This window comes from Thalassovita mediterranea, assembly GCA_019448215.1.
In the GTDB taxonomy this organism is placed as follows: domain Bacteria; phylum Pseudomonadota; class Alphaproteobacteria; order Caulobacterales; family Hyphomonadaceae; genus Henriciella.
This window is the reverse complement of record CP080408.1, coordinates 54,843-170,185: the sequence shown is the minus strand read 5'-3', so window position 1 is coordinate 170,185 and position 115,343 is coordinate 54,843. Positions and strand designations below refer to the sequence as shown.

Annotated in this window: 102 protein-coding genes and 1 tRNA gene (2 of these 103 cut by a window edge); 55 read left to right on the top strand and 48 right to left on the bottom strand. The window is 60.4% G+C overall.

The features are described 5' to 3' along the window. On the top strand, nt 1-632 hold the 3' portion of the coding sequence (locus KUV46_00835; GenBank protein ID QYJ00953.1) for a DUF805 domain-containing protein. It extends 172 nt beyond the left edge of the window; only the last 632 of its 804 coding nucleotides appear in the window; the start codon falls outside the window, past its left edge; it ends in the stop codon at nt 630-632. Here the strand turns inward: KUV46_00835 and lipB are convergent. Beyond that, entirely contained in the window at nt 620-1,321 is a 702-nt protein-coding gene (gene lipB / locus KUV46_00830) for a lipoyl(octanoyl) transferase LipB (protein ID QYJ02327.1), read from the bottom strand. The genes KUV46_00835 and lipB overlap by 13 nt on opposite strands. Before the next feature lie 83 nt (nt 1,322-1,404). Between lipB and KUV46_00825 the strand changes: the two genes are divergently transcribed. The 4 genes from KUV46_00825 (at nt 1,405) to KUV46_00810 (ending at nt 5,849) form a co-directional block, all read left to right on the top strand. Next, nucleotides 1,405-1,489, top strand: a tRNA-Leu gene (locus KUV46_00825). 59 nt (nt 1,490-1,548) lie between these two features. Further along, nucleotides 1,549-2,940: a magnesium transporter gene (gene mgtE / locus KUV46_00820; protein ID QYJ00952.1), complete on the top strand. Its 1,392-nt coding sequence runs from the start codon at nt 1,549-1,551 to the stop codon at nt 2,938-2,940. 74 nt (nt 2,941-3,014) lie between these two features. Then, nucleotides 3,015-4,616 (top strand): glycoside hydrolase family protein, encoded by a 1,602-nt coding sequence (locus KUV46_00815; GenBank protein ID QYJ00951.1) that lies wholly within the window; start codon nt 3,015-3,017, stop codon nt 4,614-4,616. 60 nt (nt 4,617-4,676) lie between these two features. Continuing rightward, entirely contained in the window at nt 4,677-5,849 is a 1,173-nt protein-coding gene (locus tag KUV46_00810; protein ID QYJ00950.1) for an isovaleryl-CoA dehydrogenase, read from the top strand. A gap of 16 nt (nt 5,850-5,865) precedes the next feature. On the opposite strand, the gene KUV46_00805 is transcribed toward KUV46_00810, so the two are convergent. After that, the gene (locus tag KUV46_00805; protein QYJ00949.1) at nt 5,866-7,824 is read right to left on the bottom strand and encodes a response regulator; all 1,959 of its coding nucleotides are present in this window, start codon (nt 7,822-7,824) and stop codon (nt 5,866-5,868) included. 234 nt (nt 7,825-8,058) lie between these two features. Here KUV46_00805 and egtB point away from each other — a divergent pair, with 234 nt between their 5' ends. The 4 genes from egtB to KUV46_00785 all read left to right on the top strand — a co-directional run bounded on the left by egtB (nt 8,059) and on the right by KUV46_00785 (nt 11,570). Next, nucleotides 8,059-9,327, top strand: coding sequence for an ergothioneine biosynthesis protein EgtB (egtB, locus tag KUV46_00800; protein QYJ00948.1), 1,269 nt, complete (start codon nt 8,059-8,061; stop codon nt 9,325-9,327). Further along, complete coding sequence (gene egtD, locus KUV46_00795) at nt 9,327-10,265, top strand: L-histidine N(alpha)-methyltransferase (GenBank protein QYJ00947.1); 939 nt, start codon at nt 9,327-9,329, stop codon at nt 10,263-10,265. The genes egtB and egtD overlap by 1 nt, the downstream gene beginning before the upstream one ends. A gap of 25 nt (nt 10,266-10,290) precedes the next feature. Then, complete coding sequence (locus tag KUV46_00790; GenBank protein QYJ02326.1) at nt 10,291-10,659, top strand: MmcQ/YjbR family DNA-binding protein; 369 nt, start codon at nt 10,291-10,293, stop codon at nt 10,657-10,659. Nucleotides 10,660-10,736: 77 nt separating this feature from the next. Then, nucleotides 10,737-11,570 (top strand): aldo/keto reductase, encoded by an 834-nt coding sequence (locus tag KUV46_00785; protein QYJ00946.1) that lies wholly within the window; start codon nt 10,737-10,739, stop codon nt 11,568-11,570. Nucleotides 11,571-11,584: 14 nt separating this feature from the next. Here KUV46_00785 and KUV46_00780 read toward each other — a convergent pair whose 3' ends face one another. After that, entirely contained in the window at nt 11,585-13,420 is a 1,836-nt protein-coding gene (locus KUV46_00780) for a patatin-like phospholipase family protein (GenBank protein QYJ00945.1), read from the bottom strand. Between the two features lie 143 nt (nt 13,421-13,563). Here KUV46_00780 and KUV46_00775 point away from each other — a divergent pair, with 143 nt between their 5' ends. From KUV46_00775 to KUV46_00745, 7 genes are all read left to right on the top strand, one after another. After that, complete coding sequence (locus KUV46_00775) at nt 13,564-15,171, top strand: methylcrotonoyl-CoA carboxylase (GenBank protein QYJ00944.1); 1,608 nt, start codon at nt 13,564-13,566, stop codon at nt 15,169-15,171. Between the two features lie 175 nt (nt 15,172-15,346). Beyond that, the gene (locus KUV46_00770) at nt 15,347-15,670 is read left to right on the top strand and encodes a hypothetical protein (protein QYJ00943.1); all 324 of its coding nucleotides are present in this window, start codon (nt 15,347-15,349) and stop codon (nt 15,668-15,670) included. Between the two features lie 88 nt (nt 15,671-15,758). Then, nucleotides 15,759-16,838, top strand: a complete 1,080-nt coding sequence (locus tag KUV46_00765) for an acyltransferase (protein ID QYJ00942.1) — start codon at nt 15,759-15,761, stop codon at nt 16,836-16,838. A 60-nt stretch (nt 16,839-16,898) separates the two neighbouring features. Further along, on the top strand, nt 16,899-17,690 hold the full coding sequence (locus tag KUV46_00760) for an enoyl-CoA hydratase/isomerase family protein (protein QYJ00941.1): 792 nt from the start codon (nt 16,899-16,901) through the stop codon (nt 17,688-17,690). A gap of 101 nt (nt 17,691-17,791) precedes the next feature. Then, nucleotides 17,792-18,673 (top strand): DUF817 domain-containing protein, encoded by an 882-nt coding sequence (locus KUV46_00755; protein QYJ00940.1) that lies wholly within the window; start codon nt 17,792-17,794, stop codon nt 18,671-18,673. Beyond that, nucleotides 18,639-20,579, top strand: a complete 1,941-nt coding sequence (locus KUV46_00750; protein QYJ00939.1) for an ATP-grasp domain-containing protein — start codon at nt 18,639-18,641, stop codon at nt 20,577-20,579. Before KUV46_00755 ends, KUV46_00750 begins: the two co-directional genes overlap by 35 nt. A 97-nt stretch (nt 20,580-20,676) precedes the next feature. Then, on the top strand, nt 20,677-21,081 hold the full coding sequence (locus KUV46_00745) for a DUF1489 domain-containing protein (GenBank protein ID QYJ00938.1): 405 nt from the start codon (nt 20,677-20,679) through the stop codon (nt 21,079-21,081). A 48-nt stretch (nt 21,082-21,129) separates the two neighbouring features. Here KUV46_00745 and KUV46_00740 read toward each other — a convergent pair whose 3' ends face one another. The 5 genes from KUV46_00740 to KUV46_00720 form a co-directional block, all read right to left on the bottom strand. Beyond that, nucleotides 21,130-24,018 carry an insulinase family protein gene (locus KUV46_00740; protein QYJ00937.1) on the bottom strand — a complete coding sequence of 963 codons (2,889 nt, stop codon included), beginning with the start codon at nt 24,016-24,018 and terminating at the stop codon, nt 21,130-21,132. Between the two features lie 158 nt (nt 24,019-24,176). Then, nucleotides 24,177-26,498, bottom strand: a complete 2,322-nt coding sequence (gene clpA / locus KUV46_00735; protein ID QYJ00936.1) for an ATP-dependent Clp protease ATP-binding subunit ClpA — start codon at nt 26,496-26,498, stop codon at nt 24,177-24,179. Nucleotides 26,499-26,504: 6 nt separating this feature from the next. After that, nucleotides 26,505-26,876: an ATP-dependent Clp protease adapter ClpS gene (clpS, locus tag KUV46_00730; GenBank protein ID QYJ02325.1), complete on the bottom strand. Its 372-nt coding sequence runs from the start codon at nt 26,874-26,876 to the stop codon at nt 26,505-26,507. 58 nt (nt 26,877-26,934) lie between these two features. Beyond that, nucleotides 26,935-27,351 carry a DUF1499 domain-containing protein gene (locus KUV46_00725; GenBank protein ID QYJ00935.1) on the bottom strand — a complete coding sequence of 139 codons (417 nt, stop codon included), beginning with the start codon at nt 27,349-27,351 and terminating at the stop codon, nt 26,935-26,937. Nucleotides 27,352-27,478: 127 nt separating this feature from the next. After that, on the bottom strand, nt 27,479-27,892 hold the full coding sequence (locus KUV46_00720; protein QYJ00934.1) for a phasin family protein: 414 nt from the start codon (nt 27,890-27,892) through the stop codon (nt 27,479-27,481). A 208-nt stretch (nt 27,893-28,100) separates the two neighbouring features. On the opposite strand from KUV46_00720, the gene KUV46_00715 reads away from it, so the two are divergent. Then, entirely contained in the window at nt 28,101-29,081 is a 981-nt protein-coding gene (locus tag KUV46_00715) for a D-alanyl-D-alanine carboxypeptidase (protein QYJ00933.1), read from the top strand. Nucleotides 29,082-29,169: 88 nt separating this feature from the next. Here KUV46_00715 and KUV46_00710 read toward each other — a convergent pair whose 3' ends face one another. Both KUV46_00710 and KUV46_00705 read right to left on the bottom strand, forming a co-directional pair. Then, nucleotides 29,170-30,012, bottom strand: a complete 843-nt coding sequence (locus KUV46_00710; protein QYJ02324.1) for a division plane positioning ATPase MipZ — start codon at nt 30,010-30,012, stop codon at nt 29,170-29,172. Nucleotides 30,013-30,119: 107 nt separating this feature from the next. After that, on the bottom strand, nt 30,120-30,443 hold the full coding sequence (locus KUV46_00705) for a hypothetical protein (GenBank protein ID QYJ00932.1): 324 nt from the start codon (nt 30,441-30,443) through the stop codon (nt 30,120-30,122). 179 nt (nt 30,444-30,622) lie between these two features. Here KUV46_00705 and panC point away from each other — a divergent pair, with 179 nt between their 5' ends. Beyond that, nucleotides 30,623-31,480, top strand: a complete 858-nt coding sequence (gene panC / locus KUV46_00700) for a pantoate--beta-alanine ligase (protein QYJ02323.1) — start codon at nt 30,623-30,625, stop codon at nt 31,478-31,480. A gap of 4 nt (nt 31,481-31,484) precedes the next feature. Here panC and KUV46_00695 read toward each other — a convergent pair whose 3' ends face one another. From KUV46_00695 to cysG, 8 genes are all read right to left on the bottom strand, one after another. Further along, complete coding sequence (locus tag KUV46_00695; GenBank protein ID QYJ00931.1) at nt 31,485-32,117, bottom strand: murein L,D-transpeptidase catalytic domain family protein; 633 nt, start codon at nt 32,115-32,117, stop codon at nt 31,485-31,487. A 129-nt stretch (nt 32,118-32,246) separates the two neighbouring features. Next, nucleotides 32,247-32,915, bottom strand: coding sequence for a GPP34 family phosphoprotein (locus KUV46_00690; GenBank protein ID QYJ00930.1), 669 nt, complete (start codon nt 32,913-32,915; stop codon nt 32,247-32,249). Nucleotides 32,916-32,999: 84 nt separating this feature from the next. Next, nucleotides 33,000-33,743 (bottom strand): phosphoadenylyl-sulfate reductase, encoded by a 744-nt coding sequence (locus KUV46_00685; GenBank protein ID QYJ00929.1) that lies wholly within the window; start codon nt 33,741-33,743, stop codon nt 33,000-33,002. 10 nt (nt 33,744-33,753) lie between these two features. Continuing rightward, the gene (locus KUV46_00680) at nt 33,754-34,245 is read right to left on the bottom strand and encodes a DUF934 domain-containing protein (protein QYJ00928.1); all 492 of its coding nucleotides are present in this window, start codon (nt 34,243-34,245) and stop codon (nt 33,754-33,756) included. A gap of 21 nt (nt 34,246-34,266) precedes the next feature. Next, nucleotides 34,267-35,925, bottom strand: a complete 1,659-nt coding sequence (locus KUV46_00675) for a nitrite/sulfite reductase (protein ID QYJ00927.1) — start codon at nt 35,923-35,925, stop codon at nt 34,267-34,269. Beyond that, on the bottom strand, nt 35,912-36,529 hold the full coding sequence (locus KUV46_00670) for a glutathione S-transferase family protein (protein ID QYJ00926.1): 618 nt from the start codon (nt 36,527-36,529) through the stop codon (nt 35,912-35,914). Before KUV46_00670 ends, KUV46_00675 begins: the two co-directional genes overlap by 14 nt. Beyond that, nucleotides 36,526-36,840 (bottom strand): DUF2849 domain-containing protein, encoded by a 315-nt coding sequence (locus KUV46_00665; protein ID QYJ00925.1) that lies wholly within the window; start codon nt 36,838-36,840, stop codon nt 36,526-36,528. Before KUV46_00665 ends, KUV46_00670 begins: the two co-directional genes overlap by 4 nt. Further along, entirely contained in the window at nt 36,837-38,237 is a 1,401-nt protein-coding gene (gene cysG / locus KUV46_00660; protein QYJ00924.1) for a siroheme synthase CysG, read from the bottom strand. Before cysG ends, KUV46_00665 begins: the two co-directional genes overlap by 4 nt. Nucleotides 38,238-38,353: 116 nt before the next feature. On the opposite strand from cysG, the gene gcvA reads away from it, so the two are divergent. Continuing rightward, complete coding sequence (gene gcvA / locus KUV46_00655) at nt 38,354-39,289, top strand: transcriptional regulator GcvA (GenBank protein QYJ00923.1); 936 nt, start codon at nt 38,354-38,356, stop codon at nt 39,287-39,289. 79 nt (nt 39,290-39,368) lie between these two features. Here gcvA and KUV46_00650 read toward each other — a convergent pair whose 3' ends face one another. Next, the gene (locus tag KUV46_00650) at nt 39,369-40,970 is read right to left on the bottom strand and encodes an AbgT family transporter (GenBank protein QYJ00922.1); all 1,602 of its coding nucleotides are present in this window, start codon (nt 40,968-40,970) and stop codon (nt 39,369-39,371) included. 98 nt (nt 40,971-41,068) lie between these two features. Then, nucleotides 41,069-41,464, bottom strand: coding sequence for a hypothetical protein (locus KUV46_00645; GenBank protein QYJ00921.1), 396 nt, complete (start codon nt 41,462-41,464; stop codon nt 41,069-41,071). Between the two features lie 84 nt (nt 41,465-41,548). Between KUV46_00645 and KUV46_00640 the strand changes: the two genes are divergently transcribed. After that, nucleotides 41,549-43,150: a peptide chain release factor 3 gene (locus KUV46_00640; GenBank protein QYJ00920.1), complete on the top strand. Its 1,602-nt coding sequence runs from the start codon at nt 41,549-41,551 to the stop codon at nt 43,148-43,150. Between the two features lie 14 nt (nt 43,151-43,164). Here KUV46_00640 and KUV46_00635 read toward each other — a convergent pair whose 3' ends face one another. From KUV46_00635 to KUV46_00600, 8 genes are all read right to left on the bottom strand, one after another. Continuing rightward, a complete protein-coding gene (locus tag KUV46_00635) occupies nt 43,165-45,705 on the bottom strand; it encodes a DUF3772 domain-containing protein (protein ID QYJ00919.1) in 2,541 nt (846 codons plus the stop codon). Nucleotides 45,706-45,763: 58 nt separating this feature from the next. Next, complete coding sequence (locus tag KUV46_00630) at nt 45,764-46,090, bottom strand: hypothetical protein (GenBank protein ID QYJ00918.1); 327 nt, start codon at nt 46,088-46,090, stop codon at nt 45,764-45,766. Nucleotides 46,091-46,095: 5 nt separating this feature from the next. Continuing rightward, nucleotides 46,096-47,997, bottom strand: a complete 1,902-nt coding sequence (locus KUV46_00625) for a hypothetical protein (GenBank protein ID QYJ00917.1) — start codon at nt 47,995-47,997, stop codon at nt 46,096-46,098. 154 nt (nt 47,998-48,151) lie between these two features. Then, the gene (locus KUV46_00620) at nt 48,152-48,832 is read right to left on the bottom strand and encodes a GNAT family N-acetyltransferase (GenBank protein ID QYJ00916.1); all 681 of its coding nucleotides are present in this window, start codon (nt 48,830-48,832) and stop codon (nt 48,152-48,154) included. Nucleotides 48,833-48,962: 130 nt separating this feature from the next. Continuing rightward, nucleotides 48,963-49,124, bottom strand: a complete 162-nt coding sequence (locus KUV46_00615) for a hypothetical protein (protein ID QYJ00915.1) — start codon at nt 49,122-49,124, stop codon at nt 48,963-48,965. Nucleotides 49,125-49,208: 84 nt separating this feature from the next. Next, nucleotides 49,209-49,511: a hypothetical protein gene (locus tag KUV46_00610; protein ID QYJ00914.1), complete on the bottom strand. Its 303-nt coding sequence runs from the start codon at nt 49,509-49,511 to the stop codon at nt 49,209-49,211. 241 nt (nt 49,512-49,752) lie between these two features. Further along, nucleotides 49,753-50,391 carry a hypothetical protein gene (locus tag KUV46_00605; protein QYJ00913.1) on the bottom strand — a complete coding sequence of 213 codons (639 nt, stop codon included), beginning with the start codon at nt 50,389-50,391 and terminating at the stop codon, nt 49,753-49,755. Between the two features lie 294 nt (nt 50,392-50,685). Next, nucleotides 50,686-51,036, bottom strand: coding sequence for a GIY-YIG nuclease family protein (locus KUV46_00600; GenBank protein ID QYJ00912.1), 351 nt, complete (start codon nt 51,034-51,036; stop codon nt 50,686-50,688). Nucleotides 51,037-51,307: 271 nt separating this feature from the next. Between KUV46_00600 and KUV46_00595 the strand changes: the two genes are divergently transcribed. From KUV46_00595 to KUV46_00585, 3 genes are all read left to right on the top strand, one after another. Beyond that, nucleotides 51,308-51,775, top strand: coding sequence for a thermonuclease family protein (locus KUV46_00595; GenBank protein ID QYJ00911.1), 468 nt, complete (start codon nt 51,308-51,310; stop codon nt 51,773-51,775). Between the two features lie 221 nt (nt 51,776-51,996). Then, nucleotides 51,997-52,323, top strand: a complete 327-nt coding sequence (locus tag KUV46_00590; GenBank protein ID QYJ00910.1) for a hypothetical protein — start codon at nt 51,997-51,999, stop codon at nt 52,321-52,323. Between the two features lie 12 nt (nt 52,324-52,335). Further along, nucleotides 52,336-52,644, top strand: coding sequence for a hypothetical protein (locus KUV46_00585; GenBank protein QYJ00909.1), 309 nt, complete (start codon nt 52,336-52,338; stop codon nt 52,642-52,644). A gap of 339 nt (nt 52,645-52,983) precedes the next feature. Here the strand turns inward: KUV46_00585 and KUV46_00580 are convergent, their stop codons facing one another. The 4 genes from KUV46_00580 to KUV46_00565 all read right to left on the bottom strand — a co-directional run bounded on the left by KUV46_00580 (nt 52,984) and on the right by KUV46_00565 (nt 58,305). Then, nucleotides 52,984-53,697, bottom strand: a complete 714-nt coding sequence (locus KUV46_00580; protein ID QYJ00908.1) for a hypothetical protein — start codon at nt 53,695-53,697, stop codon at nt 52,984-52,986. A gap of 360 nt (nt 53,698-54,057) precedes the next feature. Continuing rightward, complete coding sequence (uvrB, locus tag KUV46_00575) at nt 54,058-56,259, bottom strand: excinuclease ABC subunit UvrB (protein QYJ00907.1); 2,202 nt, start codon at nt 56,257-56,259, stop codon at nt 54,058-54,060. Between the two features lie 107 nt (nt 56,260-56,366). Next, complete coding sequence (gene ygiD / locus KUV46_00570; GenBank protein QYJ02322.1) at nt 56,367-57,194, bottom strand: 4,5-DOPA dioxygenase extradiol; 828 nt, start codon at nt 57,192-57,194, stop codon at nt 56,367-56,369. Between the two features lie 73 nt (nt 57,195-57,267). After that, nucleotides 57,268-58,305: an MBL fold metallo-hydrolase gene (locus KUV46_00565; GenBank protein QYJ00906.1), complete on the bottom strand. Its 1,038-nt coding sequence runs from the start codon at nt 58,303-58,305 to the stop codon at nt 57,268-57,270. Between the two features lie 139 nt (nt 58,306-58,444). Between KUV46_00565 and KUV46_00560 the strand changes: the two genes are divergently transcribed. From KUV46_00560 to KUV46_00550, 3 genes are all read left to right on the top strand, one after another. Beyond that, on the top strand, nt 58,445-59,341 hold the full coding sequence (locus KUV46_00560) for a LysR family transcriptional regulator (GenBank protein QYJ00905.1): 897 nt from the start codon (nt 58,445-58,447) through the stop codon (nt 59,339-59,341). Nucleotides 59,342-59,522: 181 nt separating this feature from the next. Then, on the top strand, nt 59,523-61,043 hold the full coding sequence (locus KUV46_00555; GenBank protein QYJ00904.1) for an MFS transporter: 1,521 nt from the start codon (nt 59,523-59,525) through the stop codon (nt 61,041-61,043). 151 nt (nt 61,044-61,194) lie between these two features. Further along, nucleotides 61,195-61,725, top strand: coding sequence for a hypothetical protein (locus KUV46_00550; GenBank protein ID QYJ00903.1), 531 nt, complete (start codon nt 61,195-61,197; stop codon nt 61,723-61,725). 40 nt (nt 61,726-61,765) lie between these two features. On the opposite strand, the gene KUV46_00545 is transcribed toward KUV46_00550, so the two are convergent. Together KUV46_00545 and KUV46_00540 are read right to left on the bottom strand one after the other, a co-directional pair. After that, nucleotides 61,766-63,229: an AMP-binding protein gene (locus tag KUV46_00545; GenBank protein ID QYJ00902.1), complete on the bottom strand. Its 1,464-nt coding sequence runs from the start codon at nt 63,227-63,229 to the stop codon at nt 61,766-61,768. Between the two features lie 255 nt (nt 63,230-63,484). Continuing rightward, nucleotides 63,485-65,872: a transketolase gene (locus KUV46_00540; protein QYJ00901.1), complete on the bottom strand. Its 2,388-nt coding sequence runs from the start codon at nt 65,870-65,872 to the stop codon at nt 63,485-63,487. Nucleotides 65,873-66,097: 225 nt separating this feature from the next. Between KUV46_00540 and KUV46_00535 the strand changes: the two genes are divergently transcribed. The 4 genes from KUV46_00535 to KUV46_00520 all read left to right on the top strand — a co-directional run bounded on the left by KUV46_00535 (nt 66,098) and on the right by KUV46_00520 (nt 72,018). After that, nucleotides 66,098-68,749, top strand: coding sequence for a hypothetical protein (locus tag KUV46_00535; GenBank protein QYJ00900.1), 2,652 nt, complete (start codon nt 66,098-66,100; stop codon nt 68,747-68,749). A gap of 63 nt (nt 68,750-68,812) precedes the next feature. Continuing rightward, nucleotides 68,813-69,145 carry a hypothetical protein gene (locus KUV46_00530; GenBank protein ID QYJ00899.1) on the top strand — a complete coding sequence of 111 codons (333 nt, stop codon included), beginning with the start codon at nt 68,813-68,815 and terminating at the stop codon, nt 69,143-69,145. A gap of 137 nt (nt 69,146-69,282) precedes the next feature. Then, a complete protein-coding gene (locus KUV46_00525; GenBank protein QYJ00898.1) occupies nt 69,283-71,091 on the top strand; it encodes a DUF885 domain-containing protein in 1,809 nt (602 codons plus the stop codon). A 147-nt stretch (nt 71,092-71,238) separates the two neighbouring features. Beyond that, nucleotides 71,239-72,018 (top strand): EAL domain-containing protein, encoded by a 780-nt coding sequence (locus KUV46_00520; protein QYJ00897.1) that lies wholly within the window; start codon nt 71,239-71,241, stop codon nt 72,016-72,018. 255 nt (nt 72,019-72,273) lie between these two features. On the opposite strand, the gene KUV46_00515 is transcribed toward KUV46_00520, so the two are convergent. Genes KUV46_00515 through KUV46_00505 form a run of 3 tightly spaced genes read right to left on the bottom strand, consistent with a single transcriptional unit; the run spans nt 72,274 to nt 75,185 of the window. Then, the gene (locus KUV46_00515) at nt 72,274-73,692 is read right to left on the bottom strand and encodes an NAD(P)(+) transhydrogenase (Re/Si-specific) subunit beta (protein ID QYJ00896.1); all 1,419 of its coding nucleotides are present in this window, start codon (nt 73,690-73,692) and stop codon (nt 72,274-72,276) included. Further along, on the bottom strand, nt 73,693-74,061 hold the full coding sequence (locus KUV46_00510) for a proton-translocating transhydrogenase family protein (GenBank protein QYJ00895.1): 369 nt from the start codon (nt 74,059-74,061) through the stop codon (nt 73,693-73,695). After that, complete coding sequence (locus KUV46_00505; GenBank protein ID QYJ00894.1) at nt 74,058-75,185, bottom strand: Re/Si-specific NAD(P)(+) transhydrogenase subunit alpha; 1,128 nt, start codon at nt 75,183-75,185, stop codon at nt 74,058-74,060. The genes KUV46_00510 and KUV46_00505 overlap by 4 nt, the downstream gene beginning before the upstream one ends. Before the next feature lie 57 nt (nt 75,186-75,242). Between KUV46_00505 and KUV46_00500 the strand changes: the two genes are divergently transcribed. Further along, complete coding sequence (locus KUV46_00500) at nt 75,243-76,010, top strand: glucose 1-dehydrogenase (GenBank protein QYJ00893.1); 768 nt, start codon at nt 75,243-75,245, stop codon at nt 76,008-76,010. Between the two features lie 137 nt (nt 76,011-76,147). On the opposite strand, the gene KUV46_00495 is transcribed toward KUV46_00500, so the two are convergent. Then, nucleotides 76,148-77,194 (bottom strand): mechanosensitive ion channel family protein, encoded by a 1,047-nt coding sequence (locus KUV46_00495; protein QYJ00892.1) that lies wholly within the window; start codon nt 77,192-77,194, stop codon nt 76,148-76,150. A 194-nt stretch (nt 77,195-77,388) separates the two neighbouring features. Here KUV46_00495 and KUV46_00490 point away from each other — a divergent pair, with 194 nt between their 5' ends. From KUV46_00490 to KUV46_00475, 4 genes are all read left to right on the top strand, one after another. After that, nucleotides 77,389-77,652 carry a hypothetical protein gene (locus KUV46_00490; protein QYJ00891.1) on the top strand — a complete coding sequence of 88 codons (264 nt, stop codon included), beginning with the start codon at nt 77,389-77,391 and terminating at the stop codon, nt 77,650-77,652. 32 nt (nt 77,653-77,684) lie between these two features. Next, complete coding sequence (gene galU, locus KUV46_00485) at nt 77,685-78,593, top strand: UTP--glucose-1-phosphate uridylyltransferase GalU (protein QYJ00890.1); 909 nt, start codon at nt 77,685-77,687, stop codon at nt 78,591-78,593. 80 nt (nt 78,594-78,673) lie between these two features. After that, entirely contained in the window at nt 78,674-79,678 is a 1,005-nt protein-coding gene (locus KUV46_00480) for a GDP-mannose 4,6-dehydratase (GenBank protein ID QYJ00889.1), read from the top strand. A gap of 3 nt (nt 79,679-79,681) precedes the next feature. Beyond that, nucleotides 79,682-80,668, top strand: coding sequence for a threonine/serine dehydratase (locus tag KUV46_00475; GenBank protein QYJ00888.1), 987 nt, complete (start codon nt 79,682-79,684; stop codon nt 80,666-80,668). An 81-nt stretch (nt 80,669-80,749) separates the two neighbouring features. On the opposite strand, the gene smpB is transcribed toward KUV46_00475, so the two are convergent. Then, nucleotides 80,750-81,229, bottom strand: coding sequence for an SsrA-binding protein SmpB (smpB, locus tag KUV46_00470; protein QYJ00887.1), 480 nt, complete (start codon nt 81,227-81,229; stop codon nt 80,750-80,752). 6 nt (nt 81,230-81,235) lie between these two features. Then, the gene (gene dapA, locus KUV46_00465; protein ID QYJ00886.1) at nt 81,236-82,111 is read right to left on the bottom strand and encodes a 4-hydroxy-tetrahydrodipicolinate synthase; all 876 of its coding nucleotides are present in this window, start codon (nt 82,109-82,111) and stop codon (nt 81,236-81,238) included. A 218-nt stretch (nt 82,112-82,329) separates the two neighbouring features. Here dapA and KUV46_00460 point away from each other — a divergent pair, with 218 nt between their 5' ends. Continuing rightward, nucleotides 82,330-84,240, top strand: a complete 1,911-nt coding sequence (locus tag KUV46_00460) for a transglycosylase SLT domain-containing protein (protein ID QYJ00885.1) — start codon at nt 82,330-82,332, stop codon at nt 84,238-84,240. 337 nt (nt 84,241-84,577) lie between these two features. Here the strand turns inward: KUV46_00460 and KUV46_00455 are convergent, their stop codons facing one another. Further along, complete coding sequence (locus KUV46_00455; protein ID QYJ00884.1) at nt 84,578-85,141, bottom strand: RcnB family protein; 564 nt, start codon at nt 85,139-85,141, stop codon at nt 84,578-84,580. A gap of 123 nt (nt 85,142-85,264) precedes the next feature. On the opposite strand from KUV46_00455, the gene arfB reads away from it, so the two are divergent. After that, the gene (arfB, locus tag KUV46_00450; GenBank protein ID QYJ00883.1) at nt 85,265-85,693 is read left to right on the top strand and encodes an aminoacyl-tRNA hydrolase; all 429 of its coding nucleotides are present in this window, start codon (nt 85,265-85,267) and stop codon (nt 85,691-85,693) included. Nucleotides 85,694-85,772: 79 nt separating this feature from the next. Here the strand turns inward: arfB and KUV46_00445 are convergent, their stop codons facing one another. Then, complete coding sequence (locus KUV46_00445) at nt 85,773-86,396, bottom strand: superoxide dismutase family protein (protein ID QYJ00882.1); 624 nt, start codon at nt 86,394-86,396, stop codon at nt 85,773-85,775. A gap of 91 nt (nt 86,397-86,487) precedes the next feature. On the opposite strand from KUV46_00445, the gene KUV46_00440 reads away from it, so the two are divergent. Then, complete coding sequence (locus KUV46_00440) at nt 86,488-87,222, top strand: TlyA family RNA methyltransferase (GenBank protein QYJ00881.1); 735 nt, start codon at nt 86,488-86,490, stop codon at nt 87,220-87,222. On the opposite strand, the gene KUV46_00435 is transcribed toward KUV46_00440, so the two are convergent. Next, on the bottom strand, nt 87,219-88,085 hold the full coding sequence (locus KUV46_00435) for a MoxR family ATPase (GenBank protein QYJ00880.1): 867 nt from the start codon (nt 88,083-88,085) through the stop codon (nt 87,219-87,221). The two genes, KUV46_00440 and KUV46_00435, sit on opposite strands and share 4 nt — an antisense overlap. Nucleotides 88,086-88,272: 187 nt before the next feature. On the opposite strand from KUV46_00435, the gene KUV46_00430 reads away from it, so the two are divergent. From KUV46_00430 to KUV46_00420, 3 genes are read left to right on the top strand one after another with little or no spacing between them, the layout of a single operon-like run. Then, nucleotides 88,273-88,665, top strand: coding sequence for a flagellar biosynthesis repressor FlbT (locus tag KUV46_00430; protein ID QYJ00879.1), 393 nt, complete (start codon nt 88,273-88,275; stop codon nt 88,663-88,665). Then, nucleotides 88,658-88,966, top strand: coding sequence for a hypothetical protein (locus tag KUV46_00425; protein ID QYJ00878.1), 309 nt, complete (start codon nt 88,658-88,660; stop codon nt 88,964-88,966). The genes KUV46_00430 and KUV46_00425 overlap by 8 nt, the downstream gene beginning before the upstream one ends. Before the next feature lie 19 nt (nt 88,967-88,985). After that, nucleotides 88,986-89,627, top strand: coding sequence for a MarC family protein (locus KUV46_00420; protein ID QYJ00877.1), 642 nt, complete (start codon nt 88,986-88,988; stop codon nt 89,625-89,627). 29 nt (nt 89,628-89,656) lie between these two features. On the opposite strand, the gene KUV46_00415 is transcribed toward KUV46_00420, so the two are convergent. After that, nucleotides 89,657-90,973, bottom strand: a complete 1,317-nt coding sequence (locus KUV46_00415) for a hypothetical protein (protein QYJ00876.1) — start codon at nt 90,971-90,973, stop codon at nt 89,657-89,659. Between the two features lie 237 nt (nt 90,974-91,210). Here KUV46_00415 and dksA point away from each other — a divergent pair, with 237 nt between their 5' ends. Together dksA and KUV46_00405 are read left to right on the top strand one after the other, a co-directional pair. Then, entirely contained in the window at nt 91,211-91,627 is a 417-nt protein-coding gene (dksA, locus tag KUV46_00410) for an RNA polymerase-binding protein DksA (GenBank protein ID QYJ00875.1), read from the top strand. 358 nt (nt 91,628-91,985) lie between these two features. Beyond that, entirely contained in the window at nt 91,986-92,969 is a 984-nt protein-coding gene (locus KUV46_00405; protein ID QYJ00874.1) for a FliM/FliN family flagellar motor C-terminal domain-containing protein, read from the top strand. A gap of 32 nt (nt 92,970-93,001) precedes the next feature. Here KUV46_00405 and KUV46_00400 read toward each other — a convergent pair whose 3' ends face one another. Next, nucleotides 93,002-93,883 carry a hypothetical protein gene (locus tag KUV46_00400; protein QYJ00873.1) on the bottom strand — a complete coding sequence of 294 codons (882 nt, stop codon included), beginning with the start codon at nt 93,881-93,883 and terminating at the stop codon, nt 93,002-93,004. A gap of 6 nt (nt 93,884-93,889) precedes the next feature. Next, nucleotides 93,890-95,725 carry a L,D-transpeptidase family protein gene (locus KUV46_00395; GenBank protein ID QYJ00872.1) on the bottom strand — a complete coding sequence of 612 codons (1,836 nt, stop codon included), beginning with the start codon at nt 95,723-95,725 and terminating at the stop codon, nt 93,890-93,892. A gap of 297 nt (nt 95,726-96,022) precedes the next feature. On the opposite strand from KUV46_00395, the gene KUV46_00390 reads away from it, so the two are divergent. Further along, on the top strand, nt 96,023-98,614 hold the full coding sequence (locus tag KUV46_00390; protein ID QYJ00871.1) for a response regulator: 2,592 nt from the start codon (nt 96,023-96,025) through the stop codon (nt 98,612-98,614). 3 nt (nt 98,615-98,617) lie between these two features. Here the strand turns inward: KUV46_00390 and KUV46_00385 are convergent, their stop codons facing one another. Both KUV46_00385 and KUV46_00380 read right to left on the bottom strand, forming a co-directional pair. After that, the gene (locus KUV46_00385; GenBank protein QYJ00870.1) at nt 98,618-99,505 is read right to left on the bottom strand and encodes a class I SAM-dependent methyltransferase; all 888 of its coding nucleotides are present in this window, start codon (nt 99,503-99,505) and stop codon (nt 98,618-98,620) included. Then, nucleotides 99,502-100,314, bottom strand: coding sequence for an RNA methyltransferase (locus KUV46_00380; protein ID QYJ00869.1), 813 nt, complete (start codon nt 100,312-100,314; stop codon nt 99,502-99,504). The genes KUV46_00385 and KUV46_00380 overlap by 4 nt, the downstream gene beginning before the upstream one ends. 180 nt (nt 100,315-100,494) lie before the next feature. Between KUV46_00380 and KUV46_00375 the strand changes: the two genes are divergently transcribed. The 11 genes from KUV46_00375 to fusA form a co-directional block, all read left to right on the top strand. Continuing rightward, complete coding sequence (locus KUV46_00375) at nt 100,495-101,775, top strand: hypothetical protein (protein QYJ00868.1); 1,281 nt, start codon at nt 100,495-100,497, stop codon at nt 101,773-101,775. Between the two features lie 81 nt (nt 101,776-101,856). Next, complete coding sequence (locus KUV46_00370) at nt 101,857-102,672, top strand: M48 family metallopeptidase (GenBank protein QYJ00867.1); 816 nt, start codon at nt 101,857-101,859, stop codon at nt 102,670-102,672. A 206-nt stretch (nt 102,673-102,878) separates the two neighbouring features. Then, the gene (gene rplK, locus KUV46_00365; protein QYJ00866.1) at nt 102,879-103,322 is read left to right on the top strand and encodes a 50S ribosomal protein L11; all 444 of its coding nucleotides are present in this window, start codon (nt 102,879-102,881) and stop codon (nt 103,320-103,322) included. Nucleotides 103,323-103,326: 4 nt separating this feature from the next. Further along, nucleotides 103,327-104,028 (top strand): 50S ribosomal protein L1, encoded by a 702-nt coding sequence (gene rplA, locus KUV46_00360; protein ID QYJ00865.1) that lies wholly within the window; start codon nt 103,327-103,329, stop codon nt 104,026-104,028. Between the two features lie 412 nt (nt 104,029-104,440). Next, nucleotides 104,441-104,956, top strand: a complete 516-nt coding sequence (rplJ, locus tag KUV46_00355; protein QYJ00864.1) for a 50S ribosomal protein L10 — start codon at nt 104,441-104,443, stop codon at nt 104,954-104,956. A gap of 64 nt (nt 104,957-105,020) precedes the next feature. After that, on the top strand, nt 105,021-105,398 hold the full coding sequence (gene rplL / locus KUV46_00350) for a 50S ribosomal protein L7/L12 (GenBank protein ID QYJ00863.1): 378 nt from the start codon (nt 105,021-105,023) through the stop codon (nt 105,396-105,398). 175 nt (nt 105,399-105,573) lie between these two features. Continuing rightward, a complete protein-coding gene (rpoB, locus tag KUV46_00345; GenBank protein ID QYJ00862.1) occupies nt 105,574-109,701 on the top strand; it encodes a DNA-directed RNA polymerase subunit beta in 4,128 nt (1,375 codons plus the stop codon). Between the two features lie 92 nt (nt 109,702-109,793). Next, nucleotides 109,794-114,023, top strand: coding sequence for a DNA-directed RNA polymerase subunit beta' (gene rpoC, locus KUV46_00340; protein ID QYJ00861.1), 4,230 nt, complete (start codon nt 109,794-109,796; stop codon nt 114,021-114,023). Nucleotides 114,024-114,275: 252 nt separating this feature from the next. After that, nucleotides 114,276-114,647: a 30S ribosomal protein S12 gene (gene rpsL / locus KUV46_00335; GenBank protein QYJ00860.1), complete on the top strand. Its 372-nt coding sequence runs from the start codon at nt 114,276-114,278 to the stop codon at nt 114,645-114,647. A 12-nt stretch (nt 114,648-114,659) separates the two neighbouring features. Beyond that, nucleotides 114,660-115,130: a 30S ribosomal protein S7 gene (gene rpsG / locus KUV46_00330; protein ID QYJ00859.1), complete on the top strand. Its 471-nt coding sequence runs from the start codon at nt 114,660-114,662 to the stop codon at nt 115,128-115,130. Nucleotides 115,131-115,175: 45 nt separating this feature from the next. Then, nucleotides 115,176-115,343, top strand: the beginning of a protein-coding gene (gene fusA / locus KUV46_00325; protein QYJ00858.1) for an elongation factor G. The gene runs 1,977 nt beyond the window's last position; 168 of the gene's 2,145 nt are visible here — the first part of the coding sequence; the start codon lies at nt 115,176-115,178; its stop codon lies beyond the right edge, outside the window.

The window sequence follows — 115,343 nt, the reverse complement described above, 5'->3', positions numbered from 1 at the left end:
TCATCGTGGTGCCGTTCACGATCGCACTGGTTCTGAACCTGGCCGGCGGCGATGGCAGCGGCGTTTCGACTTTCGGTACTTATGCGACGCCGGTGGTTTTCATCGTCACGACGCTGATGTCCTATGTGATCCATTCGCGGCGCCTGAACGATGCGGGCAAGACGCCGCTGCTGGCGATCCTGCCTCTGGTGCCGCTCATCATTGGATGCGCGGTTTTCGTCATGACGGCGCAGAGTTCCGCGAAGAGCTATGACAAGCAGTTCGAGATGCGTCAGGACTATCTTGCTGATCCGGACGCCTTCCGCGAGCGCCGGCGCGCAGAGCGAGAGGCAGCGCGCGCAAAGGCTGAAGCTGAAGGCGGCGGTGAAAGCGCCCAGCAACAGCAGCGCCGTGGCCGCGGCGGTCCTCCCGGTGGTCGCGGAGGCCCGAATCTCGATCAGCCTATGGATCCTAAGACCGAGGTCGTGCTGAAAGCTGCAGCACCGATGATCCAGAATGTGATGATCCCGCTAAGCGGTCTGCTCGCGATCTGGAGCCTGATGTGGGTTGCGCGGGTGCCTTACTTTGGCAACTATCCGCCAAATGGTGGCCAGTCATGGCCCGCAGCCGACCGGCGGCCTTACGCGTCCTGATCGCGAAGTGGGGCAGGGACGTCTTCCAGTTCAGACAGGAAGACGTTGCGAAAAGCCTTCTTCAGCGCAACATCGGCATCATCCATCGTGACCGGCAGGCCGAGGTCGACAAGGCTGGTGACGCCGAGGCCATCATCTGAGATCCCGCATGGCGTGATGCCTTCAAAATGGGTGAGATCAGGTTCGACGTTCAGGCTGATGCCGTGGAAACTGACCCACCTTTTCAGACGGAGGCCTATGGCGGCGATCTTGTCTTCGCGCACCGGGGCGCCGGGCGATGACCGGTCAACCCAGACGCCAACACGTCCGCAGCGGACCTCGCCTTTCACGTTGAACTCATCCAGCGCGCCGATGACCCAGGCTTCTAGCTTGGCGACGAAGTCACGCACATCGCGGCCACGCGCGGCGACATCAAGCATGACATACGCCACACGCTGGCCGGGGCCGTGATAGGTGTATTGGCCGCCGCGGCTCGTCTCATGGACGGGGAAGCGATTCGCATCCTTGAGGTCATGCGGCTTGGCACTGGTGCCCGCGGTGTAGAGCGGGGGATGCTCAAGCAGCCAGACCAGTTCGGGGGCACCTTCATCGCGGATCGCCCTGACACGGCGCTCCATGAAGGCGATAGCGGCTTCATAACTGACCGGCTTGTCGCTGACGGCCCATTCAACTGCAGGAAAATCTGTCATTTCGCGCATATAGAGGTGCATGCGGGGCTTCACAAAGCTACTTTGCGCACTTATACCGCGCGGACTTCCCGTAGGGATCCAGTGCGGTCGTGGCGGAACTGGTAGACGCGCAGCGTTGAGGTCGCTGTGGAGCAATCCGTGGAGGTTCGAGTCCTCTCGACCGCACCATCCCTGGGGAAGACAGGCAGCGAGGGCGCCAGAGCCGTCCGGAACGATGGAGAGGCCCCATGTCCGATCTGCCGCAAACCAGCCAGACAGATACATCAGATGAGCCCGGGCGCGAGGCACACCTCGACTATGTGCAGGATGTGCGCGATGCGGTCTGGGATCGCGACACGCGCTGGCTGGCCCGGCTTCTGGGGCGCCTCCACCCGGCTGATGCTGCTGACCTCCTCGAGCAATTGTCCGGCGACGATTTCGCCGCCTGCGTGGACCTTCTCGGCGGCCAGCTGCCGACCAGCATCATTATCGAGCTGCGCGACGAATACCGCGAAGAAGCTGTCGAAGTCCTGCCAGACGACGCGGTCGCGGCCGTGCTTGGTGAACTCGATTCAGATGACGTCACCACGATTCTCGAAGACCTTGAGGAAGAGCGGCGTGAACGCATCCTTGAGGAGCTGGCGCCTGAAGACCGCGCCTCGCTCGAGCAGGGCTTTGCCTATGAGGAAGAGACTGCTGGCCGTCTCATGCAGCGCGAGTATTTCGCCGCGCCTGAGTTCTGGACAGTGGGGCACACCATCGATCATGCGCGTGAGCATGCCGACGACCTGCCTGCTGAATTCTTTGAAGTTTACGTCATCGACCCGGCCCACAAACTGAAGGGCCAGGTGCCGCTGGCGACGCTGCTGCGCACGCCGCGGGACGTGAACCTGTCCGACATCATGGAAGAGGTGGAGTCTGATATCCGGGTCGAGATGGACCAGGAAGAAGCCGCCTACCAGTTCCAGAAATACTCGCTCGCCTCGGCGCCGGTCACCGACGACAATGGCCGTCTGATCGGCATGCTGACCGTCGATGACGTCGTCGACGTCATTCAGGAAGAAAACACCGAAGACCTTCTTGCGCTCTCAGGCGTGAACGCAGCCGACGGTTCTGACACGGTGCTCGACTCTGTAAAGTCGCGCGCGCCGTGGCTGGCGGTGAACCTTGTGACGGCGTTTATCGCCTCGGCGATCATCGCCATCTTTGAAGGCGTGCTCGATCAGGTTGTGCAGCTTGCCATCCTGATGCCCGTCGTCGCGGCGCTTGGCGGTAATGCCGGCAGCCAGGGTCTGGCCGTTGCTGTGCGCGCAATTGCCGAGCGCGAGATGGAAGGGGATGCCGGAAGACGGGCAATCCTGCGTGAAACGCTGACCGGGCTAGCAAATGGCGTGATCTTTGCGATCGGCGTGGGTATCATAGCCTTCGTCTGGTTCCGGAGCCCTGAGCTGAGCCTCACCATATCCATCGCCATGTTTGCCACGTTCATCTGGGCAGGCTTTTCCGGGATCGTTGTGCCGCTGACCCTGAAGCGCGCGGGCGCAGACCCTGCAGTTGCCTCATCGGTCTTCGTTCTGACACTTACAGATATTATGGCGTTCTTCAGCTTCCTCGGCCTTGCGACCCTTATCCTGGTCTAAGGTAGCTTCGTCTGGCCGCCCGGCCTGCGACTTGCAGTGTCAGAATGCATTGTATCGGTTTGGAGCAATTTACTGTGTCAGAACTTCGTACATCAGACGCGGGTCTCAAGCTCATCATGGCGTATGAGGGGTTCCGTTCGGAGTCCCGCAAGCTGCCGGACGGGCGCTGGGTGATTGGCTATGGCCACACCAAGGCAGCGCGCGAAGGTCTGAAAATTACCGAAACCGAAGCCAAGGCCATCCTGTCAGAGTTCGACCTGCCGCCGATCGAGGAAGCGCTCAACCAGCTGTTGCTCGTACCGGTGTCGCAGAATGAATTCGACGCCCTCGTTTCGTTCGCCTTCAATATTGGCATCACCCAATTCGAAAGCTCAGACGTTCTGGCCAGCATCAATGCTGGCAACAAGCTGAAAGCGGCATGGGCGATGGAAAGCTGGCGCAAGGCCCGCGTTGGCCAGCGCGACATGGTTGTTGATCCGCTCGTTCGTCGCCGCGCAGACGAGAAAGCGCTCTTCCTGAAAATAGATGGACCCGTCCCGCACGCGTCCAGCAGCCACTTCCGCCCACTCGTAGATATCGAGGAGACTGATCGCTATCGCCGGCAGGTACAGATGGCGTTCCAGGTCCCAGGCAATCCGGCCAACGACCAGATTGACGAAGAAATCTCCACCGAAGCCGCGGCGCGTCACGTGAAAGACCGCCTGACCCGCATCCTCGGTGAAGAAGAAGATCACGACGACGCCGAGACGGCAGAGCTCGAAACCGATCTCGACCGTGCCCGCGAGGATGACGAGAAGAGCGTCGACGATATCCGCGCTGCAGTGTCCGCGCTTGCTGGCACCTCTGCCGCCAATGAAGATGTGCGCGGCGATCTCGAAGTCGATGCGGACATGGCTGAAGAGCTCGAGACGGCAGCTGTTCCTGAAGAGGACCAGGCTGATACCGATGAGACCGTAGAGGACGAAGACAAGAAAATCTTCTCGATCAGTGCCGACAATGATGTTGAAGAGAAGCCGGCTGAGGAAGCTGAAAGGCCAAAATCATCCCCCTTCGACCTGATCGTGCCGCCTGCTGAGCAGGTTCAGACGGACGAAAGCGACGAGGAATCTGCCGACGATGCATCTGCCGAAGCAGAGGATAAAGCCGACGAAGATGACCAGCCTCAGGACGCCGAGATCGTCGAGGCAAAAGACGTCGCAGCCGGCTCTGCCTCCAGCGAGGATGTGGTTGACTCTGATCGCGCCGAGAAAGAAAACGAAGATCTTCGCGCAGACGCCTTCCAGACCGAAGACTTCGACATTGTGTCCGAACCGCTGAGCGTTGAAGACACCGATGACATGGAAGAGGGCGAGTACAAGGATGAGCGCGGCCGTATCCTGATCGACGATCTGCGCCCGTCTGATGTGTGGCTGTCTGAAGGCCGCAAGGACGATGACGAGACCAAGGAAGGCCCGCTCGAAACGCTGCTGTTTGGCGTGCTCGCGCTGGTTGGTGCAGGTCTGTTCACCTATGGCGGTGCTGGCGAGTTTGGCTGGTTTGGCATGGAGCGTCAGGCCGACACGGAACTGATGGCTTACCTGCCGCCATTCCTGATGCTTCTTGGCGGCCTCGTCTTCGTCGTGATGGCCTACTACTGCTTCAAGGCAATCTTCCCGGGCAAGAAGAAGGAAGACTAGGCCCTAGAAAGGGGCATTCGCCGCATTGGCAATCAGGGTAATCTTGGCTACATCACCGCCATGATCCCGAACACATATCCCACGCTGAACTTTGATCTTGGCGAAACCGCCGACATGATCCGCGATACGGTGAAAAGTTTTGCCGCCGATCACGTCGCTCCTCTGGCCGCAGAAATTGACCGCACCGACGTCTTTCCGCGCCATCTCCTTCCTAAAATGGGTGAGCTTGGCCTTCTCGGCATCACTGTCGAGGAAGAATGGGGCGGTAGCGGCCTTGGCTATCTCGAGCACGTTGTCGCTATGGAAGAAATTTCCCGTGCGTCTGCTTCGGTTGGCCTCTCCTATGGCGCGCACTCGAACCTTTGCGTGAACCAACTTCGCCGCTGGGGCAATGACGACCAGAAGAAGCGTTATCTCGAAAAGCTCGTCACCGGTGAGCATCTTGGCGGCCTTGCCATGTCCGAAAGCGGTGCAGGCTCTGACGTCGTGTCGATGAAGCTGAAGGCCGAGAAGAAGGGCGATCGCTACATCCTCAATGGCTCGAAGATGTGGATCACCAACTCACCCGACGCCGACACGCTGATCGTCTATGCGAAGACGGAACCTGAGAAGAAGTCACGCGGCATCACGGCTTTCATCATCGAGCGCGGCATGAAGGGCTTCTCGGTCGCCCAGAAGCTAGACAAGCTCGGTATGCGCGGGTCTGAGACCGGGGAGCTGGTCTTTGAAGATTGCGAAGTTCCCGAAGAGAACATCATGGGCCCGCTCAATGGCGGCGTCGAAGTGCTGATGAGCGGTCTCGACTATGAGCGCGCCGTTCTCGCAGCTGGTCCGACCGGTATCATGCAGGCCTGTATGGACGTCGTGATTCCTTATGTTCACGACCGCAAACAGTTCGGCCAGTCCATCGGCGAGTTCCAGCTGGTCCAGGGCAAGCTTGCCGATATGTATGTCCAGATGAATGCCGCCAAAGCCTATGTCTACACGGTCGCCAAGGCGTGTGACCGGGGTGAGACGGCGCGTAAAGATGCTGCCGGCGCAATCCTCTACGCGGCAGAACTTGCGACCAAGCTGGCGCTCGACGCGATCCAGCTGCTCGGCGGCAATGGCTATATCAATGAGTATCCGACCGGCCGTCTGCTGCGCGATGCCAAGCTCTATGAGATCGGGGCAGGGACGTCAGAAATCCGCCGCTGGCTGATCGGGCGCGAGCTGTTCGGCGAAACCGCTTGATGGTTATAGGCGGCGACTAGATCGCTGCCTGCAGCCGCTCGTCCGATGTCTGGATGCTGAGTACCTGGCCCATCGCCGTGACCAGCGACCGTTCATCGATCGGTTTCGAGACATAGCCATCAAAGCCCATGCCCAGATACCGCTCGCGGTCGCCCGCCATTGAATCGGCGGTGAGCGCGAGAACAGGGATGAGCCGGTTCGGGCTGGCTGACATGCGCAGCCGCCGGAAAGCTTCGGCGCCATCGAGGCCCGGCATGTGGATGTCCATCAGGACGATGTCGAAAGGCTGGTGGCTGAGCTTGTCGAGCGCTTCATTGCCATCACCCGCCAGCGTCACATCGACCTCGTAGTGTTCCAGAAAGCTCTTTGCGACGCGCAGATTGATCGCATTGTCGTCGACAACCAGCGCGCGGCAGCCAGACAGGCTGGTGCGTGGTCGCGGCTCGCGGATCTGGACCGTCTTGGTGGTCTGCGGGCTGTACGGCATAGAAACATCCTGGGCCGAGAAGGTGAGGGTGAAAACAGACCCTCGTCCCTGCTGGCTGACGACGGAAACATCGCCGCCCATCATGCGGGCTAGCTTGCGCGTGATCGAAAGACCAAGCCCGGTGCCGCCGAATTTGCGCGTGGTCGAGCCATCTTCCTGCGAGAAGCTGTCGAAGATGCGGTCCAGCTTGTTCTGCGCGATGCCGCAGCCTGTATCAGAAACGTGAATGGTAATCTTCTGGGTTTCCTCGTCCTCACCGGGTTCGCTCGACACGACAATCATCACCTTGCCCCGCTCGGTGAACTTGATCGCGTTCGAGATGAGGTTGCCGACGCACTGGCGCAGGCGCACCGGATCGAAAGTCAGGCTGGACGGCACATCTGGGTGGACGAAAAGCTCAAGCTTGATGCCTTTCTCCTCGGCGAGGGCCTCATGAAGCTTGAACAGGCTGCTGAGCTTGTGACGAAGGTCGCTCGCCACAGGCGTTATGTCGAGCTTGCCTGCCTCAATCTTTGAGAGGTCCAGAATGTCGTTCAGAAGCACCATGAGGGCGCGGCCGGAATCCAGAATGATGGAGACCTGTTCGCGCTGGACGCCTGTCAGATCGCTGTGCACGAGGGTCTGCGCCATGCCCAGCACGCCATTTAACGGGGTGCGGATTTCATGGCTCATATTGGCCAGGAATTCCGACTTCATGCGGGTTGCCTGTTCGGCGCGGTTCAGGGCGTCGCGGAGCTCGTGGGCCTTGCGGCGCTCTTCGCGCACATCCTGAATGTGCAGGATGTAAACGGGGTGGGAGTCGCCAGGGAGGAAGGCTGTGTTCAGCGCGATGGACAGGCGGATGCGCGTGCCTGATGGCGTCAGCATCTCTCCGTCAGAGACGTGCTGCATGACGCCGCCGCTTGCGAGTTTGTCCTGAAGTTCCTTGCTACGATAGGCCTGGCCTGTCCCCATCAGTTTATCGACATGCTGGCCTGCCACATCCTCGAAGCGCTGCTCCGAGAGATCTTCAAGAACCGGGTTCATGTAGAGGATGGCGCCGTCATGAGCAGCGATCGCGATGCCGTGCAGCGCGCGGTCGCAGGCGAGACGGAGTAGCTCTGCCTGTTCCTTGGCCTCGTCGCGCTGTTGGGCGATGTCAGTAATCTCGTGCGAGCAACATAGCACACCCCGTTCTGTCGGGATGAGGCTGGTCTTCAGGACCTTGTTCAGCATCTTCGCTGCGCGGCCCTGCGTGGTCACCAGGGATCCCGGCTTACCGGTTTTCAGGCATTCCAGAACGGCCTTCACCATTTCGGAGTCGCGATAGGCGGGATCGAACTCGAAAATGCGCATACCGACGACGCTGCCGCCCTCAGGCAGGATGGACGCATTCATCAGGTCATTTGCATCGATCCATTCAAGATCGATGATTTCACCACTTTCATTCCGGACGGCAGCAGTTTCGCAGACAAGTATCGGAAGTTTGTCGAAAACGCCTGAACGCATGGCCACCCCGGTATATATTGGTTTGAGATATTACCTGAGCGTAACCTTTGGGAGCCGAGTTTTAACAATGGGTTGATCGCGCTGCTACATTCATTGATGTCATTGCATTTTCTGCCGGTTGCGCAGGGATGAGGCAGGTTTGGACACAAGCCTTTCACAACTGACACATTGCCGTCGGGAACACGCGCTATAGTTGTTTGTTAGACCGGAGCTGCCAGTCAAAAGGAGCGCGCCATGCTTTCAGCAAGTCCGTTGGGCGTCTCGAAGGGCGACAAGACACTCCTGCGCGCTTTTGAGCAGGTGCGAGCCTATTCCCGAGAGCTTGCCGCGCCATTGTCTGATGCCGACGCGACCGTCCAGTCGATGGAGGATGCAAGCCCGGCGAAATGGCACCTTGCCCATGTAACGTGGTTCTTCGAATGCTTCGTGCTGAAGCCAAACCTTCAAGGCTACGCGGTGTTCGATGAGACGTTCGAATACCTTTTCAATTCGTATTACGACGCCATTGGTGACCGCCATCCGCGCCCACGAAGGGGCTTGCTGACGCGGCCGACGCTGGATGAAGTGATGTCCTTCCGCGCGCATGTTGATCGGGGCATGGCGGAACTTCTATCAGGCGACCCGGCGCCAGAGGTGATCGAGCTCGTTACGCTTGGCCTCCACCATGAGCAGCAACATCAGGAGCTGTTCCTGACCGACATCCTGCACCTGTTCAGCCAGAACCCGCTGCAGCCAGCTTATCGGCCGTCTGAGCCGCGCCTCATGGAAGGCAGCGCAAAGCCGCTCGACTGGCACCGCTTTGAGGGCGGCCTTGTCGAGATTGGCCATGAAGGCGAAGGCTTCCACTATGATTGCGAGGGGCCACGCCACAAACAGTATCTGGAGCCGTTCGAGATGGCGGGGCGCGCCGTTAGCAATGGTGAGTGGATCGCATTCATCGAGGCTGGCGGTTATGAGGCGCCGGGTCACTGGCTTTCTGATGGCTGGGCCTGCGTCCAGTCAAATGGATGGAAGGCGCCGCTCTACTGGCACCGCAAGGACGGCGCCTGGTGGACAATGACGCTCCGGGGCGCCCAGCCCGTCGACCCGGAAGCACCTGTCACACATGTTAGTTTCTATGAGGCGGATGCCTATGCGAGCTGGGCGGGCGCACGCCTGCCCACAGAAGCGGAATGGGAAGTGGCCGCCGAAGGCCATGATCTACAAGGCAATGATGCCGGGACGGGGCGCCTTAGTCCCGCCATGCAGACCGGAGAAGGCCTGAGCGGTCTTTTCGGCGATGTATGGGAATGGACGGCGAGTTCATTCCTTCCCTATCCAGGCTTCAAGGCACCCGAAGGCGCGGTTGGCGAATACAATGGCAAGTTCATGAGCGGCCAGATGGTGCTGCGCGGCGGCTCCTGCGTGACGCCGCCAGACCACATTCGCCCGACCTACCGAAACTTCTTTCACCCCGACAAGCGCTGGCAGTTCTGCGGCGTCAGACTCGCAAGGAACGCATAATGGACGGCTCTGGAATTGACCCTTTTCTGCAGGATGTTCTGACGGGCCTTGCGCGCGACCAGAAATCGATACCGAGCCGCTGGCTCTATGATGCACGTGGATCTCGCCTGTTCGATGACATCACTGAGCTTGCTGAGTATTATCCGACACGCACCGAGCTCACGATCCTGAATGAGCATGCAGGCGCCATGGCAGACGCCATCGGACCCGACGCTGTCATCGTGGAATATGGCGCTGGCAGCCTCGTAAAGGTGCGCATCCTGCTCGATGCGCTGGAGCGGCCGAAGGCTTTCGTCCCGGTCGATATCTCATCCGAGCACCTGAAGGGCGCGGCCGACGAGCTGAAAGCCGCCTATGGCGATCTCGATGTCTACCCCGTCGCGGCGGATTTCATGGACACCAACCTTGGCAGCAACCTTCCCGATGGCGGTGGCCGCCGTGCAGGCTTCTTCCCAGGCTCGACCATGGGCAATCTGCTCGACAAGGATATCGACAGTTTCCTGCGTACGGCGCGTGAGGACCTTGGCGATGGTTCCTGTTTCATCATCGGCCTCGATCAGCCGAAATCGCCTGACATCCTTGTGCCCGCCTACGATGATGCGAAGGGCGTGACCGCAGACTTCAATCTGAACCTGCTACGCCGGATCAACCGTGAGCTTGGCGGCAATTTCGATCTCACCAGCTTTGAGCACGAAGCGCGCTGGAACAGCGCTGACAGTCGCATCGAGATGCATCTACGCAGCATGAAGGCGCAAAGCGTTGAGGTCGCCGGACGGACCTTCCAGTTCGAGGAAGGCGAGACGATCCATACCGAAAATTCCCGCAAGATTGCCCTCGACCGGTTTGCGCGAATGGCGGAAAGTGCTGGCTGGGAGCTGACCCGCAAATGGACGGACGCCAAAGGACTCTTTGCCGTTATCCTGCTTGAGGCAAGCTGAGCAGGTCGCCCCTTCGAGGGAGGGCCTGTTGGATCTCGGAAGCTATAATCAGTTCTGTGGCGCGCTCGCCCACACCACGCATGTCGTGCAGTGGGGCGGCAGCCATGTGTGGAAGATCGGCGGCAAGGTCTTTGCCATCGCGGGCGAGGATAAGGACGGCAGTTTTCGCTGCAGCTTCAAGGTCTCAGAGCTCGCTTTTGATATTCTGAAAGAACAGCCCGGCTGCCAGGGCGCGCCGCATCTCGCCTCTCGCGGTATGAAGTGGATCCAGCGCTTTTCTGACGAGGCCGTCGATGATGAGGCCCTGAAAGACTATCTGCGCGAGAGCTATCGGTTGGTCTCGCTCGGCCTCACCAAGAAGCTGCAGCGAGAGCTGGGCCTGAACCAGTCATGACGCCGCACCTGCCGGAACCTCACCCCTGACGTCCCGTTGCTTTTCCAAGAGATTGAGAGAGCCAAGAAAGGACCATCATGACCCTGACAACCAAGCACTACGGCGTTGATATCCCTGCAATCGGGTTCGGGACCTGGAAGCTGAAAGGTGAGACGGCGCAGGAATGCGTCTCCAAGGCCATCGAAGCAGGCTACCGGATGATCGACACCGCGCAGGCCTATGAGAATGAGAAAGATGTCGGCCGGGGGATCGCTGATGCCCAGCTGCCGCGAGAAGACCTCTGGGTGACCACAAAGGTCTGGATGTCTGAATATAAGGATGGCGACCTTCAGAAGTCGGTCGAGAAAAGCGTCAGCAAGCTCGGCACCGACTATGTCGACCTGATCCTGCTCCACTGGCCAAATGACGACGTCCCGCTTGAGGAAAGCCTCGGCGCGCTGAACGAGGTTCGCGACAAGGGACTGGCGAAGAATATCGGTGTGTCGAACTTTACGGTGGATCAGCTGGGGCAGGCCGTGAAACTGTCAAAGGCGCCGATCCTGACCAATCAGGTCGAGTACCATCCGTTCATCGACCAGACCCCGGTGCTTGAAGCCGCGCACGCTATCGGCACGTCTGTGACAGCGTACTCACCGCTTGCACAGGGGCAGGTCTTCGACAGCGACATCCTGAAAGAGATTGGCGAGACGCACGGCAAGACGCCTGCACAAGTCGTGATCCGCTGGTTCACGCAGCAGCCGGGCGTTATCACCATTCCGCGCTCTTCATCGCCAGAACACCTGCGTCAGAATAACGATGTGCGGGACTTTGAGCTGACCGCCGAAGAGATGGGCCGGATTACGGCGCTCAAGACGAACAATCAGCGGCTGATCAATCCAAGCTGGGCACCTGAATGGGACAGGGCGGCCTAATCGCCACGGAAAGGTCAGACCTGTTTCAGGTCGACGCCCCGGTGGCTATGGTTTGCGCCGGACGCGGAGCCAAAACAGAATTCATGAAGTGAGCCGCTCGCAAGTGCCTTGCGGGCGGCTTCGTATCCGGCGTCGACAGCTTCGTCATAGGCTGTCCAGTCACGAAGCTCGATATCGCGAAGCTCTGGTACGATCAGCATGTCGGCCAGCTCACGGCCTGCATTTGGATTGATATTCAGCGTCGCCGACCGCATCAGCAGTCCCGCGATGGGCGGGGCTGACGAGAATCCATGCCGCCAGACCCACTGAAAGAAGTTTGGCGGGTTCACGAAGTCTTCTGCCTTGAGGCCCTCTGGGGCGCGTGACACATCCGCGCCGATGACCATGCCGCGATGAAGCTCTCGCATGACGTCGGTCGGGAAATTGTTGAGCACGGCCCCGTCGACCAGAACCTCGCCATTATGCACCACCGGCGGCAGGATCCCCGGCAGAGAAATCGTTGCGCGCAGGGCGGTGCGAAGCTGTCCCTTACGATGAACCCGGTAGGTGCCATCCGTGAGGTTCGTCGACACGGCAAAGAACGGGATCTGAAGCTCATTGATGTCGACATCGCCAAAATGCTCTTCGAGGCGGCGGTTAACCCGCTTGCCCCGCACCATGGAGATGACGGGCAGATTGTAGTCGCCAAGCGGATTGGTTTCGACGAAGGCTTTTCGGATGCGCCTGTCGATCTCTGCGTCATCCCAGCCCATCGCCACGCAGGCGGCAACCACCGCGCCCATCGACGCACCGCCGGCAAAGTCGATCGGTATTCCGGCTTCGCGGATGGCGCGGACAACGCCGATATGGGCATAGGCGCGCGCGCCGCCGCCCGAAAGCAGGATGCCGGTCGAGCGCCCCGCCATCACGCGGGCGAGGCGGTCGCAATTCCCGGTATCGAGCCCTTTCCAGTGGAACAGCCGTGCTGCCCCTGACGCTTCCAGCCAGTCTGACGGATGGGAGGCCTGGCGTTCCGAACTGTGATGCAGGAGGATGATATCGACCAGCTGAAGCGCCCGCGCTGGCGAGTCATGCGACGGCATGAGCGGCTTTGAAGGACGCGCATCGGCGCGCCCGAATACCCAGACGCGGTCAGCCTGCCTCGTTGAGAGCCGGAACCATGAAGAGTCGCCAACCGAAGTGACCAGCATGACGATGTCATTATTGGCCTCAAGCTCATCGAAGAAGCCGGTCGGCTTGTCGCGCCCTTCGGCCTCGTCGATGATCCGGCACTTCATGTTGAAGCGGGCAATTGCTGTCTGCAACGCCTCGGCGCGCAGCATAAGATCAATGGTCGGCGACGTGGCAACCAGCGCAAAGACTTTTGGTGCGTTGCGCTTGTTCGGTTTGCGCCCTTCGCGCAGCCGCGCCAGCATCACCTGGATCATCGAAGTCAGGATGTCCGGATCAGCCTTTGTGATCCGGTCAAATCCCTTGCGAGAGATCTCAAGAATTTCGGAATCGCGCAGTGCATAGACCGAGCTTGTATGCGGCGCATTGTCGGGCAGGCCGTCGCCATTGATATCAACCGCGCCCTCAAAAAGCGCCATCTCGCCAACTGGCTCACCGGCGCGGATATGACCCAGAAAATCAGAGCGCCCGTCCGGCATTGTCCTGAACGCGCCAAGCGATCCGGATAGAACGAAATAGATCGACTCGGAGATATCGCCGGCCTTGAACAGCTCCCAGCCGGCAGGAAGGGCGAACCATCTTGCTTCGCGCCCAGCCGCTTTCAGCGCGCGCTTCGGGACATCTCCCAGAAACGGGATCGACTTCAGCGTTGGCGCGATATCCAGACTCATCAGTGCCACAGTGTGTTCCCTCAGAGTGGCGTTGAAAAGGCCTCTCTACGGCCAGTTATAGGCGCAGATATATGTCAGTCTGGTTACCGCTGCGGGATGACATTGCCCGCAACCGGCGATAGGTCTGCAAGAAACAGTCTCCGGGAGGGCCAATGCCCGTACTGAAATCTACGCTCGACACATCTGGCGAAAAATTCTCGTCGAACCGGCAGGCCATGGAGGCGCTGCTCGAAGAGCTGAGGCAGAAGAGCGCAAGCGCCGCGCTTGGCGGTCCTGAGCGGGCACGCGAGCGTCATACAGAACGCGGCAAGCTGTTGCCCCGTGAGCGGGTCGAACGCCTCATTGATCCGGGCGCCCCCTTTCTTGAGATCGGCGCGCTTGCCGCGAACGGCATGTATGATGATGAGGCGCCCGGCGCTGGCATCATCACGGGCATTGGCCGTGTCGAAGGCCGCGAATGCATGATCGTCTGTAATGATGCGACGGTGAAGGGCGGGGCCTACTTCCCGATGACGGTGAAGAAGCATCTGCGCGCGCAGGAAATCGCGATGCAGAACCATCTTCCCTGCATCTATCTGGTTGATAGCGGCGGCGCGAACCTGCCGCACCAGGCAGAGGTCTTCCCGGACCGCGAGCACTTCGGCCGCATCTTCTACAATCAGGCGCAGATGAGCGCGAAGGGCATCCCGCAGATCGCTTCGGTCATGGGGTCATGTACCGCAGGCGGCGCCTATGTGCCTGCCATGTCGGATGAGACCATCATTGTCCGCAAGCAGGGCACCATCTTCCTTGGCGGCCCACCGCTGGTGAAAGCGGCGACCGGCGAAGAGATTTCAGCTGAAGATCTTGGCGGCGCAGACGTCCACGCCCGCAAGTCAGGTGTGGCGGACCATTACGCGGCCAGTGATGAGCATGCGCTGGCCATCGTCCGATCGATTGTGCGCACCTTGCATCAGCCAAAGCCAGACACAGTCGGCTTCACGGACGTTCGAGAGCCGCTCTACAATCCGCAAGAGCTTCATGGCCTTGTGCCGCGCGATGTGCGCGAACCCTATGATGCACGCGAAGTGATTGCGCGCACCGTCGACGGGTCTGAATTCCATGAGTTCAAACAGCTTTATGGCGACACGCTGGTCTGCGGCTTTGCGCATATCTACGGCATGCCGGTCGCGATCCTTGCCAATAATGGCATCCTCTTCTCTGAAAGCGCACAGAAGGCGGCGCACTTCATCGAGCTGGCCGACCAGCGCCGCACTCCGCTCATCTTTCTGCAGAACATTACCGGCTTCATGGTCGGCTCCAAGTATGAGGCAGGCGGCATCGCCAAGGACGGCGCCAAGATGGTGACGGCCGTTGCCACCGCATCGGTGCCGAAGTTCACCGTCGTGACAGGCGGCAGCTTCGGGGCTGGCAATTACGGCATGTGCGGCCGGGCCTATAGCCCGCGCTTTCTCTTCATGTGGCCAAACGCCCGTATTTCCGTCATGGGCGGCGAGCAGGCGGCCTCTGTTCTGGCGACGGTCCGACGCGATGGGATGGAGCGGCGCGGTGAGGAATGGAGCGCGGCGGATGAGGAAGCCTTCAAGGCACCGATCCGCGAAGCCTATGAGGCCGAGGGCAGCCCGTACTATTCCACCGCACGTCTCTGGGACGATGGCATAATCGATCCTGCCGATACGCGCCGGGTGCTTGGCCTGTCGCTGGCCGCAGCGCTCAATGCGCCGCTTGGTGAGCGCGGGTTTGGTGTCTTCCGCATGTAGGTTTCATCGACCTGTCGGAAGCTTAATAAGTCCGTTTGGTCGTTGATATTTTGAGGCTTTCTCCAAGCAGCTCGCGTTGCATAGACGCCTAACCGCGTTGTAACGCATCCCCCGTGCCAAGCTGTGCGTATTCTCCTCGCATCTCAGAAAGAGATCGCAAGAAATGGAGTAAGTTATGAAACGCTTTGCAATTGTTATCGCCGGTGCCGCAGCAGCAGGTGCCCTCGCAGCCTCCGCAGGTGAAATGTCCGCCTTCGGCGACGTAGATACCGATGCCAGCGGTACCATCTCCCAAGAGGAGTTTGTCGCCTGGAAAACCGCTGACGGCGATGTGACAGAGGCAGAAGCCACTGAGAAGTTCGCCATGATCGACGCCGACTATGACGGCGAAGTCAGCGAGGCAGAATACGAAGAGGCCAAGGAAGCTTGGGCCGAGAAGAAAGACGCCTCTGACGACATGACGGATGATTCCGACATGGATGTGGACGCCGACTACTAGGTCACGTCCTGACAATTAGACCAGCGAAGGGGCCTGCACATGCAGGCCCCTTTTGCTTGCGCACAGCCCCGGTCCATGCCACCCGGTCATGCCATCCCTTGAGGCGGAGTTTGGTGCCCTGACTGCGAACCGTTTTGACCTCCTGCGACTGGTTTTTGCCGCCGGTGTCACCGTGTTTCACGCTCTGGCGCTGACCGCGATTGCGCCAGATGACGCTCTCGAGACATCGCTAGGCGCGCTTGCTGAAATTTCCATTCAGGGCTTCTTCATTGTTTCGGGCGCGCTCGTTTTCGGGTCGCTCATGCGTTCGAGGTCGCTTAGCGATTATGCGGAGAAACGCGTTCGGCGGCTTTATCCTGCCTATGCCGTCATAATCCTGATACCCGCCCTTGTCAGCCTTGTCTTGGCCGGGCCCGACGCTTTTGGCGGAATTCTTCGCTACCTCGCCGCCAATCTTGTTTTCCTGAACTTCCTTGCGCCGGATCTCCCGGGCTTGTTTGAGGGCCAGCGTTTCGAAGCCGTCAATGGCGCGCTTTGGACGCTCAAAGTGGAAGTGATGTTCTACCTCGCGCTCCCGATTATTGCCTGGATGATGCGACGGGCGGCCAAAGCTCAGTGGGCCGTGCTGGCATTCCTCTATGTCGCGGGGGAGGCGTGGCGCCTGCTGCTGGAACCAGCGCTTGGCGTTTCGCAGGCCTCACCGACACTGATCGCTCTCGCGCCGGAGCTTGCGCGCCAGCTGCCGGGCCAGATGGCGTTCTTCGCTAGCGGTATGGGTCTATGGCTGGTCTGGGACCGGGCGAAGGAGAAGACAGGCCAACTCGGCCTTATCGGGCTGGCGCTTTTCGCCGGTTCATTTGTGCACCCAATTCTGGAGCCATTGCGCGCGGCAGGACTTGCGGGCCTGATCGCCTGGGCAGCGTTCGCGCCCGGCCCGGTTCTCAACGCTGCGCGCTATGGCGACATCAGCTATGGCCTGTACATTACCCACTTCCCGATCCTTCAGGGGCTGATCATGGCAGGTGTCTTCGCAACCGCGGGGCTGTCTGCGGGTTTTGCTATCGCAGCGCTACTCACGCTGGCCGCGAGCTTCCTGCTCTGGTGGTTTGTCGAGAAACCGGCCCTTCGCCGTGACAGTCATTACAGGCAGGCTGCAAAGGACGGCTAACGCCCATTCCAAAACGGCCGTGTCAGGCCTAACGTCATCTTCAGACCACAGGAGATTTTCATGGCCTACGAGACCATTTCCCTCGATGCGACGCCGGGTGGTATCGCTGTCATCACGCTGAACCGGCCGGAAAAGCACAATGCCTTCAATGCTATCGTCATTGAAGAACTGACCGACGCCATCGAGACCCTTACAGAGCAGACGACCATTCGCATGGTTATCCTGCGCGGTAATGGTCCGAGCTTCTCCGCCGGCGCCGACCTCGAATGGATGAAGGCCGCTGCCAGCTATTCGCGCCATGAGAATGAGGAAGACGCCTTCAAGTTGGCAGAAATGCTGCGCAAGCTTGCAGCCCTGCCGCAGATGACGGTCGCACTGGTTCACGGCGCGGTCATGGGCGGCGGCGCAGGTCTTGTGGCGGCTTGTGATGTGGCTGTCGCCATGAAGGACACCAAGTTCCGCTTTTCAGAGGTTCGCCTCGGCCTGACCCCGGCAACGATCAGCCCCTTCGTGATCTCGGCCATTGGCCCGCGCTGGGCAAAGGCGCTTTTCGTATCGGCTGAAAGCTTCGACGCTGCCTTCGCTGAGCGGATCGGCCTCGTCCAGTATGTGGTCGAGACCAATGAAGGCCTTCTGGAGATGGAAGAGTATCTGGCTGACCTTGCGAGCAAGGCTGCGCCCGGTGCGATCCATGACAGCAAGCGGCTGGTGCAGGATTTCGCCGGTGTCGCCATCGACCAGTCGCTCAGCCATGAAACGGCCAAGCGTATCGCCGCCCGCCGTGTCAGCGATGAGGGCAAGGAGGGCCTCAGCGCCTTCCTCGAAAAACGCAAACCCGGCTGGGCAGAGTAGGCTCGGGCGCCCGGGCAGGCCTTGAAATTGCCGCGCCCCTTGCGGCAGATCGCCTTTGACCTGCCTTCCGGTCGCCCGGTTCAACAGTGAAAGAGCCTGTCATGTGGACATGGACGCAATGGCAGGACTTGCTCTCGAGGCAGCGTGAAAACGTCAGACGGCGGCTCGTGCGCGGGCCTGTCGGGGCCGCCTTCTTCGAGTTTCTGAGCTTCGGCATCAAGCAGGGCTGGGCCTGTATCTTTGGCGGTCTGCTGCTCGCGCTGATCCTGCTGACGCACCTGTTCTACCCAGAAGGCGCTCCGATCAGCCGCTACGACTTCCTCGTTGTCGCGGCGGTGCTCATCCAGATCATCTTGATCGCCACGGGTCTCGAAAGCCTCGAGGAAGCCAAGGTGATCCTCGCCTTCCATATCGTCGGTACGGCGATGGAAGTCTTCAAGACAGGCGCTGGCAGCTGGATCTATCCCGAAGAAAGCTTCCTGCGCATTGGCGGTGTGCCGCTCTTTTCCGGCTTCATGTATGCGGCGGTCGGCAGCTATCTCGCCCGCGTCTGGCGTATCTTCGACTTCCGCTTTGACAGGTTCCCGCCGCTCTGGCTGCAGGGCCTGTTGGCGACCGCGATCTATGTGAATTTCTTTGCCCATCACTATACGATCGACATTCGCAACGCGCTGTTTGTTGCGACTCTCCTGATCTACGGTCCATGTGTGGTCTGGTTCAGGCCGGATCGGGACCACAGGCCCATGCCGCTCGTCATCGGCTTTGGCCTGGTTGCACTTTTTATCTGGTTTGCCGAGAATATTGGAACACTTGCGCGGGCCTGGACCTATCCGGGGCAGGAGTCAGTCTGGAAACTTGTTTCTCCGGCAAAATTCGGCTCTTGGTACCTGCTGATGATCATAAGTTTCGTGCTAGTGGCGCTCATCCACCGGCACCGGGAAGGACAAGATGCTGAAAAGCCTGCTGATCGCGAACCGGGGTGAGATTGCCTGCCGGATAATCGAGACCTGCAAACGCCTCGGCGTGCGCACTGTCGCGGTCTATTCTGACGCTGACGTCTATGCCCGCCATGTCGCCATGGCCGATGAGGCCGTCCATATCGGCGCGTCCCCGGCGACAGAGAGCTACCTTCAGGGCGAACGCATCATTGAAGCTGCAAAAGCTGCAGGCGCTGAGGCGATCCATCCGGGCTATGGCTTCCTGTCAGAGAATGCGGACTTTGCAGACGCGGTCGTAAAGGCCGGCTTGATCTGGGTTGGCCCGACGGCGGCAACCATCCGATCGATGGGCCTCAAGGACGAAGCCAAGCGCATCGCAGAAGAGGCGGGCGTTCCGGTCCTGCCGGGCTATCGCGGCGAGGCGCAGGATGCTGCCACGCTGGAGGGCGAGGCCGAACGCATCGGCTATCCGCTCCTGATTAAGGCTGTCGCAGGTGGCGGTGGGCGCGGCATCCGCCTGGTGGCGAAGAAAGAAGACCTCGCGGGCGAGCTGGAAAGCGCCGTGCGTGAGGCAAAATCTTCGTTCGGCGATGGCCGCGTGATGCTGGAGAAGCTGGTCGAACAGCCGCGCCACATTGAAGTTCAGGTCTTCGGCGACAGCCATGGAGACGCCGTTCACCTCTATGAGCGCGACTGCTCCCTGCAGCGCCGCCGCCAGAAGGTCGTCGAGGAAGCGCCTGCGCCCGGCATGCCAGAGGATGTGCGCGGCGCCATGACAGGCGCCGCTGTCGATCTCGCCAAGGCGGTTGGCTATCAGGGCGCAGGTACGGTGGAGTTCATCGTCGATGGCACCCGGCCGCTCGCCAAGGATACGTTCTTCTTCCTTGAGATGAATACGCGCCTGCAGGTCGAGCACCCTGTGACCGAGCTCATCACTGGCACCGACCTCGTCGAGTGGCAGCTGCGTGTTGCCTCCGGTGAGAAACTGCCTCTGAAACAGGGTGATATCCCGCTAAACGGACACGCCATAGAGGCGCGTATCTGCGCCGAAGACCCTGCCGACAATTTCCGGCCGGGGGCAGGGCGGCTCTATGCCTTCAATCTCGGCAATGTCGAGCGTCTGTCCGAGAGCAGCGCTGGTGCGCCAGCCGACGCTCTGGACGGCGACCTCACACTCTACAGGCTTGATAGCGGCTTTGGTGCGGGCGACACCGTGCCTGCGGTCTACGATTCCATGATTGCCAAGTCGATCGTGAAAAGTTGGGACCGTGAGAGCGCAATCGATGCCCTGTCTGAAAGCCTCGGCGAAAGCATCATTGCGGGCATTCCGAGCAATGTCGGCTTCCTGAAGCGCTGCCTCGATCACCCCGTCTTCCGCAGCGGCGAGCATCACGTGAACTGGATCGCAGAAGAAATAGACGCGTTGACGCAAGCGAAGACCGACATCCGTGAAGCAGCAGGTCGTCTGGTGGCGCATGCGCTGCTGACGGATACCGGCGACACGCCATTCGACCAGAAGGATGGCTGGCGCCTTAACGCACCGGCTCGCCGATCCATCCGGCTAAAGCTCGACGGCGAGATTGCAGACATTGCCGTCGATGAGCGAGACCCGGCCATGGATATCATGCCCGCAATCTCTATCACCGATCACAGCTTTGCTGTCGCTGTTGATGGCGACACGGTCCTCGTCGACATTCCGGACTATGAGGCCGAGGCCGAGGCGATTGCAGGCGGCGACAAGGTGTCTGCGCCAATGCCGGGCAAGGTCATCGATCTGCGCGTCCAGCCGGGCGACGAGGTCACCAAGGAGCAGACATTGGCCGTCATGGAAGCCATGAAGATGGAGCACAGCCTGAAAGCGCCGCGTGATGGCGTGGTAAAGGCGGTGGGCGCCAGCGTGGGTGAGCAGGTCGCGGAAGGCGTCATGCTGGTCGAGCTGGAAGAGCTCTAGGCGGCCGTTTTTCCAGAGGTCCACTTTCCACAGGAATGACAGAGAGGGACTGGCCTCTCTTGCGGGCGGCATTAAATTTGTTCGCGTGAGCCTGAACATGGTCAAACTCTGCGTAGGCGCCGAAGAGATCGGCGACCTGGAAGCGTGGCAGAAGCGCCTGATGCGCTCCTATCCCCAACCTGTCCATCACACACGCATGGTGCCGAAACAGGTGGATGAGCTGCTTGATGGCGGCTCCATCTATTGGGTGATCAAAGGCCTGATCCAGGTCCGCCAGAAAATCACCGACATCCGTGTCATGGCCGACAGGAATGGCCGCAAGGCCTGCGAGCTTGTGCTGGATCCGGAAATCGTCCTCGTCGAGCCAACGCCGAAACGGCCCTTTCAGGGCTGGCGGTATCTGAAGCCCGATGAGGCACCTGCCGATATCAAGCGCGACAGCAAGGCCGAAGAGATCCCGCCTTCGCTCCACGCAAAGCTCAAGGAAGCCATGGTCTGGTAGGCCCGGCATCAGGCGCCTCCGGTCTGAAGGCGCCTGTGCTGGAGTGTTCTAGTCGCTCAGATCGTCGACAGCGTCATTGATCGCCACCGGCTCGCCATAGCCAAGCTCTGACAGCCGCGGCATCTGCGTCTCAGCATCGCCAACGATGACGTAGTTCATCTCGTCCGGACGGATGAGACGTGCGGCGAGACCCTGCACATCACCGAGGCTTAGCGCTTCCACCGCCTCGATCTCCTGAGAAACGAAATCGTAGGGCAGGCCATAGTCTGCGATGTCCGACAGGGCGCCGAGCTTTGCGCCAAGCGTCTCGAAACGCCGCGCCTGGCTCTTGGTGAAGAAGCTCTTCGTCACGGCGAGGTCTTCCTCGGTATAGGTCTCGGCGTAGTCGGAAAGGATGTCGCGTACGAGCGTTGCCGCTTCCAGCGTGACGTTAGAGCGGATACCGCTGCCGATCGTGAAGGTGCCGACTTTGTCGGTGCCGTCAAAGTCCGAGAAGATGCCATAGGTATAGCCTTTGCCTTCACGCAGCTCCTGCGTCAGCCGCGAGGCAAAGCCGCCCCCGCCGAGCCGGTAATTCATGGCGCCTGCCGTCACGAAGTCGGGATCGGTGCGGTTCAGCGACGGATAGCCAAAGCGGAAGACGGACTGGGACGAGCCCGGCACGTCATAGAAATACACGGTCGAGCTATCTGGCGCATCTGGTGCAGGCGCGTAGGTGAGTTCAGGCGCGTCGCCGCTCCAGCGCTCGGAGAGGCCAGAGAGCGCTGTCATGACATCATCCTTGCTGACATCACCCACGACGCGAAGGCTGCTCAGCTGCGGCACGAGATTGTCTGAATGCCAGGCTTTCAGATCATCGAGTGTGATCCCGTCCAGCGAGGTTTCGCTGCCAAGCGTGCTGAGCGCGCGCATGCTGTTAGCCCCGAAAGTGACATAGCTATAGGCCCGCGATGCGATCGCATTCGGGTCGGCCTGGTTTGCCTGGATTGCGTCGCGTGTGCGGGCGACCGCGAGATCGAATTCAGCCTCATCCCAGCGTGGCTCCAGCAGCATTTCCTCCACGAGCGCCATGGTTGGCAGGAAGTTGCGGGCGAGCGTCTCGCCATTGATCTCGAAAGCGTCGCTGGTCACATTCACGGACACATCTGCGCCGAGCAGGGCAAAGGCCTTGTCGAGCTCTGCTGGTGTCTTGCTGGCCGTGCCTTTTGTCAGAACTTCGCCGAGCATGTTCGCTGTGCCGGCCGTTTCCGGCGTATCGAGCAGGTGCCCGCCTTCGCTGGACAGCGAGAAGCGGACAAGCGGCAGCTCATCGTCTGAGATACCGTAGACCTTGATGCCATTCGCTGTCTCATCCTCCCACACATCCGGGGCGGCGACTTCGGGTGGTGCGCCATAGGGCGGCTCGACGCTGCGATCGATCAGCGACGGTGTGCGCTCATAGCTGCCGTCCGTTGTCGGATCGACCTCGTCCTCGGCGCCCTGAACAATTGGTTCGATCACGACCTCGGCACGCTCAGAACCTTCAAGCGCTAGTTCTGGCGAGCCGTTCGGCACGAAGCTGGTGGCGACGTAGTTTCGGCCCTTGATATAGGTCTCATAGACCCGGCGCACGTCTTCCGCCGTCACGGCCTGAATGCGGGCAAGGTCTTCGTCGATATATCCCGGGTCGCCCGCAAAGATGTTGTACTGGGCAAGCTGCGCGCCCTTGCCGAGAACGCTGCCAAGCGCCTGATAGAAAGCAACTTCCTGCTCGGTCTTGATGCGGTTGAGGTCGTCTTCGGTGATCGGCTCGGCCTCAAAGCGGGCAAGGCCGTCCTCAATGGCAGCGGCAACCGTGTCGAGGTCAGTGCCCTCAAAGGCACTGACCCGCAGGATCATTTCACCGGCAAGTTCGCTCGTATAGGCAAAGGCCGCGACTGACGGCGCGAGCTTCTCCTCGTCCACCAGTACCTCGTTCAGCGGCGCGTCCTTGCCATCCGTCAGTAGCTGCGCCAGCACGGCGAGCGGATAGCTGTCCGGGTGATATTCCTCGACGGTCGGCCAGACCATGTTGAGCTGCGGCTGCTTTGCGAAATTGTCCTCATGGAAGAGCTTCACCGTTTCGGTGACAACGCCCGGCTCTTTCGGCTGTGGCTCGATATCCGGGCCGCGCGGTATTTCCGCGAAATACGTCTCAACCCATTCGCGTGCCTGAGCGGTGTCGAAGTCACCGGCGACGACCAGAGTGACATTATTTGGTGTGTACCAGGTGCGGTAAAACTCTTTGACGTCTTCGAGCGTGGCGGCCTGAAGGTCTTCGAGCGAGCCGATCACCTGCCAGTTATAGGGGTGGCCGTCCGGATAGAGCGCCTTGTGCATCACATAGAAGGTATGGCCATAGGGGCGATTATCGACGCCCTGGCGCTTCTCATTCTTGACGACCTGCTTTTCCTTGGCGAGCACAGGCTCGGTCACCGTATTGATGAACCAGCCAAGCTTGTCAGCCTCCGCCCAGAGCATCTTCTCGAGCGCATCATTCGGAACGGTCTGCAGGTAGTTGGTGCGGTCACGGCTGGTCGAGCCGTTTGCGCCCGATCCACCAATGCGCGCGCTCAACTTGTCGAGACCGCCGGGGCCGAGGTTCTCGGACTCGAGGAAGAGCAGGTGTTCAAACAGGTGGGCGAACCCGGTCCGGCCGGGCTTCTCCCTCGCAGAACCGACATGCGCGGTAAGCGACACAGCAACGACCGGATCCGAGCGATCCACATGGAAGATGACTTCCAGCCCGTTTTCCAGTGTGAACTTCTCATAAGGTAGAAGCGTCGTCTCGGCGTCTGCTGCCTCCGTCGCTGCCAAATTTGCTTCGCTGGAGGTGCTGGGTGCCGGAGCGGTGTCAGCCGTGCTGCACGCTCCCATCATCAGAATGGCGGAAGCGAGAACGAGCTGGGACACATGCATGATGGCACTCCATGGACAGGGTGGATTCCGAAATGGACCAGACCTGTCTACAGACTGCGCGGCACGCCGCAACAAAGATAAGTTATTGGGAGAGGATTGTAGGGAAAGGCCCGGCGGGCGACCACGAGGGGTGCACCCGCCGGGCGATTTCAGACAGCCTAGTCGACCTGTTCAGGCTTGCCCGGCTTTTTCTTTTTCGACTTCTTCGTCTTGTCCTCAATGTATTCGAAGGCAAGCTTCTCGTCGTCTTCCTTGTCGACCGTGATCTTCACCGCGCCGCCTTTGGCGAGCTTGCCGAAGAGGAGCTCCTCGGCCATCGGCTTCTTCACATGCTCCTGGATCGTGCGGGCCAGAGGACGCGCGCCGAACTCTTCATCGAAACCACGCGCGGCGAGCCAGTCGCGGGCATCTTCGGAAAGCTCGATCGTCACATTGCGGTCAGCTAGCTGCACTTCGAGCTGAAGCACGAACTTCTCGACCACCCGTTCGATAATCTCAGGCGTCAGGCCGCCAAATACGATGGTCGCGTCGAGGCGGTTGCGGAATTCCGGCGTGAAGAGACGTTTGAGAGCTTCTTCCTGCTCGTCTTCCTTCTTGCCCCGGCCAAAGCCGATGGAGTTCTTCGCCGCGTCAGACGCACCAGCATTGGTGGTCATGATCAGAATGACATTGCGGAAGTCGACCTTGCGGCCATTCGCATCCGTCAGCGAGCCATTGTCCATCACCTGAAGCAGGATGTTGAACAGGTCCTGGTGAGCCTTCTCGATCTCGTCGAGCAGCAGGACACAGTGCGGGTGCTGCATGACGCCATCGGTCAGCAGGCCGCCCTGATCGAAGCCGACATAGCCCGGAGGCGCGCCGATGAGGCGGGACACGGTGTGGCGTTCCATATACTCCGACATGTCGAAGCGCAGGAGCTCTACACCCATGATCGACGCCAGCTGGCGTGCGACTTCGGTCTTGCCGACACCGGTCGGGCCGGTGAACAGGTAGGAACCGATTGGCTTGTTCGGCTCACGAAGGCCAGCGCGCGACAGCTTGATCGCCGAGGACAGTGCTTCGATGGCATCGTCCTGACCATAGACCACGCGCTTGAGGTCCGGTTGCAGGTTCTTGAGCGCGACCGCATCGTCCTTGGTGACCTGTTTAGGCGGAATGCGGGCGATCTTCGCGATCACCGCTTCAATCTCCTTGGCACCGATCTGCTTGCGGCGGCGGTGTTCAGGGACTAGCCACTGGGTCGCGCCAGCCTCATCGATCACGTCGATCGCCTTGTCCGGCAGCTTGCGGTCCGTGATGTAGCGGGCTGACAGCTCAACGGCGGTCTTGATCGCGTCATTCGTATAGCGAATGCCGTGGAAGTCCTCGAAAGTCGGCTTGAGGCCGGTGAGGATCTTGATCGTATCCGGCACGGTCGGCTCGACCACGTCGATCTTGCGGAAGCGGCGGGCGAGGGCACGGTCCTTTTCGAAGTGCTGCTTGTACTCCTTGAAGGTCGTAGAGCCCATGCAGCGAACCTCGCCGCTTTGCAGCGCAGGCTTCAGCAGGTTGGACGCGTCCATTGCGCCGCCAGACGTGGCGCCAGCACCGATGACGGTGTGGATCTCGTCGATGAACAGGATGCCTTTTTCCTGTTCACCGATTTCCTTCATCACGGCTTTGAGGCGTTCCTCGAAGTCGCCGCGATAGCGCGTGCCAGCGAGCAGGGCGCCCATATCCAGCGCCCAGATGACCGCATCGTCGAGGATCTCAGGCACTTCGCCATCAACAATCTTCTTGGCGAGACCTTCAGCGATGGCAGTCTTGCCAACACCCGGGTCACCGACGAGGATCGGGTTGTTCTTCGACCGGCGGCAGAGCACCTCGATGCAGCGTTCGATCTCGGAGTCGCGCCCGATCAGCGGGTCGACCTTGCCTTGCTTGGCCTTCTCATTGAGGTTCACGCAATAGGCTTCCAGAGCCTCTTTTGCAGGGCCAGGCTTCTGTTGCTGTTCGGTTTCCTCAGAGCCGCGCGGCGTCGTCGAGCGCGACATCCCTGGCGATTTCGCAAGGCCATGCGAGACAAAGTTCACCGCATCATAGCGCGTCATGTCCTGCTCCTGCAGGAAGTAGGCAGCATGGCTTTCGCGTTCGGAGAAGATGGAGATGAGGACGTTCGCGCCAGACACTTCATCACGGCCCGAGCTTTCGACATGCAGGATGGCGCGCTGCACCACGCGCTGGAAAGCGGCGGTCGGCTGCACCGATGTCGTCGGGCTGTCGGTGATCAGGCTGGACAGCTCATCATCGATATATTGGGTGAGGGACTGGCGCAGGTGCGGAATGTCGACCTTGCAGGCCGTCATCACTTCAACAGCGTCCGTGTCTTCTGTCAGGGCCAGAAGCAGGTGTTCGAGGGTGGAATACTCATGCGAACGCTCGCCAGCGAGGTTCAGCGCTTTTTCCAGGGCAGTTTCGAGACTGTCGGTCAGTGAGGGCATCTAGCTTTAATCCTCTTTTTCCATCGTGCATTGCAGAGGATGTTCGTTGCGCCGCGCCAGATCCATGACCTGGGCAACCTTGGTTTCGGCGACCTCGAAAGTGTATACGCCGCAAACCCCCACACCCTTCTGGTGTACATGCAGCATAATCCGAGTCGCCTGTTCCGGGCTCTTGTTGAAGAATTGCTCCAGAATAAAGACGACAAACTCCATTGGCGTGTAGTCGTCATTCAGAAGCAGTACCCGGTACATGCTTGGTTTTTTTGTCTTTACCCGCGTCTCGGTGACGACGCCGGTTCCGTCCGTATCATCGGTCCGGCCGGGCCCTGTCGGGTCTTCCGGATCTGAGAGTGTTGGTCTGTAGTCGTTTGCGGCCATGATCATGACATAGGTTGGCTTGCTGGCAATTTCAGCCTGATACGTTCTGCTCTACTGATCAAGCTGTAGCTGCCGCATTTCCTTTCAACTCCGAAAGCAGCGAATGGACGCGCTTCTGATTGGCCTTGAAGTCGTATTTTCCGAGACGGGAGCGGGAATAGATGGCCAGTTCACTGGTTTGAGCGCCGTCCTTGGACGGTAAGACGCGCACCGACACATCGTCCTTGAATTTCAGAAGCTTGGTCGTCGCGACAATTTCGATCTGCATCTTCTCGTCGTCATGCGTCGCTATCGTCCAGTTGTCCTTGGTGCCCGCCAGCATCTTCAGGCGCTGGTAAAGCGCTTCAGCGGGCTCGCCGAATACAGGCGAGCGTTCATCGGCCTCAGCTGTCGAGCTTAAACCCGAAGGCAGGACCAGATAGGTGTTCGGCGTATCCGGCCGAACCAGCGTTTCGAAGGAAACTGTTTTGCTCATGATGAAAATATAGGTCCCGGTCTAGCGGCATGCACGGGGCAAGTTGCAGTGCCCAAAACGAAAAGGGCCAGCTGCGGGTGCAGCTGGCCCTTCGATCATTCGAATGCCTGATTTTCAGGCAGCCTCATCAGGAGGCTTTTGCCTTGGAAGCAGCTTCCTTGGTCTCGGTCGTGGCGGTCTGCATGTAACCAGCGAAAGGCTGGAAGCAGTCTTTCATCGCCGAGCTGTAGATGTCAGCGAGTTCGCTGAGGCCGTCGAGATGCGCCTTCATTGCGGTGCGCATGTAGTTCGACTGGATTTCCAGTGCTTCTTCCATCGACGTGACACCAGCCAGCGTCTTGCTGGTTTCGACCGTCATGCTCATGCGGTCCTGGGCCTGACGCATAACGGCGGCGCTAGCGTCCTGGAAGCTTTTCACGGAAGCTTTTGCGCTTTCCGTGCCTGCGGACATCGCGTCCTTGCTCATATCGCCAAAAGGGAATGCCTTGACGAAAGTCTGAGGATCAAACGTGCCAAAAGAGTAGGTGTCGGTCTTAGCCATGAAGAAATCTCCTTCTATGGCATTCTATATAGTCCACCCGTTTCGCAGTTGCAACATCTTTTTGTGCGGTGCACAAAAATTACGCCTGGCACGGGAATTGCGGGTTAACAGATCGCGCCATGCGGTTAACGGCTGGATAACTCATTTCTATCATCCTAAGGTCTTCCCTGCAGAGGACGGGGACTGCATCAATTCACGGAGGGATCATATGAAGCTCGGTTTCATTGGACGACTTGCGCGTGTCACGTTGGGGGTGCTCGCGATAAGTTTGATGCCCGCCCAGTTCGCGCAGGCTGAGAAGTACGCGTCCATCGTTGTCGATGCTGATACCCACGAAGTGCTGCATGCGCGCAATGCCGACGCGCTGCGCTATCCAGCCTCCCTCACCAAGGCGATGACACTTTACATGGTGTTCGATGCGCTCAAGGCAGGTGAGATTACGCTCTCTGAAGAACTGCCGGTGTCTCGCGCAGCTGCTTCACAGCCGCCATCCAATCTGCGTCTTCGCGCTGGCTCCACCATTACGGTGCGCGACGCGATCCGCGCGCTCGTCACGAAATCTGCCAATGATGTGGCTGTCGTAATCGCAGAGCGTCTTGGCTCTTCAGAATCCCGCTTCGCTACGCTGATGACTGCAAAGGCGCGCTCCTTTGGCATGACCCGCACGACCTTCCGCAATGCGTCGGGCCTACCTGACGCCGCGCAGATGTCGACGGCACGTGACATGGCCATTCTCGCAGAACGCCTGCTCGAGGATCACTCCGGCTACTATCACTATTTCTCCACTGACAGCTTCCAGTGGGGCTCCCAGAAGTTTCCGAACCACAATGCGCTGCTCCGCTCGGTCGATGGCGTTGACGGTATCAAGACCGGTTACACCCGCGCATCCGGCTTCAATCTCATGTCGTCTGCCCGCCGCGATGGTCGCCGCGTGATCGCCATCATGTTCGGCGGTTCTTCGTCGCTTTCGCGCAACCAGCACGTCTCCGACCTTATCGAGGCTGCGTTCAGCACATTTGAAACGCCGCGCCTGCCGGATACCGCGCTTGCGAGCTATGCGATGAACAACATCCAGCGCCCGGGTAATATCAACGCCGCAGCCATGCCGATGCTGAACGGTGAAGTCTTCACTCCAGCCACGATTGGCGAAGGCGACGAAAGCGCTCCGCTGCGTGTCGCGCCGCGCTAGGGCCACGCCAGACCAGTTTAGTAGAGTTCAGTAAGAAGCCCCGGCCGATCATCTCGGCCGGGGCTTTGTTTTACCAACTGACGCTGTCTCAGATGACGAGATCGGCGTCAGCAAGCTCAGGCAGCTTCAGCATCAGGACCAGTTCGCGCAGCTCCTGGCGGGCGGCGACATGGCTCATCGTGAAAGCGAAGTTCGATCCCTTCTCGGTGAGGTCGAGCAGGGTGAGGCCTGCAGGGAAGAGCTCGCGGTAGATGACGCGCTCGGACAGGCCCGGCGCAATGCGGAAGCCGACCCGCTTGGACAGATTGTCCATTGCTTCGCCGACCTTCTGCTTGTTGCGCGCTTCGAGCGGTGAGGTGCGGTTGCGCATGACGATCCAGTCGACAGGGCGCTTGCCCGCCATGGCGCGTGCCTTGCGGCAGGACCAGACCATCTCCGAATAGAAGCTCGGGCGCAGCACCTGCAGCGTTTGCGGGTTCACATCGCCCAGAAGGTCGAAATCAACAAAGCTGTCATTGAGCGGTGTGATCAGCGTGTCGGCCTTCTCATGCGCAAGGCGCGACAGGAACGTGTCGCTGCCGGGCGCATCGATAATGATCACGTCGCAAACCGTCGCAAGGCGCTGTAGCGCGTCTTCAAGACGGCTCGCTTCCTCGGCTTCGGCCTCATCCAGGCTTCGATGCGTACTCGCATCCACGCGGATCATATCCGGCATAGGGAGGCGGGAGCTTGTCGTCTCAATCCAGCGATAGCGGTTCTCGAGATAGCGGGTGAATGAGCGCTGGCGCACATCCAGGTCGATCGCGCCGACCCGTTTGCCCTGGCGCAGCAGGGCAATACAAAGATGCATCGCGACGGTAGACTTGCCCGCACCGCCTTTCTCATTGCCGATCGTGATGATGCGGCAGGGACGCGACGGCGCATCATTCATGTGCGCGCCGTCCGTATGCGCGGATCCAATGGACCCGAAGCCATCAGCAGCCATTACAGCCCCTTCCAGATTGCCCAATTGTATTCGATCGCCGGCGACGCAGCCTGTCAGGCAGGCGCGAGACCGGCAGATCGGTCAAACAGAATATTGTCCAGCCATGTCGGCTCGCTGCGTTCTGGACGGTAGGCTGTCGGGCGATCGAACAGCTCATCATCGAACATGACATCATCCTCAAGACCGCAATGGTCGGAGAATTCCACCCTGTAATGGGACGGGCGCACTTCGATGATCGGTGCTGCGTTTGCGATATCCACGAGACAGTTGCGGAGCCTGCAGAGCGACGCGGTCAGACGTGAAAACACGTCCGTCTTGCCGACAACAGGGCGCTCGTCTTCGAAAAGCCAGTCGTCATGACCATGGCTCGTGCTCATGGAGGGCCTGCGTTCACCAAGGTTGACCAGCGGTCTTTTTAGTTTGAACGGCAGGGCCGCGCGGGCCAGAAACGTTTGCAAGAGAGACATATCGGACTTTCTCATAAAGTGAACAAATCGGCCTAATTGGTTAATACCTCGTTGAGGAAACCAGAATTCGGAGACTTCTCCAAGTGAGCATGCAGCAGGCAAAGATTGTCAGGACTCGCGCGGATTTGCAGCGTGAGATTTCAGCGGTCCACAAGTCAGGACAGCGTGTGGGATTCGTCCCGACGATGGGCGCCCTGCATGACGGTCACATCTCACTGGTGACGAAAGCCAGGGAGAATGCCGATTTCGTCGTGGCCAGTATCTTCGTCAATCCGACCCAGTTCGCGCCGGGCGAAGACCTTGATCGCTATCCCCGTAATGAAGAGGGCGACGTGGCCCGGCTCAGCGCGGCGGGCTGTAATCTCGTCTATTGTCCAAGCGTTGATGAAATATACCCCGAAGGCTCCCTCACCAATGTCCGGGTTGAGGAGATGTCGGACCTTCTGGACGGGATCTATCGTCCGCACTTCTTCTATGGCGTTGCCACCGTGGTGGCCCGGCTCTTCATCCATGTTCGCCCGGACGTCGCTGTCTTCGGCGAGAAGGACTATCAGCAACTCCAGATCATCAAGCGTATGGTGCGTGATCTTGGCTTTGCGATCGAGATCATCGGAGGAACGACCTGGCGCGACGAAGATGGTCTCGCCCAGTCCTCCCGCAATGCCTATCTCAGCGAGGAAGAGCGCCGCCGCGCAAACGCTATCTTCTCAGCGCTGCACCGTGCGGCCTGCCGGCTCCGTATTGGATGTCCTGTCGAGGACGCCATGAAAGAAGCCCGCGGCACCATTCTGGCGGCGGGCTTCTCAAAGCTCGATTATGTCAGCGCGGTCGATCCGGTCACGTTGCAGGATCTTCCCGACGGCCCGATGGAGGCCGGACAGGACTGCCGCCTCCTCGCAGCAGCCTGGATGGGATCAACCCGCCTGATCGATAATATAGGTGTGTGAGCTCTTAGCGTGAGCCTCTGGACTTACCGGCGCTCGCGAACTGCTGGTTCGGAGTATCGCCGCGCACATAGATCAGGACACCATTTGCAATCTCGGGAATGAGCCTTTCAGCGACGGCACGTTCGAGGGCAGGGCACCCCCAGCTACGGCCCATCTTGGTGCGGGTCGGCGTCACATAGTCAGCGCCATGGATCACGATCGCACGCTCACGGGCCCGCGAGTTCTCCTCGTCGAGACCATCGAGGCGCAGCGACAGACCATGCTTGCCGTAATATGTTTCGGCCGTCACATAGGTGCCGAGCGACGTCATCTTCGAGCCGCTCACATTGGAGAACGCATCGGCGATGCCGTCATGATCCAGGTCCGAGTTGCGCCCGTGTGAAACGAGGAAGCTCTCGGCCTGCATGGTGTTCATGTCCACCAGGAAGAAACGCGGCTCGCTCGAATGGCGGCTATAGTCGATGACGATCATCATGTCGTCATTCTTGACCTGTTCGTGATGGAAGGATTTGGCCGCAAGGGCTTCGCCCCAGAGGTCTGCTCCCATCGCGTCAGTCGGCGTTTTGGCGAAAGCGGCGCTCCCTGCGAGGGTGGCGGCCGCAAGCGATAACGAGAAGAAACGGATAAGTGCTTTCATGGTTCCCAACTTGCCAAAAGAATTTGGCAGAAGTTTGAAGAGGGTCACAAAAGGTTCCCCGCAAACTGCAATAAATGCTGCAGGTTACGTAGTTTTCACATTTCCGCCTCTGAGTGGCGGGTCGAGAGCCTAGCTCGACGTTGCGACGGTCGCCGCCGCGACAGTCGTCACTATGAGGGCTGCCTGCACAGCGGCGATGGCATCGACCGTTGCTTTCGACGGCTCCATGCCGCCTTCGGCAATTTCCTTGGTGCGCTTCTTGTGGGTGTTCAGCTCAGCCTTGTCGAAATTCCGGCGCAGCAGCCCCGTCTTGTCGGCAAGGGCAATCGCCACGCAGTCTCTGGCTTCTGGCGGTTTGCCTTCGAACATGACAGCGTGAAGATGTTCGACCAGGCCAGCTTCGACTGACGGGTCTGCCTCAGGGTAGTGGGTCCAGTTGAAGAACAGGAAAGACTGAGGGTCAGTCGTCAGTACGCCTTTTTCTGCAAGGGCCGATGCCTGCTCGCGGAACAGTTTCGACTTGTTGGCGAGCTTGTTCACATAGGTCTTGATGGACTTTCCGCTGCCTACTTGTTCGAGAACGTCCAGACAGAAGTCCAGAAACGCGTCGCCTGTCGCTGAGGCATCAACAATGACGAGATTCTTTGCCTTCGCTTCGTCATGTGCGAGTCGGCCCGTCAGGATAAGCTCTGCAATGGCGCCGCCTGCGAGGCCATATTCGACGAATTCTCCTGCCTTCTGGCCTGTTTCATTCTTCAGCGAAAGCAGGATGAGGCCTTCAGGGATCGTCAGTGTCATAGTCGTCTGTCCAGTCAGCGACGTGCAGATCCACGCCAGTCTGGACAGACGATATATCGATTTTCAATAAAAATCCAGAGCAGTCTAGAAGACGCGCGGACGCTCAGCCTTTTCGACGTGCAGGCCGCATTCGGTCTTTGCCATACCGGCCCAGCGGCCAGAACGGACATCAGACGGGTCTTCTGCAGGGCGCGTGCAAGGCCAGCAGCCAATCGACGGATAGCCCTGTGACACCAGCGGGTGCTTCGGCAGGTTACGCTGCACGAAATAGCGGTCGACATCTTCCTGCGTCCAGCTTGCCAGCGGGTTCACCTTGTAGCGGCCATTGGCGTGCTCAAACACAGGCAGGCTCATACGGGCGCCGCCATGGAAGCGCTTGCGACCGGTAATCCAGGCATCGAAGCCTTCCAGCGCAGGCTCAAGCGGGCGCACCTTGCGGAGTGAGCAGCAGGCGTCCGGATCGGTCTGCCAGAGGCGGTCCTTCGGGTCGATAATCTTGCGCTCGGTCTCGTTCGGCTTGATTTTCTGCACATTCGTGAGGCCCAGCCGGTCGATCAGCTCATCCTTGTAGTCCAGCGTCTGCGGGAAATGCAGACCGGTCTCGAGGAAGACGATCGGGAAATCCGGATCGACATCCGCGATGAGCGACAGCATCACAGCGCTCTCTGCGCCGAAACTCGACACATAGGTCAGCTTGCCCGCCCACTCTCGCACCAGAGATGCGCGCAGGATCGTGGTTGCGGACGCGTGACGCAGCTCACCATTGAGGCGGGCAAGCCGCTCCTCAACGGGCTGTCTCAGACGTGTCTGATAATCGGCATATGGCATATAAGCGCCTTTAATCCTTTCCGAGCCGGCGGCGGAAAACGGGAACGCGTTCATCCGCTGCTGGCTGATACACCGCTGAAAACTCTTCCAGCGCGTCTAGTACGGAAGGTAGTTCGGCCCTCTCGGTCTCAAAAGCATCGAACCCTGAACGGTTCATATAGAGAATCTGATCTCGCAGGACGTGGCCGACGGCGCGGAGCTCTCCTTCATAGCCCATGCGGCGGCGCAGGAGCTGGGCCTGCGAATAGCCGCGCCCATCAGTATATTTGGGAAAATCGACCTCGATCAGCGCCAGGCGGTCCAGAAATTCTTCAAGCTCATGCGGGTCGTCGGCAGGCTCCAGGCGCACGCCGATTTCAGTATTTCTCGCAAGAAGAAGCTCCGTCTCGCTACGAAAGCGCGCGAGTGAAACCGTGATGCACCCACCGGGAGAGAGATCGGCTTCGTTGGGCACATAGGCCCAGATATCGTCGACTTCGCGGCGGTCCTTGATAAGTGGCATGTAAGTGTCGTCCTCGTCTCTCTACGCGCCCGCGTAGATGGCGTCCTTGAAAGGCTCCATGCCTTCGCGCTCAAACGTTTCGATGAAGGTTTCGTCCTTGCCGGTGCGAAGCTCGCGGTAGCGATCGACGAGGCGTTTCAGCGCGACCGGCACGTCCTCGGCCTTCAGGCCCGGCCCGGCGATCTGACCAATGGCGGCTTTCTCATCGGCGCGTCCACCCAGCGTGATCTGGTAGTATTCCTCACCTTTCCGGTCGACGCCCAGAATTCCGACATGGCCGACATGGTGGTGACCACAGGCATTGATGCAGCCAGAAATATTGATGTGGAACTTGCCGATATCGGCCTGGTCGTCCGGGTCGCTGAACGCTTCCTGGATTGCCATGCCAACCGGGATAGAGCGCGCATTGGCGAGGTTGCAGTAATCAAGACCCGGGCAGACGATCATGTCCGAAATGAGGCCTTCATTCGGTGTTGCGAGACCGGCTGCATCCAGCTTGCGGTAAAGCTCATAGACATCGTCCAGCGCGACATGCGGCAGGACGACGTTCTGCGCATGGCTGACGCGGATATCGTTGTGGCCATAACTCTCGGCGAGGTCTGCCATCACGTCAATCTGGTCGTCGGTCGCGTCACCGGCGGCAACGCCCATCGGCTTCAGGCTGACGGTCACCGTCGTATAGCCATCCACCTTGTGCGGGTGCAAATTCGCGCGCGTCCAGCGTGCGAAGCCTGCGTCAGCGGTCTTTGCCTTTTCGAAGCTGTCTGAACTTGCCGACTTCGCCGCCAGCTTAGGCGGCTCGAAATAGGCGTGGATCCGGTCGATCTCTTCTTGGGGCAGGGCGATCTTCTCAGCCGTCCGCTGGGCGGCGAATTCATCCTCGACCAGCTTGCGGAATTCCTCTTCGCCCGTTTCAGAGACGAGGATCTTGATGCGCGCCTTGTACTTGTTATCGCGGCGGCCAAAGCGGTTATAGACCCGCATGATGGCTTCCAGATAATCAAGCAGCTCGCTTTCCGGCACGAAGTCAGAGACCTTGGCGGCGATATGAGGCGTCCGCCCCTGGCCGCCGCCGACGTGGACTTCAAAGCCGACCTCGCCGTCCTTGCGGCGCATGTTGAGGCCGATATCGTGCACCTTGATCGCCGCGCGGTCGTGCTCGGCTGCCGTCACGGCGATCTTGAACTTGCGCGGCAGGAAAGCGAATTCCGGATGGAAGGTCGACCATTGGCGGATGATCTCGCACCATGGGCGCGGGTCCATCACCTCATCCTTCGTTGCCCCTGCATAATGGTCGCTCGTGACGTTCCGGATGCAGTTGCCTGAGGTCTGGATGGCATGCATCTCGACCTCAGCAAGGTCCGCCAGTACATCGGGAATATCCTTGAGTGCCACCCAGTTGAATTGGATGTTCTGGCGTGTCGTGAAGTGGCCATAGCCACGGTCATACTTGCGGGCGATCTCGGCCAGTGCGCGCATCTGGCGCGGATTGAGCTGGCCATAGGGAATAGCGATCCGCAGCATGTATGCGTGCAGCTGGAGATAGACGCCGTTCTGCAGCCGCAGCGGCTTAAACTCGTCTTCCTTCAGTTCGCCAGACAGGCGGCGGGCCACCTGTCCACGAAACTGCTCGACCCGTTCCTTTACGATCCGGGTGTCGAATTCATCATACCTGTACATCGGTAACCTCATGCAGATGGGGAAGGCCGAGCTCGCGCTCGCAGCGCGCAATCCAGCCGTGAACGGCGGGAAACTCGGACACGTCAAACCCGCCTTCATGGGCGAGGCGGGTATACGCAAGCAGCGAGATATCGGCGAGCGTCATCGCCTCACCGCCAGCGATCCAGTCATTGCCAAGCAGGGCAAGTTCCATCCGGCCAAGTGCGCGGCGGCCCTTTGCCATCAGGTGCGGGTCGATCTCTTCGTCGCTGCGCTTTTCGTAATGCTTCTGGAAGCGGCGCACAGCGATCGCCGTCTCGTGCGAATATTGCTCCCAGAACATCCACTCCAGAACCTTGGCGCGCTCGAAAGCGTCTTCCGGCACAAGCTCGCTGCCATCGGCGAGATAGGAGATGATGGCGTTGGACTGGGCGAGTACGCGGCCATTGTCGAACTCGATGACCGGCACCTGGCCGAACGGGTTGATCGCAAGGAAAGTATCCGTGCGGGTCTCGCCCTTCATGACGTCGATCTCGACCCATTCATGGTCGATGCCGAGGCGCTCTGCGACCCATTTCACTTTCAGGCAGTTGCCCGAAATGCTGTCACCATAGATGCGGATCATTTCGGTGCTTTCTGGAATTCAGGATGCACTGTCGGCCCGTTCGCACGAATATTTTCGCGCAGCGTCTCACGGCCATCGACGGCGCCGGTTTCAGTGACCTGCATGAAGTAGGGGTCAGTGACCGTGCCTTCCTGTGCTTCTGCATCTTTCAGGCGGGCCTCGGCCTCATCGCCGATGAAGACGCCGATGCGCTGCGGGTCGTCGGACCAGCTGCCATCGCCTGCCATCCAGACGACTTTGCCGGTCAGCGTGTCCCAGGCGGTCACCGCCTTGGGCTGGTCGGGTTTCAGTTTTGGGCGGACCGAAGTCATGCCAGCGCCTCCGCTATGAATTTGTTCTGGGCCTCAGCGGGAAGACCGGCAACCTCGCCGATGATCAGCAGTGCCGGCCCCTTGATGCCATGTGTTTCTATGATCCGGGGCAGGGCCTCAAGAGAGCCAAAGCCGCGTGTCTCGTTCGCGCGCGTGCCATTCTCAATGACGGCCACGGGGGTGTCACCTGAAAGGCCGGCTTCCTGCAGTTTTTCCGAAATGATGGTGGATGTGCCAACGCCCATGAAGACGACGACGGTCTGGTTAGGCTTGGCCAGCCCTTGCCAGTCGAGGTCCGGCACGCCGCCCTTGCGGGCATGGCCCGTCACGAAGGTCAGCGTCTGGGCATGGTCGCGGTGGGTCAGTGGCAGGTTCGCATTCGCCGCGCACCCAAGCGCCGAAGAAATGCCCGGCACGACCGTCGCTTCGATGCCCGCTTCACGCAGCGCTTCGACTTCCTCGCCGCCGCGCCCGAAGATGAAAGGGTCGCCGCCCTTGAGGCGCACGACGCGTTTGCCTTCGCGGGCCGCTGCAATCATCAGTTCGTGGATGCCGTCCTGTGGCACGAGATGCTCGCCCTTGGACTTGCCGACGGGCACACGTTCTGCGTCGCGGCGGACCATGTCCATGATCTCATCCGAGACGAGCTTGTCGTGAAATACGATGTCGGCCTGCTGGATCAGGCGGAAGGCTTTGAGCGTCAGAAGCTCCGGGTCGCCGGGGCCTGCGCCAACAATGTGGACGGGGCCGGGGTCGTTCGAGCTTGCCTCATGAGAAAAGCGAAGGAGGGCGATATCCATCAGCTTCTCGGCGCGCGCATCATCGCCGCCATAGACCGCTTCAGCCACAGGCCCGCGCAGCACGTGTTCCCAGAAGTGACGGCGCGAGGTTTCGGAACTGATCGCGTCCTTCACAGCCGGGCGCCAGCGCTCAGCCAGTTCGGCGAGCTTGCCGATCCGCTCCGGCAGAAGCGTTTCGAGTTTTGCGCGAATATCCTTGGCGATCACAGGGGCTGCGCCGCCCGTTGCGAACGCGGCGACGACCTGACCGCGATCCAGAATGCTCGGCACGGTGAAGTCGCAAAGCTCCTTGCGGTCCACCACGTTCACCGGCACGCCGAAGGCACGAACAAGTTCGTAGGCCCACTGCAGCTCTGTCTCGTCCTCAGACGCGATGATCGCAAAGCGCGACATGTCCAGCGCCTGTCCGGCCTGTTCCGGCTCGACATGCGTGATCTGCTCAACGGCTTTGGCCCAATCAGGCATGTGTCGGCTGACCAGCGCAATCTGCGCCGGGGTCTTGGCGACGAGGCGCGCCTTGCGCTCGGCATTCACGCCATCGCCGAAAATGACGATCTGGGCGCCATCCATCTGGAAGAAGGCTGGGAAGAGTTGCATCTGGACTCGCATTGCCGGGCGTTACTGGGACTTACCGGAAAATGAGGCTTGTGACCCGCCTCCGGCAAGCGTAGACCCCTGATCCCATCGTTTAGATAAACTATGCGAGGAATTCCATGGCCGATCCGAATGACCGTCTGCCCCCGCTAAATGCGCTGCGCGCCTTTGAAGCGGCTGCCCGCCGTCTGTCCTTCAGCAAGGCGGCTGAGGAGCTGAACGTTACGCCGGGCGCCATTTCCCAGCATATCCGTCAGCTGGAAGAATATGCCGGCACGCCCCTTTTCAAGCGCACCGGGCGCAGCGTGCTGCTGACCGATGCGGCGCAGGCGAGCCTGCCGCTGGTGCGTGAAGCCTTCTCCCGCATCACCGAAGCTGGCCGCATCATGCAGCAGCCTGCGCGCAAGGGCCGGGTCATGGTCTCCTGCGCGCCGAGCTTTGCCGCGAAATGGCTGGCCCCGCGCCTTGACCGGTTTCACATCTCCAATCCGGGTATCGAGGCGTGGATTTCGGCAGACATGTCGATCACCGATTTCACCACGGCCGACGCAGACTTCGCGATCCGCTATGGGCAGGGCAGCTATGATGGCCTCAAATCAGAGAAGCTGATGGATGAGACGGTGCTTCCGGTCTGCTCGCCGCGTCTTCTGGAAGGCTCTGACGCGATCGAGAAACCTGAAGATCTCGCCAAGCACACGCTCATCCACGATGAGAGCACCGAGCAGGACCCATCCTGTCCTGACTGGACAAGCTGGCTCGCAGCGCGCGGCATTGCAGATCAGGTGAATGGCCAGCGCGGCCCGCGTTTCAACCAGTCCTCCATGGCGATTGAGGCCGCAGCGTCCGGGCGCGGCGTCGTCCTCGCCAAGCGCGCCATCGCCTCGTCGGATATGGCAGCAGGCCGTCTCGTCGCGCCATTCGCAGACGGATCAACCAGCATCGACTTTGGCTACTGGATCGTCTGGCCCAAAGGCCGCCACCAGTCAGACGATGTCCGCGCCTTCATCAAATGGATCAAGGCCGAGGCCGCCGCAGGCGAAATCCACGGCGTCTGACGCCAGACCTTCCGCCCAAAAGAAAAGCGCCGCCGGTTGATGAGACCGGCGGCGCTGCTTTTTTGAACTGTCAGGTCGTCTAGCCAGCCGTCCCTGGAATCGGGATCTGTGCAGGCGCGCCCGGCCCGAGCGGGAAGCCAACGAACAGCCAGATCATCATCAGCGCAACGCCTGTGATGAGCATCCAGATCGAGTACGGGATCATCATCGCGGTCAGGCTGCCGAGGCCAAAGTTCTTCTGCCAGCGCTGGGCGAAGACGAGGATCAGCGGGAAGTAGACCATGAGCGGGGTGATGATGTTCGTTGCACCGTCGCCCACACGGTAGGCCGCGGTTGCACCGTCCGGGCTGATCCCGACCAGCATCAGCATCGGCACCAGAACAGGCGCGAGCAGCGCCCACTTAGCACTCGCAGACCCAACGAACAGGTTCAGCGCAGCAGAGAAGAGCACGATCAGGCCCAGCACGGCCGGGAGCGGCAGGCCGCTATTATTGATCGCGTCTGCGCCGTGCACAGCCGAAATGAGGCCGAGGTTCGACCAGCCAAACATCGCCACAAAGTGCGCAGCTGCAAAGGCGAGGACGAGGTAATAGCCCATATCCTTCATGCCACCCGCCATCATGTTGACGAGGTCGCGGTGGTTCTTGATCGTCCCGGCAGCCGAGCCATACGCCCAGCCTGCGGCGAGGAACAGGATCAGGAAGGCTGCCACAAGCGAGCGGAAGAGCGGGCCAGCCTGCACATACCAGGCAGCGTCTTCATTACCGGGGCCATCAGCCAGAAGCGGCGTGCCCGGCCCGATCGTCATGAAGACCCAGAGAAGCACGACCCCGAGAATGGCAAGACCCGCGCGGCCGAGGCCCTTCTTCTCGCCTTCGGTAAGCGGGCGGTCCTCATCGCCATAAGACTGCATGTCGCTGTCTGCGTCCGGCTTCCATTTGCCAAGACGTGGCTCGATGATCTTGTCGGTGACCAGCCAGATAACAGGCAGGTAAATAAAGAGAAGCACCGCGATGAAGTACCAGTTACCGGCGAAATTCACGCTCCAGCCGCCATCAATATTGCTGGCGCCGTAGGCACTTTCCGTGATGCCGAAGAGCAGCGCGTCGAGCTGGCCCGGTGTGATGTTCGCAGAGAAACCACCAGACACGCCCGCGAAGGCGGCCGCGATCCCTGCCAGCGGGTGGCGTCCTGCCGAGGCGAAGATGATCGCCGCCAGCGGGATCATCACGACATAACCTGCATCGGCGGCGTGGTTCGACAGCATCGCGATCAGCGCGACTAGCGGAGTCAGCATGGCTTTCGGCGCATTGCGCACTGCGCCGCGGATCGCGCTGCCAAAGAGGCCCGACCGTTCTGCGACGCCCGCGCCTAGCATCACAACCAGCACATAGCCGAGCGGATGGAAGTGTGTGAACGTCGTCGGCATCTCGACCCATAGCCGCTGGATATTCTCAGGTGAGAACAGGCTTGCAGCCTCTTCCAGCTGCGGGGTGCCGTCAGGATTGGTTAGGCTGGGATGAAACGCAGAAACGCCGAGCCAGGCGCAGATCTGCGAGACGATCATCAGCGCGATGATCAGGTAGAAGAAGATGAAGACCGGGTCGGGCAATTTGTTGCCCGTTTTCTCGACCCAGCCGAGAAAGCCTTTCTGATCGCTGGTAGCGGTCTGGTCTGACATGCCCTCAATTCCCTCACATATTTGAATCCGGTGACCCTAGCCGCGTCCGGTTCGATTAGGCAATCCGCACAGAGCCCAAAATAGCATTCACAAAATCGCTATTCGTCCTGTCGCTGCCAGACGCTTCGCTCACCTTCATCGAGACCGAGCGGGTCCGGGTCATCGGGCCAGAGCACATCCTTGGTCGACCACCGGGCTTTCCAGACCGCCAAGGGTTCGATGGTCTCGGTTTCAGTGATCAGTCGGCAGAATATGACGGGCCTGTCGTTCTGAACGGTAATGCCCATAGTCACCCCATAGTCGCGCTCAAGCAGTTCGACCGTCGTCAGGATCACCGCGCTCATGACGAGATAGCCCCATCCCTTGCGCTCATAGACAACCTCATCATTCAGGCGCACACGTTCCTGGCTGTAGCCATACCAGACCCAGGCATTCTCAACGGTGACGGTACTGTTGCCGACTTCGAAAACCCATCTCTGGCCGTTGACCCGCACCCGATGACTCCTGCTACAGCACACTGCTTGGTCTGCGCGTTTTTATCACCTAAGTAGCGCGTTCGCAGAACGAAGATCTGTTTCATGTCACTTTCTCCCGCAGAAGAAGCCGCCCGCAGGCGGACATTCGCCATCATTTCGCACCCGGACGCCGGTAAGACGACGCTGACCGAGAACCTGCTTCTCGCTGGCGGCGCCATCCGCCTCGCCGGACAGGTCGCCGCGCGCGGTGAGCGCCGCCGCACCAGCTCTGACTGGATGAAGATCGAGCGCGACCGTGGTATCTCCGTGTCGGCTTCCGTGATGACGTTCGAGCATGACAATCTCATGTTCAACCTGCTCGATACGCCGGGCCATGAAGACTTCTCCGAAGACACCTATCGCACGCTGACGGCGGCCGACTCCGCCGTCATGGTGCTCGACGCCGCAAAAGGCATCGAGCCGCAGACCCTGAAGCTCTTCGAAGTCTGCCGGATGCGCGACATCCCGATCATCACTTTTATCAACAAGATGGACCGGGAAGCGCTCGACCCGCTGGAACTCCTCGACGAGATCCAGGACAAGCTACAGCTGGACACCTCGCCGCTCTATTGGCCGGCCGCCTCAGGCCAGCGCTTTGCCGGCATGAAAGACCTGCGCAAGGGCGACTTTGTCACCTTCCGCAAGAAGACAGCCGATCAGGCCGACGATGTGGGCCCGTCCACGCGCATCGGCATGCAGGAAGCGCGCGGCACGCTCGACACCATGGTCATGGATGAGCTGGAAGAGGGCGCAGAGCTTGCCTCCGAAGCCCTGCCGGATTTTGACCGCAAGGCCTATGAAGAAGGCCATATGACGCCCGTCGTTTTCGGCTCGGCCCTTCGTCATTTCGGTGTGAATGAGCTTCTCTCGACACTGGCAGAATTCGCGCCCGGCCCGCGTCCCCAGAAGGCAGAGAAAAAAGATCAGCCGATCACGGTTGAGCGCTCCGACAAGACCGTCTCCGGCTTTGTCTTCAAGATCCAGGCGAACATGGACCCTAACCACCGCGACCGCGTGGCTTTCCTTCGCCTTTGCTCCGGTGAGTTCAAGCGCGGCATGCGCCTCAAGACGACGTCGAACAAGCAGATCAATATCCACGCCCCGCTCATGTTCCTCGCGCAGGACCGCGAGATCGCAGAGACCGCCTATGCCGGCGACGTAATCGGCGTGCCCAACCACGGCCAGCTTCGTGTCGGCGACAGCCTGTCTGAAAGCGGTGAGATCAAGTTCCAGGGCATCCCGAACTTCGCCCCTGAAATCCTGCGCCGCGCGCGGCCCAAGGATCCGATGAAATCCAAGCACTTGCGCAAGGCCCTTGAGAGCCTGGCTGAAGAGGGCGTGACCCAGCTTTTCACGCCGGTGCTCGGCTCTGACATGATCGTTGGCGCGGTCGGCTCGCTGCAGATTGATGTGATGGCAGAGCGCGTTTCGGCGGAATACAATCTCGAAGTTGTCTTCGAGCAGGCCGCCTACAACGTCGCGCGCTGGGTCTCGTCGGACGATCCGGCAAAGCTCGAAGCTTTCATGGAAAAGAACCGCGGCAGCGTGGGCACTGACCTCGACGGTGCACCGGTCTTCCTCGGCAAGAATACCTGGGATGTCGGCTACGTTCAGGAAAAGAACCCCGACCTCCAGTTCACCTCCACCAAGGAGCGGATGGTCTAGCGCCCTCCACGGGCCTACTCGGTCTCGTCCTTTTCATCGGCGGCCCGCGCTTCGTTGCGGCGTGATGGCCGCTCCTTGGGCTCATCATCATCTTCATCCGGGTTCCTGCCCTGAAGAGCTTTTGGCGCATCCGGCCAGTCGAAATGAATATCGCGCTGCGGGAATGGAATGGTGACGTCTTCGCGCTCGAACACCCGCGCCAGTTCGTGCCGCATTTCCGATGGCGCGATCACGACATGATCTGCAATGATATAGGCACGCAGCTCGAAATCGAGTGAGCTGTCGCCAAAGCCTTTCATGACGACGTGCGGAGGCGGATCCTTGAGGACGTAGTCGCTGTTCTCGGCGACCTCCAGCATGAGGCGCTCGACCTTGCGCGTGTCGGTCCCGTACTTCACGCCGATCGTCACCGCGATCCGCATGACCGCGCTCTTGTGCGTCCAGTTGCCGAACGAATTGCTGACCAGCTCGGCATTCGGAACGATGATGGATCGGCGGTCAAAAGTCAGCACTTCGGTCGCCCTGACATTGATCTTCTGGACGGTACCTTCGCCCGACGGCGTCACGATCCAATCTCCAATCTTGAAGGGGCGCTCGAATAGCAGGATGAGGCCCGCCACAAAGTTGCTGACAATGCTCTGAAGGCCAAAACCGATACCAACAGACAGCGCACCAGCGATGATGGCGAGGCTGGAAAGGTCAAAGCCGATAACGCCAATAGCTGAAACGAAGGCGATAATGACGCCTGCATAGCCAAGCAGCGTGACCAGCGAATTGGCTGCGCCGCTACTGATCTGTGACTTGGGCAAGATCTGCCGTTCAAGCGTGCGTTGAATGATGCGGGTCGCAAGCATGATCGCGATGACAGTCAGAATTGCGGACAGAATGGAGCCCAGCGAGATACGCTGTCCGCCTATCTCGAACCCTGCCAGCAGCCAGCGGATCTCATTCCAGAGCTCTGATGCCGGAAGGCCCAGCGCCAACAACAGGAAGGGCGGCAGGAGCAATACGACGATCGTGTCGACGCTGGATTTGATCCAGAACTCGGAGTTCATCTCCGTCGGCTCGTCGTCATCATCTTCGCGCGCCGATTCATAGCGGCGTTCCTCAACCACGCCCGACAGGAATTTGAGGGCGGCCGCGCGGATATATTCGCGTACCAGAATGGCAATGAGCAGGACGATAGAGACCAGGATCAGCCGCTCGACGAGGTACCTTGAAAACGCATGATACCCGAGCAGCGAGCTCAGCATGATGGTGATCGCGACGGCGACCACTGTCCAACGGATAATAATGCGAAGGGTCGACTTTCCTTTCTCCGTCTGCGCTCTCATCCGCACGGCAAGCCACAGCAGAAGACAGCCGGTCAGCATCGACAGAAGGAAGGTCCGCACACCCACAAGGGCCGCGCCCGGAGATGCCAGGGCGCCGGTTGCCGTCAGGATGGATTCAATCGCGAAGGCGATGACAAGGACGATGAAGGAAAGGCTGATCGCGGCTGCCGCCTTGTCGCCAACACCGATCAGGCGGAAAGCTGTCGTGCGCGGCGCCATGACCGAAGACACCAGTGCGCGCATGCAGAGAACGGCGACCGTCACGAAGGCGACCCGGCGGCCCGCACTGCTCTCAAGTACGTCCATCCCAAGCAGCCATGCGCACCCAGCGATAATCAGGACCACCGCGCCTGCCGTCGCAAAGCGCGCGAGGAAACTGCCCATCGCCACATAGGCGACTGTTTGTCGGCTTGGTCGGACCTCCGTGTTCTTACGAAGCTCCCATTTGTAGAAGAGGCGATAGAGCCAGAAGAGACCGCCGAAGAGCACGACGCTGAGACCGATAAGGATGGTAAGCGGGTAGGGCGTGCCGCGCTCAACCTGGCTGTCACGCCAGTTCTTGATCTCGGTTCCCAGCTCTCTCCAGACATCATCAGTACGCTGAAAGGCGTCCATCCAGACTGCGGGCGATACGGGCGAGGCACCGCGCTCCAGGATGGAGGAAACAAAAACACTTTCCCGGCTTTGAGAGATGCTCTCCATCAGGCGCCGGGCGTCGATATCGGCCAGCCGGGCATTCGCCGCGGCAATGCTGGCGCGAGAATTGATCTCGCGAAACGGCGCCGTCACCTCGGAAAGATCGCTCTCTGCAAGCCTTGCTGCTGCCGTTTCAGAACTGCTGCTGGAGGAGCTTCCGCTAGACCCCGCAACCGCGTCCGCTGCCCCTTCCTCTGTCTCGCTGGGGATGAGATCAGAAACAGCATCCAGCGCTTCCTGGGAGCCCGTCCGGATTTCGATCGCGCGGGATTCCAGCGAAGACAGATCGTCCCTCAGGTTCGAGATCGTCGCGATCTGTTCGCTGAGTTCGGCCGGGTCGTCGCTCGCCTCGAAAGCGTCGTTCAGCTCCATCAGACGGGAATTGATCGTTTCCAGCTGCGTTTCTATTTCGCCAAGGTCTTCGAGCGCACGTTCGCTTGAGGTTTGTTGCGCTTCAGCAACCGGAAGCAAGGCAAGCAGGATGAAAAGGGCCCCGGCAAGGAATGTGCGCACGCACGAACTCATTCTATCAACTCTCAAATCTTTTCGGGCTCACCGCTTCCTACTCGCCCGCGGGCGCAAATCAATGCCGCCTGCTGGTCGTTCCAAGGCGGGCAAGGATTGTGCGCGGTATATCATAATCACGTATGATCGCACTGCGGTCGCGAAGACCTAGAAGCTCACGCTGGATGAGGAAACCGTAGACAGCATCGACCGCCTGATCGAGCTCCCGGCTATGATCCTCGCCTGACGCAAGCGCCTCGCGATAGGCGGCAAGTCTGGCGGCAACCAGTTTGCCGGATCGCCCCAGTGCACTTGCCTGTTCGGACGCGATTTCATGTTCCAGCGGTGACTTTGCCTGGGCGTCCTGAAAACGGCCAGCATAGGTTTTTGGGGCACGGACAGCCATGCAGGCTAACCTAGGGCAGCATCGATCAGAAGGAAGGCTGAAAGCCGGGCACTTGCATTGCGCGATGAGTGGCTCGTCTTGTCGAGAGCGCTCAGCGCATCGGCTTCCTCTACAATGAGGAATTCGCGCGCCATCAGCATGAGATCGCCGTCGGTATCGAGCCGTTTCTGGACACGCTGGACCTGGCGAGCCGCCGCATCGACAACGGCTTTCCGCCGGACGCCCTCTCCCTTTCGGGCGGCCGCCGCGATCTTCTTCTTGTCGCGTGGGCGGAAAATATCGGTCAGCCGGATGCCGGACTCCATCAGCCGATGGATCATTTCCTCGGCATTTTCCTCACGTGGAAGATGAGGCCGCTCATCGCGCGCAACATCGGCCAGGATGCTGCTCCAGCGCTCGCGGCGCCCGGTATCTGCAGGTTCGCTACGTTCCTCGCGCCGCTCGATCACTGGCTGTGGAGCTGGCGCTTCATCGGCGTCTTCTTCGGCGTCGTCATCATCGTCGAGGTCTCGCGCTTCGCTGCCGCCAACAGGCTTGAGATAAGGCGGCATGCGGTCTTTCCAGCGCCTGCGCGCGACCGACCTGTCCTCATCCTGCTTCACATCATCTTCGCCGCGATCGGCGTCGGTTGGGCCGGTCTCATATGAGGGAGCAGAGCTTTCCGGGCTACCGAAAAGGTCGCTATCATTATCTGATCTGCGAGGTTCAGCCTCGCTGGAAGCTGCTTCTTCTTCAAACACATCGTCGTCGGAATCCGGCGCTGGCGCTGGTTTTGTGGGCGCGTTATCCTCTGTCTGGGCAGCAGCTCGTTCGACAGAGACCTGAAGCTGCGCAAGTTCATCTGCATCCCGGCGTGCTTCGCGGACCGCAGCGGCGGCTTCCTCGCCCGCGCGTTTCAATGCGGCGAGCGACTCTGCAGCCTTTTCGGCCGCTTCGCGGGCTTCCATCTGGATATCACGCGAAGCCGTCTTGGCGTTCTCCATGGCAGCGGACACAGCTTCGGTAATCCGGTCGCCCGTCGTCGATGCGCTGGCAGCGACCATTTCACTGGCGCGAAGGGCCTGGTCGACCATGCGGCGGGATTGCTCCAGCTTCTCTTCCATCCGAGACACGGCAAAGATGAGCGACTCGCTACGTTTGGTGGCCGCGACTGCCATCTCATCGAGTGCGGCCACGCGGTCGGACAGTGTCGCACCGGCGTCGCGCAGCTCATTGAGACGCGTCTCGAGGCCGGCGTCCGCTTCGGCGATGTCCTCGGCAGCCTGTCTGGCAGAGGCCTGCATCTGTTCAGCCTGGCGAGGAATGGCCTCGCTCATCTGCTTGCTCTGGTTCTCGATCTGCTCCGCAAGCGTCTGCAGCGCCGAGCGTTCTGTGTTGAGGCGCTTGGAAAGCTCCGTCGCCTGTCTCGCCGTCTCATGGGAGACCGTTTCGAGGCGTGCCCTTTCCTCCGAAATCTCGCCTGACATCGCCTTCATCGACGAGAGCGCGTGAGCCATCGCCCGGTCGACCTCTCCGGCGGACGCTTTCATCATGCCAGCGAAACTCTGGGCCTCGCGTCCGCTTGTCTCGATTGGCGCGATAAGCCGGGCAGCGGCTTCAAGGACGACTGAATTGGCCGCCGATGCCTGCGCATTGGCCCGCGCGAGGAAACCGGCGAGCAGGATAAGAAGACCTGGCAGAAACAGCGCTGCAGCGCCTGCAATCACGGAGACCACGGGCAACGCCGAAAGGCCGGGGGAGCCCAGATAGGCGTAGATGCCTGCAAAAGCCGCAATCCACCACAGAACTGCAGCCCCAATGGCCGTCCAGACGAAAATCTTGCCCTCATCGCGGGCCGAGTTCAGCGCCTCGACCTCGCTCGACGGCGAACGCTCATAAGCGGCCGATAGCGGGTTTGAGAGCTGCAATTGGTCTCGTTCTGGTGTTTCTGAGTGTGCCATATCTCTGGGGTCTGCGAACTCTGTCGTTCCAATCGCCTGTCAGAAGGGTGCCGGGATCATCCGTCCTGCACTATGCAGCGTTAAGATGGCGTGTGCAATTTCCCGCGTGAAATCAGCCAGTTCAGCTTGTTTCCTTAGTCTCTTCCCTGGCGTCGTCGGCAGCTGGCGTTTCGCTGATGATTTCAGCGTCGACAGTTTCGCTTGAAACAGCCTGTTCGGCGACTTGCTCGGCAGGCTTTTCGGAAACCTGTTCGGTCGTCTTTTTTTCCGCCGGCGGAGAGCCCGGTTTCGGGGCGACGAGTTCGAAGAGAAGATGATCGCGCCATTCGCCGTCGAGCTTCAGATAGCGTTCTGCCAGACCGATTTCGCGGAAACCGAGACGTTTCACGAGGCCGCTGGAGCGCGTATTCTGGGGCATGATCGCTGCCTGGACGCGGTTCAGCTTGAAGTCAGTGAAGACCATGGAGAGGACTTCTGCCATCGCCCGGCGCATTATGGACTGGCCTTCATGGCGGCGGTCGAGGAGATAGCCGAAGTCGCCAGTGGAAAACGGACCACGGCGGATGTGATCGAGGTCAATCTTGCCGATCACTTCTTCATTTTTGTGAACGATAACAAAACGATAGGCGCGGCCTTCTTTCCACTCGATCTTCGAGCGCTTGCAGGCCGCGCGCCAGTGCGAATTGGTGTAGTAATGCTCGCTACGCGTTGGTGCATAGGGGCGAAACCGCTCGCGATTGAGCGTCAGGAAACGCGCAACGCGTTTTGGATCGCACTCATGCAGGGCAACCAGCTCGAACATTTCTTACATCGCCCTCCAGATCACGGCAGCTTCCTGCCATGCAAGTATCTAGCCGGGAATAGGGGCGAATCAAAAGCCCAAGCTGTGCTAATCTGGGAAGTAGCCGCCACAAGACGGCTCCCGCCTCATTTTATCCGTCGACAATCTCGTCCAGCGGGTCGAAATCATCATCGTTTTCGTTGAGTTCCTCGCCGACCACATAGGCGGCGCCAACGGCGGCTGCGACGCAGCCAGTAAGCGACATTGAGCCGAGAAGAAGGCCAAGTGCCATCAGGGATTTGTTCAGTTTCATCGTATCCGGTGTCCTTTGACGCTGATAGATGAAGTCCGAACGCGCAAGGCGGAAAACGGTTCTCAGCCCGCGCGCGAAAATCCGCTAGAAAAGCCTTTCCTGCTCATCGACCACCTCATCCACGAGGCGGAGGACGGCCAGCACGCCGCCGACCGTGATCAGCGAAGTCCCCAATGAATTCAGCATGTTGGATGGCAGGGCGAACTTCGCGATGTCATCACGTGCCTTGCGGACCTTGCGGCTCATCCCGCGGTCGAGATGGGGGCGCTTTTTCTTCGGCTCCGGCAAATCGAGCGGGGTCGGCTTCCAGGTCTTGAGGAGGACGCCGGTGCCCAAGAGGGCAGCGGCGGCGATAAGGGGCTGGTTCTTCTGTGGCAGGTCGGCCATGCGTGCGTATCCTTTGCGTTCTTCAGTGATTTCAATGCGCACGCGAAGGGGGAGGTTCCCGAAGGACCAGCGGTTGCGACCCGCCTTTGGGGGCGGGCGGTCTTTTGGGCGCGTCCTTCGACTTCGCTCAGGATGAGCCCAAAAGGTCTCTGAGGTTGGGACTACACCCTTCGACAGGCTCAGGGTGAGGTTGCACGTCTCTCGGCGCTCATCCTGAGCGAAGTCGAAGGATAGAGCGCCGCTAGCCTGTGTCGTACCAGTCAGAGAGCGCGGCCGCGATCAGGGCGGGCAGGCAGGCCGCCAGGGCGCCGAGTTCGGGCGAAAGCCGGTGCAGGCCGGGCTGCGGCGCGCAGGTGGGGCGGATCTCTCCGGCGGCGCGCAGCCTTGCAAGGTGGCGCGCCATGCGCCGGGCGAGCCGCTCGGGGTGCTGCAGGTGTTTCAGGAGGGTGCAGTAGCGGTGCACCAGCAGTGTTTCATCGACGGGGCGAGGTGCACGGCGCGGCAGGGCGCTGAGGCGGGCCGCGTCTTCAGCGGTGTAGGGGCGCAGGATGCGGAGGAGGGGGAAGCTTGTGCCCGTGCTCGTCCTTCGACCCCGGCCTGCGCCGGGGCAGGCTCCATCAGGATGAGCACGGGTGGTTTGGGAGGGAGCGGTTTGGTTGGATGAGACCCCGGCCTTCGCCGGCCCTTCGACAGGCTCAGGATGAGGGAGCGGATCAATTGCAATATCCAGCTCCGCCGCCATCAGGACGAGGAGGCGGCGCAGGAGCGTTTCCAGCTGGCGCAGCCTCGACATGAAGCGGCGGGCCGCCGCGCGGGTCACCGGGGCATGGCGCGTGATGAGCCCCGCCCGCTCGGCCGCGCACACAAGCGCGCCGATCATGGCGTTAAAGCTGTCCCTGATGAATCCGTCGGCAATCATGTGCGCAAGTATGGGGCGGGTTCGCCGGGGTGGGGAAAGGCGGAGAGTTTCCTCGTTCTACTCTGCTGGGTCCCGGATATTTGCTGGCGCAAATTCCGGGATGACGAGGACTTGGCCCTTGCCTTGTTTCACGTCATCCCGGCCGACCGGAGGGAGAGCCGGGACCCAGAGCTTTCAATTGCGCCGCCTCAACTGGGTCCCGGATAGCGGCTGCGCCGCTTCCGGGATGACGGGTAGTGAGCCGGGTCACCTCCTCTACATCGGCGCGATGAATCTGGACGGCCTATCCGGGACCCACTCGGTCAGTTCGCTATACAGGTCGCGCCAGTCAGGATTGCCGGTCTCGATCAGTTCCAGTTTCCAGGCCCGCTTCCAGCGCTTTATACGCTTTTCGCGAGCGATGGCCTCTTTGATGTCGTCATGGGTTTCAAACCAGACGAGCTGCGTGCATCCATACTTTCGGCTGAAGCCGGCGAAATAGCCGTGCCTGTGCTGCCAGACACGGCCCACCAGATCGCTGGTGACGCCGGTATAAAGGGTGCCATTGCGTTTATTGGTGACGATGTAGACCCAGGAGCTTCGCGTGCTAGAACATACGCAGAACATCTCACCGAGGCAATTGTAATCTCGTTCTCGTCATCCCGGCCGACCGGGGGGAGAGCCGGGACCCAAAACTTTCAATTGTGCCGCCCCAACTGGGTCCCGGATAGCGGCTGCACCGCTTCCGGGATGACGAAGCCATTTTCCGTCACTCTCCATATTCGTCATCCCGGTTTTCGCAAAGCGAAAGACCGGGACCCAGAAAACCAGAAAGCTTGACCCCTCAGCCCTCATGCGCCCAGTCTTCTCACCAGGGCGGCAGGAAGGGGTGCTGGGCATGAGACGATTGATCCTTGGCATGGGCGCCTTGGCGCTCGGGGCGTGTGGGGGCTCGGGCGGTTATGAGAAGCCGGCCAATCTCTGTGAGGCGGAGGGGGCGCGGTGTGTCAGTGCGTCGGTGCGCGACCTGCTGGCCGTGGATGGCGACACGTTCGAGCTGCGACGGCTCTCAGGCTCGGGCCGGGAGGAGCGGGTGCGGCTCCGCCTGATCGGGTGGGACAGTCCTGAGACAGGCGATGCGGCGGCGTGCGCGGCAGAAGACGCGCTCGGCCAGAAGACAGAGGCGCGGGCGCGCGACCTGTTCGAGGCAGGCTCCAAGGTGACGTTCCTGCCGGAAGGCCCGGACCGCTATGGGCGCCTGCGCGCCCATGTCTATCTCGACGGCGACCATATTGGCTGGCTGCTCTCCCGCGACGGGCTGGCCCGGCCGTTGGAAGAGGGCGTGCAGGTGGATTGGTGTGGGTGAGGCATAGACCGTCCATCTGCCGAGGTTGGTTGCCACGCGCTCCAAGAAATATAACCCCAAATTTCGGAAGATCGAAGTTCGGAATAAAAAATTCGTATCAAGAGAACTGTAATATTCGTTACAGGAGCCAGCTTTTTTTAATGCAACATGAATAGACTTCGAATTTGCGATTAATTTTCGTCATTTTACTCCTGATTGCGCCAACAAAGGAGGCTGAATTGATGAAACACTTTAAAAAAATCGCAATGATTGGTGCGGCTTGTGCTGTTGCCATGCCAGCTAGTGCTGGCTTTACAGTAGAGTCCGTGAAGAACGACAAGGGCGACATCGTCGCTTGGAAAGTTACTTGCGACGGCTTGCAGACCAAAGAGTACGACTCCCTGCCAACCCAGGCAGTAGCTAACCGCTACTGTGATCAATTCCAGGAGAATGTCGGCTCCGGCAATGGGCACGACAACGTGGTTGACCAATCAATCACGGCAGGACCGAACATTCGTAAATCGACAAGAGCAGCGCCCGCACGACCGATGCAGCGTCCTCAGCGATAAGGAGAAAAACAAATGACAAAGCTCAAAAAGGCAATTGCACTTGCGTGCGTCTCCGGCGGACTCATTGGTCAAGCTTCAGCGGTCAGTATTTATGTTACCGACGTGATGGTGGGTAATAAGCGTGTCGGTCAGGAAATTACCGTCGAATGCGCGGATGGTACCACGCATCGGGATATTGGTTACTATCCGAACGAGAACCAGCTTACCCGCCTGTGTCCTGATGGCCTGATTAATCAGCCAGAAGAACGCCCGGAAAGCAGGAACGCCATCGACCCAGGTCGTTTACAAATTGAGCGTTCGTCGATTAACCGGCAACGTTAGTAACCTAATTTCATTCGAATAGCGGGCGGCAGTAATGCCGCCCTTCTCGTTACGACGGCTGGCAGCTCTCACGCGACGGGCTGGCCCGGCTCGCTTGAGCGTCCCGGTGGCTCCGCTCGCCGGGCCTTGACCTCAAACCAACCAACAGAAAGAAAGGCGAACAGACTCTCCGAATGAACGGCCCGGATCATAGGGCTGAGTCATACTTTGAGTAGTAGTGAGATCCGGTTTTGAAATGAAACGCTTCACCAGAGCGCAAAAATCTCTAGAGGCGTGCAACAGAGCGTCATCGTTATTAATTTGCAGAGTGGGAACGATTGCAGAAGTCCGTTTCTGTCGTCATTTATCAATATCGCCTAATTTGCTCCGAACCTTTTCACGCCAATCAGCGCTTCCATCAGTGGGCGGAGTATAGTTGTTATTCTCAAGGGCATTAATTATGCTTGGAAGCGAAGGCGCAGGATCGATACCAGCATCAAGCAGCATAAACGCAGCTTCCCAGTTGTTCATGTTCGTCAAACCTAACGCATTTTTTCCATTCTGAGTTAAGACATTAACGTCAGCTCCGCACTTCAAAAGCAGATCCAAGTTTCTTTGTTGACGCGAGAGTACGGCAAAATAAATGGCGGTCGGAACATTCACGTCATTGGATCGCAGATCGCAATCCACATTTTCGTTGTTTATCAGACGCTCAAGGTAATAGGAATCTTGCAATTTAGCAGTCTGATGAAATGCAGAGTGCATCAATTTTGGACTATTGATTGTTGGGTCTGCATCGCGTTCGAGAAGATATCTGAAGCGATCGGTCGTCAAATAATTATCGTTTAGGATGAGCCATTGAAGTGGCGTTACACCACCGCAATCCATGCCGTTGATATTGACGCGTTGTTTGAGGAGTTCATCGGCATGCGCAAATTCATCTGTTAGAATGGCATCCATAAATTCACGAGTTTCCCGCTCGCAAAAATACTCACTTATGTATTCATCGTGGGATTCCGAACATCCCATGGCTACCAAAAATACCGCCAATGCAAATCGAGAGAAGATGCTCATAAGGCCCTAATATGAATTGTGTAAGGCAATCCCAAATGGAGATAGCGAAATTGCCCAGGATAGATGGTTTCCATGATACCGCTGCTCTCCGAGTGCATCTGGCATAAGTATTCCCGCCACGCCCCAGCCTCGTTGCATTACCGTCAACATATCTCCACGTGTGACGTGGTTTATAATTGACCTGGTCCCGAAGGGTACCCGTATATAAGTTAGTTGGTAATTCCACCCAATTCTTCACGGGGTTTAAAACTGAACTTCACGCAGCTTCTTCACCACATCCTGCAACCTTGCGTCCGACCCTAAAATCGATTCACTGGATCGATTTTACGCTTCGCGCCGGGTCGAACCCTCAAACTCCGGTTACAGTCCCAATTCGCCTTCGCGTAATTTTTTGACTTCGTCGCGTAGTCTGGCAGCTTCCTCGAATTCCAGGTTCGCCGCTGCTTCGCGCATCTGTTTTTCGAGGCTGGCGATGACGGCCTGGACGTTGTGGCCTGAGCCGGGCTCGAGCCTGGCGACGGCCTCTTCGGCCATGCCGCGGGCGGGGAGCTTGCGGGACTTGCCGCCCTTGAGCTGCTGGGTCTTGCCGCGGGCTTCGCCGAGATCGGCGAGGATGTCGGCGACGGCGCGCTTGATCGTGGTGGGCGTGATGCCGTGCTCTTCATTATGGGCGATCTGCTTCTCGCGCCGGCGTTCGGTCTCGTCCATGGCGCGCTGCATGGAGCCGGTGACCTTGTCGGCATAGAGGACGACGCGGGCGTCTGCGTTCCGGGCGGCGCGGCCAATGGTCTGGACCAGCGAGGTTTCAGAGCGCAGGAAGCCTTCCTTGTCAGCGTCGAGAATGCCGACAAAGCCACATTCGGGGATGTCGAGACCCTCGCGCAGGAGGTTGATGCCGACGAGGACATCGAACTCACCCAAGCGGAGATCACGGATGATCTCGATCCGCTCCACCGTGTCGATGTCGGAGTGCATGTAGCGCACGCGGACGCCGTTTTCGTGCAGGTATTCGGTGAGGTCCTCGGCCATCTTCTTGGTGAGCGTGGTGACGAGGGAGCGCATGCCCTTGGCGGCGACCTCTTTCACCTCGGCGAGGAGGTCGTCGACCTGGTTGATATTGCCATTGTCCTTTGTGCCCGTGACGGGGCGGACTTCGACGGGCGGGTCGACAAGGCCGGTCGGGCGGATGACCTGTTCGGTAAAGACGCCGCCGGTCTGCTCCAGCTCCCATGAGCCGGGGGTGGCCGAGACATGGATGGTCTGGGGCCGCATCGCCTCCCATTCGGGAAATTTGAGCGGGCGGTTGTCGATGCAGGACGGCAGGCGGAAGCCGTATTCGGCGAGGGTGGACTTGCGGTTGAAGTCGCCCTTGAACATGGCGCCGATCTGCGGAACGGTCTGGTGGCTCTCATCGACGAAGACGAGGGCATTGTCCGGCAGGTATTCGAACATGGTTGGCGGCGGCTCACCCGGCAGGCGGCCGGTGAGGTAGCGGCTGTAGTTCTCGATGCCGTTGCAGGAGCCGGTGGCGGCCATCATTTCGAGGTCATAGGTGCAGCGCTGTTCGATGCGCTGGGCCTCGAGCAGCTTGTTGTGCTTCTCGAAGTGCGCGATCGTCTCTTTCAGTTCTTTCTTGATCGAGTTGATGGCGTTGTTCAGCGTCGGGCGCGGCGTGACGTAGTGGCTGTTGGCGTACATCTTGATCGCGGGGAGATCTGCGATCTTCTTGCCGGTGAGGGGGTCGAACTCGACAATGCTCTCCAGCTCATCGCCGAAGAAGGAGAGCTTCCAGGCGCAGTCATCAAGGTGGGCCGGGAAGATGTCGAGTACGTCGCCCTTGAGGCGGAAGGTGCCGCGCTGGAAGGCGCTGTCATTGCGGGTGTATTGCAGGGCGACGAGCTTCTGCGTCACCTCGCGCGGGTCGATTTGCTGGCCCTCTTCGAGCTTGAAGGTCATCGAGGTGTAGGTCTCGACCGAGCCGATACCGTAGATGCAGGAAACCGAGGCGACGATGATGACGTCATCGCGCTCGAGGATGGCGCGGGTGGCCGAGTGGCGCATCCGGTCGATCGCCTCGTTGATGGAGGATTCCTTCTCGATATAGAGGTCCGAGCGGGGGACGTAGGCTTCGGGCTGGTAGTAGTCGTAATAGGAGACGAAATACTCCACCGCATTGTCGGGGAAGAAGGATTTCATCTCGCCGTAAAGCTGGGCCGCGAGCGTCTTGTTGGGCGCGAGGATGAGGGCGGGGCGCTGCACCGCCTCGATGACCTTGGCCATGGTGAAAGTCTTGCCGGTGCCCGTCGCGCCGAGGAGGACCTGGTCGCGCTCGCCCTGCTGGATGCCCTCGACGAGTTCGGGGATGGCGGTGCGCTGGTCGCCGGCGGGCTCATAGTCGGAGGCGACCTTGAAGCGCTTGCCGCCCTCGATCTTCTCCCACTGCCGGTCAGGCCTGTGCGGCGTCCAGTTGTCGGATGGCAGCGTACCCGACGCATCGCGCGCGGCGCCGGACCAGTTGAACGTGGCGGAAGCGTCCGAGACGCCGGAAGGGGAACGGGACATGAACGGCAAGATGGGGCGAGGTGGGGGCGGCGTAAAGGTCTAATGGTGCAGTGGGGGTGTGACGCGGGTGCGGTGTGGGTGCGATGGCCGGGACCGGGGGTTGAGCTTCATCCCTCGTGAAACACGAATGACCGCATCGACACGGAGGCCAGTTCGATGGTTTCGGTCGTCCAGGTGAGGGTGTCCCTGGAGTCTGAGGCGCCCGCGATGGTGAGGGCTGGCAGGTAGTGATCGATCGAGGGGTGGGCCTGACGGAATGCCGTGCCGAGGGCGGCGCGGTCAGACAGGGCCCCGAGATCGCGGTCTTCGAGGCGGCTTGCGAAAAGGTCGTCGAATTCCAGCGCGAAGTCGTGCGGCTTTCCGCGTCCGGTCCGGTCCATTGCCCGCAGATTGTGGACGATATTGCCAGAGCCGAGAATGAGAACGCCGCGGTCACGTAGCTGCGACAGGGTTCGACCGATCTCGATCTGGTGGTCGAGGCCGCGCGTCATGTCGATGGACACCTGGAAGACCGGGACGTCGGCATCGGGATACATGAATTTGAGAACTGTCCATGCGCCGTGGTCGAGGCCCCAGCGATCATCGGTCCCAGCCTGGTGGCTCGACAGCAGCATGGCCACTTCGCGGGCAAGTTCCGGGTCGCCCTGAGCGGGGTATTGCTGATCAAACAGCTTTTGGGGGAAGCCATAGAAGTCGTGAATGGTGCGCGGCATGGCGGATACATCGACGAGGGTCGTGCCCTGCGTCATCCAGTGCGCGGAAACGACGAGGACGGCGTTCGGTCGGGGAAGTGCCTTGCCGAGCGTGGTCCAGGCGCGGCCATAGGGGGTGTCCTCAATGGCGTTCATCGGGCTGCCATGGCCGATAAAGACCAAAGGCATGCGCGCCGATGGGGCGAGGCGATCTTTCAGCTGATCGAGGGTGAGAGGCGTCATCATTGCAGCTTCCTTGGCAGCAGGATTACGGGAATGCCGCGCCGGGATTTATCGACCGGCGCGCCGGTTCGGCTTAGCGGTAGGAGAAGAGATACATGCCGACGAGTTCGGCATTCTTCGGCGTGGCGTATTCGAAGCCATAATACTCGCCATAGGTCGGGCGGAGCTTGTCGGTCGCATATTTGCCGACCTCCTTGATCCATTCAGACAGATAGGCGGTATGTGCGTTGAGCTTTGCCGGGTCTTCGATACCTGCACCCCATGGCACATTGGCGAGGGCTTCACCGACAGCGGCTTCGAGGTCATCGAGGAACTGGCGATAGAAGGCAATGTCTGCGCGGGAGCCGACATTGCCGTGGCCACCAGAGAGATAGATCCAGTCGAGGGCGTCGATCTCATCAATGATGTCGCGGTAGCCGAGATAGCCTTCAGCGCCGGCAAAGGACCAGAAAGGCGGCTGGTCAGGGTTGATGACGTCCGGCACATGCACGACGCCGGTGCCTTCGAGCACATAGGCGGCATGGTCATGCGCGTGAGTGTTCTCGCTGAACGGAACGACTGACACGGTGAGGCCTTCAAAGGTGAAACTGTCGGTGCCGGCTGGCAGGACTTCATTGGGGCGCGGCAGGTTAGAGCCGAGCTGGTCCATCAGGTCTGCGGTGGCCTGCTGTGCAATCACGCGGATGCCGGGGTTGGCATCGATGATGGCGGCGGCGTCAGCGATATGGTCAGCATGATCGTGGCTGTAGACGAGGGCAGTGATGGGCAGGCTGGTGACCTGATCGATTGCGGCTTCAACGGCGGCGGCGTGGCCTTCGAGTGCGTCAAACAGCAGGACGCCATCATCGCCGACATAGAAGACGGTGCCGTAGAACTGGCGCTGGAAGAAATAGACCCGGTCGGTCAGTTTCTGAAGCACGTAATCCTGCGTGGCGTTCTTGGTGTAGAGGTTCTCGATCTTTTCGCCGGGCTGGAGCGCGCGGGTGGTGGACTCGGCGGCGTACACAGCGTCGACCGTGGATGGGCTTTCGACAATGTCTTCAGCGCTTGCGGGCGCGGCAATGGCGAGGCTGAGCGCCAGCGCTGATGTCAGGGTGAGGGAGCGGAGCATGGGGGTAGTCCTTGTGTGGTGACGGGCCCTGATTGGGCGCGTCTGTTTTCCAATGCTCACGATCTAGGACTTGCCTTTCTTCAACAAAATGGAGAAATCGTGGAATGACTATCAATGATTTGTTCCTAAAGGATGCGGTTTGGACCTCGTTGAAGGCTTGAAGGCATTTGTCGCGACGGCGACGTCCGGCTCATTCACGCAGGCGGCGGACCAGCTTGGCGTGTCGAACAGGCTGACCTCCAAATATGTCGCCGAGCTGGAGAGCCGGCTGGGTGTGCGCCTCCTGCAGCGCACGACGAGAAAGGTCGGGCTGACGCCTGCGGGCGAGGACTTATTGGCCCGGGCGCCGGCGCTTCTCGATGAGCTGGACGACATGCTGGCCGAGGTGTCAGAAGACTCGCGCGATTTTACCGGCATCATCCGGATATCTGCGCCGGTCACATTTGGTGAGCGTTATGTCTCACCGATGCTGGCCCGGTTTGCAGAGACAAGGCCGGGGCTGACCTTTGACCTGCGTCTGCAGGACAGGTTCGTCGACCTTGCGAGTGAGGGCATCGATGTCGCCTTCCGCATCGGGGAGTCGGACATGCTTTCGCTGAAGACACGCAAGCTGGGCGAGACGCGGCCCCTCGCTGTGGCGAGCCCTGCCTATATTGCGGCGCATGGCGCGCCGTCGACGCTGGAGGAGCTGGAGCAGCATGCCTGCATCCTGGACACCAATCGGCGGCCGCCGCGGCGCTGGGTTTTCTATCGCGGGGATGAGGAATGCGTGGTTCAGGTGCAGGGGCGGTTCCTGGTGAACTCCGCCCATGCCGCCGTGGACCTTGCGGCGTCGGGGCAGGGAATTGCCTATGCGCCGCGCTTTGCGCTGGTTGAGGCGCTAGAAGCCGGGCGGGTCGTTCCGGTGATGACCGGGTTCGAAGGGCTGCCGCTGCGGCTTAACGCGGTGTATCTGGAGGGGCGAGCCCTGCCGCGAAAGATCCGGGCGCTGATCGACTTTGCCGCAGACGATATCCGAGAGGCGGGCGTTCTGTAATCCGAGCTGGGGTTCGCGGTCGCCGCATCGCTGGCAGCGCCATCCTGCGCTGGCCGGGCCATCACATCCGCGCGAGGTGGGCCGGATGCTAATTGACAAGAGGGGTGCGAAACCGTCGATTGAGACAAAACGATGTGCCCGCGAAAACAAAAGACGGGCGCACAAATGGAGGAAGCGGCCCATGGCGATTGTGGACCCGGAGGTTGCAGCGAGCGCTGCAGCAAAGCCTGTTTCGGCGCATGACGGGCTGAGCCGTCGCGCGATCTATCTGCACGGCTCACTGGCCATCCCGCTCGCCATCTATGGCTATCCGCTCGCGATCTGGCTGCCCGCCCACTATGGCGCGAGCCTTGGGAGCCTCGCGCTGGTCGGCACGATCCTGATGCTTGCGCGGTTCACCGATGTCTTCACCGACCCGCTCATGGGCGAGATTTCAGATCGGGGCCGCACGCGGTTTGGCCGCCGCAAGCCCTATATGGTTCTGGGCGCGCCTTGTCTGATGATCGCCTCCTGGTTCCTCTTCGTCCCGTCGGAGGGGGCAGGGGTGCTCTACCTGCTCTGCTGGCTGACGGCCTTTTTTGCGTCTGCCACCATGATCCAGATTCCGTTCCGGGCGTGGGGGGCGGAGCTGTCGGCCGACTATCATGTGCGCAGTCGGATTACCGCGGCGCGTGAATTCTTTGTCCTTGGTGGCCTGCTTCTGGCGGCAGCGGTGCCGATGGCTGTCGAAGTCCTCGCGGATGGCGGCGCGGTTGGACAGGTGTTCGTTTCCATGTGGCGCGACATGATCGGCGCTTTCTCTGGCGACATCATGAACCGCGTGCCGAGTGACCGGTCGGCGCTGACCGGGCCGGTCCTGTTCTGGCTCGCCATCACCATTATTGTTCTCGTGCCGCTGCTGACGCTGCTCGTGGTTACAACCGTGAAGGAGCCGCCGCCAGCCGCGCGCGAGCGTGTGCCGGTCATCGAGGGCTTCAAACACATGTGGCGCAATGGCCCGATGCGCCGGGTCCTTCTGATCGCCTTCTTCGTCATCGCGGGCGAGAGCCTGCGCAATGCGGTGTCGCTATTCTTCATCCGCGACATTGTCGGCATTCCGACGATCGGGGCGGCGTACTTCCTCTATTTCGTAGCGGGCATTGCCGCGATCCCGTTCTGGCTCTGGATGGGCCGCAAATTCGGGAAGCATCGCGCCTTTCTTGGAACGCTTGGCTTTGTCAGTTTCGTGAGCGCGGCAAACCTGCTGCTCGGCTATGGCGATTATCTCGCCTTCTTCTGTCTCTTCCTGCTCAAGGGCTTTGCCTTTGGCGGGCTTCAATTCCTGCCGCTGGCCATGCTGGCTGACGTGATCGATGTCGACAGCGCGCGGTCAGGCGGCCGGCGCGCAGGGGCGTATTTTGCAGTGATCGGCCTGTCGGAGAAGCTGGCGGCGGCGATCTTTACAGGCGTCGCGCTCAATATCGTCGGACTGCTTGGCTATCAGGCGATGGGCGGGGCAAGTGCGTCGGCCGAAGAGGGCGTTCTGGCGCTCCGCCTGGTCTACTGCCTCGGCCCCATCGCGCTCTACAGTCTCGCCGTGCCGCTCATCTGGAGCTATCCGCTGACCCCTGAGCGCCATGCCCGGCTGCGCGCGAGCCTGGAGCGGCGGTCTGCAAGACTGGCGGCGGCCAAGGAAGGCGCGGCGGCGTCCACGGGTCGCTGATTTGGGCCCAGGCTTTGCGCTGCGCTCTGCTCGCAGAACGTGAAGGGCGCAATGCAAGGTTTCTCGCCTGCCTTTCAAAATTGCGGATGCGGACTATAATCAATGGCACACGAGCCGGCTTTCGTGGCTCGCAAGCAGGAAGGCCAGTTCGATGCGTGCTTCAGTCCTTATCTCCGGTTTTGTTCTTCTGGCTGGCTGCGCGTCAGTCGATGGCGCAGGCTCGCAGGCCTTTTCTGAAGGGCCCGGCGCGACGTTTTCGGGAACCGATGCGCGGTCTGTGTCCGAGTTGATCGTGTCGGCCTGCGAAGGCGAGGGATTCCAAGTATTGCAAGCCGATAGCGAGAGCGTGACATGCGCGTCCAGCCCATCCTTCGTGCGCGCGCCCGGTGACGACAGGGCGACCCAGAGGCAGGTCGTGCAGGTGTCTTTTGCGCAGGCAGGTCGGGACGTCAGTGCGACGGCGCAGAGCTGGTCTGTCATCGCACCTGTCGTGTCCGCCGGGTTCAACGCCGTCCGGCTGGACCAGACCGCACGGCAAAGCGATGACCTTGAAGTGTTTCTCGTTCGGGCAGGCGCGACGCATCTGAACGGGACACGCCGCGCCTTTCGCGAATATCGCGGAGGTGTGTCGCCGAATGACCTCGCCCGGGAAGTGCGCCCGATGAATTTGCGGCAGAAATAGGCTTCATTTTGCTGCGGGGGGGGGGCGGCGACATCCCGGTTCAGGTCGCCGCGAGCGATACCCGTGCTTCGCGAAGGGCTTTGCGGCGGGTCTTGCCGGCATCATCTCGCAGGGGTTCGCGCACGAGTTCGATGGATTTCGGCTGCTTGTAAGTGACCAGCCGCTCTTTGAGGTGCGCGGTAAGGGCGGCTTCGTCGAGGTCGCCTTCAGGCATGTCGATGATGGCGTGGAGGCGCGAGCCCATATCCTCATCCGGCAGGCCGATCACGGCTGAGCTGCGGACGCCCGGAAACGCATCGAGCGCGGCCTCGACCTCTGCCGGGTAGATGTTCGCGCCGCCAACGATGATCATGTCTGACTTGCGGTCAGTGAGGTACAGATAGCCGTCCTCGTCCATCCAGCCCATATCGCCGAGGCTTTCCCAGCCGCCCTCGATCGCCTTGGCTTCTGCGCCGAGATAATAATAGGAGGTGCCCTGACCTGCGAGCGGGCGGAGGAAGACCTCGCCGACTTCGCCGGGCGGCAGCTCGGCGCCATCCTCGCCGACGATCTTCATCTCGCATGTCTCAACCGGTCTTCCGACACTGCCCCTGTGAGTCAGCCATTCGGTGCCCTGGATCGTGGTCGAGCCCTGGCCCTCTGTGCCGCCATAAAGCTCCCAGATCACTTCCGGGCCGAGCCACTCAATGAAGGCCTCTTTCAGCCAGGGCGGGCAGGGGGCGGCAAGGTGCCAGAGCGCATTGAGGCTCGAGACGTCATAGCGGGTGCGGACCTCTTCCGGCAGGGCCCAGATCCGGCGCATCATGGTCGGTACCATATAGGCGGTTTCGAGCTGCATCCGGTCGATCAACTCCAGCGTTTTCTCGGCATCGAAACGGGTCGTAACGGCGACGGTCGCGCCTTTGAAGAGGGCGATGGTGGCCCACATGAAAGGGCCATTGTGATAGAGCGGCCCCGGGATCAGCATCGAGCCCTGATTGCGGATTTCGAGGAAATCCATGTCGGTGTCCCACTCAGCTGGAAGCTTTGAGACGATGAGTTTCGGGCGGCCCGTGGAGCCGCCTGACGTCATCGCTTTCAGGGAAGTGGCGGTCTTCTCGGGCAGCTCTGCTTCAGAGAGGCGGCTATCCGGGGTGAAGCCTGCGGGCACGCACGGGGTGGGCGCATACTCGCCCTCCGCGACGCCGACGACGAGGGATGGCTTGCCAAGCTCGACGATCTGGTCGCGCTCATATTTCGGCAGGCGGGCAGACACCGGCTGCGGCGTTGCGCCGAGCTTCCATGCCGCGAAGGTCGCCTCGAAGAATTCAAGACTGTTGGGCAGGGCGATGGTGACGAAGTCGTTTTCCTTGACGCCAAGGTCTGCATAGGCGCGGGCCAGCCGGTTGGTCCGCGCGTCGAGGTCCGCCCATGTGATCTGGTGGCCCTCATGATCGACAGCGACCCGCTCCGGCTGGATAGCGGCCCAATGGGCAAGAATGCGCGAGAGCGACAGGACAGGCATGACGGGTCTCCTCCGGGGCCGGGCCGTCTCATGCGGCCGGTTCTTGGTGCTGTGGCTGAGCCTAGCGATTTGGGCGCGGAGGGGAAGGTGGGACGTTGCGCGATGTGCTGTGATCGCGGCGGACGCGCCCACGCCCGTGGTTCGACCCCAGCTTTCGCTGGGGCATGCTTTGCTCACCATGCGGACTTTGAGAGGTTTCCCAATCTGGGTCCCGGCGTTCCGCTTTGCGGAAACCGGGATGACGGGCTTTGGGGGTTAGGGATTTGAAAGCCTGATCCGCCTTCCCGCACTCAGATGGTTCGCGGCGTTTACGATGGCGTCGGTGTCGATCTGGAAGTGGCGGTGGAGGTCGGGGATGGTGCCGGTCTGGCCGAAATGCTCGACGCCGAGCGGGGCGGTCATGTGGCCGGCGACGGAGCCGATCCAGGCGAGGGTGGCGGGATGGCCGTCGGTGACGGTGATGAGAGTCGCGTCGCGCGGGACTTTTGCCATGAGGCGTTCGATCTGGCTCATCGCCGAGCTGTGGCCTTTGGCGCGGGCGCGGCGGGCGGCGGTCCAGCCTGAATTGAGACGGTCAGCTGAGGTCACGGCGAGGACGCCGATATCCCGGCGGTCATTGCCGATGCGGCCTGCTGCTTCGATGGCTTCCGGGGCGATGACGCCCTGATAGGCGATGACAACTTCGCAATTGGGCCCGGGTTCACGTAGCCAGTAGGCGCCGTCGACGACGCCGCGCCGGAACTCTTCATTGTCGCGGTTGCGGGGGCCGAGCTGTTCGATGGGGCGAGTGGAGAGGCGGAGATAGACCGAGCCGCCGGTCTCATCGCGCAGCCATGTGCGCTCATCCGGGTCGTTCTCGCCGGAGCGCTGGAGGTAGTCGAAGCTCCAGTCCATGATGATGGAAAGCTCATCGAGGAAGGCTGGCTCAAAGCTGACAAGGCCGTCCTGGCTCATGCCGATGAGCTGCGTGCCGACCGACTGGTGGGCGCCGCCTTCGGGCGCGAGCGTGATGCCGGACGGAGTGCCTGCGACGATAAAACGGGCATCCTGATAGCAGGCATAGTTGAGGGCATCGAGGCCGCGCGCGATGAACGGATCGTACAGTGTGCCGATCGGGATGAGGCGGGTGCCGAAATGGCTGTGCGCAAGCCCGCACTGGCCGAGATGGAGGAAGAGGTTCATCTCTGCGATGCCAAGCTCGAAATGCTGGCCTTCGGGCGAGAATTCCCACTTTTGCGCGGACGGGATCGACTGCTCCTTGAAGGTGTCTGAGACCTCACGCCGGGCAAAGAGCGAGCGGCGATTGACCCAGCCAGTGAGGTTGGTTGAGGAGGTCACGTCCGGCGACATGGTGACGATGTGGTCGGCGAGATCGGAGTCTCCGCGGGCGAGGGCGTCGAGGATCTTGCCGAAACCAGCCTGCGTTGCGAGTTCGCGGTCATCCAGCCAGACCGGGCCGGGGGATTTGATGGCCGGGGCGGTGTAGCGGCGCGTGCCTTTCGCGAAGAAGGGAACGCTATCGAGGAATTTCTGGAGGCCTTCTTCCTCCTCAACGGTGGCGAACTTGTCCCATTCCTCGCCTTCCGGAACGCCCATGCGCTTCTGGAATTCAGCGAACTGGGGATTGTTCATGAAGCCGCCATGATTGTCCTTGTGGCCTGCGAGCGGGGTCTGCCAGCCCTTGATCGTGTAGGCGAGGAAGACAGTCGGCTTGTCGTCATCGATCTGGTCGAAGGCTTCGGTGAGCGTTGCGAGGCACTGGCCGCCGAGATTGTTCATCAGGGCGTCGAGTTCCTCGTCGCTGCGCTTGTCGAGAAGGGCGGAGACGTCGCCCTGATCGCCAATGTCGTTCATCAGGCGTTTGCGCCAGGCCTTGCCGCCTTTGTAGGTGAGGGCGGAGTAGTCCATGTTCGGACAGTTCTGGATCCACTCTTTCAGGGCCTCGCCGCCCGGCTCCCTGAAGGCTTCGCGCTGCAGGACGCCATGGCGCAGCACGACGGTACGCCAGCCAAAGGCCTTGAAGATCGCATCGATCTTTTCCCAGAGGCCTTCATGGACAACGCCGTCGAGGCTCTGGCGGTTATAGTCGATGATCCACCATGTGTTGCGAAGGTCGTGCTTCCAGCCTTCCTGAAGGCATTCATAGACATTGCCTTCGTCGAGTTCGGCGTCACCGACGAGGGCGACCTGCCGGCCAAGCGGGGTCTCGCCTAGCCAGCCCTTGGCGGCGACATAGTCCTGCACGAGGGAGTTGAAGGCAGTCGCCGCAACGCCGAGACCGACAGAGCCGGTGGAGAAGTCGACATCGTCGACGTCCTTGGTGCGGCTTGGATAGGACTGGGCGCCGCCATAGCCGCGGAAATTCTCGAGCTTCTCGCGCGTCTGGTTGCCCATCAGGTATTGCATGGCGTGGAAGACAGGCGAGGCGTGCGGTTTGACGGCGACGCGGTCTTCCGGCTTCAGCGTGTTGAAATAGAGCGCCGTCATGATCGGCACCATGGAGGCACAGGACGCCTGGTGGCCGCCCACCTTGATCGCGCCGTCTTCCTTCTTGCGGATATTGTTGGCGTTGTGGACCGTCCAGGCCGAGAGCCAGAGCAGGCGCTGTTCGATGGTTTTGAGATGATCGAGATCGGCGGTCATGACGGGCCTTTGCATTTGCAACAGTCTTTACATCTGGGGGTGTGGCATGAAGTGGCGCGGCAAGTCCATCCGGCGAGCCGGGTGGTCAGCAGGCGGGCGTGTGACGCAAACTGAGGCAAATGCAGGTGGCCGGGTCAATTCAACGAGGTGTGACTTGATGCGGTGACCTGCGTCGGCTTTAGCTGGCGCCAGCGAAAATTGAGTAGATGTGCCGGGGAGGCTGGTATGAAGTTTAGGGTCATAGCTGCAGTAGCGATGGGCGGCGCCCTGATGGCGGGGCAGGCAGGGGCGCAGAGCTTTCTGACCATTCAGGCTGACCCGGCCATTCCGACACTGGAAGAGGTCGCAGGTCATGCGCCGGGCGATGAGATTTCTACTGTCACCGAAGCGCGCGACTATATGGAAGCGCTGGCCGACGCGGCGCCGGACCGCATGCAGATCACGCCCTATGCGGAAAGCTGGGAAGGCCGGGAGCTTTTCTATGCGGTGATTTCTTCGCCGGAGAACATGGCGCGCCTCGATGAAATCAAGGCGAATATGAGCCGGCTGGCTTCGGGTGAGCTGTCTGCGGGTGAGCGCAGCTCCCTGATCGATGAGACGCCTGCGGTGGTCTGGCTGTCCTATGGCGTCCACGGAAACGAGATTTCGAGCACGGATGCGGGCTTGGCGCTCGCCTATCACCTACTGGCTGCGGAAAGCGACGAGACGGTCGATACGATCCTCTCGAATACGATCGTCGTGATCGACCCGATGCAGAACCCGGACGGGCGGGCGCGCTTTACCAACAGTTTCGAGGCGGCACGTGGGATCACGCCTTTTGCGGACCGCTACACCGCCGAACATGACGAGCCATGGCCGGGCGGGCGCTTCAATCACTATCTCTTTGATATGAACCGCGACTGGTTCACCCTGTCCCAGCCGGAAACGCGGGGCCGGGTGTCGAGCATGCTGGAATGGCATCCGGTGGTCGTGGTCGACGCACACGAAATGGGCGGGGATGAGAGCTATTTCTTTGCGCCAGCCGCCGACCCGTTCAATCCGAACATCACTGAAGCCCAGAAGGAAAAGCAGGTTCTGATCGGGCGCAATCATGCTCGCTGGTTCGACCAGCGCGGCTATGACTATTTCACCCGCGAGGTCTTTGACGCGTTCTATCCGGGCTATGGCGACATGTGGCCAACGCTCGGCGGTGCGATCGCAATGACCTACGAGCAGGGCTCTGCGCGCGGGCTCGCCTATGAGCGCTCTACTGGCGATGTGCTGACCTATAAGCAGGGTGTGGAGCAGCACTTCGTGGCGACGCTGTCGACGGCGGAAGTGGTCGCGAACAACCAGTCGCTGTTCCTGAATGATTTTGCCTCCTACCGGCGTGAAGCCGCCGCTGAAGCGCGCGGGGCGAGCGACCGGTACTTTGTGTTCGATCTCTCCGAGCGGCGCTGGCAGGCAGAGCAGCTTGGGCGCAAGCTGGCCGCGCAGGACATTACCGTTCAGCGCCTGTCGCCGGGCGCGCAGGCCTGCGGCGTGCGCTATCCTGACGGGGCGCTGGTAGTCGACCGTGCGCAGCCGTCCGGCAAGCGGATCACGACGCTGCTGAGCGAAGATACGAGCCTGCCTGAAGACTTTGTCGACGAGCAGGAGTCGCGCCGCGATCGGGGCCTCAATCATGAGCTCTATGACGTGACTGCCTGGTCCATGCCGCTGATGGAAGGCGTGACGAGCCGGACATGCGGGCAGGTGAATGTTTCCAATGCGAGCATGGTGAGCGCCGAGGATCCGGTCACCGCGCTGACGGCGTCAAATGCGGCCTATGGCTATGTCGTGCCCTGGAGCGATGCTGGGCAGGCAAAGCTCGTGCTCAGCGCGCTGGATGCCGGCCTGACGGGCCGCGCAACGACCGAGGCGTTCACGGTCGATGGGCGCGAATATCCGCGTGGGTCGGTGGTCTTCCCGCTGGCGGCCAATGAGAGCAGCCTTGCGACCACGCTGAATGGCCTCGCGACGGAGATCGGCGCTGAATATGTGGCGCTGCAGTCGAGCTGGGTCGAGGACGGCCCGAACTATGGCAGCGACAAGTTCGTCGCCCTGACCATGCCGAAAGTCGCCATGGCCTGGGGCGAAGGGACGAGCGCGACGGATGCTGGCGCGGCGCGCTATGTACTGGAGCGGGAGCTCGGTATTCCGGTCGCGCCGATCCGTGTCGGCACGCTGCAACGCGCCAATCTTGGCCGTTACGACGTGTTGATCCTGCCGGATGCCGGCTGGGGCTTTGAAAGCGAGCTCGGGGCGGCCGGGAAGTCGGCCATTGCCACCTTTACCCGCAATGGCGGCGTTCTGATCGGTTTCGAGGGTGCGCTTGGAGCTCTGACGAGCGGCGATGACAAGCTGCTCTCTGCGCGCGCGGAGACGGCCTATCTCGCCGAGGAAGAAAAGCGCAGCGATGGTGAGGAAACGCCTGCCTCTGGCCTGCTTATCGAGAGCGATGAGGATTATGACGCGGTTACGGCGAACCAGACCGCGCGACCTGACAGCGTGCCGGGCGTTCTGGCGAATGTGGTGGCAGATACTGACCACTGGCTGTCGTCGGGCTATGAGGAGGCGGTGGCGCTCTATCAGGGCTCAACCATCTACAGGCCTCTCAATGATGCCGACGGCGCCAATGTGTTTCGCTATGCGGCGGCCGATGAGCTGGTGGCGAGCGGCTATCTCTGGGAAGAGAACCGGGCACAGCTCGCCTACAAGCCGTATCTGATGGCAGAGCAGCAGGGCTCTGGCATGGTGATCGCCTTCACGCAAAGCCCGGTGACGCGTGCCTATCTCGACGGTCTGAACCTGCTTCTGGTGAATGCCGTGCTCTTTGGGCCTGCGCATACGCGATAGCGATTGGAACCGCGCTCACGCCTTGCCCGTTTCCTATGTGAACAGTCACAAAGGAGACCCGCGATGAGTGAGCGCGACCATCAGAGAGTTGAAGAAGTGGAACGTCAGCGCGGCTATGGCGAGGGCTTTCGCAAGGGCGAAGATGTAGAGGATCAGTCCACCGCAGGTGCTGGTTATAAGGATGGCTCGCCCATCGCTGACCAGCCGGATCATGAAGCCGATCTCGTTGTCGATATGGAGGATGAACGCCTTCCAAATGTACCGAATGACGACCATGACGATGCATCGAGCGAGACGATCGAAGGCCATTCGGCGATGAAGAAAAAGCCGGACGGGCATTTGCTTGAGGATGCCTATTCGGTGGTCGACCCGGACGTGGAAGACCCCAAGCGCTAGATACGAATTGAGAGAGCCCGGCCAGTGTGCCGGGCTTTTTCGTGTTTGCGGTGCGGGCGCAGACGTGGTGATGTTCGCCCAATCCAGACTGCCGAATGGCCGCCGCTTTGGCGGCCCTGCCCATTGAGGAGACCCCCATGACACTGAAGCCCCTTATGTTCGCCGCGTCTGCGCTGACGCTTGTCCTTGCTGGCTGCGCGACGCCTGAGACCGGCGCGGCGGGGGAGACGGCAAGTGCCTCTGTTTCTGGCGAGGCAGATATCCTCACGAGCGTAAGCGAGTTTGCAGAGCTGAATGCCGAGGGGCTAAGCTGGGACCGCTACATGGAGAGCTTTCTTGAAGGGTATTTCGAGCTTAATCCGACCTTCGCTGTCAGCCAGGGGCGGCATGAGTTTGACGGCCAGCTGCCAGACTGGAGCGATGCGGGCCTCGAAGCGCAGATCCTGTATCGCCAGTTTGCCATCGAGCTGGCGCAAGAAATGGATGCAGGTAGCCTGAGTGAGGCCGATGCGTTCGAGCGCCAGTATCTGATCAACACGATGAAGGGTGAGCTGTTCTGGCTGACCGAAGCTGACCAGCCGCATCTCAATCCGAGCTTCTATCTCGGCCCGCTTGGCCCGAGCGTCTATGTCGCCCGGCCCTATGCTGACGCGGAAACGCGGATGAAGGCGTTCATTGCATACGCGAAGAACGTCCCCGAGGCCGCTGCGCAGGCGAAAGCCAATCTGAAGCTGCCCATGCCGGCGACCTATGTGAAGCTGGGCACGGCAGGCTTTAACGGGCTGGCTGATCATTATGAGACCGGCGCGAGGGAGGCCTTTGCCGAGGTTCAGGACGAAGCGCTGATCGCCGAGTATGACGCCGTGGTCGCAGAAGCTGCGGCCGCCATGCGCTCTGTTGCCGACTACATCGAGAGCGAAGAGGGCACTGAGGACGGTTTCGCGCTCGGGCCGGAGAAATTCTCCAACATGATCGCGCTGACCGAAGGCGTTGGCATTTCGCTCGACGAGCTGGAAGCCATCGGGCGTGCTGACCTGAAGGCCAATCAGGATGCGCTGGCCGAAGCCTGCGCGGTGTTTGCCCCGGGCGCGAACATGGCTGACTGCATGGCCAAGATGGCGGCGAACAAGCCGGAGAATGGCCCGGTGCAGGAAGCGCGCGACTCGCTGCCTGCGCTGAAGCAGTTCCTGATCGATGAGGACATTGTCTCCATCCCGGGCACCGAGGAAGCGCTGGTCGCGGAGTCGCCGCCCTATCGCCGTCAGAACTCAGCCTACATTTCCATTCCGGGGCCTTATGAAGAAGGCATGCCGTCGGTCTATTACATCTCGCCGCCGGACCCGAGCTGGGACGAGGCGACGCGCGCCGAATACATTCCGGGCAAGATGGACCTTCTCGGCACGACGATCCACGAAGTCTGGCCGGGCCACTTCCTGAACTTCCTGCATGCCAACCGCTCTGACTCGGTCTTCGGGCAGATGTTTGTCGGCTACGCCTTCGCCGAGGGCTGGGCGCACTATACCGAAGAGATGATGCTGGATGCGGGCCTGCATGATGGCGACCCGGAAACCAAAATCGGCCAGCTGTCGAACGCGCTGCTGCGCAATTGCCGCTACCTTTCGACGATTGGACTGCATACGCAGGGCTGGAGCGTCGATGACAGCTACGAGCTGTTCCGCGAGGAGTGCTATATCGACCGCGGCAATGCGCTGCAGCAGGCCGCGCGGGGCACGTATGATCCGGCCTATCTCAATTACACGATGGGCAAGCTGATGATCCGAAAGCTGCGCAATGACTGGGTGGCGGCGAACTATCCGGATGCGACGGGCACCGAAGGCTGGAAAGAATTCCATGACGAGTTCCTGTCCTATGGCGGCCCCAATATTCCACAGGTCCGTCAGGCCATGATGGACGAGGAAGAAGCGCGCGCGGTTTTCGGGGAGTAGATTTCGGAACTGCGGAAAAGAGGGAGGGAGGGCCGCTCGCAGGGCGGCCTTTTCTTATTGTGATTGAGAAAGAGCAGGAAAGTTTAGCAAATAAACCTTTGATAAATTCGGACAGTGCACCTTGAGGGTGAAAATGAAGGTGCCAGAATGACCCCAGACTGTAATCGCTGCCGCAACAGCGCCCCTCTGCCTATCGACATTACAATGGCGTTCCAGCCGATCATGAACGTCAACACAGGCAAGCCCCACACATATGAAGCGCTTGTGCGAGGCAGCGAAGGGGAAGGCGCAGGAGCAGTGCTGTCTCAGGTCACCGATGAGACGCGCTATTCCTTTGACCAGCTGTGCCGCACGACCGCGATCCGGACGGCGTCCGGGCTTGGCCTGAAAGAGGCCGAGGCGGCGCCCCGCCTGTCGATCAACTTTCTTCCGAACGCCGTCTATGAACCGCGCGCCTGTATCCGCCAGACGCTGGGCGTTGCGATGGAAACAGGCTTTCCGCTCGAGCGGATCATGTTCGAGTTCACCGAGAATGAGCGGATGGACACAGATCACCTCCTTCATATTCTCAGGACCTATCGCTCCATGGGCTTCGTGACCGCTATTGACGATTTCGGCGCAGGCTATGCCGGAATGAATCTGCTGGCGGCCTTCCAGCCGGACTACATCAAGCTCGATATGGAGCTTATCCGCGGCATTGATGCGAGCGACCCGAAGAAGATCATCGTGGACGGGATATTGAAGATCGCGCGAAAGCTGGACGTCACACCAATCTGCGAGGGGATCGAGACGGAGGGTGAGTGCGAGACGCTGAGTGAGATGGGCGTCGAGCTGATGCAGGGCTATTATTTCGCGCGGCCAGAGATAGGCATGCTGCCAGTGGGCGGCAAGGCGGAGGATGGCTGGCGGATGGCTGTTGCGGGGTAGGCGGCTCAAGGCCCGGCCAGTGCTGTCGGGCTGGCATTCCGTCGCTTTAATACGTCTTCCCACGGCTTGACCGTGGGATCCATCTCCCGCGATTGCGCCCGATGATGCAGCAGGAGATGGGCACCATGGTCAAGCCATGGTGATGCGCAGATTGAGAGGGCATCAAAAAAAGCCCGGCCAGTGCGGCCGGGCTTTCTTGTGGTCGGTCTGTCTTCAGCCCCTGCCGGGGCCTTTTCTGCGGCTTCGCCGCACCGGCTACAAAGCCTTGACGATATTCTCGACCATCTTCTTGGCGTCGGACAGCAGCATCATGGTGTTGTCCTTGAAGAAGAGCTCGTTCTGGATACCGGCATAGCCGGAGCCCATGGAGCGTTTGATGAAGAGCACCGTACCTGCATCCTCAACATTGAGGACCGGCATGCCGTAGATCGGCGAAGTCTGGTCGGTCTTTGCGGCCGGGTTGGTCACGTCGTTTGCACCGATCACGAAGGCGACGTCGGAGGTGTTGAACTCGGAATTGATGTCTTCCAGTTCGAACACTTCGTCGTACGGCACCTGCGCTTCAGCGAGCAGCACGTTCATGTGGCCCGGCATACGGCCAGCGACAGGGTGAATGGCGTATTTCACTTCGACGCCTTCTTCCTTGAGCAGCTCTGCCATTTCCTTCAGCGCGTGCTGTGCCTGGGCGACCGCCATGCCATAGCCCGGCACGATGATGACCTTGGACGCGTTCTTCATGATGAAGGCCGCATCGTCGGCAGAGCCCTGCTTGAACGGGCGATCGACCTGTGCACCGGCAGACGCACCGCCATCATCGTCAGCGCCGAAGCCGCCAAGGATGACCGAGATGAAGCTGCGGTTCATGCCCTTACACATGATGTAGGACAGGATCGCACCTGACGAGCCAACCAGCGCGCCGGTAATGATTAGCGCGAAGTTGCCGAGCGTGAAGCCAAGCGCCGCTGCGGCCCAACCGGAATAGGAGTTGAGCATCGAAACAACGACCGGCATGTCTGCGCCGCCAATCGGGATGATTAGCGTGATGCCGAGGACGAAGGCGAGCACAGTCAGCGTCCAGAAGGCCCAGGTCGCGCCGCCGCTGGACATGATCAGCACGACGACGAGCGCCACGATGGCGACGGCGAGGGCGATGTTCAGCAGGTGACGGGCTGGCAGCAGGATGGGCGAGCCAGACATGTTGCCGTTGAGCTTGGCGAAGGCGATCACCGAGCCGGTAAAAGTCAGCGCGCCAATGGCCGAGCCGACTGCCAGTTCGATCAGCGAGACAGTGGCAATATTGCCGACTGTGCCGATGCCGAATTCAGCTGGCGCATAGAGCGCGGCTGCGGCGACGAGCACGGCGGCCATACCAACCAGCGAGTGGAAGGCAGCGACCAGCTGCGGCATGGCCGTCATCGGGATACGGCGGGCAATGATAGCGCCGATTACAGCGCCTATGGCGGCGCCTGCGATCAGGATGCCCCAGGTGACAGCATCAAGCTGTGGCCAGAGAAGGGCGATCGTCGTGGCGACGGCGATACCCATGCCGATAATGCCGTTCCGGTTGCCTTTGCGCGCCGTGGCCGGGCTGGAAAGCCCGCGCAGCGCGAGGATGAAGAGCATGCCCGCGACAAGGTATAGAAGCGGGGCCCAGGTGTTGGTGAACTGTTCCATTTATTCCCCTTTCTTCTTGTACATGGCGAGCATCCGCTGAGTGACCATGAAGCCACCGAAGATGTTCACGCTGGCAAGCGCGACAGCGACGCCGCCGAGGATCTTGGCGGTCCAGCCACCATTGATCAGGCCAGACGATGCTGCTGCCACGATGGCGCCGACCACGATCACCGAAGAGATCGCATTGGTCACAGCCATGAGCGGGGTATGGAGGGCCGGGGTCACCGACCAGACGACATAGTAACCGACAAAGCAGGCGAGCGCGAAGATCGCGGCCAGGAAGACGGTCGGGTTGAGGTTGGTGATTTCGGCGGCATGGGCTGGCAGGGCCAGCGCAAAGGCCGAGAGAGCTACTGGGATGGCTTTCATGATTTCAGCCTTTCATTCACGGTTTCGCCGCCCTTGGTGAGGATCATCGCGGTGACAATCTCGTCATCGGTCTCGAGATTGAGCGATCCATCTTCGGCCGTAATCAGCGGCAGGAAGGCGACGAGGTTCTTGGCGTAGAGCGAGGACGTATCGGCCGGAAGGCGTGCGGGCAGGTTTGAGAAACCGGCCACTTTCACGCCGTTCACATCGACGACTTCGTCAGGCTTGGACAGCTTGCAGTTACCGCCTGTGGCGACTGCCATGTCGACAATGACAGCGCCGGGCTTCATTGCCTTCACCATCTCTTCGGTCACCAGTTCCGGGGCCGGACGGCCCGGGATAAGGGCAGTGGTGATGACGATATCCTGCTTGGCGATGTGGGTCGCCGTCAGTTCAGCCTGCTGCTTCTTGTAGTCGTCAGACATTTCCTTGGCGTAGCCGCCAGCGGTCTCGGCTTCCTTGAACTCGTCATTCTCGACCGCGATGAATTTCGCGCCGAGCGAGGCGACCTGTTCCTTGGCAGCCGGGCGGACGTCCGTGGCCGTGACCACGCCGCCGAGGCGGCGGGCCGTCGCGATGGCCTGTAGGCCTGCAACGCCTGCGCCCATGACAAAGACCTTGGCCGGGGCAACCGTACCTGCGGCGGTCATCATCATTGGTAGGGCGCGGCCATAGAGGGTCGCGCCTTCGATCATGGCGCGATAGCCGGCGAGGTTCGACTGGGACGAAAGCGCGTCCATCGACTGGGCGCGTGTGATTCGCGGGGTGAACTCCATGGCGAGCGTGTTGAGCTTCTTGCCATTGAAGGCGGTGAGAAGATCGCCCATGCCGAACGGGTTCATCAGCGCGATGACTGTCAGCCCTTCAGGATAGGTGCCCGCTTCCTCTGCGCTCGGCGCGCGGACCTTGAGGAGCACATCGGCCCCCTGCAGCGCTTCGCCAGCGGAGCTTGCGATGGTGGCACCTTCATCTGAAAAAGCCTTGTCCGGAAAGCCTGCAGCCACACCGGCACCAGATTCAATGGTGACGGTGTGATCGAGGCCGACAAGCTTCTTCACCGATTCCGGGGTTGCCGCGACGCGCGTCTCTCCCGGACTTGTTTCTTTCAGAATTGTCAGCTTCATGGCGCGAGTGATCGGAAAAATTTTGCGTGAAAGCAATAGTTAGTCGAAAGGCGAGGCATGGAATTGTTCAAACTCAACGGAAAAACGGCGCTTGTTACCGGCTCATCCGGTGGCCTTGGTGAAAGTTTCGCGCGTGCCCTGTCAAAGGCCGGAGCCCGGGTTGTGCTCGCTGCGCGGCGCCTTGAGAAACTTGAGGCGCTGGCCGATGAAATCAAATCGCAGGGCGGCGAAGCTCTTGCGGTGGCAATGGACGTGACCGACCCGGCGAGCGTCGAATCGGCCTTTGCAAAGATCCAGGAAGAGCTTGGCGCGCCGTGCGATATCATTGTGAACAATTCGGGCATCTCGCGCGACAACTGGTACACGAAGATCACTGAGGAAGAGTGGCGCTCGGTCATGGAAACCAATGTCGATGGCGTCTGGCGCGTGGCGAAAGCGGCATCCAATGCGCTGATCGATGCTGGCAAGCCCGGCTCCATCATCAACATCGCGTCGATTACGGCCCTGCGCCCGCAATACTTCATCTCAGCCTATGCGGCGTCGAAGGCGGCCGTCGACCATATGACCCGCGTCATGGCGCTTGAAGGGGCCCGATATGGCATCCGCGTGAACGCAATCGCACCTGGCTACTACAAGACCAATATCAACGACGAATTCCTCGACAGCGAAGCGGGCGACAAGATGCGCAAGCGGATCCCGATGAAGCGCTTTGGTGAGCATGGTGAACTGGCTGGCGCGCTGTTGCTGCTCGCGTCCGATGCGGGCAGCTATATGACCGGCGCGACCATCGTGGTCGATGGCGGGCATACGGTGAATACGCTTTAGGCTTGAGCCCCTTATCCGTTGCGCACGCGCCTCGGCCGTATTCACAGCGAAAGCTGAGATCTATGGCGGTTGAGAGCTGACCACCCAGCCGCCATGGGCCCCACCTTTCGGTGGGGAGGCGGCTGGTGAGAGCTTGCTCAAGCCTTCGGGAGGGGGTGATCCTCCGGGATGTTCTCGCTGCCGTCGAGCGACTGGTCACCAAGCTCGATGTCGGATGGCTTTGGTGGCGGGGTGAACCCCATCGGTTCGTCGGCGGCGACTTCAGCGCGGGCGCGGATCCGCGGGAAGGCTTCGGGGTGTTCGGCCTGTAGCCAGTTGATCATCTGCTCGCGGATATAGCAGCGAAGGTCCCAGGCGCGGGGGCTGGTGCTGGCGGTGGCCAGCGCGCGGACCTGAATGGTCATCGTGTCGGTTTCGGAAACCTGGAGGTTGCAGACCTCGCCGTCCCAGAGATCGGTGGACTCGAGGATTTCCTGAAGCTTGTCGCGCATCTTTGCGACCGGGGCACGGTAGTCGAGCCACCAGTAGACAGAGCCGATGATCGTGCCGGTCTTGCGGGTCCAGTTCTGGAAGGGCTTCTCGATGAAATGGGTAAGAGGCACGATCAGGCGGCGTCGGTCCCAGATGCGGATCACGACGTAGAAAAGGTCGATCTCCTCGATCCAGCCCCACTCATTTTCGACGACGACGGCGTCCTCGATGCGGATGGGTTGGGTGAAGGCGATCTGGATACCGGCGATTAGGTTGGCGAGGACCGGGCGCGCGGCAAGACCGACAGCGATACCAACGATACCGGCTGAGGCGAGGAGCGACACGCCGAGCTGGCGCGCCCAGGGCACGACGACAAGCGCGCAGGCGAGTGTTGCGATGGCGCCAAGAACAACGATGACGCGTCGCATAACGTCGAGGCGGGTGGCAGATTTGCGGGCGAGGAAATTGTCGGCGGCGTCGATGTCGAGCCGCGACATGCGGCGCTTGATGGCGAGATCGGCGAGAGAGGTTGTCGCCCAGCCGATGGCGGCAATCGTCAGAAAGCGGGCGGTGATCAACGTCGTGCCGACATAATCGGTATCGGGCCAGAGATATTCGGCGCCGGCGACGAGGCCAGCAGCGCAAAGGAGAATGAGCAAGGGCGTGCGTAGCCGCGCGATCCATTCCCAACGGCTAAGCTTTTGGGTCGTCATCAGTTGCCTCGCTTTGCGCAGTTGACGTTGTGAGACTAACGCGAAGGGCAGGGGCGTGTTTCGAACCTGCGGAAGTTCGGCGGCAATTCGCAGAAACTGCCTGCCATCCGTGCAAAGCGGTCAATTTGGGAGCGGAGTTTAGGGCTTCGTTAGGGGCGTCGTGAGACATCCAAGGCCCATTGAAAGGTGGCGAGATGACCGCAGAGCGCAAGACATTTCCAGACCCGCAGAGCGAGGCGAGTGAGCAGGAATCTGCCACGGGATCGCGCCCGGAAGCGGCATGCTCTGAGCGTCATGACGGCTCGCACTCACCGGCACGCCAGCTTCAGGATGACCTGCAGAATCGGTTTGCGCCCGAGGGGCGTTCTTCGACGCTTCGCCAGATCGCCCAAGCGCTGGTCACGGCCTCTGGTCTGACCATGGTCATGGGCTTTTTTCTCTTTAACGCGATTTCCTAGCGCTTTCTCTGGCAATCGGCTGAGCGGGCAATATGATTGCTAGAGAAGTCGAATGCGAAAGAGTACGAATGAAAGTCAGAAAAGCCGTGCTGCCTGTTGCAGGCCATGGAACCCGCGTCCTGCCAGCTTCGAAATCCATCCCGAAGGAACTGCTGACGGTGGTCGACCAGCCTGTGCTGCAATACGTCGTCGATGAGGCCCGGGCGGCCGGGATCGAGCATTTCGTTTTCGTCACCGGGCGCGGCAAGCATGCCATCGAAGACTATTTCGATGAGGCCTTTGAGCTTGAGCAGACCCTCGCGTCAAAATCTTCCAAAGCCGATATCCTGAAAGACCTTCAGCGCACCAAGCTGCCCCCCGGCGCGGCGAGTTTTACCCGTCAGCAATCGCCTCTGGGGCTTGGACATGCAGTGTGGTGTGCCAAGGACATCATTGGCGATGAACCATTCGCAGTCTTGTTACCCGATGTGATCCTGCGTGCAGAGCCTTCCGCGCTGGCGCAAATGGTCAGCGCTTATGATGAAGTTGGCGGGAATGTCATTGCCGTAAACCCGGTGCCCGAAGAGCAGGTCTCGTCCTATGGCGTCATCACACCGAAGTCGCGAGACGGGCGCCTGATCGAGATGAGCGGCATGGTCGAAAAGCCAGCGCGCGAGGACGCGCCCTCAAACCTGAAAATCACTGGCCGGTATATCCTTCAGCCTGAGATCTTTGGTCTTCTGGAGGATCAGGGCAAAGGGGCTGGCGGCGAGATCCAACTGACCGATGCGATGGTGCGCCTGATGGAGACGCAAGCCTTCCACGCTTATGAGTTTGATGGCGAGGAGTTCGATTGCGGCTCCAAGACCGGCTATTTCGAGGCTTGCGTTGCCCATGCCCTGGAGCATCCTGAGACGGCAGAAGATGCGAGGGCCATCCTGCAGAAGTATTCGGGCGGGTGAGCCATCGGCGCTGTCGAGCGCAGCCTGTGCCTTTCCCTCATTTGCGCGACTGGCTATAGCGGTTCGCGCGAGGTGAGCGGATGAGATTTCTTGTAACTGGCGTCGCCGGTTTTATCGGATCACGAATTGCCGGAGCGCTGCTAAGCGACGGCCATGAGGTTATCGGCCTCGACAATCTCAACGCCTACTATGATCCGGCGCTCAAACAGGCGCGCCTGCATGAGCTGAAGACGTACGAGAATTTCTCGTTCCGCAAGCTCGATATCGCCGACCATGAGAGGCTGCTTGGGCTGCCCGAGCGCGATACGATTGACCGGGTCATCCATCTCGCGGCGCAGGCAGGCGTTCGCTATTCGCTGGAGAACCCCTTCGCCTACGCCCAGTCCAACCTGACCGGGCACCTCGCGATGCTGGAATTCTGCCGCCGGGCGGCAAAAGTGCCGATGCTGGTCTATGCCTCATCAAGCTCTGTCTATGGCGATGATGCGGTGGCACCGTTCCGAGAAGACGCCAATGTCGACAGGCCGGTCTCTCTTTATGCGGCCACAAAGCGGGCCGATGAGCTGATGAGCCAGGCCTATGCAAAGCTTTATGACATTCCCCAGATCGGGGTGCGCTTCTTTACCGTGTATGGCCCATGGGGGCGCCCTGACATGGCGTATTGGTCGTTCACCGACCGTATCCTGCGCGGTGAGACGATCCGCGTCTTCAATGGCGGTAAGATGAAGCGTGACTTCACCTATATCGCAGACGCCGTGGCCGGTCTGAAGGCGATTGCCACGCGGCGTGCCGTCTTTGTCGAGGGGCAGCGCGCGCACAAGCTGTACAATATCGGGCACAACCAGCCGGTCGAACTGCTGAAGTTCATTGCGACGATCGAAGAGGTCACAGGCAAGAAGGCTCGCATGGCGCTGGAGCCGATGCAGCCGGGCGATGTTACCGAAACCTGCGCCGATATTTCCCGTATGAAGGCCGACTATGGCTATGAACCCAAAGTCAGCCTGAAAGAAGGGCTTCAGCAGTTCGCTGACTGGTTCACGACGCAGCGCGTTGCGGCCGGACCAGCGATCAGGCAGGGGCTCTAGACCATGTCATCGGGCGCGCTTCCGACCAGTGAGGATGTGCTCGACGCGGCCCGGCGTCTTCATGGGCATGTGCTGCGTACGCCCGTCCTGCGCAATGATGCGCTGGATGAGATGGCGGGCGCAAAGCTCTGGTTTAAATGCGAAAATCTGCAAATCACAGGCAGCTTCAAGATCCGGGGCGCGACCAACAGATTGCTGCAGCTGAGTCCGGAAGAACGGGAGAAAGGCGTTGTCGCTTTCTCCTCAGGCAATCATGCGCAAGGCGTCGCAAGGGCGGCAAAGAACTTTCGGATGCCAGCGCTGATCGTAATGCCGTCAGATGCGCCGGCCATCAAAGTCGCGGGCGTGCGCCGCGACGGCGCCGAAATCCGCCTGTATGACCGCGACAGCGAAAGCCGCGAGGAAATTGCGGCTGAAGAGACCAAAAAGCGCGGCGCGACACTCGTGCCGAGTTTCGATGATCCGTTCATCATTGCGGGGCAGGGCAGCGCCGGAGTGGAGTTCGGTCAGCAGATGCGCGACGCGAACACGCCGCTCGATCATATCATCTGTTGTGCAGGCGGCGGCGGGCTTATTACCGGGCTGGCGCTCGGCTATCGGCACTTTGACCCTGATGTCGCGATCTGGACAGCAGAGCCTGAAGCGCATGATGACTGGCGGCGTTCGCTGGCGGCAGACCAGATTGAGGTAAATGCGCCGGGCACGCGCTCGATCTGCGATGCGATCCTGACACCGTCGCCGGGGGACCTGACCTGGGCGCTGGGGCGTGACTTGCTGGCAGGTGGGTGTGCTGTCGGCGACGATCAGATTGAGGAAGCAATGCGGCTGGCTTTCCGGCACCTGAAGCTGGTCGTCGAGCCGGGCGGCGCAGCGGCGCTCGCTTGCGCCCTGTTCGACCTGCCGGAAGCGGCGAAGGGCAAATCAGTCGGGGTTGTGCTGTCAGGCGGCAATGTTGATCCGGCGCAGTGTGCGCGGATCTTGGCGGGCTAGCCGACAGGCGGCGTTCAAGTTCATTCCAGCCGCCATGGGCCCCAACTTTCGTTGGGGAGGCGGTGAACCGGTTGGGACAACCTAGTTTTCTTTCAGGATGCGGGACTTCTCGCGCTGCCAGTCGCGTTTCTTGGCCGTTTCGCGCTTGTCGGGCGCCTTCTTGCCGGTTGCCAAGCCGATGAGCAGTTTCGCCATGCCGCGGTCGTTGAAGTAGAGCTTTAGCGGGACGATTGTGCGGCCTGCGCGCTCTACTTTTTGTGACAGCTCTGCGATCTCGCGCTTTGAGGCGAGGAGTTTGCGGCGGCGTTTGGGGTCGTGATTGAACTGGTTTGCGCCTTCATAGGGCGGGAAGTCTGCATTCACGAGCCAGAGTTCGCCTTCCTCAACGGCTGCATAGGATTCTGCAATATTGGCGCGGCCATTCCGGAGCGACTTCACTTCGCTGCCCTGAAGCTGCAGGCCAGCCTCCAGCGTGTCCTCGACCTGATAGTCGAAGCGGGCGCGGCGGTTTTCCGCGACGAGGCCGTCCGAGCGGCCCTTGATCTGGCTCTTCTTTGACATGGGGGGCTATATAAGGCCTGCGATCTCCATTGCAGCCTCAATCCTGCAACGGGCTGCATCATCTGGCGCGACGAGCGGCAGGCGAACCTCGTCGCTGCAGAGGCCAAGGCGCGAGAGTGCAAACTTGGCAGGGCCGGGAGAAGGCGCACAGAAGAGTGCTTTGTGAAGAGCTATGAAGCGGGTTTCGATCTCGCGCGCGGTTTCGAGATCAGCCTCGTCCATGGCTTTGTGCATTTTTGCCATTTCGGCTGGGGCTACGTTCGACGTGACCGAGATACAGCCGGTGCCGCCCATGGCGCGGTAGCCAAGCGTGACCGGGTCTTCGCCGCAGATCTGGACGAACTGCTCGCCTTTGAGGCCAGCCGAGTGAAGGCTGATGCGCGCAAGATCACCCGTGGCATCCTTGATACCGACAATGTTCGGGTGCTTGCCGAGGCGGATGACTGTGTCGGGCTGGAGGTCCGAGACCGTGCGGCCCGGTACGTTGTAGAGGATAATCGGCAGGGCGACGGCATCCGCGATGGCGCGGAAATGGGCTTCAAGGCCGGCCTGGTCCGGGCGGTTATAATACGGGCAGACGCAGAGGGCGGCGTCGGCGCCAGCTTCCTTGGCGTGCTGGACGAGGCCGATGGCTTCGCGGGTCGAGTTGGAGCCCGCGCCAGCGATGACAGGAATGCGCCCGGCAGTCACCTCGATACAAAGGCTGACCACTTCCCGGTGTTCGGCATGGCTCAGCGTGGCGGACTCGCCTGTGGTGCCACAGGGCACCAGAGCGCCAGCTCCATTTTCGATCTGGCGTTCGACAAGATCAGCAAACGCTTTGCGATCGACCTCCCCATTTTGGAACGGAGTGACGAGTGCGGGGATTGAACCATGGAACATCGTGATTTTGCCGCGAAGTTTATGTTACACATATGCTGAGTTGGACGATAAAGTGTCTGACATCTCAACAGCCAAAAGAAAACAGGCAGGGCCTAATGGGCGTTACCACATACCGAGCGATTACAGCAGCAATAATGCTGGCAACTGCATCACCGATTGCAGTGGCGATTCCCTCATCTTCTCCGAGTGTTAAGCCAGACCTGGTGCCCGCGTCGAGTGTGGTAACGACAACGGAGGCTCGTCTGTTCCGAGATGCGGTTGCCGCGATGGACCGGGGCGACTGGTCGACGGTGCGCAGCTTGGAAGCGCGATCGGGCGATGCCGTCGTTCGCGACCTCATCACCTGGTTTCGCGGACGCAGCGACCAGAACATGTCATTTGACGAAATGAGCGTGCTGCTGCGTCAGCGCGCCGACTGGCCGTTCATGACGACGCTGCAGGTGCGCGCAGAGGGAATCATCAACGATTCAGCGCTGGACGACCTTCAAAAGATCGCCTGGTTTGAACAGATGGGTGGCCCTGCATCCGGGGAGGGGCGGATCGCACTGGCGGAGGCGTACCGCCGCGGAGGACAGATGGACAAGGCGATCGAACTTGTCCGCGAAGCTTGGCATGGCAACACGCTGGACAGCGCGATTTCGCAGCGTGTGCTGAGCCAGTATGGCGACCAGCTGACCCAGGACGACCATCGCAAGCGCGCCGATTTCCTGCTCTGGAGTAACCAGCGTACAGCCGCGTCGCAGCTGAAATCCCGCGTTGGCAGTGACTGGGCTGCGCTGATCGAGGCACGGGTGCGGCTTCAGGCGAGAGCGGCTGGCGTGGATGCGGCGGTAGACGCGGTTCCGGCGTCGCTGCAGAGCCATCCGGGGCTGATGTTCGACCGAGCGAACTGGCGCAAACGTGCCGGCCAGCGTGATGAAAACTGGGTGCCGCTACTTGCAGAGATTGATGGCACGCAAGTGCCCGCAGCCGGACAGGATGCTCTCTGGAACCTACGCCACTGGCCGATCCGTGAGGCGCTGCAGGAGCGGAACTTCCAGCTCGCCTACAATCTCGGCTCGCGTCACGGCATGACGACAGGGTCGAATTTCGCTGAAGCCGCTTGGGTTTCTGGCTGGACAGCGCTTCGCCACCTGAACCAGCCTTCCATGGCCATGCCGCACTTCAAGGCGCTGGAGGCGGGAACGTCTACGCCGATCAGCCAGGCAAGGGCACACTATTGGCAGGGGCGCACTTATGAGGCGCTTGGCAATCAGGCAGAGGCGGCCGCGAGCTATCAGAAGGCGGCGCAGTACCCGTACGTCTATTACGGCCAGCTCGCCGCTGAGAAAGCGGGGCTGCAGCGCATCTATCTGAAGACCGAAGCCGATGTGACGGAAGCTGAGCGCAATGCGTTCATGAGCCGGCCGCAGGTGAAGGCGGCGATCCTGCTGGCCGAGAATGGCCAGGAAATGGATTTCCGCCGGTTTGCCTACAATATCGACGATACGCTGGAGACAGAGGCTGATTATGTGCTGCTGTCAGAGGTCGCAAATGACTACCTCTATCCCGAGGTAGGGGTGCGCGGCGCCAAGGCAGGTCTCGCCAAGAATGTGATCGCGCCGCAGGCGGTCTTCCCGATCCCGGACTTTCCGCTCCAGCGCGAGCCGAATGTCGAACGGGCGATGATCTATGCTCTGGCGCGTCAGGAAAGCGAGATGAACCCGTCTGCGGTGTCGCACGCCAATGCGCGCGGCCTGATGCAGTTCCTGCCGGCAACCGCGCGCGAGGAAGCTCGCCGCCTCGGCCTGCCATTCCGGACATCCTGGCTGACGGATGATCCTGGCTACAACATGACGCTAGGCGGCTCGCATCTCGATACGCTGCTCGGACAATTCAATGGCAGCTATATCATGACGGCTGCGGCCTATAATGCCGGGGCATCACGCCCGCGCCGCTGGATGCAGGAATATGGCGACCCGCGCCGGGGTGAGATCGACCCGATCGACTGGGTGGAGTTCATCCCCTTCGCTGAGACACGCAATTATGTGCAGCGCGTGCTGGAGAATACGCAGGTGTATCGCCAGCGCATTGCCGGCGAGGCGGTCGATATCCGGCTGACGGAAGACCTCAATAGAGGCAGGTACTAGCGAGCGACCGTCAAACGAAAAGGCCACCCCGAGGGGTGGCCTCCGTGAGCCGGATTGGCCCATGAATCCTGGCAGGGCGAAACCTGCCCCAGGTCAGTGCTAGCAATCAGAGAGAGGTTGCTCTCCAAGGCCACCAGCACGGACGGACCCATTTGCCGTTCCTGGTTTCTCACTCGACATTGGATCACCTCCTTTCAGCTGTTGATACAGAACACCGACCGCAGGGCGCGCCCGGTCCTGCAAATAGAACATGATTTGCGGCGATTTAAAGGGCGGGCATCAAAAAAGCCGGCTGCGAGGTGCAGCCGGCTTTCCGTTTAGTCGCTTTGTGCCTGATCTATTGGCTAAGAATGCCGATCGCGAGACCGACGATGGCGCCGGTTGCGACGGAGGTCAGGACTGCATCATTGCTGCCGCGGTGGTAGACCCACTGATGGCCGCGCGGCGGATTGTAGAGACCATAGCGGTCATAATCGCGGATGATGATCGAGTTGGAGCCGTAATGGTAGCGGCTGCCGATCGTGTAGCGTGGGTGGTGGAAGCCGCGGTTGTAATGATACACGACGCGCGGGCGAGGGCGGTAGTAGGTCGGCGCACTGTAATAGTTGCGCGTCACGACGCGGCCCCGGTTGTAGTAGCGGTTGTGGTCCCGATAATAGTCGCGTCCACGGCGATAGTCGCGGCGCTGGTCCCGGCGATGATGATAGTCGCCCCGGCGGTCACCGCGATGGTAACCCCGATTGCCGCGGTCACGGTGACCGTGATAGCGGTCGCCGCGATCACCACGATCATAATGGCCGCGGTCATATTGCCCACGGTCAGCAGCGGCGACGGGCGTGAACGCCGCGAGCGCGAGAGCTCCTGCGGCACCGATACGGAGAAATAGTTTTCTGAACGCCATGAGGAGCCTCCTTTTACAAGTTCGCTCACCGGACCCTTGTCCGGAAATGTTTCTGGTCTGAATACAAGCGTTAACTAATTATGAGGTTCCAAGCTTGAACCTTAGCTGAACAAGTCCTTCATCATGGCCCGCCAACAAGATCTCGAAATCAACGATGAGCTGACCGTTCCCCATTGGGAGCTTGTAGAGACGTTCACGCGCTCGTCGGGGCCGGGTGGGCAGAATGTGAACAAGGTATCGAGCGCGGTGCAGCTGAGGTGGAATGTCAACGCATCCTCGGTGCCTGCGCGCATCAAGACGCGCTTCCGGCAGATCTGGAAGAACAGGATCACAAAAGAGGGCGATGTGATCGTGGATGCGAGTGAACACCGCTCGCAGGCGCTAAACCGCGATGCGGCGCGTGACCGCCTGACCTCAATGATCCGGAAGGCCGCAAAGAAGCGCAAACGCCGCATTCCGACCCGGCCGACGCGCGGCTCGGTGGAGCGCCGGATCAAGGCCAAGAAGGAAACTGGCGAGAAGAAAGCCCTACGCGGTAAGGTCGACCCCTAGCGGGCTTGTCATTCAGGCCAAAAGAAAACGCCGCCCCGTAAGCGAGGCGGCGTTCTCATTTGTGGCTGAGGGCAGACGCTTACTGAACGACTGCGCAGGCAACGCGCCCACCGGCGCCGCCGATCGGCTGGCTCATATGGTCGTCGCGGCCTTCATGAATGATGATCGCGCCGCCATCTTCGTCCATCACGTCAGATAGAGCGACGAGATCAGTGAAGGTCTCGAAATTCACCGAGCCATCCTCGAACGCGTAAAGGTTTGGCAGGTCGCCAGGTTCTGGACCGGCTGGATTGAGGAGGCCGTGGCCACCTTCGATCTTGCCGACATGGCCACCGGAGGCAGTGTATTCACCAGTATCGCTGCAGTCGCCGGTCTGGTGGATATGAATGGCGTGCCAACCCGGGGTCAGGCCGCCCTCATCAATCGACACTTCCATGACGATGCCGTTTGGCCCTTCGATCATGTTCACGCTGCCGATCGTATCGCCTTCATTGCCCATGAGGTCGCCGGTTGCGCGCATCATGGAAGGAAGCGACTCGTTGCCATTCATGTCGGCCTCGGATGGCGGCATGTCAGCCTGCATTTCCGCCATGTCTTCATCAGGCGTCGCCGTGTCCTGCTGGGCATCAGAGGTCTGCTGTGTGCAGGCAAACACGATCGCGATGGATGCGGCTGCTGCGGAGAGGGGAAGGAAGCGGCTCATGGAAAATCTCCTTGGTAATCGGATCCGGACCTTGCAAGCAGGTCATTCAGTGCAACACCTAGATGAAACTTGCGTTCCGGCGAGGATGGCAATGGTAAATCGTGATCGGGCAGACCGGGCGCTTGTGGAACTTGGACATTTTGAGAGCCGTGCGGCGGCGCAGGCCGCGATCGCTGCCGGGCGGGTCATGGTGAATGGCAAACCGCTGACGAAGCCATCGCAACAGATCGCGGCTGCGGACCGCATCGAGGCGGAGCCGGCCCACCCTTATGTGTCGCGCGGTGGCTTGAAGCTCGCGCATGCGCTGGACGAGTTCGCGGTGGACCCTGCCGGTCGTCATTGTCTTGATGTCGGGGCTTCGACGGGCGGGTTCACCGATGTGTTGTTGCAACGCGGCGCTGCGGGCGTTGTCGCGGTCGATGTCGGGCGCGGCCAGCTTCATGAGAAGATTGCGAGCGATGGACGTGTCACTGCCTATGAAGCGACGGATGCGCGGTCGCTGACAGAAGACATGATCGGCGAGGCGCCATCACTGATCGTCTGCGATGCGAGCTTTATCTCTCTGGCCAAGCTTCTTGAGGTGCCGCTCTCACTGGCGGCGCAAGGCGCGGAGCTGGTGACGCTGTTCAAGCCACAATTCGAGGTCGGGCGTGAGTTCGTTGGCAAGGGCGGCCTGGTCACTGATGGTGCAGCCGTCGAGCGCGCCGAGGCTGCCTTCTGCGACTGGCTGGCGGATATGAATTGGGCTGTCAGCGCAAAAACGGACAGCCCAATCCTTGGCGGCGATGGCAATGCCGAACGCCTCATCCATGCTGTGAAAGCCTAGCCCGCAGGGCCGCGGCGGCCACCGCTTTCGCGGCGTGACAGGAACGCCAGACGCTCAAACAAGGCAACATCCTGCTCGTTCTTGAGAAGTGCGCCGTGCAGTGGCGGTGTCAGTTTGTCAGGGTCCTGTTCCTTGAGGGTCTCAAGGTCGATGTCCTCGTTCATCAGAAGCTTCAGCCAGTCGAGCAGTTCGCTGGTCGATGGCTTCTTCTTCATGCCCGGGACTTCGCGCATGGAGTAGAAAGTGGTGAGCGCTTCGGCGACCAGCTTCTGCTTGATACCAGGATAGTGGACGTCGATGATGTCTTTCATCGTCTGCTCGTCCGGGAACTTGATGAAGTGGAAGAAGCAACGGCGCAGGAACGCGTCCGGAAGCTCTTTCTCATTGTTCGAGGTGATGATGACGAGTGGGCGCTGCTTCGCCTTGATCGTCTGGTCGGTTTCGTAAACATAGAATTCCATGCGATCGAGCTCCTGCAGGAGGTCGTTCGGGAATTCGATGTCAGCCTTGTCGATTTCGTCGATCAGCAGGATCGGGCGTTCGTCGGAGGTGAAAGCCTCCCAGAGCTTGCCCTTCTTGATGTAGTTGGAGATGTCCTTGGCGCGTTCCTCGCCCATCTGGCCGTCGCGCAGCCGGGACACGGCGTCGTATTCGTAAAGGCCTTGCTGAGCCTTCGTGGACGATTTGATGTGCCATTCGATCAGCGGCACGCCGAGCGCCTTCGCGACTTCGATTGCGAGGACGGTCTTGCCTGTGCCCGGCTCACCCTTGACCAGCAGCGGGCGCTGAAGGGCGATGGCCGCATTCACGGCGACGCGCAGGTCTTCGGTTGCAACGTAATTCTCAGTGCCTTCAAAACGCATGCTGTTCTCCCAAAACTTTTCAGAACAGATGATAAGGACGCAAGTGCGAAGGGCAACCTGTTGCGCGCGCCTATCTTGGCGTCAATCGCGGCATTTTCGCCACGGATGCTGTTTTAATCGATGTTAACCTTACAACTTGTATTGAATTTGCATTATCCCAGTAAGGATTCGGGGGAGAGCGAGCACAATGCCGCTAAAACTATCATTGAAACCGGGCGAGGCCGTCGTCGTCAACGAAGCTGTTATCCGCAACGGAGAGCGTCGCGGGACCATGCTGCTTGAGACCAAGGCGCGAATATTGCGCGAACGCGACGTGATGTTTCCCGAAGACATCTCGACGCCTCAGGACGCGGCCTATTTCAGCCTCATGCAGATGTATATTGTCGGGGAGACGAGCGGAAAGCTTTATGACAGCGCTGTCTCTGCGCTGGCTGACTGGATAGACAAAAGCCAGTCGCAACAGGAACGCGACGATATCCTCCATATCGCCGAACTGGTCGCATCCGGCGACCTCTACAAGGCGCTCGGCACTTGCCGCAAACTTCTCAAGTCCGACCTGGAAGAGGCGGAATATGCCTGAAAGCCGTGCGATCATGACTGAGTCCAGGATTGAACCAACCGTTCTGACTGACCTTGCCGAGGCAATTGAAGTGCTCGAGCGGGGCGGCGTGTCAGCGCCTGTATCTATCCAGCTTGAAAGCGATGTCGTTCTCGAAGCCGAGGCAGATGAGGATATTCCCGGCCTCCTGCAGCGTGCGCGGGGCCTGCGATTAATCTCCATGATCGCGGCTGGAGAGAGCGTCGAGCGCCCGTCAAGCATGCGTCAGGACAGGCCTGCCTTGCACGCGCGGGTCAAGGAGATACTGGACGCGCTGAAATAGGACGATTAAGGCGCGCCTCATGACCGGCGATCTTGTCTCTGTATTCACAGCGTCCTTTGTGACGTTCTTTGTTCTCATCGATGCGCTTGGCGTCGCGCCCGTATTTGCGTCGCTGACGGCGAAGGGCGATGCCCGCTATCGGCGAAACATGGCATGGCGCTCCATTCTGGTGGCAACGCTTATCATTTTTGGCTTTGCCTTCTTTGGTACGTGGCTGCTGCGTCAGCTTCACATCACGATCGACGCCTTTCGGGCCGCAGGCGGTGCGCTGCTCTTCCTCATCGCACTCGATATGGTTTTCGAGAAGCGCACAGAACGGCGCGAGTCCCGCGCCGACGAATATCTCGAAGAGCATGAAGAGCCGGACGATGTATCGGTCTTTCCGATCGGTATTCCGATGCTGGCAGGTCCAGGCTCCATCGCAACCGCGATGCTGTTCATGTCCGAGGCGGCCAACTGGATGACGCAAGCCGCGGTTCTGGCGGCGATTGGCCTTAACATGCTGCTCTGCCTGATCGTCTTCCTGATTGCCGGGCCGCTAGTGAAGGCAATGGGCGACAGCGTCGCTGGGGCGATCACACGCATTTTCGGGGTGATCCTGGCCGCTCTGTCGGTTCAGCTGCTCATCGATGGGCTACAGGGCGCATTCGCTTCGGTCTGACCTCGCCCGGCCGATGGCCAGCGGCAACCTCACTGCCATCTGGCATTCTGCATCTTCTGGAAAGCCGAAACGGTCGACCAGACGAGCGCGGCGAAGATGGCAAGCAGTCCCAGTATCTGAAACACGAGCGCAGTGGACCAGCGGATGCCGGTCTGGGCAAGATCGGTCACACGCGGGCCGATCGCCTTGGCGAGGGCAACGGCCCTGTCACTGCCTGACTGGGCGACGACTTCCAGCTTGCGGATATCTTCTGGCGACCTGGCCAGTTCGATCAGCGTGACCGCGCCAGCGGGGGTTGTCTCAGCAGCAATGTGCGCGATCGATGCGAGGTCACGGCGCAGGCGAAGCAGGCCTTCAGCGTTGAGAGACTGCTCGTAGGCGCCGAGGACCTGACTTTGACGTACGCGTGGCGGGACGACGGCGCTCACGACGCCCGAAAGGCGCCTTAGTAGCTCCTCTTCTGGAAGCGCAAGATCCACCCGTTCATTGAGATAGGCCACGTAAGCCGGATCAAGGCGGTCGGCCCGTTCTGCCGCGCGCAGCACCGAGACGGCCGTCAGGAGTGCGGGATCTGCATCGCCGCTCGCGACTTCGATCAGGCCGATGGCGCTGAGACGAAGCTGAACGGTGTCAGTGCTCTCACCGTTTACCCATTGCTGGGAGCGGCGCACGAGATCGGCGCGGTTGCCGATCATCGAGAAGACGGGTGAGGCGGAGTCCAGTGATGGTTCAGCTGCTGCAGCTTCTTGCGTGTCATCGGAGACGTCTTCCGCCAATGCGTCGGCTGGTGGCTCGCCGGCATCGGCCTCAGCGGTGTCCGTATCGGGAACGGGGGCGAGTGCAGCCTCACTCGTGGCTTCGTTCTGCTCCGAATATAAAGTGCCGGGGCGTTCGACGGCGCGCTGATAGTCGGCGCGCACTTCGTTCGGCAGGAAAAGCAGGCCTGCGCGGGTCAGGCGTTCATCCTCGGTGCCGGATTCTTCCGCGTTGACGGCGGCGAGCAGGGCACGCCGATCATTCCGGCTGAGCATGGCGGGCGCCGCCAGCAGGTAACCGCGCGCAGCCGATAAGTCGCGTTGTGCAAGCTCATTGGCGATCTGCTCTGCCCAATAGGCGCGGGAGGGAACGCCGTCGGGAACGATGGTCTCAAATGCCTGATCGATCTCTCGGCGCGTTTCATCGCGTGCCTCAGCGTCGATGCTGCCATCGAGGCTCTGTGTGGAGTAGGCGCTGACCAGGACACGGACCGCAAGGACTGCGAGAATCAGAAGCAGGCTGTTGAAGACCAGCGCATGACGCCAGCTGCCCTTCTCCTCCAATTCCCTGCGCCTGTGGTAGCGGGCCATATACAAGACCTGATGTTCAATCTGGTTTGGTTGCGAGCCGCGCACGGCTGCGAGAGCTATAGGGCACAGGCTTCGCCGTGTCCGCAAGTGCGTACAGCTAATCGGGGGACTGGCGCAAAGCTTGCAGAATTCAGGGCAGGTTCATGTGAGGGTGATTAATTTAAACCTAATGCATTGGCCAATTGCGCAGACCGGCGACACGCTATATAGGCCGCGCCAGTGGGAGGTATGGAGACCATGGCTGACACAAAGCTGAATGACTATATCCCGTCCGACGACGAGGAGTTCATGAACCCTCGTCAGCAGGCTTACTTCCGTATGCGCCTGGAGCAGTGGAAGAGCGACATTCTCGATGGCACCAAGTCCACGATCAACAATCTGCAGGAAGACTCGAGCAATCTTCCCGATATCGTGGACCGCGCATCATCTGAAAGCGACAAGGCACTGGAGCTTCGCACCCGTGACCGTCAACGCAAACTGATCTCAAAGATCGACGCAGCGCTGCGCCGTATCGATGAAGGCACTTATGGTTATTGCGATGAGACAGGCGAGCCGATCAGCTTGCGCCGTCTGGAAGCGCGTCCGACTGCGACGCTGAGCCTGGAAGCGCAGGAACGCCACGAGCGCAAGGAGCGCACGGTCCGCGACGACTGATTGCTTTTGCTGACACCGAAATTGAAAACGGCAGAGCCTTTGTAGGCCCTGCCGTTTTTTTATCACCCAACGCCCGGCGGTTTGTTTTCAGTGCCGGTCCGTTGAGGCTGAAAGTGACACGGGAATCCGAATCAAAAATTACCGCAAGATTTCGGTCAGCTTAATTCCGCCTGCAGTTCGTTAACGCTGCGGGGTGCGGAAATTTACCTTTGTTGACGGAAAACTGCCTTCAGAGCTGATTCCAGCGCAGGCGGACTCGAAAATACTAACGCTTCATTAACCAGCGCAGCCCAGTCTGCGGAGTTGGAGAGCCGGGGTTCCAATGCGCGATACAGAAAGTACCGAAGAGGACTGGTCCATGTCAGAAAGACGTGAGCGGGCAGTGATGCGCGATGTGCCGAATGTGAGCGCGCCTCCAGTGCTGCCAGAAGCGAATGATTTCAAGCTTCCGACAGCCCGCGGCATACTTTCGAAAGAAGAAATCCAGGCGCTGCTTCGTCCCGATCTGCCAAAAATAAATGATGCGGGCGAGCGAACGCAGCCCTTTGGGCGCGACCTGGACACCAGTGACGAGGCTGACGAAGCTGCGCGAGAAGGCCGCAAAGTAGCGGCGCGCCTTTCGCGGGCCTTTGGAGAGCATGCCGGACTCAAGGCAGCGGTTACGCTGGCAGAGGCTACTTCATTCGAGGACGCTGGTGAGCTGCGCGCGCACGCTGAGGAGTCGGGCACGAACGCATTTGCGGTCTTCGCGAATGATGAAGGCGACGCAACGCACATCATCTGTCTCAGCAATCATCTGAACGACCAGCTCATCGCAAATGCGTGCGGGGCACTGTCGCTCGCAGGATCAGCGGCCAAGGCACGCCATCTGAGCGTGATTGACTGTGCGCTTATCAGGCAATTCATGTCGCCTTTTGCCAGACTGTTAGGGCAGGGCCTGTCGCTTGTCGGGATCGAGACCAATCCCGTCTATGTGTCCTCGCTCATGGCTGGGGATACAGGGACGAGGTTCAGCTTCAATGTCGATGCTGCCGGGCGCAGAAGCGCCATATCGCTCTGGTCCGTGGATGCGGCTGACGCGCGTCGTGAGGCGAAAGCTCCGACGCGGCCTGTCGGCGAGGTGCAGGATGCCACGGCGCTTCTGACCGCTCGGATTGCAAGGCTGAGCGTTCCTGTCAGTCGCCTCGCTTCCCTGAAGCAGGGGGACACGCTTCTGCTTGGGCTGCCGGCTGACCAGCCCGTCGAGCTTTTGTCGGGCGGACGCGATGGCCGCGTCGCTTATGAGGGCGATCTGGGGCGCAAGGGCAATAACATGGCGGTGCGTATCAAGCAGTGCGCCTGACAGTGCCGCGCGCTTGAAGGTCGGGTCTGGGCCTATCTTCCCCAGCGCGCGGGACGTCCGCGGCCATCAACATGCAAAAACGGGCCGTGCACGGCATTCGCCTTGTAGCTGCCCAGCCCGCCGCGCGGCACACCTTCTGTGGCAGCGAACAGCTCTTGCGCATAATCATAGAGGAAGTCGGCGTCGGCCTTGTTTATGGCGCCATCCCGGTTGAGATCGTCCATCACACCGTCGCGGGGGGCGACGTCGACATAGATGTCGGTCGCGTCGCCATACATGTGGCGCGACAGCGTCGCTGACCCGATCGCCGTGTTGTAGAACGGAGAGCGGTATCCGCTCATCACGAAGAAGGTGTCGGCATCGGTGATGCCATCGCGGTTCAGCGCGTCCAGCAGGACTTCGAGACGTTCAAGATTGTCGCTGGAGATCAGCAGGTATTTCGGCCAATGGTCTGGCTGCTGATGGCAAAGAAACTGGCCAATCTTAAAGCTTGGCGAAACATTCACGTCGCCATAGCCTTCATCCAGCCGTATATACCCGCGCGGCGTGTTCTCGGGATAGGCGCCCATGCGAAAGCCGTTCAGGCGACCGTCACTGTCAACCCGGTCAGACGGCTCCAGCACAAAAAGCGAGACCTGGTATTTATCGTCACCATCGAGGCTGCGAAACTCCAGTGGGTAGGTACCCGGCGTTTCAGGGGCGGTGAAGGCATCGGCGGCCTCAATCCGCTCGCCGTCGAGATAGGCCGCCATTCCAGCGGGGACAGTCATCGACACGGTTTCCGAGGGCATGGCCATGTGGTGCCAGACCGGGTGAGGTATTTCCTCCCCGTCAAGCGACACCGGCACGGTCGAAACCGCACCGGTGAAAGCCATTGTCTTCAATATCGCTGCGCCTAGCAGGGTGTTTATCATGTAACCCTAGCCTCGTTCAGTTGCTTCGCCGGTTTGCGTATTGGCGGTCTGACCGATTGGCGACATTCTTTCAACCTGACGGATGCCTTCGGTGCGATCATAGATGTCGCGCCAGAAATTGACTGTGCCATCGTCATCAACGGTCACTGTCATGTAGGTAATGTGGATCGGCATGCGGCCCTGAAAATCGACGCGGGTATTGCGGGTGGTTGAGAGGGCGTCGCGAACTTCGCTGAGACGTTCATCGCCATCATAGCTTGCGACCCATTCTGCCATCTTCTCCGGCTGTTCGAGGCGGATGCAGCCTGAGCTGAATGCGCGTTCGGCGCGATCGAACAGGTGCGTGCTCGGCGTGCCGTGAAGGTAGATGGAATACTGGTTCGGGAAGATGATCTTCAGCTGACCGAGCGCATTACTGCTCCCGGGTTGCTGGACCAGACGGTAATTGCGGGCCGATGCGGGGTCGTTCCAGTCAACCGAATAGGCGCTGACTTCGGCGCCGCTCGAGCGGTCATAGATCTTGAAGTTGGCGCGCTGTGCGTAGGATGGGTCGCGGCGAAGCTTTGGGAGCTTGTCCTTTGCAACGATGCTCACAGGCGCATACCAGCGCGGATTGGCAACCGTGTACTCTACTTCGTCGTTGAAAGTTGGCGTTTCGCGGCTCTTCATGCCGACAACCGACTTCATCGAAATTTCGCGCGTCGCGCCATTCCATCCTTCGACGGTGTAGGAGGGGATGTTGGCCCAGATATAGTGCGCATCTGCGGGGCCCTGCGCACGCCAGCGCTCCATCGAGTCCGCAATGCGGGCGATCTTGGATTCAACGCTCTCATTCATGGCCGCGAGTGTCTTCGGACCGATAACGCCATCCGTTTCGAGGCCATGGCGCTGCTGGAAGGTCTCAACGGCCCGAACCAGATCTTCACTATATAGCGTCTCGTCGGTCACCATCTTGTCGTTTGTGGATGCAACGAGATTGGTGCGGCGATCGCCGCTTTCTTCGGGGTTGCGTTCCTGAACCGAAACAGTGTTCAGGCGCCCAGCGTCGGCGAGGAGCATGCGTTCACCGTCCTTCTCCGGCGCGTCGATATAGCCTTCGACGCTCAGACGCTGGCGGATTGCGGGGATGCGTGGATCGTTGTCACCAGCTTCGACGCTCTCGCCCTCTGGAATTGCGAGCCATCCGCCTGCATCGCGAATATCGCGATACTGGGCGAGTGCACCTTTGAGTGCGGCGTATTGCGGATAGCCCGACTCAAAATCCTGAAAGCTGAGCGTGCGTCCCTGGCCAGCTTCGAGAAGCTTTTTGGAGACGAGGGCCATGCTGGCCGATCCATTATCTGCCGTGGCTGCTTCACCTTCGTCACCCAGACCGCCGCTGATGGCAGAAGCGATGCGGAGCCAAGCCGCGGTCAGCGCAAGGTCAGCTTCGGCTTGAGCGGCCTTGTCACGCGCTGAAAAGCGCTGATCGATGAGCTGTTGCAGATCGCTGTGAAGGACCTCGTCACTGGCGAGGCCATGGTCAAACAGGTCACCTGCAACGTTCTGGAGGCTGGCAGCGCCTTGCTCGGTCCAGATTGGCTGGAACATTCTCTGGATGTAGGCGCGGCGGGCAACTTCGCTGACGCTCTTGTGCAGATCGTCGTTCAGTTCGGCCTCAAACCAGTCGCTCATGACGGCGGTTTCAATGGCATTGGGAAGCGGTGCCGAGACGGCGGCACCCGACATGGAGGCTTGCTCGGTCGCGCTCACGGCGCGGATCGCTGCTCCATCTCCGCCGAGCTGTGCAAGCGCGACTGGCGACGCCGAGGCAAGGATGATCGAGAGGAAGAGCGGTTTCATTTTCGGGTCCTGTATCGCTGTGACTGTTGCCAATCCAACGGAGGCAGCCGCGAGAGCGTTCCCGACAAAGTTTGGTGTAGACGGACGGAACCAAAGGCGCGTTTCTGCGTGTCAACCCCCGCAATTTGGCGGGCGGCTGATTGCCGATTAACCCCACTTTCGGAAACATTAACCATTCGCGTGGCAGCGTGCGCTGAGGATGTCGCCGCCCCTGACAGCGTGCACTGAGGGCGTTTGGCGTTATCATGCGATAATTCGAATCAGCGCGCCGTGTCCGCGTGCCCGGAGTTTAGCCCTATGTCCGATCAGCTGCCTGAGAACAAAGACCGCGATGAGCGGCAGCTACAAGATGCCGAGCAGGGTGCCGAGCGCTCGCGGGTAGACCTGCTGCAATTGCTGTTCTGGGGCTGTCTTCTGGCGGCCGTCGCCGCTGCAAGCGTCGCAATTGCGTGGCCGGAAGCGGTTGGCGGCATCGGGCCGATGCTGCTCATCTCAATGGCGGCCGGCTTCATCGTCTTCCTGCTCTGGATCCTGAAGGGCGCGGGGCGCAAGCTTGGCCTGTTTCCGCAACGGGGCGCAGCCGCAGATGCAGTCGATGCAGCGGGCCCGCGCTTTGGCTGGATCGAGGCGCTGGACGAAGCGGTGCTGGTTGCAGATGCAGGCGGCGCGCCGATTGCGGCGAACGAACACTACCGCGAGCTGTCGCGTAGGATACTCTCCAATCTCAAGGATACGGCAGCGCCTGTCTCCTTTGACCGCCTGTTCTCATCCATGCCGGGGCTGGCTGCGCCGGTCTTCCGGCTGTCGCGTGCTGCGCGCACCAGTGAGCCGCTGAGTGAAACGCTTCCTGCAATGACGGTTGGGCCGGAAGCCGAGACCGTGCAATACGAAGCCATGGTGGCTCCGTTGCCGCGTGGCCGCGTCATGTGGCGCCTGCGCGAAGTGAGTGCTGCGCCGCTGAGTGGTGCTGCTACTGATGGGCAGTCGCTTTATGTGGAAGACGCGCCTGTTGGCTTTTTTGCCGCGCGCCCCGATGGGCGCATCAGCTATGCAAATAAGTGGCTGCGTGACCTCATCGGCCTTCCGGAGACCGCGCGTAATGTGCGCCTTGATGACATCATGCGCCCCGAGTTCGTGCGCATGCTGGGGCGTGATCGCAAGAGCAAGATGCCGGCGCAAACGCGCATCATGATCCGGGGTAGGGACGGTGTGGAGCTGCCGATGCAGGCGCTGACATCATGGTCCGGCAAGGGCGTGAATGCGCAGGGGCGCACAATTCTGATGTCGGCCCAGCTTGCGCCCGCAGAACGTGAGGGCCGCTTCAGTGCGCCCGTGGCTGTGCGGCCGCCTTCGGCAGAGCCTGACCCTCTATTCAATGAAGCACCATTTGGCGTTGCCCGACTCGAAGGGGCCAGCGTCGAGAGCGCGCGCATCGTGGATGCCAACCGCGCGCTTCGCGAGCTCAGTGAAGCATCAGAAGCCGGCGGGGCATTTGCGGACATTTTCCTGAAGGAAGCCGATGAAGACAGCGATGAGATTGCTGCGAAACTGGCTGAGGCCGTCGACAAGCCGGTCGGCCTGAAGCTTCCGGGCGAGCCACCCCGTAATGTGAACGTCTTCGTGTCGCTGGATGCATCAGGACGCCCGTCGGTTGCCTACATCATCGACATTACCGAACAGAAGGATCTCGAGATCCGTCTGGCGCAGGGTGAGAAGATGCAGGCGATCGGTCAGCTTGCTGGCGGTGTCGCGCATGATTTCAACAATGTTCTTACCGGTATCATGCTCAACAATGATGAGCTGATGACCCGCCACCCGGTTGGCGACCCATCCTATGAAAACATCAAGAGCATCTACGAATTCTCTGTGCGGGCGAAGGACCTCGTCCGCATGCTGCTCGCCTATGCGCGTCAGCAGACCTTCAAGCGCGAGATCGTGAATGCGACAGATTTCCTGACGGAGTTCTCACGCCTGCTGCAGCAAATCCTTGATGAGCGTATCGACTTCAAGACCGTTCACGGGCGCAACCTGCCGTACATCAAGGCGGACATAAATCAGCTCGAAACGGCGATCATCAACCTCGTTACCAATGCGCGTGACGCCATGCTGCTGTCGGGCCGCACGGGCGGCTCGCTGACGATCCGCACGTCCGCAGCCACCGGCGCTGATGCCCATGAGAAGGGCTTCACATATGTTGATGATGGGGACTATCTGCTGATCGAAGTTGCGGACACCGGCTGCGGTATACCGACCGATATCCTCAACAAGATCTTCCAGCCTTTCTTCACGACCAAGGATGTTGGCGTTGGCACGGGCCTCGGCCTCGCGACCGTTTACGGCATCATCAAGCAGTCGGAGGGCTATATCTGTCCTATCTCCAAGGTCGGTGAGGGCACGACCTTCCAGATCTACCTGCCTGCGCTGAAGGAAGAGGACATACCGCAGCCTGCAGAGGATGCGCCTGTCGAGGCGACAGAAGAACCACGCCCGATGGATATCTCCGGCCGTGGCCGTATCCTTCTGGTCGAAGACGAGAAGGGCCTGCGCGATATTGCTGTCATGCATCTTATCTCGCGCGGCTACGAGGTGGAATCGGCAGCCGACGGTGAAGAGGCGCTGGAAATCCTTGAGGATGAGCCGGGCGCATTCGATCTGGTTATCTCCGACGTCGTCATGCCGGGTATGGATGGGCCGACGCTGATCCGTGAGGCGCAGGAATATCTCGGCGAGGCGCGCGTGATCTTCGTGTCGGGTTATGCCGATCCGAATATCGCCAAACAGCTCGACGATCGGGAAATCACCTTCCTCGCCAAGCCATTCAATGTTCGCCAGCTTGCCGAAAAGGTGAAGCAGCAACTGGGCGTGCGTAAGGAACGCGAGGCGGCCTAGAGCCTAGTCTGCGCGCCAGCGGGCGCAGATAGAGGTGGGCAGCATGCGGCCGGTTTTCTCTTCCGGCAGGGCCATCTCACCCATTTCGATGCGGCCGCCGAATCCTTTCATCCGGTCTCCCAGCGCCTGCGCCAGTGCAATATGCGACAGGCGGACGGCATAGGCGGTGAGGATGACGAAGAGCGGCTTCTGCACCAGCAAGCTCGCCACGCCATCGAGCAGGCCGGGCAGGTCCTCCTCGAAACGCCATGTTTCATTCTTGGTGCCGCGGCCAAATTTTGGCGGGTCCAGAATGATCGCATCGTACTGGTTGCCGCGGCGCTGTTCGCGGGCAACGAACTTCATCGCATCGTCTGCGATCCAGCGGATCGTGCGGTCATCCAGGCCAGAGAGGGACTGGGCGTCCTTGCCGAAGCCGTTCGACTTTGGGCTGGCGTCGAGGTGGACGACTTCCGCGCCAGCCTGCGCGCAGGCAAGCGACATGAGGCCGGTATAGCCAAAAAGGTTCAGCACTTTTGCCGGGCGGCCTGCCTTTTTGAGCTGTTCCTGCGCAAAGGCCCAGTGAACCGCGTGTTCCTGAAAGACCCCCATGTGACGGAAGGGTGTGAGGCGTGCTTCAAAGCGGATGCCGTTCCACTCCATCGGCCAGGTGTCAGGAGCCCTTGGATTGAGACGCCGCCATTCGCCGCGCTCATCGTCGCCCGCCTTGGCATCAAACCAGGCATCAGCTTTCCAGCTTTTGACGGGCTGGTTGGGTCGCCAGAAGGCCTGGGGGTCCGGACGGATGACGGTCTGGCTCCCGAAACGCTCCAGCTTCATGCCGTCGCCGCTGTCGAGAAGGGCGTAGTCTTTCCAGTTATCAGCGAGGAAAAGCGTCTGTTCGTACTTCATGCAAACCCCCGTTGGCGCCAGGCTTCGTACGTCATGATGGCGGTGGCCTGCGCGAGGTTGAGGCTGTCGGCGCCGCCGCGCATCGGGATGAGGCAGAGCGTATCACATTTCGCTTCGACTTCATCGGGAAGGCCCGCCTGCTCATTGCCCATCAGGATAATGCTTGGGCCTGTCATGTCAGCTTTCGTATGACGGACCGTTCCGTTCACGCTCGCAGCGAACATGGAGAGGCCTTCGCCGATGCGCCAGGTGTTGAAGTCGTCAAAGCTGCTGCGCGCGAACGGGATGTCGAAGATAGAGCCCATGGATGCACGCACAGCCTCTACGCTGTATGGGTCGCAGCACTGGCCGATGAGGAGAACGCCAGAGATGCCGGCGCAATCGGCTGTCCGCAGGATCGTGCCGAGATTGCCCGGGTCGCGGACCTCGTATAGCGCAATCCAGAGTGAAGATTTCGGTACGCTGAGGTCACCAAGCTTTGGGGCGGTCTGTCTGAACGCGCCGATGACCGCCTGTGGATTGTCCTTGCGGGCGATCTGCCCGGCGAGGCGGTCTGTGACCTGAACGGTGCGTGCGCCGGACTTAGAGGCGCGGGCGACAAGATCGCGTACAAAGGAGCGTTCTGCGCTAGAGGCCGAGACGACGAGGCTGTCGAGTTCCCATCCGGCGGAAAGACCCTGCTCAACGAGGCGTGCGCCCTCAGCAAGGAACAGGCCGGTTTCGGCCCGGCCCTTCTTGCGCTCGAGGCTGCGAAGGCTCTTGATGAGCGGGTTCGATGTGCTCGAAATGATCTCAGGAGGCGATGACATGCGCGGCGTGTAGCCTGATGGGCGGTGGAAGACAATTGACGCAGGCGTCAGGGTTCGGTCTGGTAGCAGAATCAAGACAGGAATGCCGACCGACCTGCGATGCCAGAGCAGCTGGCGCGTGGGACGGAGCGGCATAAACAAGCGTGCGATGTCGCGAACATCATCGCAGGGGAGCCCAGGATGGCTTTGGTTCATGAATATGTCTGGTACATTCTGCCTGGGGCCCTCGTCTTTGGTTTTATACTCGCCTGGATCCTGCGTGGCCTGAAGAAATCCCCGGCTGAACAGCGGGCAATTGTCGACCGCGATATTGCCCTGCTCGAGCTGCAGCAAACGAAGGATGAGCTCGACAGCCTGTTTGCGGCGCAGCGCAAGTTCAAGGCGGAAACAAAGGCTGCCGCCGATGCTGGCGCAGATCCGGCCCTGAGGGCGCAGGTCGAAAAGCTCCAGGCAGAGCTTGCTGCGGCTAGGGCAGGGCTGGAAGCGGCACCTAAGGCGCAGGCAGAAGCGGCCGCGCCGCCAGAGACGCTGAGCGCGCCAGCTCCGGCTGAGAGTGAGGGCCCCGCCGAGCAAAAGGCATCTGCGAAAGCAAGCGCGGAAGCCGAGATGCGCAACGCACTGATTGCGCGAAACGAGTATCTCGAGGCTCGCATGCACGACGTTGAGCTTCGCCTCCATCACATGGCGAAGGAGGTCTCTTCGGCGAAGGTGCAAGAGAGCCCCGCGGTCAACAGTTCGAAAGACGCATGGCTTGCGAATTATCTTGGACTTCGTGCGGAAGCACTTCAGGCCAAACTGCAGGAGACGCTCAACTCATCAGGCAAGGAGCCGGCCCCAGCTGATGTGCAGTCTGCGCCAGAGCTGTCGAAGGAAGAAGCTGAGGCGCGAGACGAGGAGATGGCGCGCCTGCGCTGGCGTAACCGTTATCTGGAGAGCCGGCTTGCCTATCTTGGCCAGCCTTCATCGCGGCCAGCGGCGCCAACTACACCTGCGACCGCTGCAGGGCAGGGCGCTGCCACGCCCGCGAAGCCCGCATCGACGACTGCTTCGGCGCCGCCACGCCCTGCGCAGCCTGCCCCTGGCCCTCGCCTTGCCGATACATCTCCTGACCGGCTTGCATCGCGCGGTCCGCGGTTCACGAGCCCATTTTCGGCATTGGCGAATTCGGCTCCGCCTAAAAAGCCTGCTCCGGCAGTTGCAGTGCCACCAAGTCGTCCGACGCCGATCAAGCCGCCTGCAAAGCAGACCGCCGATGGGCAGGCCGATGATCTGACCCGGATTTCGGGTCTTAGCTCGTCCATAGAGCTCAAGCTCAACGAGATCGGCATCTGGCACTATGCGCAGATCGCCAGCTGGACCGACCAGCATCTTGAATGGGTGGACCGCAGCTTCGGCCTGGACGGTCAGGCCAAACGGGAAGGCTGGGTCAGCCAGGCAAGGCAACTCATCGCATCGCCCTGAATTTCCTGAGTTGAATGAACGAACCGGTCATTTGCGAGTTTAGCCATTCAGGCTAATATCCACGCAAATGGGAGATACCGGATGGCAAACGACTACAAGGCTGAGGCCGTATCGCGCGGGTCGCGCAAGCAGGACAAGCTTCATCGGAAGCTATTTGCGGCGCTCGCCGGGTCTCTGACCCTTGCTGCAGCCGCCTGTAGCGTGAACCCGTATACGGGTGAGCAGCAGTTTGCCGCTTATGATGACGCCCAGCTCTCGCAGGCCTCTGCCCAAGCCTGGCAGCAACTCCAGTCCCAGACCCCAACCGTCAGCTCTGGCGCAGCCTATCAGCGCGTCCAGAATGTCTGGCGCCGTATCGCTGCGGCCTCTCCGAAGGCGGGTGAGCAGTGGGACGTGAAAGTGTTCAACTCGAATGAGGTGAACGCCTTCGTCATGCCGGGCAACCGTGTGGGCGTTTATACCGGCCTTCTGAACCTCGTTGAGAATGACGACCAGCTTGCCGCCGTGCTCGGCCATGAAGTCGCGCACGCGATCTATCGCCATGCGAACCAGCGCGCGACCCGCGCCGCAGCGGCCTCGACCGCGGTACAGCTTGGTGCAGCAGCCGTCGGCAGCAGCGGACTTGGCGTCGATCCAAACCAGGTGAATGCGCTGGGTAGTGTCGCCGCGAACCTTGGTGTCGTTCTGCCGTACAGCCGCAATGCCGAGCTCGAGGCCGATCTTGCGGGTGTCGATTACATGGTCCGGGCAGGGTATGACCCTCGCGCGGCGATCCGCCTCTGGGAAGTGATGCAGCAGAGCAATAGCCAGCGTACCGCAGACTTCCTGTCGACCCACCCGAACCCGGATGTACGACAGCAGCGCATCCGCGACTATATCCAGCAGAAGGGCTACTAGGCCTTTCTGTGAGGACCATAGCTGACCCGGCGGGCTTGACCTGCCGGGTCTTTTCGTGTGTACCGCGCGCTTCGCTCAGCAATGGGCGAAATACCTGTGGGAGGTGCCGGTGGTTAAGACCATCACCGGGCTCATGACCACGGGGCCTCAAACCAGGCGGCCGGATCGAAAGACCACCGGTCACTTTACAAGCCAGAGAGGATGACATGGCTAAGAAATTGCTGGGGCAGCTCAAGCTCCAGATCCCGGCCGGTTCGGCCAACCCGTCTCCACCAGTTGGTCCAGCGCTCGGTCAGCGCGGCATCAACATCATGGAGTTCTGCAAGGCCTTCAACGCGAAGACCGAGAGCATGGAAAAGGGCCTGCCGATCCCAGTCGTGATCGACTACTATCAGGACAAGTCCTTCACCTTCACCACGAAGACGCCGCCTGCGAGCGTTCTTCTGAAGAAGGCTGCGGGCCTGAAGATCGGCAAACCGAACTCAGGTGCAAAGCAGCCGGGCAAGGACGTCGCCGGTAAGGTGACGATCGCCCAGTGCCGCGAGATCGCAGAAGCCAAGATGGTCGATCTCAATGCAACGGACCTCGACGCCGCAACAGAGATCATCAAAGGCTCTGCGCGCTCGATGGGCCTGAATGTGGTGGAATAAGAACATGGCTAAGCACGGAAAAAGATATCGCGCCGCTCACGGCACTGTCGACATCGAGAAAGTGTATGGCGTTTCTGAAGCCATCTCGCTTGTGAAATCCAACGCAACCTCCAAGTTCGACGAGACCATCGAAGTCGCCGTCAATCTGGGCGTTGACCCGAAATATGCAGACCAGATGGTCCGCGGCATGGTTTCCATGCCTGCCGGTACCGGCAAGGACGTCCGCGTCGCTGTGTTCGCCCGCGATGCCAAGGCAGAAGAAGCCCAGAAGGCTGGCGCTGACTTTGTTGGTGCTGAAGACCTGATGGAGCAGATCCAGGGCGGCATGATGGACTTCGACCGCGTCATCGCGACGCCAGACATGATGGCTGTTGTCGGCCGTCTCGGTAAGGTTCTCGGCCCGCGCGGCCTGATGCCGAACCCGAAAGTCGGTACGGTCACGCCAAACGTTGCGAAGGCTGTTGCCGACGCGAAGGGTGGCTCTGTGGAGTTCCGCGTCGAGAAGCAGGGCATCATTCATGCCGGCATCGGCAAGGCCAGCTTCTCCGAAGCTGACCTTGAGAAGAACTTCAAGGCTTTCGTCGACGCGCTGGTCAAGGCACGTCCGTCGGGCGCCAAAGGTACCTATGTCCGGAAGATCGCTCTTTCCTCGACCATGGGTCCAGGTGTCAGCGTTGACACCGCTGAGGCAATTGCTGTCGGCTAAGGCCTGACGATACGCCAAATCAGACAAGCGCCCGGGCTTTACGGCCCGGGCGTTTTTCGTTGCCGGGCGTCCCGCAGTTTCATCTCATACGGGTTACTTGACCGGTCTGAGTTTTTGTGCGGGCGAGGGGTTGCGGCAAAAATGTTTACACGTTAACAGACCCCTCTTGACGGGAGGCCACCGACCTAAATCGGGGGGCTCCCGTTTTCCTGTCCAAGACCATGGGTCGTGCCCTTTGGGCCCAGAAATCCCATGATAGACGGGGTGAGGCGAGTATTAGAGGCTGTCGGAATTCGCGTTTCGGCCAGTCTGGTATCGCCAGGCCCTGGGCAGGCGCTGGACGCGGAGTGATCCGTTGAAGGCGAATTCCCGGGCGCCCGGATGGGCCGGACGCCTTAACTGGAGAACCGTAATGGATAAAGCTGGAAAGCAGGCGGCGCTCGCGGAACTCGAAGAAGTTTTCGAGAATTCCGGTGCAGTTGTCGTCACGCATTATACCGGTTTGAGCGTTGCGGAACTGACGAAGCTGCGTACCACGCTCAGAGAGCAGGGTGGGCGGCTTAAAGTGGTCAAGAACCGGATTGCCAAGATTGCCCTCAAGGGCAAGGGCGGCGATGCGGCTCAGGGCCTCTTCACTGGCCAGGTGGCAATTGCCTATGCAGAAGACCCGACGGTCCCTGCAAAAGCGACTGCCGATTTTGCCAAAGACAATGATAAGCTGAAACTCGTCGGAGGCGTCATGGGCGCCGAAGTGATGGACGGTGCGGGTGTTGAAGCCCTCGCCAAGATGCCATCGCGCGAAGAGATGATTGCAACCATTGTTGCCCGCCTGACAGGTCAGGCCAGCCAGATCATCCAGCGCGTCAATGCGCCGGGCCAAGGTCTTGCTGGAGCGATCAAGGTCATCGGCGAGCAGGCAGCGGCATAGCGTCAGCTAGACAACGCGAAACCAGAACACCTCTTATTTTTGAACAAGAAAGTCGATCAGACAAATGGCAGATATTGCAAAACTTGGTGACGAACTTCTCGGCCTCACCATCCTCGAAGCAAAAGAGCTCAACGACTATCTCGAAGAGCGCGGCATCAAAGCAGCAGCAGCTGTTGCTATGGCCGGTCCAGCAGCTGGCGGCGGCGACGCAGCAGCAGCTGAAGAGAAAACCGAATTCGACGTTATCCTGACCGATGGCGGCGACAAGAAAATCAACGTCATTAAGGTCGTGCGCGAAGTCGTGTCCGGTCTTGGCCTGAAAGAAGCCAAGGAGCTCGTCGAAGGCGCTCCGAAGCCAATCAAGGAAGGCGTTTCCAAGGACGAAGCAGAAGAACTCAAGAAGAAGTTCGAAGAAGCTGGTGCCAAGGTTGAAATCAAGTAAGCCGGTTCCGGCTTACAATTAAGGGGTGGTGTCTGCGCGAGGCATCATCTCTGTAGAGTAAATAGCGCGGCGGAGCCCCTTACGGGTTCCGCCGCGTGCTCGCGTTTCAGGTGGCAAGCCGCCGCCGGATCTGCATGCTGCAGGACGGAGTGGCCGGCAAGAAACGGAACTAAAGATGGCTCTTTCTTTCACGGAAAAAAAACGTATCCGCAAATCCTTCGGTCGTATTCCCGAAGCCATCGACATGCCAAACCTCATCGAAGTGCAGCGCTCCTCCTACGAGCAGTTCCTGCAGATGCATACCGCTCTTGCTGAGCGCACCGATGACGGCCTTGGTGGTGTCTTTAAAAGCGTTTTCCCAATCATCGACTTCAATGAGCGCGCGACGCTTGAATACGTTTCATACGAATTCGAGCCGCCGAAGTTCGACATGCAGGAGTGCATGCAGCGCGACATGACCTACGCAGCGCCGCTGAAAGTGCGGCTGCAGCTGGTCGTCTTCGATATCGACGAAGATACGGGCGCCAAGTCCATCAAAGAGGTCAAGGAACAGGAAGTCTATCTCGGCGACATTCCGCTGATGACGGACAAGGGTACGTTCATCGTGAACGGCACCGAGCGCGTGATCGTCTCGCAGATGCACCGTTCGCCTGGCGTGTTCTTCGACCATGACCGCGGCAAGACCCACTCTTCGGGCAAGCTGCTCTTCGCGGCCCGCATCATTCCTTACCGTGGTTCCTGGCTCGACTTCGAGTTCGACGCCAAGGACATCCTCAACATCCGCATCGACCGCAAGCGCAAGCTTCCGGCGACCACGATGCTGTACGCGCTCGGTTATGACACCGATGAGATCATCGATCTGTTCTACACCCGCTCTGTCTTCCGCCTCGACAAGAAGGGCTGGATCGCGGGCTACCGTCCAGAAAGCTGGAAGGGCCAGAAGCCAGACTACGACCTCGTCGACGCAAAGACCGGCAAGGTTGTTGCCCCAGCAGGCCGCAAGATCACCGCACTCGCTGCAAAGCGTATCGCTGAAGGCGGCACGGATGAGCTGCTCGTTCCGTCGACGGCGCTTGAAGGCAAGTTCCTCGGCCGCGACATCGTCAACCGCGAAACTGGTGAGATCTTTGGTGAGGCCGGCGACGTCCTGACCGAAGAGCTCGTCGCAGAGCTTCGTGAGCTTGGCCAGAAGTCGGTTGAAATCCTTAACATCGACGGCGCTGACCGCGGCCCATGGCTGCGCAACACGCTGAAGGCTGACAAGAACGAGACACGCTTCGAGGCGCTGTCCGACATCTACCGCGTCATGCGCCCTGGTGAGCCACCGACCCAGGAAGCAGCTGACGCGCTGTTCAACCAGCTCTTCTTCGATGGCGAGCGCTATGATCTCTCCGCGGTTGGCCGCGTGAAGATGAATATGCGCCTCAACATGGCTCTCGATGATTACGAGCTTGCTGAAGACAGCATGCGCACCCTGCGCAAGGAAGACATTGTTGGCGTCATGAAGGTCATCCTCGACCTGAAGGACGGCAAGGGCGAAGTCGACGACATCGACAACCTTGGTAACCGCCGTGTCCGTTCGGTCGGCGAGCTGATGGAAAACAACTACCGCATCGGTCTCGTCCGCATGGAGCGCGCCATCAAGGAGCGTATGTCCTCGGTCGATATCGACACGGTCATGCCGCACGACCTGATCAATGCGAAGCCGGTTGTCGCTTCGGTACGTGAATTCTTCGGCTCATCGCAGCTGTCGCAGTTCATGGACCAGACCAACCCGCTGTCGGAAATCACCCACAAGCGTCGTCTTTCGGCGCTCGGCCCGGGCGGTCTCACCCGTGAGCGCGCAGGCTTCGAAGTCCGCGACGTTCACCCGACCCACTATGGCCGTATCTGCCCGATTGAGACGCCGGAAGGCCCGAACATTGGTCTGATCAACTCGCTCGCAACCCATGCGCGCGTCAACAAGTACGGCTTCATCGAAAGCCCGTACCGCAAGGTCGAGAATGGCAAGCTGACCAGCGAAGTCGTGTACCTCTCCGCCATGGAAGAGCACCGCTTCGCGATCGCGCAGGCCAATGCGACCGTCAACGACAAGGGTGAGCTCGACAATGAGTTCGTCAACGCCCGCGTCAACGGCGAAGCGACGCTCGTGCCGCGCGAGGAAGTGGAATATATGGACGTGTCGCCGAAGCAGGTTGTTTCGGTTGCTGCGGCCCTCATTCCATTCCTTGAGAACGATGACGCCAACCGCGCTCTCATGGGCTCGAACATGCAGCGTCAGGCTGTGCCGCTCGTCAAATCGGAAGCCCCATTTGTCGGTACCGGCATGGAGTCTGTTGTTGCCCGCGACAGCCGCGCCGCCGTTGTCGCTCGCCGCGCCGGTGTGATTGAGCAGGTGGACGGCACGCGTATCGTTGTGCGCGCAACCGAAGACATCGACTCGGCGAAGTCCGGCGTTGATATCTATCGCCTCGCAAAGTTCCGCCGCTCGAACCAGAACTCCTGTATCAACCAGCGCCCGATTGTGCGCGTGGGTGACGAAGTGCGTTCTGGTGACATCATTGCAGACGGCCCGTCCACCGACCTTGGTGAGCTGGCACTCGGCCGCAACGTGCTCGTCGCGTTCATGCCCTGGAATGGCTACAACTTCGAGGACTCGATCCTGATCTCCGAACGGATCGTGAAAGACGACGTCTTCACCTCGATCCACCTGGAAGAGTATGAGATCGCGGCTCGCGACACCAAGCTCGGCCCTGAAGAGATCACCCGCGATATTCCGAACGTCGGCGAGGAAGCCCTGCGTAACCTCGACGAAGCCGGTATCGTTGCTGTCGGTGCTGAAGTGAAAGCTGGCGACATCCTCGTCGGTAAGGTCACGCCGAAGGGCGAAAGCCCGATGACGCCGGAAGAAAAGCTTCTGCGCGCCATCTTCGGTGAGAAGGCGTCTGACGTTCGCGACACCTCCCTGCGCGTGCCTCCGGGCGGCTCGGGTACGGTTGTGGAAGTCCGTGTCTTCAACCGTCACGGCATCGACAAGGACCAGCGCGCGCTCCAGATTGAGCGTGAGCAGATCGAACAGCTGCAGGAAGATAAAGAAGACGAACAGAACATCCTGGAGCGCAACACCTATGCGCGCCTGCGTGAGCTGCTCGTCGGAAGCGAAGCTGCTGCAGGCCCGAAAGGCTTCAAGACCGGCAAGATCACCAGTGAGGCACTCGACGAACTTCGCGAGAGCCAGTGGTGGGAAATCGCCCTGAAGTCTGAAAAGGCCCAAGGTGAGCTTGATCTTCTGCAGAGCCGCTTCAACGACTCCCTGCGTGAGCTCGAAGCCCGCTTCAACGACAAGGTCGACAAGGTCCAGTCGGGCGACGACCTGCCTCCGGGCGTGATGAAGGTCGTCAAGGTCTTCCTCGCTGTGAAGCGCAAGCTTCAGCCGGGCGACAAGATGGCTGGCCGTCACGGCAACAAGGGTGTGATCTCCAAGATCAACCCGGCCGAAGACATGCCATTCACTGAAGACGGTACGCCTGTCGATATCGTTCTCAACCCGCTCGGCGTGCCGTCGCGGATGAACGTCGGGCAGATTCTGGAAACCCATATGGGCTGGGCCTCGAATGGTCTTGGCCGTCTGGTCCAGAATGCGCTCGATGAGTGGAACGAGAACAAGGACAACAAGGCGCTGCGCGAGACGGTCCAGCACGTGTACGGCAAGGAGCAGGAGCTGCCCGAGTCCGACACCGAGATCGTTGAGCTGGCCTCGAACCTCAGCAATGGTGTTCCGATCGCAACGCCCGTCTTCGACGGCGCGCGCGAAGCAGACATCGTCGAGATGCTGGAGCGGGCAGGGCTGGATGCGTCCGGTCAGGTCACCCTGTTCGACGGTCGCACCGGCGAAGCGTTCAAGCGCAAGGTCACGGTTGGCTACAAGTATCTTCTCAAGCTTCACCACCTGGTGGACGAGAAGATCCACGCCCGCTCGACCGGCCCATACTCGCTCGTTACCCAGCAGCCGCTGGGCGGCAAGGCGCAGTTCGGTGGTCAGCGCTTCGGCGAGATGGAGGTCTGGGCCCTGGAAGCGTATGGCGCTGCCTACACGCTGCAGGAGATGCTCACCGTCAAGTCCGATGACACGGCAGGTCGTGCCAAGGTGTACGAAGCCATCGTCCGCGGTGATGACACGTTCGAAGCCGGTATCCCGGAATCGTTCAACGTTCTCATCAAGGAAATGCGCTCGCTTGGCCTCAACGTCGAACTGATCGAAGCCAATGAGGATGATGATGACTCACCGGTGGCGGCCGAATAGGCCGCCACGTGGTAATCGTGTCGAATAGAGACTAGGTTTTTCTAAAGGCCAGACATCAGGTCTGGCCGCCCCCTCCCGAGGAGCGGAATTAAATGCGCCAAGACGTCACAAACCCCTTCAATAACGCCAACGCCCCAGCCCCGAGCTTTGAGGCGATCAAGATCTCTATCGCCAGCCCGGAAAAGATCCGGTCCTGGTCGTCCGGTGAGATCAAGAAGCCGGAAACCATCAACTACCGGACCTTCAAGCCAGAGCGCGAAGGCCTGTTCTGTGCCCGTATCTTCGGTCCTATCAAGGACTATGAGTGCCTTTGCGGTAAGTATAAGCGTATCAAGTATCGCGGCATCGTCTGTGAGAAGTGCGGCGTTGAAGTTACCCTCGCCAAGGTTCGCCGTGAACGCATGGGCCACATCGAGCTGGCTGCACCTGTCGCGCACATCTGGTTCCTGAAATCGCTCCCATCGCGCATCTCCACGCTGCTGGACATGGCGCTGAAAGACGTTGAGCGCGTTCTCTACTTCGAGAGCTATGTGGTCATCGAGCCGGGCCTCACCCCGCTTGAGCCGAACCAGTTGCTCACCGAAGAAGAGTATATGGACGCTCAGGACGAGCACGGTGAAGACGCCTTCACGGCGATGATCGGTGCCGAAGCTGTTCGCGAGCTCCTGCGCGCACTCGATCTTGAATCGCTGGCAGACCAGCTGCGGGAAGACCTCGCAGAATCCACCAGCGAACTGAAGACGAAGAAATTCTCCAAGCGTCTCAAGGTCGTGGAAGCGTTCCTTGCATCTGGTGCGAAGCCGGAGTGGATGATCATGACGATCGTTCCGGTGATCCCGCCGGATCTTCGTCCGCTCGTTCCGCTGGACGGTGGCCGCTTTGCGACCTCTGACCTCAACGACCTCTATCGCCGTGTGATCAACCGGAACAACCGCCTGAAGCGCCTCATGGAGCTTCGCGCGCCGGACATCATCATCCGTAACGAAAAGCGGATGCTGCAGGAGTCTGTCGACGCCCTGTTCGACAATGGTCGCCGCGGCCGCGTCATCACGGGCACCAACAAGCGCCCGCTGAAGTCGCTCTCCGACATGCTGAAAGGCAAGCACGGCCGTTTCCGCCAGAACCTGCTCGGCAAGCGCGTCGACTATTCCGGCCGTTCGGTCATCGTGGTTGGCCCGAACATGAAGCTGCACGAGTGCGGCCTGCCGAAGAAGATGGCGCTCGAGCTGTTCAAACCGTTCATCTATGCGCGTCTCGACGCGAAGGGCCTCGCAGGCACCGTCAAGGCTGCCAAGAAGCTTGTTGAGAAAGAAAAGCCGGAAGTCTGGGACATCCTCGAAGAGGTCATCCGTGAGCACCCGGTCCTGCTCAACCGCGCACCGACGCTGCACCGTCTCGGCATCCAGGCGTTCGAGCCGAAGCTGATCGAAGGCAAGGCTATCCAGCTTCACCCGCTGGTCTGTGCTGCCTTCAACGCTGACTTCGACGGCGACCAGATGGCTGTCCACGTTCCGCTCTCGCTGGAAGCCCAGCTTGAAGCGCGCGTGCTGATGATGTCGACGAACAACATCCTGTCGCCAGCAAACGGCAAGCCAATCATCGTTCCGTCGCAGGACATCATTCTCGGCCTCTACTACCTGTCGCTCGACAAGGACGAAGAGCCAGGCTCGTACAAGACCGACAAGGAAGGGCGTCCGCTTCAGGGCATCTATTCCGACATGGCGGAAATCGAGCACGCCCTGCACGCAGGCAAGCTGTCGCTGCACGCCAAGATCAAGGCGCGCTTCGAAGGCGTTGATGAAGAGGGCAATGAAGAAGTCCGCATCATCGACACCACGCCGGGCCGCTACATGATTGCGTCCCTGCTGCCGAAGATGAAAGGCATGCGCGCCGAGCTGGTCAACGATCTGATGACCAAGAAGGCGATCTCCAAGCTGATCGACGAGGTCTACCGGAACTGCGGTCAGAAGGCGACGGTCATCTTCTGTGACCAGGTCATGGCACTCGGCTTCCGCGAGGCCTGCAAGGCGGGCATTTCGTTCGGTAAGGACGACATGAAGATCCCGGCTGCCAAGGCCAAGCTGGTCGAAGATACCCGCGCGCAAGTGTCGGAGTATGAGCGCCAGTACGCAGAAGGCCTCATCACCCGCGGCGAGAAGTACAACAAGGTGGTCGACGCCTGGTCGACCTGTACGGACAAAGTCGCTGACGCGATGATGGACGCCGCAGGCGAAGCTGAAATCAACGCCGAAACCGGCCGCCAGGAAGAGACCAACTCGGTCTTCATGATGGCCCACTCCGGTGCACGTGGTTCCAAGAACCAGATGAAGCAGCTGGCTGGTATGCGCGGCCTGATGGCCAAGCCGTCCGGCGAGATCATCGAGACGCCGATTGTGTCGAACTTCAAGGAAGGCCTGACCGTTCTTGAATACTTCAACTCGACCCACGGCGCCCGTAAGGGTCTTGCTGATACGGCTCTGAAGACGGCTAACTCCGGTTACCTCACCCGTCGTCTCGTCGACGTGGCGCAGGACTGTATCGTCAACGAAGACGATTGCGGCACCGACAAGGGCATCATGCTTGCCCCGGTCATGGAAGGCGCAGACGTCACTGTCTCGATCTCTGAGCGTATCCTCGGCCGGACTACCGGTTGGGACGTCAATGATCCGAAGACGGGTGAGCTCATCTGCCCGGCCAACACCTATGTCGATGAAGCGCTTGCCGCGACCATCGAGGCGGCTGGTGTCGATGAGATCAAGGTGCGTTCGCCGCTGACCTGCGAAACGAAGACCGGTGTCTGTGTGGCCTGTTACGGCCGCGACCTTGCACGTGGTACGATCGTCAACCGCGGTGAAGCAATCGGCGTTATCGCGGCACAGTCGATCGGTGAGCCGGGTACCCAGCTGACCATGCGTACCTTCCACATCGGCGGCGCTGCCTCCGTTGCGGAAGAAAGCTCGGTTGAAGCTTCGTTTGAAGGCACGATCAGCTTCGAGGAAGCCGACACGGTTACCCGTTCGGACAAGACGCTCGTTGTGGTTGGCCGCCAGATGTCGGTGTCGATCATCGACAGCGATGGCCGTACCCGCCAGACCTTCAAGCCTGGCTACGGTACGCGCGTCTACACCAAGGACGGCGCCAAGGTGAAACCAGGCGACAAGCTCGCTGACTGGGATCCGTTCGCACAGCCGCTGATCTCCGAGATCTCAGGTGTCGCCAAGCTCGTTGACGTTGTCGATGGCATGTCGGCCCGTGAAGAGACCGACGAAGCAACCGGTATCTCGTCGCGCGTCATCGTCGACTATCGCGGCAGCAAGGGTAATGAGCTTCGTCCATCGGTCCTGATCACGGACGCCAATGGTGAGGCCAAGACGCTGCCAAACGGCACCGAAGCCCGCTATCTGCTATCGCCAGGCGCGATCCTGTCGGTGAACGATGGCGATGAAGTCGGCTCGGGCGACAGCCTTGCACGTACCTCAACGGGCGGCGCAAAGACCAAGGACATCACCGGTGGTCTGCCGCGTGTGGCTGAGCTGTTCGAAGCACGTCGTCCGAAGGACAATGCGGTCATCGCCGATATCGACGGCCGTGTGTCGTACCTTCGCGACTACAAGAACAAGCGCAAGATCGGCATCATTCCGGAAGAAGAGGGCGTCGAGCCTGTTGAGTACCTCGTTCCAAAGAACAAGCGTATCTCCTTCCAGGACGGTGACTTCATCCGCCGCGGTGAATACCTCGTCGATGGTAACCCTGCGCCGCAGGACATCCTCGGCTCGCTCGGTATCGCTGCGCTGGCTGACTATCTCGTCGACGAAGTCCAGAAGGTCTATCGTCTGCAAGGCGTGCCGATCAACGACAAGCACATCGAGGTGATCGTTCGCCAGATGCTGCAGAAGATCGAGATCACCGATCCGGGTACGACGACGCTACTCAAGGGCGAACATGTCGACCTGCTCGAGCTGGAGGAAGCAAACGCATCGGTTCGCCGGTCGCGCAAGCAGGACCAGCGCGAGGCTTCGGGTGTTCCGGTTCTCCTCGGTATCACCAAGGCGTCGCTGCAGACCCGCAGCTTCATCTCCGCGGCATCCTTCCAGGAAACGACGCGCGTGCTGACCGAAGCTGCCCTGCAGGGCAAGGTCGATACGCTCGAAGGCCTGAAGGAAAACGTCATCGTCGGACGCCTGATTCCGGCTGGTACGGGCGGCGGCATGCGCAACTTCCGTCGCATTGCCGGTCAGCGCGACCAGAAGCTCAAGGCGAAGCGCCGCGAAGCAGCCGAACAGGCCGCAGCGGCCCTGCCGGCACCAGACGCTGCAGAGTAGTTGCAGCTGAAACCGACCCTATCGCAGCGCGTCCCGTCCCAAACACTTGACGGGACGCCTGCAGGGTCTTAACACGCGCCGAACGCTGGCTGAGGCGGTAGGTTTTATTGCCTCCAGCGGCCCGTAAGGGCGCTGTCAGGTCGGCATAGTACGGAATTGATTGTCCGGTGGGCCAAGTAGTGGCCCAGCCGGGCTATCTTGGTTTGGACTGGTCCGATGGGGCCAAGTTAGAAAGTAATCAAAAAGGCCCTCATGCCCACGATTCAGCAACTGATCCGCAATCCGCGCAAGCCAAAGCCTGCGCGTTCGAAGACACCGGCCCTCAAGGGCAACCCACAGCGTCGCGGCGTTTGCACGCGCGTGTACACGACCACGCCGAAGAAGCCGAACTCGGCGCTTCGTAAGGTCGCCAAGGTCCGTCTGACCACGGGTTTTGAATCGCTTTGCTACATTCCAGGCGAAGGCCACAACCTTCAGGAGCACTCTGTTGTCCTGATCCGCGGCGGCCGCGTGAAAGACCTTCCGGGTGTGCGTTACCACATCCTCCGCGGTGTCCTCGATACGCAGGGCGTCAAGAACCGTAAGCAACGCCGCTCGCATTACGGCGTCAAGAAACCGAAATAAGGGTCATAGAGCATGTCACGTCGTCACCGCGCCGAAAAACGCCAGGTTCTTCCTGATCCGAAGTTCAAGGACATCGTTATCTCGAAGTTCATGAACCAGATCATGCAGGACGGTAAGAAATCCACCGCCGAGCGCATCGTTTACGGTGCCTTCGATCTGGTCGAGTCGAAAGCGAAGAAGGACCCTGTCGAGGTGTTCCACTCTGCGCTTGAAGCTATCTCGCCAGCCGTCGAGGTGCGTTCGCGCCGCGTTGGTGGTGCGACCTATCAGGTTCCGGTCGAAGTTCGTCCGGAGCGCCGTCAGGCTCTCGCGATTCGCTGGCTCGCATCTGCTGCCAGCTCGCGCAACGAAAACACCATGCGTGAGCGCCTTGCAGGTGAACTGCTCGACGCATCGCAAGGACGCGGCACGGCTGTGAAGAAGCGGGAAGATACCCACCGCATGGCCGAAGCTAACCGCGCCTTCTCCCACTACCGCTGGTAACACGTTCGACACGTTCCTCCCGGAACTAGACAAAAAGGTAATCCCATGGCCCGCGAATACTCGTTGGAGCGCTATCGCAACTTTGGCATCATGGCCCACATTGATGCCGGTAAGACGACGACGACCGAGCGCATCCTTTTCTATACCGGCCGTTCGCACAAGATCGGCGAAGTCCACGACGGCGCGGCCACGATGGACTGGATGGAGCAGGAG

Bases quoted from the DNA above. Each gene is read 5' to 3' on its own strand.
- KUV46_00425 (QYJ00878.1), top strand. From the start codon at position 88,658: ATGCCTGAAAGCCGTGCGATCATGACTGAGTCCAGGATTGAACCAACC.
- clpA (QYJ00936.1), bottom strand. From the start codon at position 26,498: ATGCCCTCACTGACCGACAGTCTCGAAACTGCCCTGGAAAAAGCGCTG.
- KUV46_00480 (QYJ00889.1), top strand. From the start codon at position 78,674: ATGAGATTTCTTGTAACTGGCGTCGCCGGTTTTATCGGATCACGAATT.
- KUV46_00710 (QYJ02324.1), bottom strand. From the start codon at position 30,012: ATGAATGATGCGCCGTCGCGTCCCTGCCGCATCATCACGATCGGCAAT.
- KUV46_00750 (QYJ00939.1), top strand. From the start codon at position 18,639: ATGCTGAAAAGCCTGCTGATCGCGAACCGGGGTGAGATTGCCTGCCGG.
- KUV46_00435 (QYJ00880.1), bottom strand. From the start codon at position 88,085: ATGCGTTTTGAAGGCACTGAGAATTACGTTGCAACCGAAGACCTGCGC.
- KUV46_00370 (QYJ00867.1), top strand. From the start codon at position 101,857: ATGGCAAACGACTACAAGGCTGAGGCCGTATCGCGCGGGTCGCGCAAG.
- KUV46_00685 (QYJ00929.1), bottom strand. From the start codon at position 33,743: ATGCCATATGCCGATTATCAGACACGTCTGAGACAGCCCGTTGAGGAG.
- KUV46_00725 (QYJ00935.1), bottom strand. From the start codon at position 27,351: ATGAGCAAAACAGTTTCCTTCGAAACGCTGGTTCGGCCGGATACGCCG.
- KUV46_00415 (QYJ00876.1), bottom strand. From the start codon at position 90,973: ATGGCCCGCTACCACAGGCGCAGGGAATTGGAGGAGAAGGGCAGCTGG.
- rplJ (QYJ00864.1), top strand. From the start codon at position 104,441: ATGGATAAAGCTGGAAAGCAGGCGGCGCTCGCGGAACTCGAAGAAGTT.
- KUV46_00690 (QYJ00930.1), bottom strand. From the start codon at position 32,915: ATGACACTGACGATCCCTGAAGGCCTCATCCTGCTTTCGCTGAAGAAT.
- KUV46_00810 (QYJ00950.1), top strand. From the start codon at position 4,677: ATGATCCCGAACACATATCCCACGCTGAACTTTGATCTTGGCGAAACC.
- KUV46_00395 (QYJ00872.1), bottom strand. From the start codon at position 95,725: ATGAAACCGCTCTTCCTCTCGATCATCCTTGCCTCGGCGTCGCCAGTC.
- egtD (QYJ00947.1), top strand. From the start codon at position 9,327: ATGGACGGCTCTGGAATTGACCCTTTTCTGCAGGATGTTCTGACGGGC.
- KUV46_00490 (QYJ00891.1), top strand. From the start codon at position 77,389: ATGACCGCAGAGCGCAAGACATTTCCAGACCCGCAGAGCGAGGCGAGT.
- KUV46_00580 (QYJ00908.1), bottom strand. From the start codon at position 53,697: ATGAGCATCTTCTCTCGATTTGCATTGGCGGTATTTTTGGTAGCCATG.
- panC (QYJ02323.1), top strand. From the start codon at position 30,623: ATGCAGCAGGCAAAGATTGTCAGGACTCGCGCGGATTTGCAGCGTGAG.
- KUV46_00455 (QYJ00884.1), bottom strand. From the start codon at position 85,141: ATGGCGTTCAGAAAACTATTTCTCCGTATCGGTGCCGCAGGAGCTCTC.
- KUV46_00515 (QYJ00896.1), bottom strand. From the start codon at position 73,692: ATGGAACAGTTCACCAACACCTGGGCCCCGCTTCTATACCTTGTCGCG.
- KUV46_00585 (QYJ00909.1), top strand. From the start codon at position 52,336: ATGACAAAGCTCAAAAAGGCAATTGCACTTGCGTGCGTCTCCGGCGGA.
- ygiD (QYJ02322.1), bottom strand. From the start codon at position 57,194: ATGACGCCTCTCACCCTCGATCAGCTGAAAGATCGCCTCGCCCCATCG.
- KUV46_00675 (QYJ00927.1), bottom strand. From the start codon at position 35,925: ATGTACAGGTATGATGAATTCGACACCCGGATCGTAAAGGAACGGGTC.
- KUV46_00785 (QYJ00946.1), top strand. From the start codon at position 10,737: ATGACCCTGACAACCAAGCACTACGGCGTTGATATCCCTGCAATCGGG.
- KUV46_00535 (QYJ00900.1), top strand. From the start codon at position 66,098: ATGAAGTTTAGGGTCATAGCTGCAGTAGCGATGGGCGGCGCCCTGATG.
- KUV46_00380 (QYJ00869.1), bottom strand. From the start codon at position 100,314: ATGTCATCGCCTCCTGAGATCATTTCGAGCACATCGAACCCGCTCATC.
- KUV46_00530 (QYJ00899.1), top strand. From the start codon at position 68,813: ATGAGTGAGCGCGACCATCAGAGAGTTGAAGAAGTGGAACGTCAGCGC.
- gcvA (QYJ00923.1), top strand. From the start codon at position 38,354: ATGGCCGATCCGAATGACCGTCTGCCCCCGCTAAATGCGCTGCGCGCC.
- smpB (QYJ00887.1), bottom strand. From the start codon at position 81,229: ATGTCAAAGAAGAGCCAGATCAAGGGCCGCTCGGACGGCCTCGTCGCG.
- dksA (QYJ00875.1), top strand. From the start codon at position 91,211: ATGGCTGACACAAAGCTGAATGACTATATCCCGTCCGACGACGAGGAG.
- KUV46_00650 (QYJ00922.1), bottom strand. From the start codon at position 40,970: ATGTCAGACCAGACCGCTACCAGCGATCAGAAAGGCTTTCTCGGCTGG.
- KUV46_00745 (QYJ00938.1), top strand. From the start codon at position 20,677: ATGGTCAAACTCTGCGTAGGCGCCGAAGAGATCGGCGACCTGGAAGCG.
- KUV46_00680 (QYJ00928.1), bottom strand. From the start codon at position 34,245: ATGCCACTTATCAAGGACCGCCGCGAAGTCGACGATATCTGGGCCTAT.
- KUV46_00775 (QYJ00944.1), top strand. From the start codon at position 13,564: ATGCCCGTACTGAAATCTACGCTCGACACATCTGGCGAAAAATTCTCG.
- KUV46_00445 (QYJ00882.1), bottom strand. From the start codon at position 86,396: ATGAGCCGCTTCCTTCCCCTCTCCGCAGCAGCCGCATCCATCGCGATC.
- lipB (QYJ02327.1), bottom strand. From the start codon at position 1,321: ATGACAGATTTTCCTGCAGTTGAATGGGCCGTCAGCGACAAGCCGGTC.
- KUV46_00740 (QYJ00937.1), bottom strand. From the start codon at position 24,018: ATGCATGTGTCCCAGCTCGTTCTCGCTTCCGCCATTCTGATGATGGGA.
- KUV46_00670 (QYJ00926.1), bottom strand. From the start codon at position 36,529: ATGATCCGCATCTATGGTGACAGCATTTCGGGCAACTGCCTGAAAGTG.
- rpoC (QYJ00861.1), top strand. From the start codon at position 109,794: ATGCGCCAAGACGTCACAAACCCCTTCAATAACGCCAACGCCCCAGCC.
- KUV46_00400 (QYJ00873.1), bottom strand. From the start codon at position 93,883: ATGATAAACACCCTGCTAGGCGCAGCGATATTGAAGACAATGGCTTTC.
- KUV46_00595 (QYJ00911.1), top strand. From the start codon at position 51,308: ATGAGACGATTGATCCTTGGCATGGGCGCCTTGGCGCTCGGGGCGTGT.
- KUV46_00475 (QYJ00888.1), top strand. From the start codon at position 79,682: ATGTCATCGGGCGCGCTTCCGACCAGTGAGGATGTGCTCGACGCGGCC.
- KUV46_00630 (QYJ00918.1), bottom strand. From the start codon at position 46,090: ATGGCTGTCCGTGCCCCAAAAACCTATGCTGGCCGTTTTCAGGACGCC.
- clpS (QYJ02325.1), bottom strand. From the start codon at position 26,876: ATGGCCGCAAACGACTACAGACCAACACTCTCAGATCCGGAAGACCCG.
- KUV46_00565 (QYJ00906.1), bottom strand. From the start codon at position 58,305: ATGCTCCGCTCCCTCACCCTGACATCAGCGCTGGCGCTCAGCCTCGCC.
- rpsL (QYJ00860.1), top strand. From the start codon at position 114,276: ATGCCCACGATTCAGCAACTGATCCGCAATCCGCGCAAGCCAAAGCCT.
- uvrB (QYJ00907.1), bottom strand. From the start codon at position 56,259: ATGTCCCGTTCCCCTTCCGGCGTCTCGGACGCTTCCGCCACGTTCAAC.
- egtB (QYJ00948.1), top strand. From the start codon at position 8,059: ATGCTTTCAGCAAGTCCGTTGGGCGTCTCGAAGGGCGACAAGACACTC.
- KUV46_00440 (QYJ00881.1), top strand. From the start codon at position 86,488: ATGGTAAATCGTGATCGGGCAGACCGGGCGCTTGTGGAACTTGGACAT.
- KUV46_00405 (QYJ00874.1), top strand. From the start codon at position 91,986: ATGTCAGAAAGACGTGAGCGGGCAGTGATGCGCGATGTGCCGAATGTG.
- KUV46_00620 (QYJ00916.1), bottom strand. From the start codon at position 48,832: ATGTTCGAGCTGGTTGCCCTGCATGAGTGCGATCCAAAACGCGTTGCG.
- KUV46_00385 (QYJ00870.1), bottom strand. From the start codon at position 99,505: ATGAAGTACGAACAGACGCTTTTCCTCGCTGATAACTGGAAAGACTAC.
- KUV46_00525 (QYJ00898.1), top strand. From the start codon at position 69,283: ATGACACTGAAGCCCCTTATGTTCGCCGCGTCTGCGCTGACGCTTGTC.
- KUV46_00615 (QYJ00915.1), bottom strand. From the start codon at position 49,124: ATGAAACTGAACAAATCCCTGATGGCACTTGGCCTTCTTCTCGGCTCA.
- galU (QYJ00890.1), top strand. From the start codon at position 77,685: ATGATTGCTAGAGAAGTCGAATGCGAAAGAGTACGAATGAAAGTCAGA.
- dapA (QYJ00886.1), bottom strand. From the start codon at position 82,111: ATGTTCCATGGTTCAATCCCCGCACTCGTCACTCCGTTCCAAAATGGG.
- rplK (QYJ00866.1), top strand. From the start codon at position 102,879: ATGGCTAAGAAATTGCTGGGGCAGCTCAAGCTCCAGATCCCGGCCGGT.
- KUV46_00720 (QYJ00934.1), bottom strand. From the start codon at position 27,892: ATGGCTAAGACCGACACCTACTCTTTTGGCACGTTTGATCCTCAGACT.
- KUV46_00705 (QYJ00932.1), bottom strand. From the start codon at position 30,443: ATGAGCACGAGCCATGGTCATGACGACTGGCTTTTCGAAGACGAGCGC.
- KUV46_00805 (QYJ00949.1), bottom strand. From the start codon at position 7,824: ATGCGTTCAGGCGTTTTCGACAAACTTCCGATACTTGTCTGCGAAACT.
- KUV46_00550 (QYJ00903.1), top strand. From the start codon at position 61,195: ATGCGTGCTTCAGTCCTTATCTCCGGTTTTGTTCTTCTGGCTGGCTGC.
- KUV46_00495 (QYJ00892.1), bottom strand. From the start codon at position 77,194: ATGACGACCCAAAAGCTTAGCCGTTGGGAATGGATCGCGCGGCTACGC.
- KUV46_00390 (QYJ00871.1), top strand. From the start codon at position 96,023: ATGTCCGATCAGCTGCCTGAGAACAAAGACCGCGATGAGCGGCAGCTA.
- KUV46_00665 (QYJ00925.1), bottom strand. From the start codon at position 36,840: ATGACTTCGGTCCGCCCAAAACTGAAACCCGACCAGCCCAAGGCGGTG.
- cysG (QYJ00924.1), bottom strand. From the start codon at position 38,237: ATGCAACTCTTCCCAGCCTTCTTCCAGATGGATGGCGCCCAGATCGTC.
- KUV46_00540 (QYJ00901.1), bottom strand. From the start codon at position 65,872: ATGACCGCCGATCTCGATCATCTCAAAACCATCGAACAGCGCCTGCTC.
- KUV46_00765 (QYJ00942.1), top strand. From the start codon at position 15,759: ATGCCATCCCTTGAGGCGGAGTTTGGTGCCCTGACTGCGAACCGTTTT.
- KUV46_00715 (QYJ00933.1), top strand. From the start codon at position 28,101: ATGAAGCTCGGTTTCATTGGACGACTTGCGCGTGTCACGTTGGGGGTG.
- KUV46_00755 (QYJ00940.1), top strand. From the start codon at position 17,792: ATGTGGACATGGACGCAATGGCAGGACTTGCTCTCGAGGCAGCGTGAA.
- KUV46_00605 (QYJ00913.1), bottom strand. From the start codon at position 50,391: ATGATCGGCGCGCTTGTGTGCGCGGCCGAGCGGGCGGGGCTCATCACG.
- KUV46_00610 (QYJ00914.1), bottom strand. From the start codon at position 49,511: ATGGCCGACCTGCCACAGAAGAACCAGCCCCTTATCGCCGCCGCTGCC.
- KUV46_00760 (QYJ00941.1), top strand. From the start codon at position 16,899: ATGGCCTACGAGACCATTTCCCTCGATGCGACGCCGGGTGGTATCGCT.
- KUV46_00640 (QYJ00920.1), top strand. From the start codon at position 41,549: ATGTCACTTTCTCCCGCAGAAGAAGCCGCCCGCAGGCGGACATTCGCC.
- KUV46_00505 (QYJ00894.1), bottom strand. From the start codon at position 75,185: ATGAAGCTGACAATTCTGAAAGAAACAAGTCCGGGAGAGACGCGCGTC.
- arfB (QYJ00883.1), top strand. From the start codon at position 85,265: ATGGCCCGCCAACAAGATCTCGAAATCAACGATGAGCTGACCGTTCCC.
- KUV46_00590 (QYJ00910.1), top strand. From the start codon at position 51,997: ATGAAACACTTTAAAAAAATCGCAATGATTGGTGCGGCTTGTGCTGTT.
- KUV46_00510 (QYJ00895.1), bottom strand. From the start codon at position 74,061: ATGAAAGCCATCCCAGTAGCTCTCTCGGCCTTTGCGCTGGCCCTGCCA.
- KUV46_00375 (QYJ00868.1), top strand. From the start codon at position 100,495: ATGGCTTTGGTTCATGAATATGTCTGGTACATTCTGCCTGGGGCCCTC.
- KUV46_00695 (QYJ00931.1), bottom strand. From the start codon at position 32,117: ATGAAAGCACTTATCCGTTTCTTCTCGTTATCGCTTGCGGCCGCCACC.
- KUV46_00430 (QYJ00879.1), top strand. From the start codon at position 88,273: ATGCCGCTAAAACTATCATTGAAACCGGGCGAGGCCGTCGTCGTCAAC.
- KUV46_00635 (QYJ00919.1), bottom strand. From the start codon at position 45,705: ATGAGTTCGTGCGTGCGCACATTCCTTGCCGGGGCCCTTTTCATCCTG.
- KUV46_00420 (QYJ00877.1), top strand. From the start codon at position 88,986: ATGACCGGCGATCTTGTCTCTGTATTCACAGCGTCCTTTGTGACGTTC.
- KUV46_00770 (QYJ00943.1), top strand. From the start codon at position 15,347: ATGAAACGCTTTGCAATTGTTATCGCCGGTGCCGCAGCAGCAGGTGCC.
- KUV46_00600 (QYJ00912.1), bottom strand. From the start codon at position 51,036: ATGTTCTGCGTATGTTCTAGCACGCGAAGCTCCTGGGTCTACATCGTC.
- KUV46_00520 (QYJ00897.1), top strand. From the start codon at position 71,239: ATGACCCCAGACTGTAATCGCTGCCGCAACAGCGCCCCTCTGCCTATC.
- rplL (QYJ00863.1), top strand. From the start codon at position 105,021: ATGGCAGATATTGCAAAACTTGGTGACGAACTTCTCGGCCTCACCATC.
- rplA (QYJ00865.1), top strand. From the start codon at position 103,327: ATGGCTAAGCACGGAAAAAGATATCGCGCCGCTCACGGCACTGTCGAC.
- mgtE (QYJ00952.1), top strand. From the start codon at position 1,549: ATGTCCGATCTGCCGCAAACCAGCCAGACAGATACATCAGATGAGCCC.
- rpsG (QYJ00859.1), top strand. From the start codon at position 114,660: ATGTCACGTCGTCACCGCGCCGAAAAACGCCAGGTTCTTCCTGATCCG.
- KUV46_00500 (QYJ00893.1), top strand. From the start codon at position 75,243: ATGGAATTGTTCAAACTCAACGGAAAAACGGCGCTTGTTACCGGCTCA.
- rpoB (QYJ00862.1), top strand. From the start codon at position 105,574: ATGGCTCTTTCTTTCACGGAAAAAAAACGTATCCGCAAATCCTTCGGT.
- KUV46_00545 (QYJ00902.1), bottom strand. From the start codon at position 63,229: ATGCCTGTCCTGTCGCTCTCGCGCATTCTTGCCCATTGGGCCGCTATC.
- KUV46_00555 (QYJ00904.1), top strand. From the start codon at position 59,523: ATGGCGATTGTGGACCCGGAGGTTGCAGCGAGCGCTGCAGCAAAGCCT.